Below are 109,422 nucleotides of genomic sequence, written 5' to 3'. Positions count from 1 at the left end.
TGGATGCCCGGTCGAGCCGGGCATGACAGAGATTGTGGGTGCTCTTCTGCCGCAACCTCTCGGCTCGTCATACGCGGGCTTGACCCGCGTATCCACGAAACGCCAGCACATTTCGCTGCCGCCCGTTGGATCGCCGGGTCATTTCCCGGTACTGGGCCCGGCGATGACGAGGGGAGAGGTAGTGGGTCCACTCGGCGGCAGAGTTAGATGCAGCCGCTCGCCGCACACTCCGGCGTCATCCCGGCCCGCGGGCGCGACAGCACATCGCTGGAGCCGGGATCCAGACATCGTCCGCGCGTGAGCGCGCCTTCGATCTTGTCCGGAAGCGGAGAAGCCAGATCCGAAGCGGTCGGAATGCCTGTGCGGGGCTGCGTTTAGTCCGAAATTTGAATCGTTATCTGACTTAGAGGAAAGTCAGGGCTTTTGCGTAGCAATGAAATCAAATTCCAGTCGATAATGTGTTGATTTTTAGGATTTTTTTGTGAACTTTGCCACAATCGGCGAAGTGTTTGAATAAAAAAAGAAAACACCGAATCAGGGGGTAGGTCTGGTACGCCAAGTGCCGTTCGATTGATTCAAGTTCAGAAAAATCTTTATCGAATTTGACTGATAAATGGAAAATTAACACTATCCTTGGGCGATCTCGGAACGCTGTCCGCTGCATCACCACTGCTGGTCGGCACCGGGTTCGTGAAGGGGGTAGGGGCACGATCGACGGGACTGCTTTCCCGAAGAAAGGCCCTCCTCCTCCAGGGTGGCAGTGAATCGAGTAACGCGACGCCAACCAGTATCCCGGCGTGGCAAGTATCACTGAAGGCCCTCTTGCCGGATGACTGAGTATCGCATCCGGACGAACCGGGGAGGTTTCAGGCTATTTGAACACTCAGCCGAATTCGTGATCGGTATCAGCTGATCGGTTCCCCGCGTATCCGGGTGCCGGCTCAAATATCCGATCTCCCTAACACTTGTAACGGCACACTATCTGTCAACGTCAGTTCCGCCACGCAGAAGATGAGCGGTTTGGCGATCGGGTAGGTGCATCCAAATTTTGGAGATGTACCATGGGTTGGTGGGACGATCAAAAGCAAGATCAGGACCAGGATCAGGATCAGGATCAGAAGCAGGATCAGCAGCAGGCTGAACTGCAGGCTCAGCTCCAGGCCCAGCTAGAGGCTCAGGCCCAGCTTCAGGACCAGAAGCAGGACCAGGATCAGGACCAGGATCAGAAGCAAGATCAGGACCAGGACCAGAAGCAGGACCAGGATCAGGATCAGAAGCAGGAACAGTATTCCGGCCAGTATGCCGTACAGGGCCTGCATTCCGAGAGCGAGAACCTGAACCTGAACGGTAACGCCAATGGCAACCTGAATGCCAATGGCAACCTGAACTACAACGAGAACGAGAACAAGGTCGACAACGAAGTCGATAACAAGCTCGATAACGACGTCGACAACAAGGTCGAGAACTCGGTCGAAAACAAGGTCGAGAACACGGTAGAGACCAAGGTCGACACCGACGTTGAAGTTGACGTCAAGATTGACCTCGATCTTTCGGCCCTGCCGACCGATGACGATGTCATCGACATCGAAGACATCAAGATCGACGACATCCATGAAGCCGTCGCGACTGTTGACAACGTCGTGCAGACCACGACGACTGGCGATAACTTCAATATCGACCAGATCAACAACATGACCGACAACGACTTCCAGGGCTATGCCTCTGTGAAGTTCGATGGCGGCAGCGCCGGCCATGGCCTCGTGGGCGACATCGGCCTCGGCAATGACGACTACGGCGGAGGCTTCACCATGTCGGCCAAGGCCGAGGGTGGCTTCGTCAAGATCGACGACTCCGGCGCAACAGCCGGTGACGGCGGCACGGCATACGGCGGCAACGGTTCGGCGGACGGCGTGGTCAACATGGAAGCCTTCACGCAGAACATCGTGATGGGCGCCAACCTCCAGTACAACAATATCGACCTGGTGGGCGGCAACCAGAACATCAGCGACGATGTTGATGCTGGTGGCGCAGGCTAACAGTTAATTCATCACCGGCCCGCGCGGGAAACCGCGCGGGCCTTTTTCCCTGTCCAGAACGAACAAGACCAAAGATCTCAGTTGAGCATATCGGCCGCTCCGCAGGGACCTTTCCTGATCTCACGAGCAGGAGGCTTCCATGGCCCAGGTTGGCGTTACGGAACTGATTTGGCACTTTGCCGGTTACATGCATCTTGCCGACGAACTGGCGCGCGCTCGCACACAATTTGAAGAAGGCGACTTCAAGGTATCGACCCAGGAATTCGAGGATCGGAACTACAGCGACAAATTCAAGCCCGAAGACCTCGACCAGTGGGATACCGGCCGCATCCTGCCTTATGTCGCGCCCGTCGAGGAGGCGATGCAGTTCGCGAAGGCTCTGCCAGACCACATTCGCCACGTTTCCGACGATTACCCCCAGCGTATCGAATTCGACCCGGACTTGGCCAAGATCAAGTTCAGCGGTGCCGTCTTCGGCGGTTCCGGCTCGGGCTCCAACGTCTACCGCTATGAAGGCGGCGACGAGAAATTCATCGATACCAATCAGCTGAACTGGATGAACGACAACGACATGGTCGGCGTCGATCCGGACAGCGGGGTGATGGGACTCAACAACTTCGACGTCAAGGCGACCCTTGGCTGGATGACCGATGCCGCCGGCGACGCGATCACCGACGGAGTGCTGCCCCAGGGCTCCTACGGGCTGGAAATGCAGCAGTCGATGGTCGAGCAGCAGATGGCGCGCGCGGAATCCGGCGAAGCGCCGTCGCATGTTGACTACGGCATCTACATCAACGGCGTGAAGCAGGAAGTCGGCGAGGAAGAAGTCGTCGAAGAGGAAGGCGACGGGGAAGAGGACGCGCTGCGCGAAGGCGCGCCCCCCGCCATGCCCGATCAGCCCGATGGCTGGCTGCCGGGCGACCCGACGCTGCAGGCCGCTGAAACCGGCGGCAACGAGGCCTATAACGGCGCGTCGATCATCGACGCCAACGAGGCCTGCGGCACATTGGTCGTGCTTGGCAACTACTACATGACCAACGCGATCTTCCAGACCAACGTCTACACCGACCAGGACTGCGTCACGATCGGCGGCAACGGTGCCGGCGCCGGCTACAACGCCCTTGTCGAAACCGGCGGCAACATTGCGGAGAATACCGCCCAGTTCGAGAAGACGGCGCTGCTTGAAGAGATCATGGATAACCGGGGCCTGACCGGCTTCAACTGGAACATCGAGATCTCGTACGGCGATCACTTCGACATCAAGACGCTGACGCAGACCAACTACATTTCGGGCAACGACATCGTCTGCCAGACCCAGAGCGGCGCCTTCTATCGCGTGTCGATGGATGCCAACGGCCAGGCGAACATCGTCACGGTCGAGGATTACGGCAAGAGCTACGACCTGATCGTCGTGCTCGGCAATTATCATGGCGGAAACTACATCTGCCAGAACAACTTCATCCTCGACAACGACAAGATCATGATGTCGGCGCCGGGTGAGGACGGCGTGGCCCAGTCGGTCTATGCCGGCCAGAACTACCTTTCCAATACTGCGGTCATTTCCTCCTACGGCCTCGAGGGCTTCATGGAGATTTCCGACGATTTCGAGGCCTTTATCCGGGACCTCGAAACGACGAACAACATTTCCCCGCAGGACTGGTGGGCGTTCTCCGGCTCGGGCTCTGCGACGATGAATGTGCTCTTCGTCACAGGCGATTACTACGACATGAACTATATTTGCCAGAACAACTACATCGTCGACTACGACACGGCGTTGCAGATGTTCGGCGAGTACGGTGCCGACGGTCAGCAATTCCTGTCGACCGGCGGCAATACAGCCGAGAACGCGGCGATCATCGTCGATGTCGGCGCCTACGGCGATCAGTATGTCGGCGGCGAGGTCTACGAGGAATCCTTCCTCGTGCAGACCGAAATCGCCGAGGGCAACAACGACACTATCGTCTACGGCAATGCCGATCAGCTCGCGAACGAAGTCGTTGCCTTCGCCTACACGCCTGAAGAGGTGGAGGAGCAGCAGGAGCTTGGCATCGCCAACACGCAGACGGGAGGAGACGAACTCGGGCACATCATGACCTAACGGCTCGGCCGGCTTTGACTCACAGCTTCAGATGTAACGCGTTGAAACGAATTGCGAGCCAGGTGCCCGGCCAGGGTGGGGAATACCCCGCCCCCATCGGTCCGGCGACGGCGAGCAGGAGGGTAAGACGGTGGAGCTAAGCGGTTCCAAGGGATTCAACAAAGACGATTTGCCGGAAACGGGCGATCTGGCCGAGGGAGAGGCCAGGTCTTTCCCGTCGGAAGGCCATGCAAAGGTCTATTCGCTCGCCAAGCGCCTGCGCGAGCGGGCGAAATCCATTTCTCATCCCAAGACGAGCCACCAAAGGCCGCTTCACGAGGAGCCGGCCCCGAAGACGGCCGCCGAAACGATAGCAACAAGAAAAGAACCGAGATTTGCCCCATCGACCGCGCCTTCCGCCTCGCCGGCGAAAGACGCCCCTCCGCCGCGGCCCGCACCTGCGGAAGCCGCCCCGACGCGGCCGGCAGTGGCTGCGTCCGCGACGTTCAGCCCTCGGCTCGACGCCCCCGCCGGTCCGGTCCCCGTATCCTCCTTCGCTCCGGAAGTCCCGGCCCCTCAGGCAAGGGCAGGCGAGACCGTGCAGGATGCGCGGCCGGAGCCGAAGCGTGAAGCCGCGCCCGAGGTGAAACCCCAGGTCAAGGCGGAGGCCAGTTCCGCCGAGACGGCCAGGCAGGCGCAGGCCGACGAGACGCCTGCCACGCCGCCGCAGGCCGAGCGTCCGGTTGCGTCCCCTGCCGCTGCCGAAGCGCCCCGGCAGGCAAGCCCATCCGGGGCGGAGCCGACACAGGCCAGTCCCTCGGTGCGGGCGGAAGCGGCGAAAGTCCTCTCCGACCCCGAGGACGAGGAAATTCCGTCGCCGCCGCAACGCGAAGAGGCGCGGATCGACCAGCGCCAGACCGGCGCCGAACGCGAGATCGAACTCAAGCCCAACAAGCCGGCCGAGACGGGCGAGAAATCCTCCCCCGTGCAGACCGCGACCGGCGGTGGCGGCGGCACCGGCAAGGGCGGTGGCGGCAACGGCGGCGGCGGCAATGGCGGCGGTCGGGGCGGCGGTGGTGGCACGTCGTCGTCCTCACCGCTCGAGCAGCGCTATTCCGACAAGAATTTCCGCGAAGTGCTCGGCAAGGGCCTGAACCGCTGCCGGCGCAATCTCATCACGGTCGGCATCTTCTCCTTCTTCGTGAATTCGCTGGTTCTGTGCATTCCGATCTATCTGTTCCAGATTTCCGACCGCGTGCTGACGAGCCGCAGCACCGATACCCTTCTCATGCTGACGGCGCTGGTGGTGGGCTTCATCCTCGTGCACGTGGTGCTCGACATGATCCGCCGCATCATCCTGATGCGGATTGCCGTCGACGCCGAAACCCAGCTTGGACCGTCGGTGCTGAGCGCCGCGGCCAAGGCATCGCAAAATGGCTCCAACCGCGAATATCAGGTGCTTGGCGACCTGCAGCAGCTGCGCAATTTCATTACAGGCCCCGTGCTGCTGACGATTTTCGACATTCCGGTGATCCCGGTCTACCTGCTGGCGGTCTTCCTCATCCACCCGCATCTGGGCTTCATCGTCTCGACGACGGGCTGCATCCTGCTGGTGATCGCGCTGATCAACCAGAAGCTGACGGCCGTACCCTTCGGCCGGGCCAGCGCCTTCGGCATGCGGGCCAATCTCCAGGCCGACGCCATGTCGCGCAACGCGCAGGTGATCAACGCCATGGGCATGATCCCGGAAGGCGTGCAGATCTGGGGCCGCGAGACTCTTGAATCCCTGAAGGCCCAGGTCGTCGCCCAGGACTACAACGTGATGATGTCGGGGATTTCGAAGTTCGTCCGCCTGTCCACGCAGATCACGCTGCTGGGATGGGGCGCGGCGCTTGCGCTGGAAGGACGGCTTACCGGCGGCATGCTGATCGCCGCGTCGATCGTCGGCAGCCGTGCGCTGGCTCCGATCGAGGGTGCGATCGAAGGTTGGCGCGGTTTCGTGCAGGCGCGCTCCGCCTATGCCCGCATCCGCTCGCTGCTCTTCAATTCGCCGCTGAACCTGGAAAGGCTGCGGTTGCCCCGGGCGCGCGGCAAGGTCACCGTCGAACGCGTTCTTTATGTGCCGCCTCCCACCAAGAAGGTGATTCTGAACGGCGTATCCTTCGAGCTGGAGCCGGGAGAATCCATGGCGATCGTCGGCGCCTCGGGTACGGGCAAATCGACGCTCGGGCGCATGCTGGTCGGTTCCATCGTGCCGACCGCCGGCAACGTGCGGCTCGACTCCATGGACCTTCGCAACTGGGATCCGCGACAGTTCGGCGAAAGCGTCGGCTACCTGCCGCAGGACGTGCAGCTGTTTCCGGCGACGATCAAGGCCAATATCGCGCGCATGCGCGAGGATGCGACGGACGATGCCATTTTCGACGCGGCCGAGACGGCGGATGTGCACGAGATGATCTCGCAATTCGCCGCCGGCTACGAGACGCAGATCGGCGTCGACGGTTCGCCGCTTTCGGGTGGCCAGAAACAGCGTATCGGCCTGGCGCGCGCCTTCTTCGGCGATCCGCGCATGGTGGTGCTCGACGAACCGAACTCCAATCTGGACGTTCCCGGCGAAAGGGCGTTGGCCCGCGCTCTTGTCCGGGCCAAGGCCAAGGAGATCACGGTCATCGCCATCACGCAGCGCCCATCGCTGTTGAAGAGCGTCGACAAGATCATGCTGCTGAAGGACGGCACGGTCCAGGCGCTCGGCAAACGGGACGACATGCTGCAGCTCCTGAAGCAGGGCAGCGGCGGCGGCGGAGCGCTGGAATCCGGAGCTGCGGCCGCGCCGAGGCCGGCACCGAACTGATGTTCGAATGAAAATCACGAGCACGAGCCGCGCCCCGCATGAGGGCGCGGCCCGGCCATCAGAAGCCCGGAAGGGCGCAAGAAAAATAAACACTGTGTTACGGGAGTGCTCCACGCCATGTCCTATCTGGCGGTGAACGACAGCTTCGATCAGCAGATCCACCGGGCGACCCGCAAGGCGACGATGGCGGGCTACGGGCTGCTGGCCGGTTGCGTGCTGGTTTTCGCATTCTGGGCAAACGCGGCGCCGATTTCCGGCGCGGTCATCTCCTCGGGCGTTTTCGTCGCGACCGGCGAAAACAAGATCGTCCAGCATTTCGAAGGCGGCGTGATCAAGGAGATCAAGGTCCGCGAAGGCGATCTGGTCGAGCCGGGCGAGTCACTGGTGGTCCTCGACGACACCACGCCCCGGGCGGAGCTCCGTCGTCTCGAATTGCGCCTTGCCCGGCTGATGGCCATGCAATCGCGCTTCGAGGCGGAGATGAACTGGGATACGGAAATCTCCTTCCCGGCGGTCATGACCATGCAGGAAGAAGCCGATCCGGACATCGCCGCGATCATTGACGCCCAGAAACTGACCTTCACCGCGCGGCGCAACACGCTGGAAAGCGAGATCGCGACGCTTGCCGACGGCATCAACGCGCTGCAGCAGCGTATCGGCGGAAGCAATACGCAGCTTGAAGCGGTCCGCTCGCAACTGGCGCTGATCGAGGAAGAGCTGCAGGGCAAGACCTCGCTTTTGAAGAGCGGTCTGATCCGCAAGCCGGAAATCCTGGCGCTGCAGCGCGCGCAGGCAAACCTTCAGGGTGAAATCGGGCGCCTGACCGGCGAAATCGGCGACGCCCGCGAGCGCATCGCCCGCATCAAGGAGCAGATCCAGGTCGCTCGCAACACGACGATCAAGACCGTGGTCGAGCAGCTCCATGACGTGAACGCGGAAATGGACGACGTCAAGGAGCGTATCCGGTCCGCGCGCGCCATACTCGACCGCATCAATATCACCGCGCCGGTGGAAGGCGTGGTCGTGAAGTTGCGCTATCACACGCCGGGCGGCGTGATCGAGGCCGGCAAGAACGTGCTGGAAATCGTTCCGGTGCAGGAAGAACTGATCATCGAGGTGCCGGTTCGTCCGCAGGACATCGACAATGTTCGTGAGGGGCAGGCCGCGGTGATCCGGCTGACGGCCCTCAACAAGCGCATCACGCCGATGATCGACGGCAAGGTGATCTACATTTCCGCTGACGCATTGCCGAACGACAAGAGGTCACAGCTGACCCCCACCACCTCCAGCGGTCCGGACGTTTATGTGGCGCGCGTGGCGCTCGACCCGTCCTGGGTACAGAAGGTGCCGGAGTTCAAGCCGACGCCGGGCATGCCGGCGGAGGTCTACATCAAGACCCATGAGCGGACCTTCTTCGAATACCTGATGCGCCCGATCCGCGATTCCATGCAGAGGGCTTTCAGGGAGTCGTGACATGCAGCCGGGGGGGATGCGACGGTCCGACCTGATCCTGGAGCGCTGGGGCTTTCTTACCGAGACCCCCGGCGTCCCTCTCCGGAAAGTGCAGGTCGGCAAGCGCCGGCTTCCGGGAATACTTGCCCTGCCGGACGATCCGCCCGGGCTCGTCGTCTTCGCGCTCGGAGCGGGCTCTTCCCGCCTCAGCCCGCATAACCGATGCCTGCAGCGCGCCCTGGCGGCCTACGGTTTTGCCGTATTGCTTTTCGACCTCCTTGAGGAGGAGGAGGCGAACGACCTCGCCGCGGTATTCGATGTCGCCAAACTCGCCGGCCGGATTGTCGAGGCGATCGAATGGATCGGCGGTCAGCGGGATCTCGAACGGCTGCCCCTGGGAGTGTTTTCGGCGAGAACCGGAACCGCGGCCGCGCTCCTCGTATCCGCCCTGCTGCCGGAGGCGATCGGTGCACATGTAGCCAGGCGCGGGAGACCGGATCTCGTTCGGGCGATCCTTCCGCAGGTGAAAGCGCCAACGCTTTTTCTTCTCGGCACGAAAGATTCTGTTACCAAAAGGCGATACGAAAAATCCGTAACAATTATGAATTGTGTAAATACCGTACGTGAAATCGATTACCTTAATTCTTTGTCTGAAGATGGAAAGTTTGTCTCTTGTTTGGTGGAGGTCGCAGATCGATGGTTCTCTCGCTATTTATGCGCGAAGTTATTAGGGTGAAATATTTACTTCTCTTGTAGATCGTACTAACATACCTAAGGTAATGATTTATCGTGGAAGTCGATGAAAGGAGAGGTGCGAGTTCGGTTGAATGCTTTGAGTATTCGCGGGGGAGTAGAGTATGTCTGTATTGAGTGAACGCTATTTCCGCAATGAACAGGCGGCATATGAATTCGTCGAAAAACAGGTCTGGCCCAAGGGGCCTGTTTGCCCTCACTGCCACGAAGCGGGAAATATTAGAAAGCTGAACGGGTCGAGCACCCGGATGGGCACCTACAAGTGCTACCACTGCCTCAAGCCTTTCACCGTCAAGATCGGCACAGTGTTCGAAGCCAGCCGGCTTCCCATGCATATCTGGCTGCAGTCGATCTATCTCGTGGCGCAATCCGACCGCATTATGCCTGCCAAGGAGCTCGAAGAGGCGCTGGGTGTCTCCGCGAAAACAGCAAAGGTTCTCGCCTATCGGCTGCACAAGGCGATGTACTCATCCATCGACAGGGTGGCGCCTGAAAGCGGGAAGGCGGCTGCGCCGAGGCGCAAGAAGAGCGACCTGGCTCATCCCGTCTATTCCGCCAAGGCAGGACGTCGCGCGACATCGATGCGCGATGTTTTCCTTGCCCTGCAACCTGCCTGAGGACATCCGCGATGAAACGGCCTGAGCAAGGGGACAGTCGAGGCAAGGCGGCCGCTGCGGGCGGCGACGGATCGTCCGGTGACATCGACGGGGACGCGCAATTCGAGGCCTTCCTTCACTTCGCAAGGACGTTCGACAGCGCCGATGCCGACACGGCCTTCGCGGACGCTTTTCGCCGTATTCTGCCGGTTCGTCTCGAACAGCGCCGGCGCAAGCCGAAAGCGAACGCCTACGCCCTTCGCATGAACAGGCCCGAGCGCTGAAGCGATGTCCTGAGCGTATTCTTGTCGGTCAGGCCGGCCCGGTGCGGAGGGAGCATGCGCCGGAAAAACAAGTGAACGTCAAACCGCGCGAAACCGGCACCGGCGAATTTCATTGCCGGTCGCGATCGGCGGCCTGGATCGGCGACAAGGTCATCGGGCCTTCGAAAAACTCCCGCCACATCGACTGCAGGTTCCGGTCGTGTTCGGTGTCTCCAAGTCCTGGGGGGAGAGCCGCCGAAGCGTCGTCGTCATAGATCGCGCCACCCAGGTTGCCGGATTCTTCGCTTGAGGGGTGTCGCTCGGCGCCCGAGATTATCGCATTCATGAGCTTGGAGGCATTCTCGCAGCCGCGCTCGAAATCGCGATGGCCGGTCGCGCTCAGCAGGCAAGCTTCCTCGCCGACGATATTTCCGGGCAGCCCGGTAATTTCCTGCCAGGCGTCGGCCTGCACGTTCCCCAGCGTATCGGATCCAAGGGAGTGCACCCGCCTTTGCGCGACGAGGGTGATAAGCATCACGAGAAAACCGACCATATAGGCGTCGAGCCAATGGCTGTCGGAGAACTGTCCGCTCCGGAAGCGCGACCGCTCGACAAGCGGCAGGATCGTTGCCACGGCGGCCTTGCGGGCCCTCCTGGCTTTCCACATCTCCAACATTGTCGATTCTCCGGCGCAACCTGCCGCAGGCTGCATGTCGGCGTGATGGCGCCCCTGCATTTCACGTCGAATGAAAAACGTTCAGATTACAATAGCATTTTCATCTATTATTCAAAAATTAAATGGGTTCCTCAACGGACGATTCGGGAGGGAAAAAATGGCGCACATTCCACCTCCGCCGGATTTCGCGAGCATTGAAGCGGCGGCGCCCAAGACCGCCGAGCAAAGATCGCGCGTCCTCGCGCTGATCGGCAATATAGTCTTCAGCTGGTCGAACAATGAGAGCCTGTTCATCTATGTATTGTCGATATTGCTTGCAACAGACGAAGTATCTGCGGCAATCGTCTTCACCACGCTAAACACGACGCGGGCGCGACTCGACCTGATCCAGCGCCTGGCCAAGGTGAAGATCCGCGATCCCGACGTTGCGGCCGAACTCGACAAGCTGATTGCGCGGTTCAACAAGGCCAGCCGCGTCCGCAACGAATTCAACCATTGCCTGTATACGGTCGGCGAGACCGGAGAGATCACCCACACGCAGACCATGAAGCTGCAGGAGGTGCGCGGTCACCTGCGCTGGGGCGAGATGAAGCCGATGGACGAAATGCGCCTGAAGCAGATCAGCAAGGCGATCGCGGACCTGACAAAGCTCAACCGCGATATCTGGTCGTTTCTTCCGCGGCTGCAGGCAGCTTGCGGCGCCAAGGCGCCGGCCAGGCGGAACGGGACCGCCGGGAAAACAGATGAGTGAAGCTTGCCGTTTTGGCGGAGCGGCGGAATTAATGCTTTCAGATCAGCAGCCTGCGCGCTTCCGGCCTTCGGCGCCGATGGGTTGGTGATCCAGGTAGCGCGGGTCATGACCGCATAGTGCAGCGGCGCGGACCGGATCCAGGATTTCCACCGTTCCATCCTTCACGTTCAATATCCCGTCTTCCCGCAGGTCCCTGATGACCCGATTCAGGTGCGCCGGGGTCAGCCCCAGTGCGTCGGCAATGTGCCCTTGGCTGAGCGGGCAGGCGTAGCTGTTGCCGTTGCATTTGCCGATCAGCTGCAGCCGGTGTTTCAACTCCAGGAAGAAATGCAGAACCCTCTCCGCGGCGGTCCTGCGGCCGATGCTGATGAAATGTTCGATCAGGATCGCGTCGTCGCGCGACAGCGACCACATCAGCGCGGCAGCGAGGCGGGGGGCGGAATCCAGCAGGTCGAAGATGGTGCGCGACGATAGCTCGTAAACGATCGACGGCGTCAGCAACTGCCCGCAGTAATTGACGTTTCTGAGCAGCATGCCGCGCGCGCCGATGATGTCGCCGGCAATCGCGATGTCGAGGATCTGGCGGCTGCCGTTGTTGAGCTGTTTGACCGTGCAGGCCCAGCCTTCGGCGACGAGATAGGAGCGGTGCGGCCAGCCATGCTCGAAGCGCAGTTCCTCGCGCGCTTCGAGAACCTTGGGCTTGCCGAGCTTGCGGACAAGCGTGTCGAATTCGCTTTGCGGGATCGGCGAAAAGGTTTCCAGCTTCTTTTTGAAAGTCGAAAGCGTGTGCATGCCAATCCCTGTCAAAGCAAGCCGCACTATTCATGACCTTGTGAGCCGGGGTCGTAATTTCAATATCAGTAGCGTTCCGTATTCCTCGGCGATGTGTCGTCGATCACAGTTTTCATAAAAATTACGGATATTTAGCGACATTGGATTTCTAGGATCAATTCACATGTCATTGCCGAGAAGGAGTTGAAGGCGCTCCACGCTTGCCTTCAGGAGATGCAGCGCTTCCGCGCGGCGCGTCTCGTCGAAGCGGTAGATCAGGCCGGAAACCGCAAGGGCGCCAATGAGTTCGCCGTTCCCTCCGAACAGCGGAACGGCGACTGCGGCGACATCCGGATCCCGCTCGCCGAGCGATATCGCATGGCCATTGGCGCGGATATTTTCGTCTCCCGCCGCATCCCCGCCGCCATGAGCGCGCAGCACCCGGCCGCTGGCACCACTGTTCAGGGGCAGGCGCTGCCCTTCCACCAGATGATGGCGGACGGCTTTCGGCGAGTTTTCACGGTAGAGGCAGACGCGGCTGTCGCCCTCGCGAATGTAGAGTGAGGCGGATTCTCCCGTTTTTTCAACGAGGTTCTTGAGTTCCGGGCGGATCAGTCCGTCGAGATCGAAGTGGCGGCGATAGGCCGAGCCGAGCCGCCACAGCGTCGGCCCGAGGCGGTAGAGCCCGTCTTCGCCGCGGATCAGATAGCCGAAACGCTCCAGCGAGGCAGCAAGGCGGAGAATGGTGCTCTTGTAGAAACCGGAGCGGCGGGCGAGTTCGGCAAGGCTTAGTCCCCGATCTTCCTCCCCGTAGCAGGCGAGCAGCGACAGCGCGCGGTCGACAGCGTCGACTCCGTTATTTTTCGTGTCCGATTCCGTCTCGTCCTGTCTCATCGCCCGCCTCTGGCCAAGTTCCGATCGTTCTGTTATGATAAACATCATTCTATCTGACAGAACGCACTTTGTGTAGGGGCGGCCGCTGCCGAAAGCCCGTCGGACGAAGCGCAGGGAGCCTTGCCGTGACGACACCGCTACGCGGGATCCGCGTCCTCGACCTGACCAATGTGCTGGCCGGTCCATTCTGCTGCCATCAGCTGGCGCATCTGGGAGCAGAGGTCGTGAAGGTCGAGGCGAAGGGACGGGGAGATCTCGCCCGCCAGCTCGGCGCCGACCCGGAGCTGAACGACAGGCTGATGGGCGTTTCCTTCCTCGCCCAGAATGCCGGCAAGAAATCCGTGACGGTGAACCTGAAGCACCCGAAGGGCGTCGAGCTTCTGAAGAGCCTCGTCAAAACCGCGGACGTGCTGGTGGAGAACTTCCGCCCCGGCGTGATGGACCGGCTCGGCGTTGGCTACGGATCGCTCGCCCAAGTCAACCCGAAGCTCGTCTATTGCGCCATTTCCGGTTTCGGCCAGGACGGACCCTGGACGCACCGGCCGGCCTATGACCAGATCATCCAGGGGGCGTCCGGCGTCATGTCGATCACCGGCGACGAGGCGAGCGCGCCGCTGCGGGTCGGCTATCCGATCGCCGACACGATCGGCGGACTGACGGCGGCCTTCGCGATCGCCGCCGCCCTCAACGATCGCACCAAGGGCGCTTTCATCGACGTCTCCATGCTGGAGGCGGTGATTGCCACCATGGGCTGGGCGGTCTCCAACTGGCTGATTGCCGGCGTGGAGCCGGCGGCAAACGGCAACGAGAACATGACATCCGCCCCGTCCGGCGCCTTCCGCGCTGCCGACGGGCTGATCAACATCGCCGCCAACAAGGAAGAGCAGTGGCAGGCGCTGGCGCGCCATATCGGTCGGGCGGACCTGCTGGAGCGGCCGGAATTCGCCACGCGGGAAGCGCGCAAAGAGCACCGCTTCGTGCTCAAGGGCGAGATCGAGCAGGCGCTGAGCGAAAGGCCGGCGCGCGACTGGGCGAAGGAGCTGAACGCCATCGGCGTGCCGGCGGGCGCGGTATTCAGCGTACCGGAAATCCTTGCCCACGAGGTGATCCAAAGCCGGGGCATGCTGGCGACCTTCGAGAATGCGCCGGGCGTGGAGCGCGACATCACGGTGCTCAGGACCGGGCTGAAGCTCGACGGCGAGGCGCCGAAAGTGGCGACGCCGCCGCCGCTGCTTGGCGAGCACAATGCGGAAATCTACGGCGAGCTGGGACTGTCGCCCGAAATGATCGACCGGCTCCGGCAGGAGGGCGCGCTATGAGCGAAGAAACGGCTGGGAAGCCGGGGCGAAACGACGTCTCGGACTGGTGGCGCACCTCGATCATCGACATGGCGCCAGGCATGATCCGCTTTCGTGGCCATCCGATCGAGGACCTGATCGGCACTGTCAGCTTTCCGCAGATGATCTGGCTCCTGACGCGCGGCGAATTGCCGGGCGAGGGACAGGCGAAGCTGCTGGAGGCGGCTCTCGTCGCCGCCGTTGACCACGGACCGCAGGCGCCTTCGATCGCCGCCGCCCGCATGGCGGTGACCTGCGGCCTGCCGCTCAACGGCGCGCTGGCCTCGGCCGTCAACATGCTGGACGACGTACATGGCGGGGCAGGCGAACAGGCGGTCGAGTTCTACCACATGATCGACGAGGCCGGCGGGCCAAGCCACGCGGGCGCGATGGTCGAGCGCTGGCAGGAAACGCGCAGCGCTTACGTGCCGGGCTTCGGCCACCGCTTCCACAAGCCGGTGGACCCGCGCGCGCCGCGCCTGCTTGAACTGGTGGACGAGGCGGCGGCGGAAGGCATCGTGTCGGGCTGCTACGCGGCAATCGGCCGGTCGATCCAGCAGGTCCTGAACGACAGGAAGGGCAAGCCCGTACCGATGAATATCGACGGGGCGACGGCGGTCATCTACGCGGAACTGGGTTTCGCTCCGCCGCTGGCGCGCGGGTTGTTCTGCCTGTCGCGCTCGGTCGGCATCCTGGCGCACGCCTGGGAGCAGAAGCAGCAGGGCGGCCGCAACAAGGGCCCCACCCCGCCGGCCTATCGCTGGACGTACGAGGGGGTGTGACGCGACATGAAGAAATTGGACGCCTAGAGCATATCCCGCCAAATCTGAATCGGATTTGGCGGGATATGCTCAAAGCATTGATCCTGGAGCGATTTCTTGATCCACGAAAGCGATCCCGCTTTCGTGGATCAAGAAATCGCTCCAGCCCCAGCGTGTGGCGTGGCAGCCGGTTTGACGCGGCTGATGTTTGAGATTCGCCATATTTGAGCATTCCCGGGTGCCGGCCGGGTGGCCTCCCGCACAATCATTCAACCATATGGTTGATTATCCTCCTGCTCCTCGCTATATTCAACCTCATGGTTGAATTGGAAACATCGCGGCTGGATGCCGTTTTTCATGCGCTGGGCGATGCGACGCGGCGGCGGATGCTGCTGGAGCTTTCCGGCGGCGAGCGGACGGTCGGGCAACTGGCCGAACCCTTCTCGATCTCGCTGGCGGCGGCCTCCAAGCACATCAAGGCGCTGGAGAATGCCGGGCTGATCGCCCGGGAGGTGCGCGGCCGCACGCATTATTGCCGGCTCGATGCCGGGCCGCTGGAAAGCGCGCATGACTGGCTGAGCTTCTACGAGCGCTTCTGGACCGACCGGCTGGCGGTGCTCGAACGGCTTCTTCGCAAGGAAGACGAAGGCAGGTCTGTTGACCCTGGAGCGCCTGCCAGACAAAAGGGAGACGGGAAATGACGGATCTCGCAGAACTCGACACCTATGGCAGGCTGACCGAGCCCACGACGCTGACGATCCAGCGCCGGCTGCCCGGCCCGATCGAGCGCGTATGGGCCTATCTGACGGAAAGCGACCTGCGCCGGCAGTGGCTGGCGGCGGGCGAGATGGAAATGAAGGCGGGCAGCGCCTTCGAATTCGTCTGGCGCAACGAGGAACTGAGCGATCCGCCGGGCAAGCGTCCGGACGGCTTTGCCGAGGAAAACCGGATGCAGAGCCGGATCCTTGAAATCGATCCGCCGCGCAAGCTGGTGTTCACCTGGGGCGCGGAGGGCGAGGTTTCCTTCGAGCTGGCGGAGCGGGCAGGCGGTGTGCTTTTGACCGTGATCCACCGCCGGCTGCCCGACCGGGCGACGATGCTGAACGTCTCCGCCGGCTGGCACATGCATCTCGACGTTCTTGCCGCCCGCCTCGACGGTGTGGCGCCCGAACCCTTCTGGCCGGGCTGGCTGAAGCTGAAAGAGGAGTACAGCCGCCGTCTGCCGGACTGAAGAATGAGGGAATGGCTCCGTTCGCATTCTGCGGACGGAGCTATTCAATCTCGTCTGCAATTTCACTCTGGTAAAATGCCACGAGTTTGAGGGCAGCAGGGCTCGTTGGTGATCTTTGCATTTCGGCGGTTGGAAGCTATGTTCTATGAGGTGCCTGTTGAATTTACTCGGCGAGTGTCGACGCTCTTATTCGGCTTTTGCTGTAAATAATCCTGATGTGTAGACCGTAATCGATACAGACTCGATACAATGCGACGGAGAAATACTCATAATGTCGAAAAAGGGCCAACATGTCGTACCGCATGCCGGGAGATGGAGCGTAAAAAAAGCGGGATCTTCCCGGGCTACGAGTATTCATCCTACTCAAGACGAAGCTATTAGGGCTGCCACAAAGATCGCACGAAATCAGAAGACCGGGGTTTATATTCATGGGACGGACGGTCGTATTCGTGAGCGAAATTCATTTGGAGACGATTCTCATCCATCAAAAGGGTAATAGTGCTTCCTGAATTTGATAAATCGATATTTATTAATTGCCCATTTGATGAAGAATATGCACCAATTCTTCAAGCAATTGCCTTTTGCGTGGTCTATCTTGGCTTTTTTCCAAGATTGGCTCCGGAAAACGCGGACAACGGAGCTGCGCGGCTAGATAGGATCATTGATCTGATAGAGAATTCTAGATACGGGATTCACGATTTGAGTCGGTGCAAATCAACAAACGCTAATCAATATTTTCGCATGAATATGCCCTTTGAACTCGGCATGGATCATGCGTGTAAACGATTTGGGGGAGAGCCTTTTTCGAGTAAAGCCATTTTAGTTCTGGAGCATACTAAATATGACTACCAGAAATCACTTTCGGACATTTCTGGTTGGGACATTGAATACCATGAAGGGGATTATGAAAAAGCTGTTAAACGTGTAAGAAATTGGCTTGTTGCACAAGCTGGCGCACAAAGGATTGGCGCATCCCTAATATTGGGAAAATATATTGCCTTTCAAGAATGGTATTGGGAGCGTGAGCGTGCCGCAGGAGCATCGGAGGACGATATTAGAGAATATCCTACTACCGAGTTGATTATCGCAATGCGCGATTGGATGGGCGAAGGGCAGCCATTAGGTTAGAATTTTGCTTCTTAGGCCGATGAGTCAGATAAAATAAGTTGGTTTCTGTGTAAATTTACGTATTAAATTATTTTAATTCTCATATTGTATTTCGTGACCTAAGATTTTTCGTTTTGTGTTACTTTGTAATATTACATTTTTGTCGCGCTCTCATGCGAAATCTAGTTGCGTCGCGAGCGGGAAGGGTGCGCTACGATCGCCGATCGCCGATCGCCGAAAGGGGCGCTCCACAAAGCATATCGATTGCATTTGGAGCGCGCCTTTGGATCGCTATGCGCTTAGGGGGGGGCGCGCGAGTGGTACCTAACAAGTGCAACTGAGCTTCAGCGCGTCAGCGTCTCGCGCACGTAGATGGCGACCGCGTGGGTGCGGTTCCGGGCGCTGAGGCGCTCGATTGCGAGCGACATATGCGCCTTGACCGTGGCGACCGTGATGCCGAGCTGCCAGGCGATTTGCTTGTTCAGCAGGCCTTCGGAGGCAAGGCGGACAATCTCGCGCTGGCGCGTCGACAGTACCTTGAGGCCGGGGGCGATGCCCTCAGTGCGGGTGGTGAAGCCATCCGCGTCATCGAGAAGTTTTTCGTCGAAGCTTTCGCGCTCGCAAAAATAGGCGCCGGCGATCCCGTCCATCGTCACGTCCTCCGCTATCTGCGACCAACCCTTTCCTGCCCTGGCGATCCCCTGGCCGAAGGTCGATCCTGCTCGCTTTCTCGCAAATCCCGCCCGCCTCCCGCCGCGGCAGTTATGTTGCGGTGCGATAAAGAAGAAATACCGTTAGGCGGCGCATTGTGCCAGATGTAAAAGTGATGCTAGAAATGTTGTGAAAAATTTGCAATTTGCGGAATGCGGCGCCATGTCCAAGAAGATCTTCGCCGGCCATGTCCTGCGCAAGGTGCGCGAGGGCGCCGGCCTGACCCAGGTCGAGTTCGCCAGGCGCCTCGGCCTGTCGGCATCCTACGTGAACCAGCTGGAGAGTAACCAGCGGCCGCTCTCGGCGGCAGTTCTCCTTTCGGTGGGGCGCGTCTTCAGCGTCGACATGGCAAGTTTCGAGGCCGACGACCTCGACCGCATCGTCGCCGATCTCGGCGAGGCGCTGGCCGACCCGATCTTCCGCGGCCAGAAGCCGGGCCTGCAGGAATTGAAGGCAGCCGCGACGCACGCGCCGGATTTTGCCCGCTCCTTCCTCGACCTGCACGGCGCGATGCGGCGGGTGCTGGAGCATCAGGCGTCGGTGGACGACGTGATCAGCGCGCATGGCACGAGCGCGCAGGACAAGGCCAAGGCAGCACTCCCCTACGAGGAAGTGCGCGACCACTTCCACTATATCGACAACTACGTGGATACGCTGGACCGGGCGGCGGAACGCGCGGCAAAGGAACTCGGCCTTGCCTGGCATCACGACAAGGCGCGGCTGATCGCCGGGCGGCTGGAGGCGCGGCACGCCGTCTCGGTCGACGTGGCGGATCGGCCGGACCCGGCCGCGCCCATCCTGCAGTTCGACGCCAAGCGGCGGATCGCTGTGCTGGCGCTGGCGCTGCCGCAGTCGACGCGCGATTTTCTCCTCGCCGGCCTGCTTGCCCGCTTCGAGGCTGGCGAGTTGATCGAGGAACACGTGGCATCCGCCGGCTTTCACAGCCACGGGGCGGACGATGTCTGCCGGCTGGCGCTGAAGAACCACTATGCGGGCGCGCTGCTTCTGCCCTATCAGGCCTTCCTCGACCTTGCGCGGGCAAGCCGCCACGACCTCGACCGGCTGCAGATCGTGACGGGAGCGAGCCTGGAGCAGGTCTGCCACCGGCTTTCCACCCTGCAGCGGCCCGGCAACAAGGGCATCCCCTTCTATTTCGTCAAGATCGACCGGGCGGGCAACGTGATCAAGCGGCACAGCGCCACGCGCTTCCAGTTCGCCCGCTATGGCGGCGCCTGCCCGATGTGGAACGTGCACGAGGCTTTCGAGCATCTCGGTTCGCGCACGCTGGTGCAGGTGGGCGAGATGCCCGACGGCGTGCGCTATCTCTGCCTTGCCCGCAGCGCCGTGAAGTCGTCCGTCAATCACCGGACGCGCGAGAGGCGCTATGCCTTCGGCCTTGGCTGCGAACTCGCCTACGCCAGCGACGTTGTCTATGCGGACGGGCTCGCGCTCGGCGAAAAGGGCGAGGTAACGAAAATCGGCATCAACTGCCGCATCTGCCCGCGTGACAATTGTCTTGAGCGGGCCTTCCCGGCCGTCGACAAGAAAATCGCCCTCGATCCGGACGTGCGCGGTATCGTGCCCTTCTCGCTGACTTGAGACCGCCGCTCAAGAGCAGCATGAGCTGCCACGCTGGATCGGCGGACAGGCGACCGTGCCGTAGGAACAATAGACGCAACAGTCGCCCGGCTTCGGCCGAAGGATCGCGCCGCAGCCCTTGCATTCGAAGAACCACTGGCAGGCATCCTGTGGCATTTCCAGGGTTTCGGAATGGCCGCATTCAGGGCAGGTCAGGGTGGATTGCAGCGTGATCGCGGTCATGCGCCTCTCCTCACATCCACTGGATCAGGTAGTCGTTCATCGCCTCTTCGTTGAGAAGCACGATCCAGGCAAGCGCGGTCAGCAGCGAGCCGCCGCCAAGCAGCGCGTAGGTGCGTCTTGGAGCCGATCCACGCAGCGACAGGAACCATGCGGTTGCGAGCACCACAGCGGAAATCGCAATCACATAGGGACTGAGGGCGGCCGCGGACGCCAGCACCGCGACCCAGGCGCCGCCGGCCCCCAGCAGCATGAAGGTGATGGGCAGCACGCAACATGCCGCCGTGGCAAGCGAAGCGATCCCGCCGAGAAATCCGAACCGAGCCATACCGTCGGCCATTGCAATCCTTCCTTTCGGGTTTGTGAATTCGCGTATGGCCGGCATTGATGCATCCTGTAGCGGCTACAGGATCAAGAGGAAAAACGTGAAGCATTCCATTGGCGAAGCGGCGCGTCTCAGCGGCGTCGGCATCGAGACGATCCGTTACTACGAACGCGAGGGCGTCGTGCCGCCGCCGCTCCGCACCGGCTCCGGGCGGCGTGTCTATGACGATGACGGCGTGTCGCAGCTCCGCTTTATCCGCCGGTGCCGCGACCTCGGCTTTCCGATCGGCGAAATCCGCATGCTGCTCAGCCTTGCGACCGAAAGGCAAAGGGCCTGCGCGGAGGTGCGGACGATCAGCGAAAGGCATCTTGAAAGCGTGCGCCGGAAGATCCGCGACCTTGTCGAACTGGAGACGGCGCTTGCCGACCTTCACGGGCAATGCGGGGACGGTCGCCGCGATTGTCCGATGCTGGGCCGACTGTTCGGCGAATGACATGTCATCGCCCTCGCACCGGGCCTGCACGAGCAGCGAGCGTCGAGGCGACGGACGCGGCAACTCCCGCATAAACTTTGTGCAATCCTGCCGTCGTCTTCCTGCGTGGCGGGCCGGGCCGGCAGCTTTCCGATTTGGCAAGACTTTTGCTGAGCCGTCATTGACGGGAAGCGTCGGCCGTACCGCTCCGGCCTTGCGGCGAATGGCTGAACAGGTCACGATGTCTTTGCCGGCAATGCGTAATTCGTCGCAATTGCAGATGCGCCCGTTGGCGGACTAGGCTTGAGTTGGGGTGGATGGCCTGCCTGCGCCATCTACGAACCTCACTCTAGGACAGGGCAGGGAAGGTGGATGGAGGAGCGGCAGATCTTCAATGAAATGCTGAACGAGCAGGGCGAGCCGCGCGAGCCCTACCGAGCCCTTCTCCAGTGGCTGGAGTCCCAGCCGCCGGGCATCCTGAAGAAGAAGACGCGCGAGGCGGAGACGATCTTTCGCCGGCTCGGCATCACCTTCGCCGTCTACGGCACCAACGAGGCGACCGAACGCCTGATCCCCTTCGACATCATCCCGCGCATCATCTCCGCATCCGAATGGCGTCGCCTGTCGGCCGGCATCGACCAGCGGGTGCGGGCGCTGAACGCCTTCCTGCATGACATCTATCACCGCCAGGAGATCATCCGGGCGGGCCGCATCCCCGCCGACCTCGTCATCCAGAACGAGGCCTTCCTGCCGGAGATGATCGGCTTCACCCCGGCCCGCAAGGTCTACGCCCATATCATCGGCACGGATATCGTGCGCGTCGGCGAGAACGAGTTCTACGTTTTGGAGGACAATACGCGCACGCCGTCCGGCGTCTCCTACATGCTGGAGAACCGCGAGACGATGATGCGCATGTTCCCGGAACTTTTCCGGCTGAACCGGGTGGCGCCGATCGACCAGTATCCCGACTGTTTGAAGGACACGCTGAAGAGCGTGGCGCCGGATGGCGTGGACGATCCGACGGTCTGCGTGCTGACGCCCGGCATCTTCAATTCCGCCTATTTCGAGCATGCCTTCCTCGCCGACACGATGGGCGCGCAACTGGTGGAGGGGCGCGACCTCTTCGTCGACAACGGCAAGGTGTGGATGCGCACCACGCGCAAGCCGGAGCAGGTGCACGTGATCTACCGGCGCATCGACGACGCCTTCCTCGATCCGCTGACCTTCCGTCCCGATTCCATGCTCGGCGTGCCCGGCCTTTTCGACGCCTACCGGGCGGGCAACGTGACGATCTGCAACGCGCCCGGCACGGGCATCGCCGACGACAAGGCCGTCTATGCCTATGTGCCGGATATCATCGAGTTCTACACGGGCCAGAAGCCGATCCTGAACAACGTGCCGACGTGGAACTGCGCCAAGCCGGACGACCTCGCCTATGTGCTCGACAATCTCGCCGAGCTGGTGGTCAAGGAAGTGCACGGTTCCGGCGGCTACGGCATGCTGATCGGGCCGACGGCGACAAAGCGCGAGCTGTCGGAATTCGCCAAGCGGCTGGCGGCCAATCCGAAGAATTACATTGCCCAGCCGACGCTGGCCCTTTCGGCCTGTCCCACCCATGTCGCCTCCGGCATCGCGCCGCGCCACGTGGACCTGCGGCCCTATGTGCTGATCGGCGACAAGGTGCGCATCACGCCCGGCGGCCTGACCCGGGTGGCGCTGAGGAAAGGCTCGCTCGTCGTCAATTCCAGCCAGGGCGGCGGAACCAAGGATACCTGGGTGCTCGAGGACTGATCATGCTGGGCAGAACTGCCGCATCCCTCTTCTGGACTTTGCGCTACAACGAGCGGGCGGAAAACATGGCGCGCCTGCTGGAGGTCGCCTATCGCATCGCGATGACGCCGCGCTTCGGCTCCGACGCCATGGACGACTGGCGCTCGACGCTGGTCAGCGCCGGCTGCCTCGACGCGTTCGAGGCGAAGGGAGGCGAGTTGTCACAGCGCGCGGCGATCAACTTCCTGCTGTTCGACCGCGACAACCCGTCCTCGGTGCGCACCTGCGTGGAGCTTGCGCGCAACAATGCCCGCTCGGTGCGCACGGCCATCACCTCGGAGATGTGGGAGAGCATCAACACCACCTATATCGAGATGATGGAAGTCAAGCCGCAGCACATGACGGACGACAAGCTGCCGGGCTTCCTGAGCTGGGTGAAGCAGCGGGCGATGCTGTTTCGCGGCGCGCTGCTCGGCACCTTGATGCGCAACGAAGGCTATTACTTCTCGCAGCTTGGCACCTTCGTGGAACGGGCCGACAACACCGCCCGCATCCTGGACGTGAAATACTGGATCCTGCTGCCGGACAACGAGGTGATCGGCGGCAGCCTCGACACCTATCAGTGGTCGACCATCCTGCGGTCGGTCTCCGCCAATCGCAGCTATCGCCATGCCTATCGCGACTCCAGCCTGAAAGCCTTCAACGTCGCCGAATTCCTGATCCTGAGGAAGGAGATGCCGCGCTCGCTCGCCTATTGCTACGACTGGATCGAGGAGAGCATGGAAGACCTGACCGACGTCTATCGCGAGCGCCTGCCGAGCTACGACATGGCTGTCGCCACGCACAAGCTGCTGACCGACCGCAAGATGAGCGAGGTGTTCCAGTACGGGCTGCACGAATTCCTGAGCGACTTCATCAGCCGCAACAACGGCCTCAGCCTGCAGCTTTCCGCCGACTACAATTTCGCCTGACCGGAAGACCCATGCTTCTCGCCGTCAATCACAAGACCCGCTACGTCTACGACCGGCCGCTGGCCCATACGATCCAGCAATTGCGGCTCACGCCCCGCGACGTGCCCGGCCAGACCGTGCTCGACTGGGAAATCGAGGTGCCGGGCATGGAAAGGGCGGCGAGCTATGCGGACGGCTTCGGCAACATCGTCCATGTGGTGAGCCATCAGGAAGCGCTGAGCGAGCTGGAAATCGTCGCGCGCGGGCTGGTGCAGACTGAAGACCGGGCCGGCGTCGTCGGCCAGCCGGCCTGTCCTGCAAGCGATATCGTCTTCCTGCGCTTCACCGGCCTGACCAGGGCGAATCCGGCGATCCGCAGGCTCGGCAGCCTCGCGGCGACCAGCGATCCGCTGGCCGGCTGCCACGAACTGATGGAGGCGATCCACGAGAAGGTCGTCTATCGCACCGGGGTGACGCAGGTGCATGCCTCGGCGATCGACGCCCTGAGCGCGGGCGAGGGCGTCTGCCAGGATCACGCCCATATCTTCATTGCCGCCGCGCGTTCGGTCGGAATGCCGGCGCGCTACGTTTCCGGCTATCTGCTGCTGGAGGACGGGCAGGACTCGGAGGCCCATCACGCCTGGGCGGAGGTGCATCTGCCGGGGCTCGGCTGGGTCGGTTTCGACGTTTCCAACAGGATTTGTCCAACAGACCGCTATATTCGCCTGTCGACAGGTCTCGATTCCCGTTCCGCCGCCCCGATTCGCGGCGTACAATTCGGCGGAAACGAAGAGAACCTGCAGGTCGAGGTCAGCGTCAGCCAGCAGGCTCAGCAGCAATAAGCACGCCTGCGCAAGCAGCCAATGTCAGGAAAGTACCGCTTATGACCTATTGCGTGGGTCTGAAGCTCGACCGGGGCCTCGTCTTCGCCGCCGATACCAGGACCAATGCCGGCCTGGACAATGTGGCGACCTTCAAGAAGCTGCATGTTTGGGAAAAGCGGGGCGAGCGGGTGCTGGTGCTGCTTTCGGCCGGCAACCTCGCCGTCACCCAGGCCGTCGTCAGCCTGCTGAGCGAGCAGCTGACATCCGAAACGACGCCCGGACCGACGCTCTTCTCCGCCGAGACGATGTTCCAGGCGGCGCGCGTGGTGGGAAGCGCGGTGCGCAGCGTCAAGGCAATCGATGGCGAGGCGCTTGCCACCTCGGCGGAAAACTTCATGGTGAGCTTCATCCTCGGCGGCCAGATCAAGGGTGAGGCGCCGCGCCTTTTCCAGGTCTACGCGGCGGGCAACTTCATCGAGGCGACCGCAGATACGCCCTACATGCAGATCGGCGAGCACAAATACGGCAAGCCGATCCTCGACCGGGTGACGCAGCACGACATGCGGCTCGGCCAGGCGGCGAAGCTGGTGCTGCTTTCCTTCGATTCCACCCTGCGCTCCAACCTGTCGGTCGGCATGCCGATCGACCTTCTGCTCTACAATACCGATACCTTTGCCGCCGACCGGCAGAAGCGCATCGAGCGCGACGATCCGTATTTCTCGATGCTGTCGGAAGAGTGGTCGGAGCGGCTGCGGATCGCGGTGTCGGAAATTCCCGACTTCGAGATCTGAGGGCCAGGGACGGCCGGGCGCGCGGGAGAGCTTGGCGTGAGTTTTGGCTCCACACTCCCGTCGTCCCGCATCGGCACTCGGCTCCGCATCGCTTGTCCGGTATAACGGCGGAGTGTGCGGTTACCTCTCTGCCGTGGCCCCTCGGCTCGTCATACGCGGGCCTGATCCGCGTATCCACGCGGTGCCCGAGTTCTTAGCCACCGACCATGGATCGCCGGGTCTGGGCCCGGCGAAGACGAGGGGAGAGGCTGTGCGTCCGTTGCGCGGCAGAATTAGATGCAGCCCCCGCCCCACACTCTGATGTCATCCCCGTGAAGACGGGGATCCAGTAAACGCATGGGTTGGTGGCTGAATCTCCGGCCACCGTGGTTACTGGATGCCCGGTCGGGCCGGGCATGACAGAGATTGTGGCAGACCGCTTGCCACGTACTCCCGTCATCCCGGGTCATCGCTCGGCTGCGCCTCACTCGCCCGGGATGACAACGGAGTGTGCGGTCGCCTCTCTGCCGTGGCCCCTCGGCTCGTCATACGCGGGCTCGACCCGCGTATCCATGAAGCGCCAACACGTGCGCCCGAGTGAATGTGACCATCAACCGGGAATTGCACTTTTCTCCGTATATTTCTCAGGATAGAATGCGCGCAGGGCCAGCGAAAAAGGCTGGCCTCGGGGTTTAGCAGCCTCTACAGCAACGGCTGGCATCAGCCGTATTGATGCCTCCTCGACCTAAGGGCTCACACCCTCATGGCCGGGGAGGCGATGGCGCATGTCCAAGGGCTTGCCCTAAAGGCCATCGCGGCCGCTTTGCTGTCGGTCTGCTAACTCCCCGGTCGCCAGAGGTGCTTCCTCTGGCGGTTCACCGGCTTAACGGGGAGGCATGGCGATGGCCGACGGCTATAATTTCGCTGCGGATTTACTCACCACCTGGCGCTCGACGGCGGACTGGGTGAAGGCCGTCGCGCTCGTCACCTTTGCCGCGACCGGCATCGCGGTCGTGACGCTGACGCTGAAATACCGCCTGGCGAAGGCACATCTCGCCCGCGAGAGCGAATTACTGAGCTTTCTTCCGCCCGCCGATTTTTCCGAACCGCGCATTCCGCATGCGCCGGGCATCCGCCTCGTCTCGCGCCCGGCCAGGGACGAGGCGTGATCCGGCTCCGCAATCGTCATGTCCGGGCCTTGCCGGACACCCGCTCGCACCTCGCGCCACCCGCACCTCAACCGGGCGCGGCGGGCGGGTCGCCGGTCAATGGTCCGGCGATGACGACCTTGTCTTTCGAGCGGGCCTTCGCCCGGGGATGATTTCTGGATACCGGATCAGCGGTCCGCTGCGCTTCCCTTGTCCGGCATGACGTCAGAGTGTGGGGCCGCTTCTCTGCCTTAGCCCCTCAGCTCGTCATACGCGGGCTCGACCCGCGTATCCACGCGGCATCACCGCTTGCCGCAGAGCTTCATGGATCGCCGGGTCTGGGCCCGGCGATGACGAGGGGAGAGGCTGTGCGTCCATTGCGCGGCAGAATTAGATGCAGCCTCCGCCCCACACTCTGATGTCATCCCCGTGAAGACGGGGATCCAGTAAACGCATGCGTTGGTGGCTGAATCTCCGGCCACCGTGGTTACTGGATGCCCGGTCGGGCCGGGCATGACAGAGATTGTGGCAAACCGCTTGCCACGTACTCCCGTCATCCCGGGTCATCGCTCGGCTGCGCCTCACTCGCCCGGGATGATGGAGTATGTGGCAGACACACCGCTTCAACCCCTCAGCTCGTCATACGCGGGCTTGACCCGCGTATCCATGCGGCGCCGGCATATTTCGCCGTCGTCCGATGGATCGCCGGGGCGTTTTCCAGTACCGGGCCCGGCGAAGACGAAGGGAGAGGCCGTGCACCTCCCTTGACGGGCACAGGACGATCCCTCAATCTCGTTTACCTGATAAACGAAAAGGGCGGCCGGACGGCTGCTGAAAGGGAGGAGCGAAATGAAAAGCCTAGCCAAGGCGCTAGCCGCGGGCCTCATCGCCCTGTCGGCGGCGAGCATCGCCCATGCGCAGGAAGTGACGCTGCGCGTTCACCATTTCCTTCCCGCTCCGGCACCCGTGCCCAAGAACTTCATCACCCCCTGGGCGGAGAAGGTGGAAAAGGACTCCGGCGGCCGCATCAAGGTCGAGGTCTATCCGGCCATGCAGCTCGGCGGCAAGCCGCCGGCGCTCTACGACCAGGCGAAGGACGGCGTGGTCGACATCGTCTGGACGCTGCCCGGTTACACGCCCGGCCGCTTCCCCGGCACGGAGGCCTTCGAGCTGCCCTTCATGCCGGCCAAGGCCGAAGCCACCAGCCAGGCGGCCTGGGACTTCTATGAGAAGTACCTGAAGGACGAGTTCAAGGACACGCATCCGATCGCCGTCCATGTGCACGGCCCCGGCCTGCTGCACGTCAAGGGCGACGGCGTGACCAAGCTTGAGGACATGAACGGCCTGAAGCTGCGCGGCCCGACGCGCCAGACGACTGCGCTGCTGGAAAAGCTCGGCGCCACCGCCATCGGCATGCCGGTGCCGGCCATGCCCGAGGCGCTTTCCAAGGGCGTCATCGACGGCACGGTGATCCCGTGGGAGGTGACGACGCCGCTGAAGGTGGCGGAACTGGTCGACACCCATACGGATTTCGACAGCGACCGGGGGCTCTATACCGCCTTCTTCGTCTTCACGATGAACAAGGCGAGCTACGAGAAGCTGCCGGACGACCTGAAGGCGGTGATCGACGCCAATAGCGGCCGCGAGGCCTCCAAGTGGGTCGGCCGGGTGATGGACGAGGGTGACGCTCCCGGCATCGCCGCCGCCGAGAAGGCCGGCAACAAGATCATCAAGCTGCCGCCGGAGGAAGTCGACCGCTGGAAGGCCGCCGCCGCTCCGCTGGTCGATGCCTGGATCGAGGAAGTCTCGGCCAAGGGCTATGACGGCAAGGCGATGGTGGAAGACGCCCGCGCGCTGATCTCGAACTACGCCGGCGAATAAACGACGACGCGGCGCGCGGAGCGGATCCGCGCGCCGCCTTTCTGTTTGGTTGAACGGAGACGGCGTTCCATGACAGTGCTGATAGCGGGGGCGGGGATCGCCGGGCTGACCATGGCGCTCAGCCTGCATCAGGCGGGCATTCCGGCGCGGGTCTTCGAGGCGGTCGGCGAGCTGAAGCCGCTTGGCGTCGGCATCAACCTGCAGCCGCATGCGGTGCGCGAACTCGATGAACTCGGCCTGCTTGCCGGGCTCGACGGCATCGGCCTGCGCACGCGGGAAGTCGCCTATTTCTCAAGCCATGGCAGCCCGATCTGGTCCGAGCCGCGCGGCATCGGTGCCGGCTACAACTGGCCGCAGTTTTCCATCCATCGCGGCAAGCTGCAGATGCTGCTCTTCGAGACGGTGCGCAAGCGCCTCGGTCCTGACGCCATCGTCACGGGAGCGGCGATCGAGGACTGGCGGCAGGAGGACGGCGGCATCGCCGTCGATCTGGTCGACCGTCATGCGGGAAAATCGCTCGGCACCGTGCGCGGCAAGGTGCTGATCGCCGCCGACGGCATTCATTCCGCCTGCCGGGCGAAGCTCTATCCCAAGGAAGGCATGCCGGCCTGGGGCGGCATCGTCATGTGGCGCGGCGTGACGCGGGGAGCGAGGTTTCTCACCGGCCGCAGCATGGCGATGGCCGGCTGCAAGGCACGCAAGTTTGTCTGCTATCCGATCGCCGACGATGGCGAGGACGGCTCGGTGATCAACTGGATCGCCGACCTGCGTTTTCCGGCCGACTATCTGTGGCGGCGCGAGGACTGGAACCGGCCGGGCCGGCTGGAGGATTTCCTGCCGCGCTTCGCCGACTGGCATTTCGACTGGCTCGACGTGCCGCGGATCATCCGCGATGCGGAGCATGTCTTCGAATATCCGATGGTCGACCGCGATCCGCTGCCGCGCTGGACCCACGGCGCGATGACGCTGATGGGGGACGCTGCCCATCCGATGTATCCGATCGGGTCGAACGGCGCTAGCCAGGCGATCCTGGACGCGCGGGTGCTGACGCGCGAATTCCAGCGCCACGGCGTGGGTGAGGCGGCCCTGCGCGCCTATGAGGCGGAGCGCCGTCCGGCGACGGGGAAGATTGTGCTCCTGAACCGGGCGGACGGGCCCGACAAGGTGCTCGATATCGTGGAGGCGCGCGCGCCGGACGGCTTCAACCGCGTCGAGGATGTGCTGAGCCGGACCGAACTGGAGGAAACCGCGCGGGCCTACAAGCAGGTGGCAGGCTTCGATGTCGAAACGCTCAATCGCCGCGAAAGCATCGTCCGCCTTGCCGGCTGAGGATGGGCTCGACTACGGCATCCTCAACGATCTCGTCGGCCATCTGCTGCGCCATGCCTTCCTGCGCGGCCAGCAGGTCTTCGCCGCCGTGTTCGACGGCGACGGAGTGACGCCGCTGCAGTTCATGGTCCTGGAGCTGGTTTCCCGAAATCCCGGCATCACCCACCGCGCGGCGGCAGGGGCCGTGGGCGCCGCACCGTCCGTGCTGACCACGGCGATGAAGCCGCTGATCGATGAGGAACTCGTCACGCGGGTTCTGGTTCCCGGCGACGGGCGCAAGGTCGGCTATGCGCTGAGCGAGAGCGGCATGGAGCGTTTCGCCGCGATCCGCGAAAAGATCCGCCTCGCCGAGGCCAGGCTGACCGCGCCGCTCGGACAGGGCGGACGGGCGGAGCTGCGTGCGATGCTGAAGAAGCTCACCGGCAGGGACGGCGCGTAAATCTCAGGCGCCGACATCCTTCAGGTCGATCTCGGCCATCAGGTCGCCGGCCAGTTCCTCCAGCGCGGCGCGAAGCTCGCCTTCGTCGATATCCGGCGGCAGGATGATCTCGGCCTCGGCGCCGAACATGCGCTCGCCGCTCATGGAGCCGGAAAACACCTCGGTGGCGAGTTCGTCGATGCTGACGTCGAACCGGGCCAGGGCGGCGGCCACAGCATGGACGATGCCCGGATGATCCTGGCAGACCAGCGACAGATGCGCGTGGCTGCCGGCGGGCTCGGGCTGCGCGGCGCCGCGACGGACCGTCACCGACAGGCCGTGCTGGCCGAGTTCGTCGAGCGCCAGTTCCAGCCGGTCCAGGCGTTCGTCGGCGATCTGGACGCGCACGATGCCGGCGAACTCGCCGGCAAGCCGGGCGAGCGAGCTCTCGACCCAGTTGCCGCCCTCGGCGGCGATGGCATCCGACAGGCGCTCGACAAGGCCCGGACGGTCATTGGCGATAACAGTCAACACCAGGTCGGTGGGCATGGTCGCGCGCTCCTGCCAAGAGGATTTCTTCCGGATCAGGAGTTGAAATTAACGCTTCGGAACCATGCTGAACAGGGTCACAGGCCCGATTGCGGTTCTTCCACCTCTGCGAAGAGCTTGCGCGCCAGATAACGCAGCTTGCGCAGCACCTTCATCTGGAAGCGGATGGCCGGTGGCGGAACGTCTCGACAGAAGGCGATCTTGCGGACATAGGTCGGCACGTGCCACTCGAACCATTGCCCGGCCGGGAACCAGGCGGTGTCGCCGGCCCTGAGCGTCCGGGTAACGCCATCCGGCGCGGTGACCGTCACCTCTCCTTCAAGAATGTACACGGCCTCGTCGCCGCCGTAATACCAGCGGAAGCGCCCCGCCGTGCAGTCCCAGGTGGCGAGGGTGGCGAGCCCGTCGGCGCCCCGTCCCAGCGACGCGACGCGAGCGACGGGCTCGCCCTCGATCAGCCAGGCGCGGCGGATCGGGGCGTCCCGCATGGTCGCAAGGTCGACGGTGGCGGTGGACCAGGCAGCAAGGGCGGCTCCGGCTGCATGGCCGAAGCCGGCGGCGGATGCCGCAGTCAATTCATCAGACATGGCGTCCCTCCCCGGAAACGTCAGATCGATCGCAAGACTTTTTCTTGCCACGGGATCCCTGAAAGGCGCGTTCCGGGGAAAGCTAAAATTTGAACGATCTTCCGGTCTTCCATGCGGGGTGGACGTTTGGCCGATGATCTGTGTCGGAGTTTGCGCTTGCGGCGCCAGCCTGCGTCCTCTAGCGTGCGGCGCACATGACGGCGTCCCTGAAGGGGCTGAAAACGAGTCCGGTGGCGGTCGACCCAAGCAGGGGATCCAGTCCGGAGCTGTCTGACGCGTCAGTTCGCCGCCCGGCCGACAGTTTCGGCGGGTGTCGGCGAACACGCGGTCACAATCGTTTTCTCCCCCGCATGGTGCCGAATTTCGCCAATCAGATGGGGGTATCCGCCATGATCCGCCTTTTCCCGGCCTCGCTTGCGCTCCTTGCCGCCGCGCCCGCCCAAGCCCATGTCGGCCATGTGGCGGAGGTCGCCGGCCACTCGCACTGGGCTGGTATCGCGGCCATCGCGGCCGCCGCCGCCATTGCCGGCATCGTCGCCTGGAAAAGCCGCAAGGCCGACAAGGACGGCGTCGAGGAAGAAGCCGCCGAGGGCGACGAAGCGGAGGCGGCCAAGTGAAATCCGGCAACAACGAACGTACGGGCCTGATGATCTGCGGCCACGGCAGCCGCAACCGCGCCGCCGTGCGCGAATTCGCAAGCCTCGCCGAAGGCTTGAAACCGCGGTTCCCGGACTGGCCGGTGGAGTACGGCTATCTGGAATTCGCCGAGCCCGTTATCCGCGACGGCCTCGACAGGCTTCGCGATCAGGGCTGCACGCGCATCCTTGCCGTGCCTGGCATGCTGTTTGCCGCCGGCCACGCCAAGAACGACATCCCCTCCGTCCTCAACACCTATCAGGCGGAAAATCCGGGCGTTCGCATCGACTACGGCCGGGAACTGGCCATCGACACCCGCATGGTGCGGGCGGCCGGCGAGCGGGTGCGCGAAGCGCTCGACAAGGCGGGCAACGACGTGCCGATGCACGAGACGCTGCTCGTCGTCGTCGGCCGCGGGTCCTCCGACCCGGACGCCAATTCCAACGTCTCCAAGGTCACCCGCCTCCTGTGGGAGGGCATGGGGTTCGGCTGGGCGGAAACGGCCTATTCGGGCGTCACCTTCCCGCTGGTGGAGCCGGCGCTGGAACATGCGGCGAAGCTCGGCTACCGGCGCATCGTGGTGTTCCCCTATTTCCTGTTCACCGGCGTGCTGGTGAGCCGCATCTACGCCTTCACCGATGAGGTGGCCGAGCGCCATCCGGAGATCGAGTTCGTGAAGGCCGGCTATCTCAACGACCATCCGCTGGTGCTCGACACCTTTGTGGAACGGGTGGAGGAGATCCTGGATGGCGCCAACCTGATGAACTGCCAGCTCTGCAAATATCGCGAGCAGGTGCTTGGCTTCGAGGCGGAAGTCGGTCTTCGGCAGGAAAGCCATCACCACCATGTGGAAGGGCTCGGCAAGTCGGCCGAATGCCATCTTTGCGACGATGTCTGCACCGGGGCCTGCGAAAGCCAGGTGCGGGAGGGCGGCCACCATCATCATGACCATGGTCACGGGCATGATCTGGGGCATGACCACGGCCATCATCACCATGGCCATGATCACGGCCACGATCATGCGCACGGCCACGACCATAGCCACGGGCATAGCCATGACCATGGCCACCACCATCATCCCTATCCGCATGCGGACCACCCTCTGGGTCCGAAATCGATGAGGCGGGGGTGAACGACGCTTTCGCCCGTCCGCCGGCCAGGCGCTACGACTACGAGCGCGATCCGGCGGCGATCTACCGGCAGTCCTTCGCCATCGTCAGGGCAGAGGCCGATCTCGACCGCCTGCCGGAATCCTTGCGCGACGTTGCCGTGCGGCTGATCCATGCCTGCGGCGAGCCGGACATCGTAGCCGATCTCGCCTGGAGCGACGGTGCGGCCGAGGCGGCGCGCGAGGCTCTCGGGCAAGGCGCTCCGATCCTGACCGACGTGAAGATGGTGGAATACGGCATCATCCGTTCGCGGCTTGCCGCGCGAAACGAGGTCGTGTGCACGCTGGACGATCCGCGCGTCGCCGATCATGCCGGCGACCTTGCGACCACGCGGTCGGCGGCGGCCGTCGATTTCTGGCAGGACCGTTTGGCGGGCGCGGTGGTCGCGATTGGCAATGCCCCGACCGCCCTGTTCCATCTGCTTGAGCGGATCGCGGAGGGCTTTCCAAGGCCTGCCGTCATTCTGGGCTTTCCGGTCGGCTTCGTCGGTGCGGCGGAATCGAAGCAGGCGCTCAGCGAAAACCCCTTCTCCATTCCCTACCTGACGCTGAAGGGTCGCCGCGGCGGCTCGGCAATCGCGGCCGCTGCCGTCAATGCGCTGGCCGCCGGCCTGCCGGAGGAGGGGCGATGAGCGCTCCCTGGCTCACCGTGATCGGCATCGGCGAAGACGGGCTCGACGGCCTCTCCGGTGTCGCGAAACGGGCGCTTGCCGAGGCGCAATTCGTGATCGGCGGTAAACGGCATCTGGAACTCGCCGGTTCGCTCTCCTGCGAAACCGTTTCCTGGCCGTCGCCCTTTGCCGAAGGGCTGAAGCTGATCGACGCGCGGCGCGGTGCGGCGACCGTGGTGCTCGCCACCGGCGATCCGATGTGCTTTGGCCTCGGCGCCACGCTGTCGCGCCGCTATCCAGCGGACGAAATGACCGTGTTGCCGGTGCCGTCGGCCTTTTCGCTGGCCGCCGCGCGGCTCGACTGGCCGCTGGAGGAGGTTGAAACGCTCTCCGTCCATGGCCGGCCGCTCGACCGGCTGCGGGCGCATCTTCATCCCGGCGCGCGGCTGTTGTGCCTGACCAGCAATGCCGAGGCACCGCGCCGTGCCGCCGACCTCCTGGCCGACGAGGGCTATGGCGCGAGCCGCATGACGGTGCTGGAGCATATGGGCGGGGCGCGCGAGCGGATCGTTTCGGGCACGGCCGAAAGCTGGCACGAAGAGGTGGCCGATTTCCATCTTCTTGCCATCGAGGCGATTGCGGTGCGCGATACGCCGGTGCGCTCGCGCCTGGCCGGACTGCCGGACGATGCCTTCCGCCACGACGGCAAGATCACCAAGCGGGAAATCCGCGCGGCAACGCTGGCGAAGCTCGCGCCGCACCCGGGCGCGCTCCTGTGGGATATCGGTGCGGGGTCGGGCTCCATCGCCATCGAATGGATGCGGGCCGCGCCGCGCGCCAAGGCGATCGCGCTGGAGCCGGATGCCGGGCGGCGCGCCTTCGCCATCGCCAATGCCGCGGCCCTCGGCGTGCCGGATCTCGACCTGCGGGACGCTGCCGCGCCGGAAGGTCTCGACGGACTGCCCGTGCCGGATGCGATCTTTCTCGGCGGCGGGCTGACGGCCGAGGGAATTGTCCCCGCCGCTATTGCCGCGCTGAAACCGGGCGGGCGGCTCGTCGCCAACGCGGTGACTCTGGAGAGCGAGGCAGTGCTGCTGAAGGCCTATGAGGCGCATGGCGGCGAGCTTTGCCGGCTCAGCATCGCGCGCGCCGGCAGGGTTGGCGGCTTCACCGGCTGGCGGCCCTTGATGCCCGTCACCCAGTGGAGCTTCGTCAAGCCATGAGCGCGCCAGGCACCCTTTTTGGCGTCGGGCTCGGGCCCGGCGACCCCGAACTCATGACGCTGAAGGCGCACCGGCTGATATCGGCGGCGAAGGTCGTCGCCTATCCCGCGCCCGACGACGGGCCGAGCTTCGCCCGCTCCATCGCCGCCTCGATCATCCCCCCGGACGCCCGGGAAATTCCGATCGTGGTGCCGATGCGACTGGACCGCTATCCGGCCAAAGCAGTCTATGACCGGGCGGCGGCGAAGATCGGCGAGGTGCTTTCGGCCGGCCAGGATGTGGTGACGCTTTGCGAGGGCGATCCGTTCTTCTACGGCTCCTTCATGTATCTCTTCGAGCGGCTTTCCGGTCAGTACCCTTGCGAGATCGTGCCGGGCGTCACCTCGCTGACTGCCTGCGCGGCACGGCTGCAGCGCCCGCTGACGGCGCGAAACGACGTGCTGACGGTCATTCCTGGTCCGCTTGCCGACGACGATATTCGCGCGCGGATCGACGCGGCCGGCGCGGTGGCCATCATGAAGGTCGGCCGCCATTTGAAACGATTGCAGGCGCTGCTGGCCGACATGGGGCTTCTTCAGCATGCGGGGCTGGTGGAGAGGGCGACGCTGCCGCAGGAGGTCGTGCTGCCGCTCGCGTCGGTGACCGCCGAAACCGCTCCTTATTTTTCGATGATCCTGATCTACAAGGGAGACGAAGCGTGGATGCTTCCCCCGCAATCCTCGTCCTGACGCCGGCGGCGCTCGCCACCGCAAGGACGATTGCAAACCACCTGCCGGGCGCGAAGCTGCACGGGCTCGCGCGCCGTGTGTCTGGCGTCGACGTCGCCTTCGCCGACACGCTCGACCATATCCGTGCGCTCTATCAGGCGGGGGCGCCGATCGTCGGCGTCTGCGCTAGCGGCATCCTCATTCGCGCTTTGGCGGCGGTGATCACCGACAAGCTCAGCGAACCGCCGGTGCTTGCGGTGTCCGAGGACGGCAACAGCGTGGTGCCGTTGCTCGGCGGCCATCGCGGCGCCAATGCGCTGGCGCGCGAGATCGCCGACTTTCTCGACGGCCATGCCGCGATCACCACGGCGGGAGACACCGCACTGGGCTTTGCGCTCGACACGCCGCCCAAGGGCTGGTGGCTTGCCAATCTCACCGATGCCAAGGGGGTGATGGCGCGGCTCCTGGCCGGCGAGCCGGTGGCGATCGAAGGGCATGCCGACTGGATCGCCACATCGCGGCTGCCTGTTTCGCCGGATGCCAGTCTCCGACTGGTGTTGAGCGAAAGGGCGGTTCAGGGCGACGCCGACACGCTGGTCTATCACCCCAGGCGCCTTGCCGTCGGCATCGGCTGCGCGCGAGGCTGCGAGCCGGCGGAGCTGCTTTCGCTGGTGCGCGAGACGCTCGCCGGGGCCGGATTGGCGGAAGGTGCCGTGGGCGTGGTCGCGACGCTCGACCTGAAGGCCGACGAGCCGGCGATGGCGGCGGTGGCCGAGGCGCTGAACGCGCCGCTGCGGATCTTTTCCGCAAGCGAGCTGGAGGCCGAAAGCGGGCGTCTGGCCAATCCTTCCGAGGTCGTCTTCGCCGAAGTCGGCTGCCACGGCGTTTCGGAAGGTGCGGCGCTCGCCGCGAGCGGCGAGGCGGGCAGGCTGATCGTGGAAAAGCGCAAGACCGCAAATGCCACCGTCGCGGTGGCGATCGCGCCTGCGCCGATCGAGGCGGAAACGGTCGGCCGTGCGCGCGGGCGTCTTGCGGTCATCGGCATCGGGCCGGGGCAGGACGGCTGGCGCACGCCGGAGGCAACGAGGCTTCTTTCGGAAGCCGACGAGGTGGTCGGCTATTCGCTCTATCTCGATCTTGTCGCGCCCCTTATCCAGGGCAAGCCGCGCCACGCCTTTCCGCTGGGCGCGGAAGAGGAGCGGGTTCGCTTCGCGCTGGAGCGGGCCGGCGAAGGCCGGTCGGTGGCGCTCGTCTCTTCGGGTGACGCCGGCATCTATGCGATGGGCGCGCTGGTCTACGAACTGCTCGACCGGGCGGAGGCCGATGGCGGCGTCTCCGCGCAGGCCAAGCGCGTGGCCGTCGTCAACGCGCCGGGGATCTCCGCCCTGCAGGCGGCATCGGCGCGGATCGGCGCGCCGCTCGGCCACGATTTCTGCGCCATCTCCCTCTCCGACCTGCTGACGCCGTGGGAGGCGATCGAAAAGCGGCTGAAGGCGGCTGCCGAAGGCGATTTCGTCATCGCCTTCTACAATCCGGTGTCGAAGCGCCGGCGCACCCAGCTGGCGGCGGCGCGCGAAATCCTGCTCCGGCATCGTCCGGCGGAAACGCCCGTGGTGCTCGGCGTCAATCTGGGGCGGGCCGATGAAAAGATCCGCGTGACGACGCTAGCCGACCTCAAGGTCGACGATGTCGACATGCTGACCACGGTGCTGGTCGGCTCGTCCAACAGCCGCGCGGTGAAGCGCGGTTCGGGCGAGGTCTTCGTCTATACGCCGCGCGGCTATGCCAAGCGCATCGAGGAAAAGCTATGATCGTTCATTTCATCGGCGCCGGGCCGGGCGATCCCGATCTCATTACCGTGCGCGGGTTGAAGCTGATCCAGAGCGCGCCGGTCTGCCTCTATGCCGGCTCGCTGGTGCCGGAGGCGATCGTCGCCGCCGCTCCCGAAGGCGCCAGGGTGATCGACACCGCTCCCCTGACGCTGGACGAGATCATGGCCGAGATCGTCGCAGCCCACGAGCGGGGCGAGGACGTGGCGCGGGTCCATTCCGGCGACCCTTCGCTCTACGGCGCGATCGCCGAGCAGATCCGCCGCTTGAAGGCGCTCGGCATTCCCTATGACGTGACGCCCGGCGTGCCGGCCTTCGCGGCGGCGGCCGCTGCCTTGGGGCAGGAACTGACGGTGCCGGAAATCGCCCAGACGGTGATCCTGACCCGCACGGCGATGAAATCCTCCGCCATGCCCGAGGGCGAGGATCTGGCGACGCTGGGGCGTTCCGGCGCGACGCTCGCCATCCACCTGTCGGTACGAAACCTGCGGGAAATCGAGCGCCAGCTCATTCCGCTCTACGGGGCGGATTGCCCGGCGGTGGTCGCCTACCGGGTCGGCTGGCCGGATCAGTCCTTCATCCGGGGCACGCTGTCGGATATCCGCGAGAAGGTGCGCGAGGCGAAGATCACCCGCACGGCGCTGATCTTCGTCGGCAAGGCGTTGCAGCCGGACGAGGATTTCCGCGATTCCGCGCTCTATGACGGCGCGCATGTCCACGTGCTCAGGCCGAAGCGGAAGACGGGGTAGGGCTTGTCCCTCACCCCGGCCCTCTCCCATCAGGGAGAGGGGGCGCAAGTAGCGTCATCAGCGTCTGGTTGGAACGTGTGGCGCTTGCCGGCGGCAGCCAGGATGCTCACCAGGAAGGACCGGAAGGTCGAATTGCGGAATTCGGTTGCCAAGACCTCCGTCACCTCTCCCTCAAGGGAGAGGTCGGCGCGTCAGCGCCGGGTGAGGGTTACGCCCCGTCGATTACATGGGCGAAGGAACCCATGACATTGGCGCGGCGCAGGCCGATCTCTCCCAGATCCTCGTCGAGCGCGTCGCGGGCGCGGAAAAGGCGCTCGGCTGCACCTTCCGAGACGATGCTGGCATAGTGGAACTCGTGCGCGGCGAGGTCGGTGCCGAAGGGCGTGCCTGCCACCGCTTCCAGGCGGCGGTAGCCGAGATGCAGGCGGCGCTTCTCGAAGCTCGTCTCAAGCGGCAGGAGACCGAGCATCGCGTGGCGATTGCCCGCCGCGTCGACCAGCCCGTCGCCAAGCACCATGTAGCCGCCGCATTCGCCATAGACCAGCGCGCCCCGCGCCTGTGCGGCCTGCATGCCTTCCTTGAACCGCGAGGCGGCGGCAAGCATGCCGCCATGCAGTTCCGGATAGCCGCCCGGCAGGAAAACGGCATCGGCGTCGGTCGCGGGCGCCTCATCGGCAAGCGGCGAGAAGAAGGAAAGTTCCGCGCCCTGCGCCCGCCAGCCGTCGAGCAGGTGCGGATAGGCAAAGGCGAAGGCGACGTCGCGGGCGATGGCCAGCCGCTGGCCGGGCGGCGGCAGACGCGGCGCTGCGACCGCCGGCTCGACGGGCATTGCCGTTCGGGCCAGCGCAGCAAGGTTGACATGGGCTGCCACATGGGCGGCCGCCTTTTCCAGGAAGGCGGCGAGGTCGGCATGCTCGCCCGCCTGCACGAGGCCGAGGTGGCGCTCGCCAAGCTGCAGGTCCTGCCAGCGCGGCACGGCGCCCAGCACCGGCATGCCGATGGCGGCAAGCGCTGTTTCCAGCAAGGCGCGGTGCCGCTCGCTGCCGACGCGGTTCAGGATGACGCCCGCGATTGTCACGTCGGCGCGGTGGTCGCGAAAGCCGCGCGCGAGGGCCGCGACCGATTGCGCCTGCTTTGCCGCATCGATGACGAGCACGACGGGCAGGCCGAGCAGGGTGGCAAGATCGGCGGTCGAGCCGGTGCCGTTCGCTGCGCCGTCGAACAGGCCCATCACGCCCTCGACGACCATGAGGTCGGCGCCTTTGGCCTGTGTCGAGGCGAGCTCGCGGATCAGCGGGGGCCGCATGGCGAAGGGGTCGAGATTGACGCAATCCCGCCCGCTGGCGGCAGCGTGGAAGGCGGGATCGATATAGTCCGGGCCGGTCTTGGCGGAGGAAACGGCGAACCCGCGATCCCGCAGCGCTCGGATCAGGGCGAGGGTGAGCACCGTCTTGCCCGAACCGGACGACGGGGCGGCGAGGATCAGGGCGCGCGCGCGCGTTCCGCTCATCCGGCCGCCGTTTCTCCGAGGCCCAGCGGGTCGGGATTGAGCACGCGCCCCGACAGCGCGCCGATCCAATCGAGGCCCTCGCGCAGGCGCACGACCGGGCCGACGCAGACGATGGCCGGCGGTTCGAGCGCCGCTGCCTCGGCTTCCTTGGCCGCGCGTTCGAGCGTGGTCACGAGCACCTGCTGGTTGGCCAGCGTCCCGTTGCACACGATACACACAGGCTCGTCCACAGGCCGTCCACCGCTTATCAACCTGGCCGCGATCGTCTCCAGATGCTTCATCGCCATATACATGACGATGACGGGCGAGCCCCTGGCGATGGCCTCCCAGTTTATCGCCGCCGGCGCTAGGCCGCTCTGGTCGTGGCCGGTGAGGAAGGTGACCGCCTGGTTGGTGTCGCGATGCGTGGCGGGAATGCCGGCATAGGCCAGCCCGCCGATGCCGGCGGTGATGCCGGGAATGATGCGGAAGGGAATATGCGCGCCGGCCAGCGCCAGGGCTTCCTCGCCGCCGCGCCCGAAGACGAAGGGGTCGCCGCCCTTGAGCCTGAGCACCCGGTGGCCCGCCCTGGCGTAGTCGATCAGCTTCAGCGAGATGTCGCGCTGCTTCGGGCTCGGCTTGCCGCCGCGCTTGCCGGCGAAATCGACGATTGCGCCCTCCCGCGCATAGGCCAGCACCGAGGAATCGACGAGGGCGTCATAGACAATGACATCGGCCTGCTTCAGGCCGTTTAAGGCATGCAGCGTCATCAGGCCCGGGTCGCCGGGGCCGGCGCCGGCCAGCCAGACGGTGCCGGGCTCGAAGACCGGCAGGCCAGGGAAATCGCTCGTCGGATCGTTGCGGTGCGTCATCGTCCTTTCCTTGTAGTCGCAGGCGGCCCAAAGGCCAAGCGGAAGGGCTGTTATCAAGGCATTTGCCTCTCCGCTCGTCTTCGCCGGGCTTGACCCGGCGATCCACAACCGGGGGGCCTTCGGCTGAGGGCCGCATGGATCAACGGGTCAAGCCAATTGCTGTCCGGTTTAGTTTTGATTGCGTGGCAGAAACCATTGGAAAGGTAGCTAATTTCCTTACTTCCCTCACGTGGGACACGGCTGCGCAATTTTCGGTGCGACCGCCAAGCGAGCTGTATCCGGGTTTCGGAGCGGGCCGGCCGGACGGCGCAATCCCCTCTCCCTATGGGAGAGGGTTAGGGTGAGGGTGTGTTTAAATGCCATTGAAATTCAGCAGCTTCGCTTTCCCTCACCCGCCGCTGACGCGCCGACCTCTCCCTCAAGGGAGAGGTGAGGCGCACGCGATATCCGCTCAACCCGCCATCAATCCCGATATAAACCGGACAGCAATGGGTCGAACCCGGCGATGACGCCTGAGTGCGTTGCAAGCCCGGCGTTTAATATCGCTCGCTCGCGAAAAGCCGGCGGCGTCTCTATAGTCGCGGGCAATGACGACCTTCGATCCCCAGAAACTGCGCCGGGGCTGGACCACGGGCGCCTGCGCGACGGCCGCCGCCAAGGCTGCCTATCAGGCGCTCCTGACCGGCGCCTTCCCCGATCCGGTGGAAATCACTCTGCCGAAGGGAGAGAGACCGGCCTTCGCGCTGGCGCTGGAGGAATTGGGCGAAGGGTTTGCGCGCGCGGGGATTATCAAGGATGCGGGCGACGATCCGGACGTTACCCACGGAGCAACGGTGATCGCCACCGTTCGGCCGCTCGCCGTCGGAGAGGGCGTTGCCTTTCGGGCGGGCGAGGGCGTGGGCACGGTGACGCGCGCCGGCCTGCCGGTGCCGGTGGGCGAGCCCGCGATCAACCCGGTGCCGCGGCGGATGATTATCGAGGCGGTCGCCGAAATCGCGGCGGCTTTCGGCGGCAGCGGCGCGGTGGAGGTGGAAATCTCCATTCCGGGCGGCGAGGTGCTGGCACAAAAGACCATGAACCCGCGTCTGGGCATCGTCGGCGGACTGTCGATCCTCGGCACGACGGGGATCGTGCGGCCGTTTTCCTGCGCCTCCTGGATTGCATCGATCCATCGTGGCATCGACGTGGCGCGGGCGGCGGGGCTGACCCATGTGGCGGCGGCGACCGGCTCGACCTCGGAAGACGCGATCCGCAGGCGCTACGACCTGCCGGATTTCGCCTATCTCGACATGGGCGACTTTGCCGGCGGCATGCTGAAATACCTGCGCGCGCACCCTGTCGACCGACTTACCCTGTGCGGCGGTTTCGCCAAGTTCGCGAAGCTGGCGCAAGGCGCGCTCGACCTGCATTCGGCGCGCAGCAAGGTCGATTTCGCTTCCCTTGCCGCGATCCTGCGCGGGGCGGGGCTGAGCGAGGCCCTGATCGCGCGCGCCGAGGACGCGAATACGGCGAAGGAAGTGCTGGACCTGGCGCAGGCCGAGGGCGTCGATCTGGGCGTGGTGATCGCGGGCGCGGCGAAGCGGGCGGCGAAGGCGGTGCTGCGCGATGCGCCGGTCGATTGCGAGGTGATAGTGATCGACCGCGACGGCAAGGTCATCGGCGAGGCGGGCTTCGACGGCGATGGCTGAAAGGCGGGTCCTCGTTCTCGCCGGCACGCTGGAGGCACGGCGGCTGATCGCGCGGCTGGCGCGGATGCAAAGCTTCGATGTTATTGCCTCTCTTGCCGGCGCCGTGGCCAATCCGGGCGCACTTGGCGTCGAAACGCGGATCGGCGGCTTTGGCGGCGCGGACGGGCTTGCGGATTATCTTGCCCGGCAAAGGATCGATGCGCTGGTCGATGCCACACATCCTTACGCTGCCACGATCAGCGCCAATGCGGTGCGGGCGGCGGAACTCGCCAAAGTGCCGCTGATCCGCCTGGAACGGCCGGAGTGGGTGAGGGAGCCGGGCGATAACTGGACCGTCGTGCGGGACCTCCGGGAGGCTGCGAACGGCCTGCCCGCCGGTGCGCATGCGTTTCTTTCGGTCGGCCGCAAGGAGATTTCCGCCTTTGCCGGCAGGCGGGATATCCGCTGCCTGATGCGGATGATCGATCCGCCGGAGGAGGGAACGCCCTTGCCACCGGGCGAGCTTTTGCTGGCCCGCCCCTCGCCGGACGAGGATGAGGAGCGCGACCTGATGATCGCCCATGGCATCACGCATCTGGTCGCCAAGAACAGCGGCGGCTCGGCGTCCTACGCCAAGGTCGCCGCGGCGCGCAGGCTCCGTCTTCCCGTGATCATGGTGGCGCGGCCGCCGCTGCCCGAGGCACGGCTTGCGGAGAGCGAAGACGCGGTCCTCGACTGGCTGGCGGACCGCTTCCGCAAGAATTGCCCTAACGATTCCAGATAATTTACCCCTCTCTGTCATAAAGGGCTCCGTAACGCCCCGCAGGACGCTGCGGGACCGGTTCGGGGAGTGGGGTCTTGCCGCTTGTTTCGGTTGTCATGTGCACGGTCGACCGCCTGCAGGGCGCGCGCGATTGCGTGGCCTCCGTGCTGGCGCAGGCCCTGCCCGACGACCTGGCGCTCGAAATGATCGTGGTCGACAACTCCCGACAGGGCCTTGCGCGGCCGCTTGCGGCGGAACTGGCCGGGGCTGGCAAGCCCGTGCGCTACGTGCATGAGGCGGAGCCCGGCATCTCGCAGGCCCGCAATGCCGGCGTGGCTGCGGCCGGCGGCGAATTTCTGGCCTTCATCGACGACGACGAGACGGCCGAGCCCGACTGGATCGCCAACCTTTACAAGGCATTGCTGGAGCACGAGGCGGATATCGCCACCGGTCCGGTCCTGCCGGTCTTCGAGGACAGGGCGGCACTCGGCTTCGACCCGACGCCGTTCTTTTTCGGCTCGCGCGAAAAGATGGCGACCGGCGGCAGGCTGCGCGCGGCGCGCACCGGCAACGTGATGTTCCGGATGGCGCGCTGCTTCTCCGGCGCCGAGCCTTTCGATCAGCGCCTTGGACGGTCCGGCGGCGAGGATACCGACCTGACCTATCGGCTGCACCGGCAGGGCCGCAAGATCATCTGGGTCGCCGATGCGGTGGTGCATGAATTCTGGCCGAACGACAAGGCAAGCCTTGCCGCCTTCCTCAAGCGCAAGCGCGTGACGGCGCAAAACACCACGTTGGCCCGCGTCCGCCATGCCGCGCATCCGCTGGCGACGGCGCTCGGCTTCGTGCCCAAGTCGCTGTTGCAGCTGGCGATTTTCGCGCCGCTTGCCGCCCTTGCCTATCCGTTCGACCGGCAACGCTTCGCCGCTCACGCGCTGCATGTGATGTCGGCGCTGGGCAAGCTTACCTTCTGGCAAAGGGCGAGCTACTACGGCGACAAGGGCGCGGCATGAGCGGCGGCAGGGGATACAGGATCGCCGTGCTGCATCAGGGCTGCGTCCCGGTCTATCGGCGCGCCTTCTTCGAAAGGCTGAGCGAGCGGTCGCAGAACACCTATGTGATCTTTCACGGCCGACCGCCCTCGAATACCGACCTGCAGGCGGCCGAACCGCCGTTTTCCTTTGAAAACCGCAAGGTGGACAACCGCGAATTCCGCCTGGGCAAGAGCATTCTCGTCTACCAGCCGGCGGTGAGGGCCGTCACGAATGGCGACTTTGACGCCGTTGTGCTCGGGCACGAGTTCAAGTTTCTGTCCGGGCTATTGATCCTCGTTCTGTTCAAGCTGCGCCGGCGGCCGGTCGTCTGGTGGGGCTTCGGCTATCGCAAGGCCTATGGCAGCTGGCAGAAGTCCGGCCTCGGCAGGCTGAAGGACCGGCTGGCCCGCTGGGGCTCGGACCGGCTGGCGCGGCTCGGCGACGGTTATCTCGCCTATACGGGCAAGGGCCGCGAGCATCTGCTTGCCATCGGCTTCCGCGACGAAGAGATCCAGGTGGTGCGCAACACCATCGACGTGGACGAGCAGATAAGGCTGGCGGATGCGGTCGCCGACCTGCCTGAAAGGGGGCTGCGCGCCGAATTCGGCCTGCAGCCGGAGAGCCACGTGCTGCTCTATGTCGGCCGCCTCGTGCCGAGAAAGCGGGTCGACTGGCTGATCCGTTTCGCGCGCGCGCATCCGCGGGCGGATGGCAAGCCGGTCGAGGTGCTGGTCATCGGCGACGGGCAGGAGCGGGCGGCGCTGGAAAGGCTGGCGGACGGGGCGCCGAACATCCATTTCCTCGGCGCCATCGATCCGGCGGATATCAGGATAGCCAAGGCGATGAAGCTTGCCGCCGCGGTGGTGGTGCCCGGCTATCTGGGCCTTGCCATCAACCATGCCTTCGCCCACGCCCGGCCGGTGATCACCGAGAAGCACGACTTCCACAGCCCCGAGATCGAGTTCATGACCGAAGGCCATGACGGGCTGATGTTCCCCGGCGGCGAGGAAGGCTTCCAGAAGGGCCTGCTGGAATTCCTCGCCGACGAAGAGGCGCAGGCGCGCCTTTGCGCCAATGCGGCGAGGACGCGCGAGACGTTGAAGGTCGACGCGATGGTCGAGGCCTATGACGGCTTCCTGACGCGGCTGCTGGACGGCCGGGAGGCGCGGCGATGACGGGATTTGCCGGACGTATCGTCGCCAGACTCAAGGCGGCAAGCCTCGGCGACGTGCTAATCCGCCGCTTTCCGCCGCTCTATCGCCGATACCGGCGCGAGCTTGCCGATTTCGAGGCGTCGGATATCGCGGCGCGGCGGGTGGCGCAGGAGCGATTGCTGGCAAGGGCGCTTCAGCGGGCGGGTGGGCTTGCGGCCTATTCGGCGTTTCAGGGCAGGCCGCTTTCGGCCTATCCCCTGCTTGCCAAGGAGCGGCTGCGCACCTCGCCGCAGGATTTTCTGGGGCCGTTACAGGTCCTGGCGGCGTCGGCGGCGACCAGCGGTTCTTCCGGCATGCCGCTTGCCGTCAAACGCAGCTTCGCCTCCCTCGTCTTCGAGCAAGCGGCGATCGATCATGTGGCGGCGCTTGCCGGCGCCGATTTCCGGCATGGGCGCGTGGCGATCCTGCGCGGCGAGGCGATCAAGGACGCAAGCGACATGACGCCGCCCTACTGGCGCATGCAGGGCGGCGGGCGGGTGATGAATTTTTCCGCCTCGCATCTGGGCGAGCAAAGCGCGCCGGCCTATTTCGAGGCCCTGCAACAGTTCCGCCCGGATGTGCTATGGGCCTATCCTTCGGCGCTGGAAACGCTTGCCGGCCATTTCCGGGCACTTTCGCTCCAGCTTTCCATTCCCGTGATCCTGACCTCGTCGGAGGTTCTGACGGATGATGTGCGTCAGCAGGCGGCAACGACCTTTGGCGCGCGCGTCGCCGACTATTACGGCCAGGCGGAGCGCGTGTCCTTCGCCTATTCGCTGGAGGCTGGCGCCTATCGTTTTCTTTCCCCTTACGGCCATGTAGAACTCCTGCCTCTCGAAGACGGCGGCGCGGGCTTCACCCGCTGTTCGATCGTCTCCACCAATCTGCGCAATTCGGCACAACCGCTCGTTCGCTACCGGACCGGCGACGTTGCGCTGATCGAAGGCGAGGCGAGCGACGGCAGGCTGGAGGCGATCTCACTCGGCGCCGAGCCCTTCCTGCGCATCGAGGGACGGGAGGCGGACTATCTGGTCGCGCCGGACGGCCGGCGCCTGATCGGCATGAACCATGTGCCGCGCGGCATCGAGGGCGTTGTGCAGATGCAGTTGCGCCAGGTCGCCCGCGACCGGGTGCTGGTGCTCGCCGTCGCGAACGGATCGGGCGGGCCGGAACTTGAGCGCGAAATCGCCGGTAAGCTTGCCGCGCGGTTGCCGGGCACGATGCGGATCGATGTCGAATTCCGCGACCGACTGGAGAGAAATGCGTCGGGAAAGCTGCCCCTGGTGGTGCGGGAAACCGATTAGGGATGCGGATTAACAGGACGGGAAGAAAATTCCTGCATAACGGGACGGAAGATTTTTCCGTAAGGGCGGGGATTTGGCCGCCGGATGCGGGATCGGGAGTGGGGTAAATGAGGATCTCCGTATTCGGCCTCGGCTATGTCGGTGTCGTCACCGCTGCCTGCCTGTCGCGCGACGGGCACAGCGTGATCGGCGTCGACAACCAGCAGGTCAAGGTCGATATCGTCAATGCGGGCAAGTCGCCGGTGGTCGAGGACCATGTCGGCGAACTGATCGAGCGCGGCGTCGCAAGCGGACATCTCAGGGCCACGATCGATGCCGCCGAGGCCATCCGCGCCAGCGATATGTCGCTGATCTGCGTCGGCACGCCGAGCCGCAGGAACGGCTCGCTCGATACCGACGCCGTGCTGCGCGTGTGCGAGGAGATCGGCAAGGCGATCGCGGCCAAGCGCGCGCCGCACACGGTGGTGGTGCGCTCGACGGTGCTGCCGGGCACCATGCGCGGCCTCGTCATCCCGACGCTGCGCGAGCATTCGGGCAATGCCCCGGGCCTGGCAATCGGCAACAATCCGGAATTCCTGCGCGAGGCGAGCGCCGTCCACGATTACGACAATCCGCCGAAGATCGTCGTCGGTGCGGAAACGCCCGAGGCGGGCGAGCGGATTTCCTCCATCTACCGTCACATCGAGGCGCCGTCCTTCGTCACCTCCGTCGAGGTGGCGGAACTGGTGAAATATGCCGACAACGCCTGGCATGCGGTCAAGGTCGCCTTCGGCAACGAGATCGGCAACATCGCCAAGGCGGTCGGCGTCGACAGCCATGAGGTGATGTCGATCTTCTGCAAGGACGAGAAGCTCAACATCTCGGCCCGCTACCTGATGCCGGGCTTCGCCTTCGGCGGGTCCTGCCTGCCCAAGGACGTGCGGGCGCTGTCCTACAAGGCGCGCGATCTCGACCTCGACCTGCCGTTGCTCAACAGCGTCATTCGCTCCAACGAGGAGCAGGTGGAGCGGGCCTTCGAGGACATCATGGCCTATGGGCGGCGGAAGATCTCCGTCTTCGGCATCAGCTTCAAGGCGGGAACCGACGACCTGCGCGAAAGCCCGCAGGTGGCGCTCGTGGAGCGGCTGCTGGGCAAGGGCATGGACATTCGCATCTACGACCGCTTCGTCAATTTCGCGCGGCTTTACGGTGCCAACCGCGATTACATCCTCAACAAGATCCCGCATATCTCGCAGATCCTGATCGACGATTTCGACGCGGTCGCGGACCATGGCGAAGTGCTGGTCATCGGCAATGCGGCACCGGAATTCGAGCGGCTGCCGGATCGGCTGAAGGAGGGGCAGCGCATCTACGACCTCGTTCGCCTGAAGAACGGCGCGGCCGCTGGAGAGCAGTATGAAGGCGTCAACTGGTAAGGCGATCGAGGAGGCGGCGGAGCGAAAGCTCGACCGCCGCGTCCTGATCATCGTCGAGAACCTGCCCGTACCCTTCGACCGCCGCGTGTGGTCGGAGGCGACGACGCTGCGCGCCGCCGGCTATACGGTCTCCGTCATCTGCCCGACGGGCAAGGGTTTCGAGGCTTCTTACGAGGAACTGGACGGCATTCACGTCTACCGCCACAAGCTGCCGCTCGACGCGCGCGGCGCCCTCGGCTACCTGAGCGAATATTCGGCCGCGCTTTTTCACGAGGCGCGCCTTGCCTGGAAGGTGAAGCGCCGGCACGGCTTCGACGTCATCCATGGCTGCAATCCGCCCGACCTGATCTTCCTGGTCGCCTGGCTCTTCAGGCCTTTCGGCGTTCGCTTCCTCTTCGACCATCACGACATCTGCCCGGAGCTGTTCGAGGCGAAGTTCGGCAAGCGCGGCGTGCTCTACGGCCTGACGCGCTTCTTCGAAAGGCTGACATTCCGTTCAGCGACGGTCTCCATCGCCACCAACGAATCCTACAAGGAAATCGCGGTACGGCGCGGCGGCATGGCGCCCGACGACGTCTTCGTGGTCCGCTCCGGTCCGAAGGTCGAGAAGCTGGAACTGCGCGCGCCGAAGCCTGAGCTGAAGAAGGGCTTTGCCCATCTTGTCGGCTATGTAGGCGTGATCGGTCAGCAGGAGGGCATGGACCTGCTGGTGGAGGCGGCGGACCATATCGTGCGCGACATGGGGCGCGAGGACATTCATTTCGGCGTCGTCGGCGGCGGGCCGGAACTGCCGCTTATCCAACAGGATGTCGAGGCGCGGGGGCTGTCTCGCTACTTCACCTTTACGGGCCGAGCGCCCGACGACCTGCTGCTCGACACGCTGAACACGGCGGATGTCTGCGTGAATCCGGATCGCGTCACGCCGATGAACGATCTTTCGACCATGAACAAGATCCTGGAATACATGACGCTGAAGAAGCCCGTCGTGCAGTTCGACATGCGCGAGGGGCGCGTCTCGGCGGGCGACGCGTCGCTCTATGCGAGAAGGAACGACCCGCGCGACATGGCGGAAAAGATCGTGGAACTGATCGACGACCCCGAACGGCGCCGGCAGATGGGCGAGATCGGCCGCAGGCGCATCCTCGACATGTTTTCCTGGGATCATTCGGTGCCGGTGCTGCTTGCCGCGTACGACCGGATTTTCGAGAAGATCGAAAAGAAGGTTTCCTGATGGCTAGGAGCATCGCGGGCCGGGTGGCCTGGTATGCGCGCCGCCTGTCGGCAATGAGCGGGGCGGAGATCGCCCATCGTTTCGCCGAAGTTTTCAAGAAGCGGGCAGCGCGGAACTGGCCGAGCGGGTGGCGCCATTTCGAGCAGCTGGAAGGTCCGCTTCCGCTCTTTCCGGCCGCCTTCGATCTCGATGCGGCAACCGACGCGGATATCGCGCGCTGGCGCGGGATCGCGGCGGCGGCGAGGGCGCGGCGCTTCTCGTTTCTTGGCGTCGAGTGGCCGGAGACGGGAAGGGCGTCGCTGTGGCATTTCGATCCGGTAAAACGCCGCGAATGGCCGAAAAAGCGCTATTGCTTCGCCATCAACTATCGCCATACCGGCCGCTACGGCGACGTCAAATACGTCTGGGAGGTGAACCGCCTCCAGTATCTCCAGCCGATCGCCGCACTGGCCGCCAGGACCGGCGACCGCGAGCTTGCCGGTTTCGTGGCAGGCGAGATCGAAAGCTGGATCGACGCCAATCCGCCTTTCCTCGGCATCAACTGGCCGTCGGGGATCGAGCTTGCGCTGCGCGCCATTTCGGTGCTCATCGCGGCGAGGCTTCTAGAGCGCTTTCCGGCCGGATGGGATCATCCGGTCGATAAGAAATCGCTCCAGGATCAATATCCTGAGCATATCCTTGCCGCCAAATCCGATTCGGATTTGGCGGGATATGCTCTGGGTGCGGAAGCCTTCACGCCGGCGCAGCAGGCCAAGGTCCGGGCCTTCCTGGTGGCGAGCGCGGCCTGGATCCACCGCTATCCGTCGCGGTTTTCCTCCGCCAACAACCATCTGATCGCCGAGGCCGTCGGTCTTTTCGTCGTTGGCACCGCCTATGCCGATCACGGCATGGCGGGCGAATGGCGCCGTATCGGACGCGACGTGCTGGAGCAGGAAGCCGGCCGCCAGTTCCATGACGACGGTATCGGCGCGGAACAGTCGCCGACCTACTCGGCCTTCACGCTCGAACTCTACCTGCTTGCCATGAAGACAGCCGAAGCGGCGGGCGAGCCGTTCTCGGAGGAAATGAAAGGGCGGGTCGCGCGGGCGGCCGAAGCGCTTTCCTGGTTCCTCGATGAGAAAGGCATGCCGCCGCGCATCGGCGACGATGACGAGGGGCGCGTCGTCTTCGACGGCGAGGCGGACGGGACGCACTATGTGGCAAGCGTCGTTGCCAGCGCCGCCAGTCTGCTCGGGCGGCCCGATATCGCGCCGCCGGTCGCGCCGTCGCATCTCAGGACGCTTCTCTTCGGTTCGCGCAGTGCCGCGACGCACGAGCGGCCACGGGGCGTGAAGGTCTTTCGCTCGGGCGGCTATACGGTGCTGCGCGAGCGCGACGAGGCCGGCGAATGGCTGATCGCCATGGATCACGGGCCGCTCGGCTATCTGTCGATCGCCGCGCACGGCCATGCGGATACGCTGGCGCTCTGGCTGCATCGCGGCGGGCACGCGGTCTTCGCCGATGCGGGCACCTATCTCTATCATTCGGGCGGTGCCTGGCGGGACGCGTTTCGCGGCACGCCCGTCCACAACACGCTGAGCGTTGCAGGCCGGGACTCAAGCCTCGTTGCCGGTGCCTTCAACTGGCGGGAAAAGGCCGAAGCGCGCCTGCTCTCGGTGGACGAAACGCCGGAAGGTTTTCGGGTGGAGGCGTCGCATGACGGCTATCTGCGCCGCTTCGGCGTGACGCATCGCCGCTCGCTTCGCCGCCTTGGGCCGCGAGAATTCGAGGTCGAGGACGCTCTGGACGGCACAGGCACCGAAGCGCTTGCCGTCACTATCGGCTTCCTGGCCGGCGAGGGCGTGGCAATCGTGCCTGCGGATGGCGGCTACGACTTCGTGGCCGATGGCCGAAGGCTCGCCTCGGTCATCCCGCCCGCGACGCTTTCGGCTCAGGTAATCCGGGGTCTTGAGCAGGAGAAGCGAGGCTGGATCTCTCCGCGCTTCGGCGTACGAGTGCCGGCCGATCAGCTCGTCCTTGCAGGAAAGGTGAAGCCCGGCGACAGTGTCGTGACGAGGGTTTCCCTGCCATGACCTACCGCCTCGCGATTGTCCGCGACCTTGCCGTCATCCTGTTCTGGCTCCTGGCGGCGCTGGGAGGACCATCCTTCGCCGGCGAGGTTCCGGATTTTCGCAAGGGCATCAACCTTGCCCGCCTGCACAGCCTGCCGGCGCGCGATCCGGGCAGGCCGGGCGAGTTCCTGTGGCCGCCGTTCCGTCCGCCGCTTGCAGCAATCGGCGACGGTGAGTTGCAGGACCTGCGTGCGATCGGCTTCGATTTCGTGCGCCTGCCCGTGGCGCCCGCACCTTTCCTTGCCGTTTCGGAAGGTGAAAGGCGCATCCTCCTCGACGGCCTGTTCGACACGGTGAAGCGGCTGCAGGCCTTCGGCTTCGGCGTGCTGGTCGATCCGCATCCGATCCAGAGCGGGCGCTGGTCGGCGCCGGGAATGCTCGCCGATATCGGCGGCGAGGAATTCCGCCAATATGGCGACTGGCTGAAGGTGCTGGCGCGCAACCTGAAGCGCCTGCCGGCCTCGAAAACAGCGCTCGGGCTGATGAACGAGCCGCAGCGCGACTGCCATCTCGTCTTCGGGCGGGACTGGACGGAGATCCAGCCGCTGCTTTACGACGAGGTGCGCAAGGTGGCGCCCGAACTGGCGCTTGTCCTGACCACCGGCTGCTATTCCTCCTTCGAGGGCCTGCCTCACCTGCGAATGGCCGGATATGACGACAACACGCTCGTCGATATTCACTATTACCGGCCCTATTACTTCACCCACCAGTCGCTGCCCTTCGCCTCGATCCCCACCCGCTACATGGCCGGGCTCTGGTATCCGGGGCAGGAAGGCAATCCGCGGAGGTCGCTGGCGCTTTCCGAGGACCTGATCGCACGGCTTCGCCGCGAAAAGGGCGAGGATGCGGTTCCGCGCGACGCGCTGGAGCAGGCGATGGGCGGCGTCCTGCATTACTATGAGGATCCGCCGGTCGACCGCGCCTATGTTCGCGCCCACTTCGAGGCGATGCGGCGCTGGGCGGATGAGGAAGGTGTGGCGCCGAACCGGCTGGTGATTGGCGAATTCGGCGCGGCGCGCCCGCCGGTGGGCATGCCGGAAAACGCCAGCCGTTACAGCTGGATCGCCGACGTGCGGGACGAAGCCGAGGCGTCGGGCTTCGCCTGGGCCTATTGGGACTACAATGCCGGCGACGGCTATCCCGGCTTCGGCTTGGTATTCGACAATGAATCACGCAAGATCGACCCGGATGCCGTGACGGCTCTCGGGCTCGATGCGAAAGCCCTGCAGGCCGGATCCCGATAGGGTCGTATCGCGGGCGCAACGGGCGGATTTCTTCTTGAGCGAGGCAACGACAGATCGGGAGTATCTGCGTGGGGCGGGCGTATCCGCGCGTGCCGGCGACGGCTATCTCGGTTTCGTTCCGGCGATCATCATCGCCTATGTGACCCTGCTTTCGCCGCTGTTCTTCGTGCGGGAGGTCGGCGATACGGCAAGCGCGGCGTCGAGTGGGGCGGGCGCCAATCTCGCCAACCAGCTCTTCTGGGTCATGTTGCTGTTTTCGGTGATCGTTGCCGGCTGGCGGCGGCTGCCGCGCGTCCTCGGCGTGCTGAGGCAGCCGGCCGTGCTGCTGTTCCTCGCCTTTCTCGCCCTGGCATTCGCCAGCATCGCCTGGTCGCCGGCGCCGTCGATCGCCTTCCGGCGGGTGATGCTGCAGGTGATCGTGCTGGCCGCCATCGTCGGTCCGATCTTCATGGCGCAGGACAGGGAGGCGCAGCTCTCGCGTATCGCGACGGTTTTCATCGTCGCGGTGATCGTCAACATGGTTGCCGTCGTGTTCCGGCCTGCCGGCCCGATCGGTCATGAAGGCATTTACGCACACAAGAACCAGTTCGGCCTGATCGTCGCCTACGCCTTCATTTTCTGTCTCTACGGCACGGTGCGCTTTTCCGGCATGATGCGCCTGCTGGCGATGGCCGCCGCGGCGATGGCCCTGCTGGAACTGGCGGCCAGCCAGTCGAAGACCTCGCTCGGCCTCGCCATGCTTCTTCCGTCCGCCGCGCTCGCGGTCGTCGGGCTCGGCCGCCTGATCGGCATTCGGCCGGTCTATGTGCTTGCCTTCGCGATGGTCTTCGCGCTCTGCGGCTACGCCTTCGCCAGCTTTCTTTTCGATTTCACCTTCGAGGACCTGTCGCTGCTGCTTTTCGACGACACCACCTTCACAGGGCGAACGGTGATCTGGGATTTCATCGGCGGCGTCATCGAACGGCGGCCGTTCCTCGGCCAGGGCTACGGCTCCTTCTGGGGCATCGGCGAGAATTCGATTGCCGCGCGCGAGGCGCCGGGCTTCGTCGCCGACCTTCTTCAGGCGCATAACGGCTATGTCGACGTGACGCTGGAGACCGGCTTCGTCGGCCTCGGCCTGCTTCTCGCCCTGATCGTTGCCGTGCTGTTTCGCATCGGACGGCAGCACGGCAACGGCTTCGCCGAGGACTGGCTGCTGTTCTGCGTGGTGCTGTTCGCGGTCTGCCACAATATGCTCGAAAGCAGCTGGTTTCGCGGCTACGTGCTTGCCTGGCTGCTGTTCGTGATGGCGGCGGGATTTTCCGCCTCGGGCAGGCTGACGAAGAGTGTTCCTCTGCGGAACGATTGATCGCAGCTTCCGGCTGCGTTTAGTCTTTACTAACCCTGTCTGATTACCTTTCGAAAAGCATATCAGGGCGGGCAAAAGGCTTTGGCAACAGCGGACGAGCAAGAGGCGAGGCTTGGCAGGGGCGGCTTTCCCGATCCCTTTGCGGTCCTGCGCGCGCTCAGCGCCGGGCGCTACGTCATCGTCATCGTGGCCGCGGTCATCGTCGGTTTGACGGCGCTCTACGCGCTTTCCGCGAAGTCCGTCTATACCGCCTCGACGAAGATCCTGATCGAGCCCTACAACCGCCAGCCCTTCGACAGTGCCTCCGCGCCGTCCCGCATTGGCGTCGATGCCTTCGCGGTGGACAGCCAGATAGCGGTGATCTCCTCGGCTTCCGTGCTGCGCCCGGTGGTGGAAGGACACAAGCTCGTCGACGATCCAGAATTCGGCACCGCCAAGGGGGCCGGCCTTCTGGGGCTGCTTTTCGGCGCCATCCTGCCGGAGGCGAAGGAAACGCCTGCGGACGAGGCGGCGCGTATCAACAAGACGATGATTGCGCTCGGCAAGGCCCTGTCGGTCGCGCGCCAGGGCTCGACCTATGTGGTCGACATCGCGGTCAGTTCCGAAAGCCCGTCCAAGGCCGCGACGCTTTCGCAGGCCATCGCCAACAGCTACCTCAACGAACAGCAGCGCTCTTTCCGGGAGCAGGCCGAACGGCTGGCGGAGCAGATCGACGACCGGCTGGTCGGCCTGCGCGAGCGAGTTCGCGAAGCCGAGGAAAAGGTTCAGGAATTCAGGGCGAAGAACCGCCTGCAGAGCAGCGCCGCCGACGGTACGCTGCTAATTGGCCAGGAACTGGAGGGTCTCAACGCTCAGCTCGTGGAGGCGCGCAGCGCGCTGGCGAGCGCGGATGCCGCCAATCAGGAGATCCAGCGTTACCTGAAACGTGAAGTCGACCCCACCGCCCTTGGCGATCTCGTCACCTCGCCGCGCATCACGCAATTGCTGCAGGAATATGCGGCGGCGGTCCGGTCCGAAGCCTCGCTCGCCGCCGAACTGCTGCCGTCCCACCCGACGATGATCCGCGCCCGCGCCCAGGTCGAGCGGGTCGGCGGTCTTATCCGCGAGGAAATCCGGGGGATCGGCGAGGCCAAGCGCATCGAGCGTGACGTGGCGCGTGAGCGTGTGGCCAATATCGAGCGCCAGATCGAGACGCTGCGGACCTCCGCCAACACGGACGAGGCGCAGCTCATCACCTTGCGCGAGCTGGAAACGGAAGCGCGCGCCACCCGCGCCGTCTACGAAAGCGTGCTGTCGCGGGCAAAGGAAGTCGCCAATCTTGAGCAGGTGACGGCTCCCGTCGCCCGCATCATCTCGCCGGCCGAGCCGCCGATCAATCCGTCCTGGCCGAAACGCAAGGTGCTGCTGGTCCTTGCGGGCATACTCGGTCTCATGCTTGGCACCGCGCTGGTCGTCGCGCGCGAACTCCTCCGCCAGATCCGCATGGCGGTCTTTTCCGGCAGGGCCGACAAGGCGCGCCCGGTCATCGCCGCGGACACGCACACGCGCAAGAAGTCCGCGCTGCCGCTGATCGGCGCGTTGCCGGCGCTGGACGGACTCGCCGGCGAAGACGGCGGATCGCGCGATTTCGCGTCCTCCGCCCGCCTCGTCTACCGCATGCTGGCAGGCGGTGACGCGTCCGGGCTGCCTGCTCCGGCGCCCGGCTACGAAAAGGCCGTTCAGGGTTTGCTTGCCGGTCTGCTTCGCGAACGCAGGGGCGGCGGGTCGCAGGTGGTTCTGATGGTGGCGGGAGAGCGCGGCGACGGCTTGAGCCTTGCCGCCTTCAGCGTCGGCGTCGCGGCTGCCGCGCGCGGGCTCAAGGTGCTGCTGGTCGATGCCAATGCGCGCGACAAGGACCTGACACGCCTGCTCGACAGCGAGGGCGGGCTCGGCCGCGTCGGCATCTCCGAGCGGATCGTCGAGAACCGGCATTTCGATCTGAGCTTCCTGTCGCTGGTGGCCGGCGCCCCGAAGCATCGGCCGCTGGCGCTGGAAGGCGACGAGCGTTCCGACCTTGAGGAAATCGCCGAGGGCTACGATCTCGTGCTGGTGGATGCGGGGCTGGTGGGCGATGCAGGCGGCGTGGAGGGGCTTGCGGGTCTCGGCAGCATGATCCTGCTGACCCTTCGTTCCGACGCCGATACGGACGAACGCACTGCGGAGGAAAGGCCCGCGCTGCAACGGATTGCGGGCGGCAGGCCCGTCTTCCTCGCCACCACTGATGCGTGATCCGTGGCGGCCTGAACCGCGCTCTAGGGTCTGTTGAGTATCAGGATTTGGCGACGAGGATATGCTCAAGGCATTGATCCTGGAGAGGTTTCTTGTCACGAAAGCGATCCCGCTTTCGTGGCAAGCGCTCTAGTCAGCGCTTGCCGATCGCGGCGAGAATGGCCGTCTTGTCCTTCGCGTAATGGTCGAGATAAGCCTCGCCCAGAGGCCTTGTCGCATAGCCGCCGTTCATTTCCTGCAGCACGTCGACGCCGTAGTCGTCGTTGGTTTCGATCACCACCGGCCCGCCCCGGGATATGGCCACGTCCCAGCCGAGCGCGCGGAAGGGCCGCATGGCGTCGGCCGCGTTTTTCGCCGTTTCGAGCAGGTGCGGCCAGTGGGGGAGGCGGAAGGTCTTCGGATCGATGCCGAAACGCTCCTGCAGGTCGTGGAACGTGCCGCCGAATTTCGCGTCGGTGCGGGCCTTGCCGGTCAGCTTGCCGGTCGCAAGGTCGATGCCGATCATGTATCCGCCGCGCGAGGCATTGTCGGTGATGCTGCCTGGTGCGCCGACCTTCAGCACGGCGGCATTGAGGCGCACCGCGCCCTTGTCGTCGATGAAGGTGTCGATGCGCACGCTGTTGACGGAACTCGCGTTGAAGCGGTCGAGTTCGGGATGCTGGACGATCGCCTCCTGAATCAGGAAATCGTTCCAGAAATGGCCGTTGTTGGTGTTGAAGACGAGATCGGCGAAAGCCTGCCCGTCGAGTGGCCGGCCATCGTGCAGCAAGGCGCGGTCCCGGATCTCCACCCGGAAGACCGCGCTGCCGGAGCCGCCATCCTTCGGTTTGACGATCAGCCCCTTGGGCAGGAAATGCGTGGCCGCCTGCCGGAGGAATGCCTCGAACGGCACGGCATTGCCCGAGCGGTCGACGATGCCGTCGCGGCCAAGGATGAAGAGCGTCCGGGCGGTGCGGATACCACGGGAGGCCATCCGCTCCTCGAAGGCGAGCTTGTCGCGCACGAGGCGCTGGTCGCCGGCGGCATTGGCGCGGTCGCGCGTTCTATGCAGCAGTTCCGGCGGAATGTAGCCGAATATCTCCCGCCCGAAGCCCTTTCGGTAAAGTCCGTGCTTCAGGTACTGGTAGGGCAGATAGCCGTAGAGCCGGTAGAGCGTATAGATTTCGGCCGCCTGGGCGGCGAAGCTCTTTTTATTCCGCGTCCGGATATAGATCGGGAAGTCTTCCGAAAGGATGCGCCAATAGCGCGCGAGCCGCTTGGCGAGGGATCGCCTGCGCATCGCGGACTGGACCGGATCGTTGCCCGGGGCCGGCGCACTTTGATGATGGTTCATCATTGCGCCGCCTCGATCGCGTCGGTTCGCTCGTCCAGATTGCCGGCGCTGCCGGCCAGTTGCCGGAGCAGGGCCGATGTCTCGCGCAGCAGCAGCTGCCTCGCCGCTTTCGGCGTCAGGTTGTGATCCGCGTCCGGCACGAAGACGAGGCGGGCATTGCGGTAAATCTCCATGCGGCGGTAATCGGCACCGAAATAGCTCGCCAGTTCCTCCAGGCCCGGGTCGTTCTCGCTATAGACGATCAGGGTCGGCACGTCGCGGCGCCGCAAGCTCGCCATGCGCCGCTGCACCTGCCGGTCGAGCCGGTTGTGCATCGAAAGCGGGCCCAGCAAGGGCGCCATGGCGCGAAAGAACGGGCGCGCCACGCCCTTGACCAGCTTGGCAAAACTTTCGCGGAACGCTTTCGGGCTGGATAACGCGCGCTTCAGGACGCGCGGGTCGCGCAGCTTGCGCTGATAGGATTTCAATGGCTGCACGGGCTTGCGGATCTCGATATCCACGTCCTGGCGGGGGTTCCAGGCAAAGCGGCGGGAATTGACCATCACCATGCCGTCGACGTCTTCCAATGCGACGGAGGAAATCAGGGCGAGATAGGCGCCGCTGCAGCGTCCGGAAACCACGACCTTGCCGATACCGTGCGCCTTCAGCAGGGCGACGGCTTCGCGAACGTCGGCTATCTGTGCGTCGGAATAGAGGATCTGCGCCCCCTGGCCGGGCATGAGCGGGCTTTCGCCGATGCCGGACGCGTCGATCCTGAGCGTCGCGAAGCCCTCCCCGGCGAGCTTGCGGGCCATCTCGACATGGGCTCCGGCCCAGCCGATGTGATGGTCATAGCCCGAATTGAGCAGAACGACCCCGGCCTTTGCGGGACCGGGCATGGGGCGCGTCAGGATCCCGAAAAGCCTGCCGTCTTCGCCAAAGCGACAGGCCTCCTCGACGCAACCTCCCAGGTCGAGCCTTGCCGGTGCGGGTTCGATCGCTGCGCTGGCTTTGCCCGGCTCGAACGTGTCGGATATCCAGTTGGCGAGCGTCGCGATGGCGTCCGACGGCACTTCGGAAAGCGTCGGGTCGCTGGTATAGGCGTCGTATCCGGCAAAGACCGCGGACCTGACGGCGGTGCCGCATTCCACGAGATGCTCCTCGACGGCATCGTCAGCCGGATGTTCGAAGCGTTTCACCAGCAGGACGGGCAGGTTCTCCGGCAAGGCGGCGCGCTTGATGTCGAGCGAGCGGATTTCGGAAATCGTTTCGGGCGAAAGCACGAAGCCGGCGGAGGTCAGGCTGCCGTCCCCCGCTTCGTCCGGCGCAACCTTGAAGGTCGGTTGGGTGAAGGCCGTCCAGGCTGCCAGCGCGCGCAGGTAGCCCTTTCCGGCGGAGACGGGAGCCAGCAGCGCAAGGCCCGCGATGTCCGGCTCCGATGCGGCGAGACGCGCGGCGACAAGCCCGCCGAGGCCCTGGCCGACCAGCACCACCCGGTCAAGGCCGCGGGTCTTCTTGAAGTGCGTGAGCATCTTGCGGGCGCCGCCGGTCCAGCCGCCGGTATCGTTCGGCAGGGGGGCGGAATCGCCCGTGCCCGGATAGTCGAAGCGAAGGGCTGGGTAGCCATTGCCGGCAATGCGCTCGGCCATCAGGCGATAGGCCTTGCGGGCGCACAGTTCCTCGAAGCCCCAGGGGCTGAGAAACAGGACGCCGGTCTTTCCGGTCGCGCCATGCAGCATGGCGGCCATGCCGTCGACATAGCATGGCGCACCCGCCGCGGCGCTGCCGCGCGCGGACGGGTTATCCAGCACTGCCAATTCGCAACCGTCGCCGGCCATGCCCTGTCTGCCGTTCTTGTCTTTGAACGCAAGGTAACCCGGAAGGGCTGAAGGAACCGTTATTCAGAACCGGTAGCGAAGCTTGCGAAGCGCGGCATAGGCGACGCCCTTGAGCCTCGCGCTGGCACCGGCAAGTGGCGCCAGGTCGCGGGCCGGGTCGAAATCTTGCGTCAGCGAGGTGCGCGGGCAGAACCAGCTTCCGCTCATCGCAAGGCCCTGCGAGCTGGTCAGCACGCGGGCAAAGCCCTCCTGTTTCAGATGAGCGAGAACGAAGCGGTCGAAACGGCCGAAGGGCACGGCCGCCGACGTCACCGCTCGTCCCGCGACATCCTCGATGCGCTTGCGGGCATCGGAGAATTCGCGGCGCCGGCCCGCCTCGTCGAGGCGGCGCCAGTCCACGTGGTCGTGGCCGTGGCTGCCGATTTCCATACCGGCGTCGGCCAGCTCGCGGATCCGGGCGGCGGAAAGATAGCCATGCCTGCCGATCCGCCCGGCCAGCACGAAGAAACTACCCTTGCGCCCATGTTCCTGAAGCGCGGGGAACCCGGTCTCGTAGTCGGAGAGGTTGCCGTCGTCGAAGGTGACATGCGCCTTCACCCCGGTCGCCCGCTCCAACACCGCAAGCTGCGCGATGACCTGCCGGTAGACGTCCTTGCCGACGAAATAGCGGCCTTCGCCCTCGGCCAGAGGCACGATAGGGTCGCCGATACCGTGAAATGTCAGGTAGAGATTGTTGGCGAGCATGGCGCGGCCCGATCCTGAATTGTCGCCGAATTCACGCTGCGTTTCCGGCCTGCTGTGCGATTTCCCCCAAGCTTCGACCGGAAATCTTAAGGAATTCATGCTTTGGTCGGCGGATATGGCCAGAACCGCGAAATGACGCGATATGGACTGACGATGGATCGCCTTACCACCCTTGCCCGCCGACTTCGCGCGTCGCCGCTTGCCCGCAATACGGTCACCTATACGTTCAATTTCGGCCTGCAGCTCGTCATCCAGTTCGGCTATTTCATGCTGGTCTCCCGCTATCTGGGGCCGGCGGGCTATGGCGTCTTCGTCACCCTTTCCAGCGTCGGCCTGATCGGCGTGCTGCTGATCGGGCTCGGCGCCGATCACCTGATGATCCAGCGCGTTGCCGTCCATCCCGAGCAGTTCCCGCGCTATTTCGGCCATGCGGTGACGATGATCCTGCTCACCCTGCCGGTGGTCGGCCTTGCGGCGATCGCCATCGGATACGGGCTCGCCGGCGATGCGCTGGCGATCGCGCCGATCGTGGCCATCGCCGTGTCGCACATGGTCTGCGGCCGCCTCGTCGGGCTCTCGGCCAATGCCTTCATGGCATTCGACCGGGCGCGCGAGCAGCTTTTCGTCAACGTGCTGATCGCCACCATGCGCCTGGCCTTTCTCGGGCTTGCGATCCTGGTCGAGCCGGAGCTGACGCTTGCCGTCTTCGCCTGGTGGTACCTGGCGGCATCGGCGCTGAGCGCGGCCGTCGCCGTCACGCTCGTGGTGATCCTTTGCGGCCGTCCGAAGCCGACCATCGTGCGCGAGGACCTGAAGCTCGGGCTGCAATTCTGCCTGGAATATGTGGCGATCGGCGGTGTCGGCGATCTCGACAAGCCGGTCGTCGCCGAAACGCTGGGCGATGCGGCAGCCGGCCAGTACGCGGCCGGCTTCAAGATCGTGGATGCGGCGTCCGCCCCGGTCCGGGCGCTGCTCTACGCCACCTATACGCGGCATTTCCGCAATGCCGCGCAAAGTCGCTCCGACAGCGTGCGTTTCGGCATCCGGCTGCTGCCCGTGTCGCTGGCAATGTCGGCCTGCGTGGCAGTTGCCCTTTTCGTCGGCGCGGATTATGTGCCGCTGCTGATCGGTTCGGGCTTCGACGGCACGTCCGACATCATCAAGCTGCTGGCGCTCTACCCCTTCCTGATGGGACTGTCCGGCATCGGCGCCGATATCCTGCGCGCGGTCGGGCGTCAGAAGACGCGCATCGCCCTGCTTGCCACCTCGGCGGCCTTGATGGTGCCGGCGGTCTGGGCGGGCGCGGTGCTCGGCGGGCTCGTCGGCGCGGCCGTGGCGCGCCTGCTCCTGCAACTCGCGCTGGTCGGGTCGACATGGGCATTCCTGGGCGAAGCCCGCCGCTCGCTTCAGCCGGCCGAGTAGGAAAAACGCTCTTTCGAGCCCAGATGGCCGATTTCCCCTGAAACCGCGTGATCGGTGCCCGGCAGGCGGCGCAGCGTGACGCGCCTCTCGCTGCCCGGCGCCAGATGGAACCAGTTGTCGTCGGGCAGGTAGCCATCGGCGCGAATATGCACCGACTGGGCGAGGCGGTCGGTGGCGAGCACCACCACGGCATTGCCACCGGCGCCGGTCTCGCAGCGGACATCCAGCCGCGCGGCATGCATGGCGGCCCCGCGCCCGCGCGGGAAGTGGAATGCTTCGGCAAGGACAATCCCGCTGGCAGCGTCGATGAGTCTGGCATGGGTCACGTCATGCGCCGGCGGGCCGAAGCGGAAGGCATAGGTCGCGTCGAAAAAGGCGCCCAGGACCTCGGTCACCGGGACGGCCCTCGAGCTTCGGCCCGCGATTTCCAGATCCAGCGCGCCGCTTGCGACCGGTACGGCTCCCCCGTTCAGGCAGGAGATTTCCAGCCTGAACGACAGCGTATCGGCGGTATCGTTGGCAAGCTGGGCGTAAAGCCCGTTGGTGCCCTCGTCGGTAAGGGCGAGCGCCACGGGACGGAAAGCGCGCTTCAGCGCGAACAAGGCCGATTTCGGAGCCCCCGTTGCGTCCACCACACCCCAGCCGGCGGACGGGAAGAGGTCGCGGAAATTCCAGATGAGGCCGCCGGCGGTGCGTGATCCCGCCCGCCGCCATTCGGCAAAGACCGCCTCCATCACCTCGGCAACAACCGCGCGGCCGAAATCGAGATAGCTCTCGGGATCGCCGTAGCGCAGATCGAGCGGCTTCACGCCGTAGAGTGCTTCGACATAGTGGTCGCGCACGTCCTCGAAATCCCAGCCTGTGTTGCGGTCGCGCGGGATCAGGGCCTTCCATTCCGGGCTGTGGCCGGGGCCGGGCGGAAAATGGCGCTCGACGGTCGCGGCTTCCGGCAGATTGGCGAAGGCCAGGCACTCCGCCGCGAATTTCACCTCGGCGCGCCGGGCATCCTCAAGCGGCATGCGATAGGCGCTGACGCCGAAATAATGGGTTACGCCTTCGTTCGGCGAGAAGGGCATCGCCCCGCCGGTCGGCGAGTTCGCCACATAGGCGATGTCGGGGCGCAGCCGCGCACAGGCCGCCGGCAGGATTTCCTGCGTCAGCGGCCCCTGCCATTTCTCGCGGGAGACGCCCATCATCGCAGCCTGCTGCTCGATCTCGCTGCCGCCGCAGGCGACGGCGAACGAAGGAGAGCCTTGCGTCACGTGCAGGAAGTCCTGCGCCTCCCGCTCGACGGTGGCGGCAAATTCCGGATCGCTAACCGGATAATCGAAATTGGCGAACTGGAAATCGTGCCAGACGAGGATGCCGAACTCGTCGCAGAGGCGGAAGAATTCGGCCGTTTCGTAGACCATGGTGCCGCCGACGCGCAGCATGTTCATGTTCGCGTCGCGGGCGAGCTCCAGCAGCGGGCGGTAGCTTGCCGCATCGCCCGGCAGCCGCAGCAGGTCGGCATTGGTCCAGACGGCGCCACGGCAAAAGATACGCGTGCCATTGACACGTAGCGCAAAGCCCTTGCCGTCCTCGCCCTTGTCAATTTCGATGCGGCGGAAGCCGGTACGTCCGAGCGACAGCCGTTCGTCGCCTGCCTCCAGGACGACCTCGTGGAGGTGAGGCGTGCCATGGGTGTGCGGCCACCAGGGCTTGACGTTTTCGAGCGTGAGCCTCGCCTCGTAGCGGCCGTCCGGCATTTCCCTCATTGCCGACGTTTCGCCGCCGCAGGAAATGGCGAGGTGGGGAACGATCCCGGCAAGCTTCAGCGAAACGGCGAGTTCGCCGTGTCCTTCTTCCGTCAGCCTCGCGTCGATCCGAAGATCCTCGGCAGCGAGCGAGCCGGGCCTGACGAGCAGGATCGGGCGGAAGGGACCGACGGCATGGATCGACGGGCACCAGCCCGGCATGTGGCCGAGCATCGTGGTGCGGGTGAGCCGCAGCCCCTGTTCCGGGGTGAGCTGCGTGCGCCATCTGGCGCGCGGCCCCCGTTTCGCGAGATGCGGCTGTAGCGCGCGCAAACAGATTGTCAGTTCCGCCTCGCCCGCAAGGTCGATATCCACCTCGCTCGCTTCGAACATCGAGGATGAGGCAAGGATCGGACTGCCGCCAAGCCAGGCTTCGGCGATCGTCGCCAGTCCCTCGAAGCGGAGGCGGTGCGGGCCGGGCCGCTGCGGGCGGATCGTTGTGCGGTACCAGATATCCTTGCCGTGCAGGGGCTCCGGCCTGGCGGGGTCGAAAAGCCCGGCATCCGCGAGTGCGTCCGCCGCCGTGCCCGGCACCTTCGCCTGATGCCAGACAAGACTGCCGTCAAGATCGGAAGGCCTGCCGAAGGCGCCCGCTTCGGCGACGGCCATGCGCCAGCCCGCGTCGAGTGCGGTGACGGTCGTGCCGGCAATGGGGAGAAGGGTGCTCATGGCTCACGCGGCGGGCGCGGCGGCCTTGCCGACCTTGGCGTCGAGGCCTGCCATGAGGGCGTCCCAGGCCTCGACCGCCGGCTGCAGGGCGGGGCCGAGCGTATCGAATTTCCGGCGCGCGACCGCACGGGCGAGCTGGAACTGCACCGCCTTGCAGCACTCCGAGATCGCCTTGGCCGCTCGCTGCTCAGCGGTGAAATCGCCGGCCCCCTCCGCCGACAGCCAGGCGAGATGACTGGAGAAAAGCTCGAAATTGGCGCCAAGCTGGCGAGCCGTATTGAAGGCGAACAGGTGGAAGAAGCCGAATTCGCGCTCGGCGACCGCCGCGACCTTGCCGGGCAGAACCTCGGCAAAGGCGCAGACCGGGTTCGCCGCCGGACGCCGTGCCAGATGGCGGGACAGCAAGGCAAGGGCCGTCTCGCCCAGCCCCGGCTGGTTGGCGTGCCTTTCCGGGAACTTGGCGAATTCGGTGTAGGGCAGGAAAGCGAAGTCCCGTTGATGCGCGGCCCGCTGGAAGATGCCGTCGAAGTCGTCGCCTTGCAGCCGGTGCAGGCCGAGGCCGTGGAAATAATCCATCGACCGGCCTTCGACATCGAGGCGATTGACGGCGATCGTCGTCTTGCCGTGATCCTCGCGATAGGACGTGCCCTGCGTATCCGGCAGGAAGAAGCTGTCGACCTCCACCAGCGTCGCCCGCCCGCGGCCAAGCTGTTCGGCAACGTGGTTTTCGACCCGGTCGTAGATCGCCAGTTCCGTGACGCGGATGCCGTAGAGCGTTTCCAGGTCTTCCAGCGGCACCTTGAAGAAGGTGAACTGGTCGCCTTCGAAGTCCTGCGTCACCGAATAGCCGAGGCAGGCTTCCGGCGGCAGGCCGGCGGCGTGCAGCAACTCGATCCAGACATCCAGATAGCAGTTGGTCTCCGGCCAGTCGCGCTCCGGCGCGTGTAGGCCGTGACGCGGATATGTCGCCGGGTCGAGGCCGGGAAAGAGCTTCGGCAGTTTGCTCGTCGCATCCATGTCGCCTGCGCTCAGCCCCAAAGCACCTTGCGCACGCCGTCAGGCCATTCGGCGGGCTCCAGGCCGTGATGGCGCAGCAGCGCCAGCGTGATGCGCTCCAGCCCGAAGCCGACGCAGGCGGTGTGCGCCGGCTCGCCGTTCCTCTGGCGGATGTTCCAGGCCTTGCCGAAATTGTCCTGATGATAGTTGAAGCTCATGCAGGCGGTCGGCTTGTCGGAAGAGGTGATCGGCACCAGCATCTCGAACTTCAGTTCCTGCTCGCGCTGGCTCGCGCCCATCATCTTGCCGGCACGCCCGAAGAACGGGTCGTTGGCGACATCGACGTGATGGGGAAGTTCGAGCGCGGTCATGATCTCGGAACCGCGCCGTTTCCAGGTCTCGCGGAAGGCAATCGCTTCGTCGGCGGAACCGACCCGCACATATTCGCGCTGGCGGAACATCTGCATGCGCGCGGGATCCTTGGACGGTTCATGGCGGAAGCAATAGGACTGCAGCGCCACCGTCAGGCCGCCCTCGGGAAGGGCGCCGCGGCGGGCGACGATCGGATAGAGCGGATAGCAGGCGGCCGGCGTCAGGGCGAGGCCCGTGCGCTTCTGGCCGTCCGTCCAGTCCTTGCCGGTGGCCAGGCATTCCAGCAGCGCCATGTGGTCGTGCGTGTCGCCGCAAAAGGCGTGCACCGTGCCGGCGAGCTGCGGAAAGTTCTTCATGTAGCCGCTGGTCTCGAAGTCGGCCATCGTCATGCCCGGCGGGAAGACCATGGCCTCGTCCGTCTCGTCCCTGCCGAGGCCGATGACATAGTCCTCGAACCGGCGGATCACGTCCTCGAAGAGGGCGCTGCGGGCATAGAGGCCATCGACACCGCTTTCATGCAGGATGCCGCGATCGAAAAGCGTGTCGAGAAAGCTCGTTTGCGCGTCCATGTCCTATCCGATCAGGCTGGTGTCCTGCTTGTGGACCAGAAGCATCGTCGAGGTATTGCCGAGGATGCGGTCGTTGGAAATCATCAGCTGCGCGGAATGGGCGTCGCGCAGGTGCCGGCCGAGGCTGAAGGGCGTGCCGTTCTTGTAGCCCATGATGCCGTTGATCAGCAGGCAGTGGTTGATGATGGTCAGGATCGTCTGCGAAACGCCGACCTTCACGTTGTTCATGGCCACCGCGAAGCTCATCGCCGACAGCCTGTCGGCATCGCCTTTCGCGGCCTCGAACTGGCGAAGGCCGGCCACGACGTTGCCCTTGACCTGCTGAAGCAGGCTGGAGGCTTCGGCGAGGCGCAGGGCGCCGGGCGGCGTCGTGCCGGGCGACCGCTTGGCGGCGGCGCGCACGAAGCCCTGCGCGCGGGCCACCGCATCGGCGGCGATCCCGTACCAGAGGGCGCCCCACAGGAGATGCGAGACGGCCAGCATGGATTCGGCGGCGATCTCCGCAAAGGGCGCGGGCAGGACCTGTTCCTTCGGCGCTTCGCCACGGAAGACATAGCCGTCGGAGCAGGTGCCGCGCATGCCGAGCGTATCCCAGTCGCGGGTGTGCTCCAGCGTGTACTGATCCTTCAGGAAAAGCGTGCTGACCTGATCGCTCGGCGCCGCGTCGGCATGAGCGCGCGACGTGACCAGGATGGCGTCGGCATTGGCGCCGTAGGAAATGACGGTGGCGTCCTTTTCCAGCCGCACCGTGTCGCCGATCGTTTCGATGGCGCAGACGGAGTTGCGCAGGTTGCCGCCGATGCCCGCTTCGCTGGTCGCCGACGCGATCAGGAGTTGCTCGTCGCAAAGCCGCTTCAGGAAGCCCGCATGCCAGGCGCTGCCGCCGGAAAAGCCGGCGATGCTCGCCACCTGGATCTGGTGCATGGCGTAGGTCATCGCCGTCGCCGCGCAGGCCTGGCCGAGGATGGCGCAGACTTCGGCGACCTCCGAGATTGTCGCGCCCTCGCCGCCATGGACCGCCGGAACCTGGATGCCCATCAGCCGCTCGGCCGCGACCGCCTCCATGCCTTCCCGGGGGAAGCGCCCCTCGCGGTCGACCGCATCGGCGAATTCGCCCGCCACCCTGGCGGCGCGGCGGGCGCGCTCGCCAAGACCGATCGCATCGGCTTTGCTGGCGATATTCATCACGCGGCCGCCTGGTCCCGGACGATCGAGTCCACCGCGTCGGCAATCGCGCGGATCGATGCGAAGGTCGCCCGCTTCAGCATGGTCTCGGGAAACTCGATGTCGAACTGCTCTTCCAGAGCCAGCATGAGCTGGACGGAGGCGAAGGAGGAGAGGCCGGCCGTGTAGAGGTCGCTGTCGTCGCCAAGCGTCGCGACGTCGACCGGCAGCTTGCCGTGCTTGCCCACGAGATCCCGGATGATTTCGGCAGTGGTCATACGCCCTTACTCTCCATTGTCGCCAGCAGCGCCATTGACCAGGCTCCATTGCATCGACGAAGCCTTCGAAACGGCAGCCGTTCCCCATCACTCTGTTGCGTAAGGTAAAGCCGGGCGAACTGCCAAAATCTTAAATCCCGTGAGAATGGGCGGGATATTTACCGTAGGGTTTATCAAGCGTTACCTGCGCCGCCTTCGCTGACCGGGCGCGCTCTCATGATCCGGCGACATTGGTCTTGTAACTTATATAAGACTTGCTAGTGTTCGGGGCGTAGCCAACCCTGTGTCCCCGCGGCCGGGCTCTCGAAGGAGATGAAATGACCGCCGTGCTGATTGCGGGCATCGCCGTGATCGATTTCGTGCTCACGCTCGATGAAATGCCGCGCCGCGCCGAGAAGTACCGGGCAAGGGAGGCGGCGATCGTCGGCGGGGGATGCGCGGCCAATGCGGCGGTCGCCGTGGCAAGGCTTGGCGGCCAGGCGTTGCTGGCTGCCCGCCTTGGCGACGACCCAATCGGCGATTTGATTCTGAAGGATATCGATGCCGAGGGCGTCGATTGCCGGCTTGTGCGCCGGGAAAAGGGGCGGCGCTCTTCGTTTTCCTCGATCCTGCTCGATAGGGATGGCGAGAGGCAGATCGTGAACTATCGCGATGAGACGATGGAAAAGGGCGCCGGCTGGCTCACAGGCAGCTCAGTGCCCGAATTCGATGCCGCACTGGCAGATACCCGATGGCCGGATGGCGCCGAAGCCGTCATGCGGCTGGCACGCGAGCGCGGCAAGCCGGGCGTGATGGATGTCGAGGCGCCGACCCGTATTGCCGGGGACGCCTTGCGGCTTGCCACGCATCTCGCCTTTTCGGAGCAGGGGCTTGCCGAGTTTTCCGGCGGCGCTGACCTTGCCGCCGGCCTGAAGCGCGCGCGGGCGGAGACCGGGGCTTTCGTTTGCGTGACGCGTGGCGGGGACGGGGTCTCATGGCTGGAAGGAGATATGGTGCGCACGATGCCGGCCTTCCGGATCCCGGTTGCCGATACGCTCGGCGCCGGCGATGTCTGGCATGGCGCCTTCGCGCTGGCGCTCGGCAACGGCGAGGACGAAGTTGCAGCGATGCGCTTTGCCAATGCGGCGGCTGCGATCAAGTGCAGCCGCTTTGGGGGACGCTCCGGCGCGCCCTCTCGGATTGAAGTCCAGGAATTCCTGAAGGAAAGAGCATGACGGATCTGACACCCGGCAAACTCTGGGGCATGCGGCGTATGGCGGATGACGCCGGCCGGTTCAAGATGACGGCGGTTGACCAGCGCCCGCCCATCAAGCGACCGATCGCGACGCACTACGGTACCACTGAGGCGCCGTATGACGATGTCGCCGGCTTCAAGGCGCTGCTGGTCGAGACGTTGCAGAGGGAAAGCTCTGCCCTACTGCTCGACCCGCATTTCGCGATCCCCCGGGGCATCGACCTGCTGTCGCCGGCCAGGGGACTGATCGTCACGCTGGAGGATTCGATCTTCCGGGAGACGCCGGAAGGCAGGTTTTCTTCCGAGATCGACGACTGGTCGGTGGAGAAGATCAAGCGCATGGGCGGCGACGCCGTGAAGGTGCTGGCCTGGTACCGGCCGGACGCGGGCGAGAACGTCAACCGCCACCAGCAGGATTTCGTCAAGCGCATCGGCGAAGCCTGCGCGCGCTACGACATTCCGTTCGTCTTCGAACTGCTTGTCTATCCGTTGCCGAAGGATGCGCATCAGACGCGCGATTACGTGGAAATGAAGGGCAAGAAGGCCGACGACGTGCTGAAATCGGTCGCGGAATTCGCCGGGGCGGATTACGGCGTCGACCTCTTCAAGCTGGAAAGCCCGGTCAACGCCGCCGACGTGCCGGGCGTCGGCAACGAGGGCGCGGACGAGGTGCAGGCCGTCTTCGATGAAATGGGCAGGCTGGCCGGACGGCCGTGGGTGATGCTGTCCGCCGGTGCCGGCAAGGCCGAGTTCCGCAATATCCTGACCCATGCCTACAAGGCCGGTGCGTCCGGATATCTGGCGGGCCGCGCCATCTGGCTCGAAGCTTTCAGCCATTTCCCCGACTGGGCGAAAATGCGCTCGGGGCTCGAGGGCGAGGCGACAGCCTATATGCGCGACCTCAATCTTCTTACCGATGCGGAGGCGGCGCCCTTCGCCGCGCATCCCTGCTACGGGCCGGAAGGCGCTTCCTTCCGACCGAAGGATGCGAGCTTCCGCCACACCTACAAGGGGTTCTGAGCCATGGCGCGCATCGGAATCCTGCCGCTCGGCCGCCCGACCTTCGACGTTCCCTTCGCGGAGGAAAATCTTCTCCGCATGCTCGCCGCCCTTGGGCGAACGGGCCACGAGATCGTCGGCTCGCGGTCGCTCCTGTTCGACGCCGCGCAGGCGCGCGAGGCGGTAACGGCGCTGAAGGCCGCAAAGCCGGAGCAGATCCTGATCCTGCAGGTCACCTTCACCGATGCCTCGATGGCGGTTGAGATCGCCAACGGCTTTGCCGTGCCGCTGTCGATCTGGGCGATCCCCGAACCGAGGCTCGGCGGCAGGCTGCGGCTCAACTCCTTCTGCGGCCTCAATCTCGCCGGCCATGCGCTGGGCCTCAACGGTCGGGACTTTTCGTATCTCTATGCCAGCCCGGACGCAGCCGGCATCGACGCGCGACTTGCCGAACTGCTTGCCGGCGATCGCCGGTCGAAGCCGGTGCCGCTGTCGCCGCCGCCGGAAGCGCGAGGGCCGGGAGCGGAGGCAGTGGCCGCGATCCGGGGCGCGCGCATAGGCCGGATCGGGCAGCCGCCCGAAGGTTTCGACACGTGCCACTACGACAAGGCCAAGCTCCTTGCGCTTGCCGGCATCTCGGTCGAGGAGATGGAGCTTGATACGCTGTTTGCCGGCGCGAAGTCGGTCTCCGCGGACGAAGCCGCCGCGATCCGGGGCGATGCCGCCGCGCTTGCCGGCAACCTCGATACCGTCGATCAGGATCAGCTCGACCGCTCGCTGAAGCTCAAGGCGGCGATGGAGGAAATCCGGCGGAAGGGGCAGTTCGACGCCTTCGCCATCCGCTGCTGGCCGGAGACTTTCACCGAATATGGCGGCGCGGTCTGCGGTCCGGTGGCGATGATGGGAGAGGCGCGCGTGCCCTGCGCCTGCGAGGCGGATGTCTACGGCGCGCTGACGACGTTGCTGTTGCAGAAGGTCGCCGATGCTCCGGTCTTCCTTGCCGATCTCGTCGATCTCGACGAGGCCGACGATACGGGCGTCGTCTGGCATTGCGGCCAGGCCCCGGTCTCGATGGCCGCCGACCGTGCGAAGGTCTCGGCCACGATCCACACCAATCGCAAGATGCCCCTTCTCTTCGAGTTCCCGCTGAAGACCGGCCGCGTCACCTTCTTTCGCCTGTCGCAGGCGAGGGGCGAAACCTTCGCGGTGATCGGTGGCGGCGAGATGCTGGACCGGCCGATGGCCTTCACCGGCACGTCCGGCGTCGTGCGCTTCGACAGCGGCGCGAAATCGGTCCTGGAAAGTGTCATGGGCGCGGCGCTCGAACATCACATGGCGCTGGCCTATGGCGACCACCGCGACAGCCTGCGGCAGGCCGCCGGCGCTCTCGGCGTCCCTGTACTGGAACTTTGACATGAACGAAAAACCGGTCCGCTACGCCATCATCGGCTCCGGCATGATGGGCCACGAGCATATCCGCAACATCAGGCTCCTGCCGGGAGCGTCCGTCTCAGCCGTCGCCGACCCGGACGAGGACATGCGGGCAACCGCGCAGCGCCTTGCGGGCGAGGGCTGCGCCGCCTTCGCCGATTATCGCGAAATGATGAGCGGGGCGGAGTTCGACGCGATCCTGATCGCCAGCCCGAACCACACCCACATCGACGTGCTGAAGGACGTCATGGGGCTCGACAAGCCGATCCTGGTCGAGAAGCCGCTTTGCACGACGCTCGACGACTGTCGGGCGGTGGCGAGCCTGCAGGAAAGGCGCCGCGCGCCGCTGTGGGTGGCGATGGAATACCGCTACATGCCGCCCGTCCAGCGCCTGCTGAAAGAGGTGCGGGAAGGAACCGCGGGCAGGCTGCGCATGATCTCGATCCGCGAGCATCGCTTCCCCTTCCTGAAGAAAGTGGGCGACTGGAACCGCTTTTCCGCGAAGACCGGCGGCACACTGGTCGAGAAATGCTGCCATTTCTTCGACCTGATGCGGCTGATCGCCGAAAGCGAGCCGGTGCGCGTCTATGCTTCCGGCGCGATGGACGTCAATTTTCTCGACGAGACCTATCCGGAAGGCCGGCCGGATATTCTGGACAATGCCTTCGTGGTGGTCGACTTCGCCAATGGCGTGCGCGCGATGCTCGACCTGTGCATGTTCGCCGAGGGCTCCTACTGGCAGGAGATCATTTCGGCGACGGGCGACGCGGCGCGCGTCGACGCCTTCATTCCCGGCCCGTCGCGCTTTTCGCCCGACGGGCGCGAGCGCGTCTCGGAAATCGCCGTCTCGCCACGCGCCACCAAGCGCGAAATCCGCGAGGCGGTGCATGTGGACGAGGCGATCCTCGCCGCCGGCGACCATCACGGCTCGACCTACTTCCAGCACCGGAAATTCATCGACCTGGTGCGCCGCGGCGGCACGCCGGAAGTGTCGCTGAACGACGGGCTGGTCTCGGTCATGGTCGGTGCGGCGGCGGAAGAAAGCGCCCGCACCGGCCAGGCGGTGGCCCTGTAGGAACTACACCGCCTCGATGGCGCAGGCGATGCCCTGGCCGACGCCGATGCACATGGCCGACAGCGCGCGTTTCGCCCCGCGATGCCGGAGCTCCAGCGCCGCCGTGCCGACGATGCGCGCGCCCGTCATGCCGAGCGGATGGCCGAGCGCGATTGCCCCGCCATTCGGGTTGACGTGCTGGGCGTCGTCGGCGATGCCGAGCTGACGCAGGGTGGCGAGCGCCTGCGAAGCGAAGGCCTCGTTGAGTTCCACCACGTCGATATCGCCGACCGATAGCCCGAGACGGGAAAGCAGCTTCTTCGACGCGGGCGCCGGGCCGATGCCCATGATGCGCGGCGGCACGCCGGCAGCGGCGCCGCCAAGAATACGGGCGATCGGCGTGAGGCCATAACGCTCCACGGCGCCTTTCGAGGCAATCAGCAGGGCGGCGGCACCGTCGTTGACGCCGGAGGCATTGCCCGCCGTCACGCTGCCGCCCGCCCGGAAGGGCGTCGGCAGCCTGGCGAGCGACTCCACGGTCGTTCCGGGGCGCGGATGCTCGTCCCTGTCGACCACCGTCACCTCGCCCTTGCGGCCCGGAATCTCGACGGCGACGATTTCCTGCGCCAGGCGGCCGTTCTCCTGCGCCGCCACCGCGCGGTTCTGGGAGCGCACGGCGAAGGCGTCCTGGTCCGCGCGGGACACGGCGAAATCCTCGGCGACATTCTCGCCGGTCTCCGGCATGGAATCGATGCCGTATTGCGCTTTCATCACCGGGTTGACGAAGCGCCAGCCGATCGTGGTGTCGTAGAGCTCCGCGTTACGGGAAAAGGCGGAGGTGGCCTTGGGCATGACGAAGGGCGCGCGGGACATGCTCTCGACGCCGCCGGCAATGATGAGATCGGCCTCGCCGCAGCGAATGGCGCGCGCGCCCATCAGCACCGCATCCATGCCCGAGCCGCACAGGCGGTTAATCGTCGTGCCCGGCACGTCGACCGGCAGGCCGGCGAGCAGGGCGGCCATGCGCGCGACGTTACGGTTGTCCTCGCCCGCCTGGTTGGCGCAGCCATAGAGCACGTCGTCGATCGCTGCCCAGTCGAGACCGGCATGACGCGCGATCAGCGCGCGGATGGGAGCCGCCGCCAGATCGTCGGCACGCACCGCGGAAAGCACCCCGCCGAAACGCCCGATCGGCGTGCGCACGTAATCGACGATGAAAGCCTCCTGCATGGCGTTTTCTCCCGCATTGCCGGTTCAGATTTATGAGTTCATGACCTAGCCTTCGCCATCCGGTTTGAACAGCGCGCATTTAATAATTAATCGACCGGTTGGTCAATTAATAATCGGCAATTCTCGGGGCCGGTGGCGGCCGGTTATCCCGTCATCCGGGCCAATACATTGTCCTTGAGGATCAGCCGGTGATGCAGGGCGGCGGCGATGTGGACCACCACGGCCAGGCTGAAGACGATGCCGATGACCTGGTGGATGTTGAACAGCAGCGTCGAAAGCGCCCGGTCCGGCGGAATGATCGGCGGCAGCGTGAAGAGGCCGTAGACGGGAATCGGCGCCGGATAAGCGGATGTCGCCACCCAGCCGAGCAGCGGCGAGAAAAGCAGCACCGCATAGAGCAACCAATGAGTCGCATGCGCCGCCTTGCGCTGCCAGGCCGGGATCGTGTCCTCCAGCGGCGCGGGCGGATGTTTCAGCCGCCACAGCAGCCGGGCAAAGGTGATCACGAAGAGCAGCACCCCGGTCGAGCGGTGGAAGTCGAACAGCGTATTCTGCAGCTTGCCTGGGCCGATATTGACCATGGTGATGCCGGCCGGAACCATCGCCAGCACCAGAACCGCGGTGACCCAGTGGAAGAGCCGCGCCACCGGCGTGTAGACGAACCCCTTTTCCCCCGTCATGCGTTCCCTCCCGGATCTCGCTCACTCGCGATCAGCTTACGACGATTGCCGGCCGCACGGACCACCCAGTTTGTGCGACGCGCGCCTGCATCGTTCAAGCCTGCGCGAGTTCGCTGCATATCAACGGCCTCGTCGGATCACGACAATGTGAGATCGCCTTCATTGGTGTTCCTGACAAGGCGTCGATTTATTGGCCGCAAACGATGTCCGCCTCGGGTGAGAGAGGCCGGCTTTTGGGGAGGTCTGGATGTCTCGGCGGGGTGGCGGAAGCGCCAGTGTGGTTGCGCTGCCGGATGGTCCGGATGAGGCCGAACGCTTCGACGATCCGGACTGGCTTGCCGTTCTCGAGGCTTTTCAGGGCGCGGGCAGCGTCCTGCCAGACGCCTATGCCCCGCTCTTCGGTCCGCTGCTCGAAACCCGCTCCGATCTGACGGTGGTCGGCCAACTCGGCCAGTCGCTCGACGGACGGATCGCCACCGTCACCGGCCACTCGAAATATATCAACGGCCCGGATTGTCTTGCCCATCTCCATCGCCTGCGCGCCGTCTGCGACGCGGTAGTGGTTGGCGTGGGCACAGCGATCTGCGACCGGCCGCGCCTGACCGTCCGCCTCGTCGCCGGGCGCAATCCCGCCCGGGTCGTCATCGATCCCCGTGGCCGGCTGGAGGATTGGGAAAGCCTGAATACCGAAGACGGTGCGCGCTGCCTGCTGCTGACCGGCGCCGATGCGCCGGGCGCGGCGCCGGATGGCGTCGAGGTGCACCGCCTCGGGATGAGCGGCGGCAATGTGGACCCGCATGCGATCCGCGCGTTCCTGAGCGCGCAGGGCTTTCGCAGGGTGCTGCTGGAAGGCGGAGCGCAGACGATTTCGCGCTTCATCGACGCGCGCGCGCTCGACCGGCTGCATCTGTTGATCTCGCCGGTCCTGCTTGGCTCGGGGCCGGCCGGCCTGCAATTGCCGGCGATCGCAACCGTCGACGAGGCGATCCGCCCTCCCACCGTCACCCATTGCCTGGGGTCGGAGCTGCTGGTCGACTGCGATCTGTCGGGAATTTAGATCGCGGGCAGCGCGGCGAAGTCCAGATGGCCGACCAGCGTGGTCAGGCCTTGCGCGTTGATGCGCGACAGCCGGTCCTCCTGCCAGGCGGCGATTGAAGCTTCGTCCTCGCCGATCTCGCGGGCGGCCTGCGCCCAACCTTCCACCAGCATCGTCTGGAAGGCGGTCTCGGCGGCCAGCGCCCGCCAGTCGGAGGCGCCGGCAATGACCAGAAATCCGGCTTCGGCGAAGGCGCTCACGGCGCGCGCCGCGGCATCCGGTCCAAGCGCCGGACCGAAGCCCTTGTCGGTCTTCTGGTGCCGGTTCATGGCTTGCCGCACGGTTTCGTCGAAGGGATGCGCGGGGGCCGCGCCCGCTCGTCCGTCATAAGTCAGCATGGCGAGAAAGGGCAGGCGACGCTTGGCGAGCACCGCGATCAAGTCGCCAAGCCAGCGCTCGGATACGAGGTCGAGAAAGGCGGAGGTCGTCACCGCATCGGCGTCGTCCGGCAGTGCGGCCGCAAGATCGGCGGCAAGGTCGGCCTGCCGCACCTCCGCCCGGCAATCGGCGAAGGGTTCGGCGGCGCTCTTGGCGAGCGCCAGCAGGGCGGGATCGTGATCGGTCAGCGTCCAGTGCTGCGGCCCGCCGATCGCGGGCGCCAGCGCGCGCAGCGACGATCCCGTCCCGGAGCCGAGGTCGACGAGATGCGGCACGCGCCCCTTTGTCGAAGCCCTGAGGTGATCGAGAAAGCCGTCGCGCACGCGGACATTCCGCGCCCGCTGGTCCACGGGTTCGCGGGAGGCGAGCCATTCGCTCGAAAAGCCGCTCATTCAAGGGTCTCCAGCAGGTCGGTCAGGGTTCTGGCTGCGTCCGCCCAGCCCGGCAGGCCGGACGCATGGCGGAAGGCGGCTTCGCCCATCCGGTGTCGCAGCTCCGCTTCGGCGATCAGCCGGCGAAGGGCTTCGCGCACCGCGTCGACATCACCCGCCTTCAGCACGAAACCTGCCTCGGCGGGTACGGTCCGGCCGACGGCGCCCTCGCCGGTGGCGACCACCGGCAGGCCCCGCGCCATGGCTTCGGCGAAGGCCATGCCGTAGCCCTCATAGGCGGTCGTCAGCGCGAAAATATCGGCCCTCCGATAGTGGGCGTCGAGAGCCTCGGGAGTGAGGGCGCCATGCAGCGTCACCCGGTCCGACAGTCCGAACCGCTCGATCTGTTGCCGCAAGAGCCTCCGGCAATCGGTATGGCGCGTGCCGTCGCCGACGATGTCGAGATGCCAGGCTTCCTCGCGCAGGCCGGCAAGCGCGGAAATCAGCGTCGCGTGGTCCTTGCGCGGAATGATCGAGCCGACCGAGAGGATGCCGGCCCCTTCGCCGGCGGGGCGGCCCGATGCCCGCTCGGCCCGGTCCAGTCCGGGCTCGATCACCGTGATCTTTTCCCGCGCGACCTCGTAATCCGCCGCCAGCGTATCCGCCGTCGCATGGCTCGTCGTCAGGATGGCCGCCGCCTGTTTCAGGGCTTCGCGCTCGGCGTCGCGCAATGCCCGTGCCCGCTCCGCCGGAACGCCTGTTTCAAGCGCCAGCGGATGATGCACCAGGGCGACGAGCTTCAGCCGGCGGCATTCGGCGCGGGCGACATCATCCAGCACGCCATAGGCGAGGCCGTCGATGATAACGGCGGCACCATCGGGCAGCCCGGCGAAAGCGGCCCTTGCGGCCGCCACCTGCGATGCGGTGGGATCGGGATATCCGTCTCCAAGCGACATAGCCTCGACGGCGACGCCCGCCTCGCGAAGCGCGCCGATCAACCGCCGGTCATAGGCATAGCCGCCGGTTGGTGTCGCGAGATCGCCGGGATAGAGGAAATGGACGTCCGCCGCCATCGGACCGCCGCTCAGCCGATCGGAGCTTCGTACCAGGCGCGCGCGGCGTGGGATTCGTGCAGGGTAACGCGGATCGTCGAGAGTTCGCCGCCCTTGCGGCCGAGCCCGCCGGCGCGCGCCACTTCCGCCAGCCTGTCGAAGATGTGCCGGCTCAGGAATTCCGTCGTGGTGTTCCTGCCGGCGAATTCCGGCACGTCGTCGAGGTTGCGGTAGTTCAGCGGCGCGAGGATTTCCTTCAGCGCCTCGTGCGCCCGGCCGATATCGATCACGACTCCGTTCTCGTCCAGGTCCCTGGCGAAGAAGGCGGCATCGACCACGAAGGTCGCGCCGTGCAGCGCCTGGGCCGGACCGAAGAGCTCGCCCTTGAAGGAATGGGCAATCATGATGTGGTCGCGGACTTCGACGGCATGCATGGCACTACGGCTCCTCAAGGACGGCCAGGAAAGGCAGCGTGCGGCTGCCGGGTTGCCGCACGGCTTAAGGATAAACCACGACCTGGGCAAGCACGTCGCGTTTGCCGGAAAGGATGTCGGGAAGCTCTCCCGGCAGATCCGCGAAGGAAATCGGCGGTGCAAGCAGGGCGTCGAGAGCATCATCACGCAGAAGTGACAGCGCGGTTTCAAGCCGCCGGCGGTACGTCCAGCGCGGCCGGCGATGGGCGGCGATGCCGCCGACCTGGCTCGATTTCAGCGTCAGCCGCCGGCTGTGAAAGGCCTGTCCGAGGGACGCGGTGACCGGCGTGTCGCCATACCAGCTCATCTCCAGGACGGTGGCTTCCTGACCCGCGAGCGCAAGGGCGGTGTCGAGCCCGGCCGGTTGGCCGCTGGCGTGGATGACGAGGTCCTGATCCGTCGTTGCCGTGGCGGGCGTCGCGAAGGCGAGCCCGAGTGCCGCCGCAACCTTCGCCCGCGCTTCGTTGATATCCACGAGCGTTACGGACGTCGCGGGAATCTTCGATGCGAGCCATGCGGTCAGCAGGCCGACGACGCCGCCCCCGACCACAGTAATGTGATCCCCGGGTGAAGGCATTCCGTCCCATAACCCATTGAGCGCCGTTTCCATATTGGCCGCCAGGGTTGCCCGCTCGACGGGTATTCCGGCCGGGATGGGAACGACGGCATCGACGGGAACGTTGAAGCGATCCTGATGCGGATGCAGGACGAAGACGGGGCATTTTCCACCCGGCTCGCCCGCAGCGGCAGTCAGACCTTCGGCATACCCGACACAGGCGTAACCGTATTTGACCGGAAAGGGAAAATCGCCCGCCTGAAAGGGCGCACGCATCCGCTCCCACTCGTTTTGCGGCACCGCGCCGCGAAAGACGAGGCTTTCGGTACCGCGGCTGATTCCGCTGGCGATGGCGGCCACGCGGATCTCGCCTTCGGCTGGAGCGGGCAGGTCCTCGGTCCGGATTTCGGTCCGGCCGGGTGCCACGTACCAGAGGGCTCTGGCGGAAATCGTCATCTTCTGGGACATGGTGCGCTGTCTGGAAATCTCTTCTCGGGGTTAGCGACGTATACCCCATAGGTTCGGCCCTGAAACAGCCACAGTGTCGATTTGAGTGTCGTTGTGCAGTGACAAAAGGTGTGATCCATGGCGCGTAACGTGCTGGAGATGGAAGGTTCAGTTTCGGCCCCGATGGACGGGCCCGTGCGGTTCGGTGCCGCGCCCGGCATGGTCGCGCCGTCGGTCAGGCCGCGCCGCATCGTGTTCGCCACGCTGGTCGGCTCGTCGATCCTGGCGCTGACCGCGCTTCTGGCTGTCACCCTCTCGTCGAACGGCATAAGCCTTGGCGAAGGGGCGATGATCCTCTGTTTCGTGGCGACCTTGCCCTGGACCGTGATCGGCTTCTGGAACGCGGTGATCGGCCTGTGCCTGATGCGCCTCGCGCGCGACCCGATCGCGGCCGTTTGCCCGATCGCCGGTCCCGACGCGCGCGCGCCGCTGATTTCCTCCACCGCCATTCTCTCCTGCATCCGCAACGAGGATGTCGATCAGGTCCTGACCAATCTGGAGGCGATGATCGCCGACCTGATGCGCTCGGGCGAAGGCAGGGCCTTCCACCTCTATATCCTGAGCGACACCAACGACGACGCCATCGCCGCCCGCGAGGAAGCCGCATTCGCCGACCTCGCCGCGCGCTGGCAGGCTGAATTCCCGGTGACCTATCGCCGCCGCGAGGACAATTTCGCCTTCAAGTCCGGCAATATCCGCGATTTCTGCGATCGCTGGGGCCACCTGCATACCTATGCGCTGGTGCTGGATGCCGACAGCTTCATGGCGGCTTCCACCGTGCTCGACCTGGTGCGCCGGATGGAGGCCAATCCCCGCCTCGGCATCCTGCAGAGCCTCGTGGTCGGCCTGCCGACCGCGAGCGCCTTCGCCCGTGTCTTCCAGTACGGCATGCGGCTCGGCATGCGTTCCTACACGCTCGGCAGCGCCTGGTGGCAGGGCGATTGCGGCCCTTACTGGGGGCATAATGCCGTCATCCGCCTGCAGCCGTTCATCGATGCCTGCCACCTGCCGGTGCTTCCCGGCAAGGGGCCGCTTTCCGGGCCGATCCTCAGCCACGATCAGGTCGAGGCCGTGCTGATGCGCCGCGCGGGCTACGACGTGCGCGTGCTGCCGGTGGAGACGGAAAGCTTCGAGGAGAACCCGCCGCATCTGCTGGAGTTCATCCGCCGCGACCTGCGCTGGTGCCAGGGCAACCTGCAATATCTGAAGCTCCTGAACCTGAAAAACCTGAAGCTGACGAGCCGCATCCAGCTGATCCTGGCAATCCTGATGTTCGTCAGTTCGCCCGCCTGGCTTGTCTTCATGGTGCTGGCGGCGACGCTTGCGGTGATGGGCGGCGACGAGGTGCTGCAATTCCACCGCACCACCGGCTTCGCGCTTTTCGTCACCATCATGGTGATGGTCTTCGCGCCGAAGATCGCCACGGTGATCGACATTCTGGCCGACCGGAAGCTGCGCACCCGCTTCGGTGGTGCGCTGCGGGTGGTGACCAGCACGCTCGGAGAGATGATCTATTCCGCCCTGCTTGCGCCGATCATGGCGGTGGCCGAGTCGATCTTCATCGCCGGCCTGCCCTTCGGCCGCGCCGTCGGCTGGGGCGCGCAGTCCCGCCAGCCGCACGGCCTTCCGTTTCGCCTGACGGCCTCCAAGCTGTGGCCGCAGACCCTGTTCGGGCTGACCGGCATCGTCTGGACCGCCAGCCAGTCCTGGTCGCTTGTCTGGCCGCTGCTGCCGATCGTTGCCGGCCCGCTGCTGGCTATCCCCTTCGCGCTCATCACGTCGCGCCGCGATGTCGGCGCGGCGGCCCTCGCCTCGTCGCTCTGGCGGGTCCCGGAGGAGGTCTCGGTACCGGCAAGCCTGATGCCCCTGCGGCTGGAAGCGCTGAAGGACGCCGAAGGCGCCTACAAGCCGGAGCTTGCCCGCGCCGACGCCTGACGACGGCGGATAAACGGTGCGATACGAAAAGGGCCGGTCATGCGCCGGCCCTTTTGTCGTTCGACTGCGTATTGCGTCAGACCTTGTAGACGTAGCTCCTGCCCGCCTCGCGCTCGATATCCGGCGGATAGTTGCGGTGCTTGTCGGCGTGATACCGGTCGAAGTGATCGCCTTCGGACGCCTTGTTGTAGGTCGCGAAATACATGCGCCGCGTGTTGGCCGTCGGGTTCGGCGCGGAACGGTGCGGGCAATAGGCGTCGAAAAGCACCAGGTCGCCGGGGCGGGTCGGGCAATGCACGAACTCCATGCCGACCATGTCCTCCTCGCGCAGCGGCTCCATGCCGCGCAGCAGCCCGCGGCGGTGATGGCCGGCGGTCACCTCCAGGCAGCCGTTCTCGACCGTCGCCTCGTCGATACACAGCATCACGTTGACGAAGTTGCTCGCATAGACGTTCCAGCCGGCCTGGGCGTCCTGATGCGGTTCGAAGCCGCCGCCGCCCGGCATCTTGAAATTGATCTTTTCCTTGAAGAGCACAGCCTCCTCGCCGAAGGCCTGGCCGGCCACCTTGCCGAGCGCCGTGGCGATCGCGCGAAAGCCGTCATGGAAGGGCGCGATCTTCTCGATCCGGTTGATGAGGTCCGCGCCGTCGATGCGGCTTTTCTCGTGATAGACCCACTGCCGGCCGGGCACTTCCGGCGCCGAGGTCACCTCCTTCGCCCAGGCTTCGATCGTGGCCATTTCCTCGGGCGAAAAGGCGCCCGGCACATGGACGAAACCGTCGCGGTCGAAATCGGCAATCTGCTGGTCGGTCAGTGTCGGCGTGCGGATCATGGAGCGTCCCCGGAGCGGTTCCTGGCGGCATGTGGTTTGCCGGCGAATTCGGCGAGCCAGATTTAGAGCATCGGCCGGACGAAAAAAAGGCCCGGCGGAGGCCGGGCCTTCTGCATTCGATCGTGATACCGCCTACTCAGCCGGCTGGCGGCTCAGCGCGGCATCACGGGGCATCGAGGTCTTCTGCTCCCCGCTCCCCGCGACCGGCTTTTTTTTCCAGGGTTGTCCCTTGAACCAGCTCACTGCATAGGCAACCGCGATCAGCGCCAGGAATCCACCCACATTGGCGAAGAATTCGGCAACCGGATTGCCGCGTCCCCAAGCCATGTCTCGCAGGATGCCGACGGTCTGGGCGATCACCAGGCTTGCCAGGAAGACCGCCAGAGACTGCTGGCCGACCTTCTGCACGACGCCGACGAACTTGCCCCAGAGATTGTCCGTCACCAGGTAGCGCCCCCTGGCGCCGACAGCGATCCAGGCGAGATAGGCCAGCGCCAGGAAATGGGCGTAGCGCAGGAAGCCGAATTCGGTCTTCACCCAGAGCGGCTTGATTGCCGCGCGGATCTCCATCACCCAGGCGGTTTCGCGGTGGATCTGGTACCAGGCAAAGGGAACGCTGGCGAGCAGGAACAGTGCTGCCGCGATCATGAGCAGCCGATTGACCGGCGGAGCGGGGATCCAGCCGCTCATGAAGGCGAAGCCGGTGAAGAAGACAAGCTGCCAGGCGAAGGGATTGAAGAACCAGGAGCGATCCGACCACGGTTCCGCCGGCAGGTCGACCATGCCCAGCGTCGCCATCACCCAGAACAGGATCATCAGCGCGAAGACGGCCCCGCGTCCGGCGATCCGGTAGGCGCCCATCATCACCGGGATCAGGGCCAGGATGACGATATACATCGGCAGGATGTCGAAATAGTTCGGCACGTAGGTCAGCGTCAGCAGGCCGGGCAGGGCCTGCGCCGTCTTGTTGAAGAAGTGCCAGAGATTGAGCGATGTGACGTAGTTCTGCGTCAGTCCGCAGCAGGCCTCCAGATAGCCGCTCGACTGGATGGCGACCAGGCCCGTGGCGATCACCAGGAACTGCAGGATATGCGCCCAGTAGACCTGCCACATGCGGTAGACGATACGGGCGGAGCCGATGCCCCAGCCGCGCGTCTCGAAAATCTTGCCGAAGGCGATCGCCGAAGCCATACCCGAGCAGAAGACGAAGATCTCGGTCGCGTCAGAAAAGCCGAAACGGGCCGGAATCCAGAGCGTCCATGTATTGGCAGGCAAGTGCGCAATATAGATGATGAACATGCCGATGCCGCGGAAGAAGTCGAGCCGCGGATCCCGTTGACGTACCTGCTGGACTGCACTCACCTTGACCTGAACCCCAATTTTTCAGCGTTGTCAGTTTGCGCGGCTGCCGCGCAGCGCGGCCTCCCGTCAGCGTTCTGTTGTATCCGGCGCTTATGCGGGAAAGGCATTGCCGGAATAGAAAAAGGCACCCGGCCTGTAAAGAGCCGGATGCCGCTTCATTCAGGCATGGACGGCGCGCAGGCGTTCGTCCTGCATGATCCTGGCCGCCCGATGCATCCGTTCGATCACCTTGAGGCGGTCTTCGGCGAAACGGTCCATCGCGCTCCGCAGCGCCAGCCGTTCCTTCAGCAGCAGCTCTGCTTCGTCGGCGAGGCCGGCGCGCAGGGCGGCGTCGATCGTCAGCCGCTCGAAAACGTCGCGCTGGGCGTGGCTGCCGCCGATCTGGCGCAGGTTCGGCCGGGCGCGGTTGAGATTGTGGAAGGCCGAGAAGTAGTTGCCGCGCCTGTAGGCATCGAGACCGAAGGCGATCGGGGTGCCGGCCACTTTCGCGACCTTCTCCATGTCCGACGTGCCTTCGCCCATCATTTCGATATTCTCGACGAGCTTCTCAGCCGCAAGCCTGCGATTGCCGCCATTGAGCGACATCAGATAATGCAGGTCGGCAAAGACATTGCAGCTGTCGTCGACGCGCTTTTCGGAAATCCGCGCCAGTTCCTCCCAGCGGCCGCCGACATTGACGCCCTCGATTTCCAGGCGCACCAGCAGCGATGCGCCGTTGGAGATGTCGCGGTAGTCGTCGGTCTGGTCGCGGCGGATCTCCTGGTCGTACAGCGCCAGCACCTTGTCGAAGTCGCGGCGGTCCAGATACATCAGCGCCAGGTGCCACCAGCAGTGATAGCGGAAATTGTTGCAATGGGCCCAGTTGTCGGTGCGTGCCTCCAGCCACTTGCGCCCGTCGTCGAACCGGCCGGTCATGTCAAGCACATGGGCAACGGCGTGCAGGCCCCAGGCGTCGTCGCCGGCGGTATCGACCGCGCGTCTGCCGGTCGTCTCGGCCCGGGCGTATTCGCCGGTCTCCTCCAGCGCGAAGGCATGGCAGCCAAGCACATAGCCGAACGCGGGATGGTCGTCGCCATAGGCATGCAGCACGGCCTCGACGGAGGAGCGCATTCCGCCCGCATCGCCCAGCACGAAGCGGATAGCGTGCACCAGCTTCAGCAGCAGCGCGTCGCCCGGATGGGCTTCCAGAGCCGCATGCAGGCGGCTGGCGGCATGGGAGGGGAAACCGTCCAGCCAGTCCCTGAGAGCGTCGACCACCGCATTTTCGCGCGCCGTCACCGGGGTCCCGCGGCGGGCGCGGTCGGCAAGCCGCCAGTCTTCCTCCGAAGAGCTTACGAGCTCGCGCCGGCCAAGCAGCAGGCAGAAGAGACCATGCGCGCCGTGCGCCATCGCAAAATCGGGCGCCACCTCAAGCGTCCTGGCCATGTGCTGCGCCGTCGTCGCGCCATGGGCCAGGAACGCGCGCACCGTGTCGTGCCAGGGCGCAAGCGCGGACGCATCGGACAGCGTCAGTTCGTACCCATATTGATCGGTAACGGTCATTAGGCCTCTCGGGTCGGAATCACATTGGCTCTTGGTGCCACGTGACAAGTACAATCCTATGGCGAACTTGTGGCAAAATTCGCGAGTTAAAGCATGCCTCTACCGCCAGGAGACCCGGTAGAAAGAAGCATGCCGGCGCAGTCATGGGTTGGAGGACCTGCCGCGGGGTGGAGGACCTGCTTGTTGCGCCAGCATTTTGACGCAGCGTCATCAATCTCCTTGTGCCGTAGTGTCCCGACCGCGCCGATGACGTGCAACACACAAAAACTTGTGCGTTGTGTGTTGGGTCCCACTGCTGCCGCAACGTGTTGTTTCATGCATTATGAAATAACGACGGCAGCATTTGTCGGGGGATATTCTCTTGCCCGACATGGCCTGCCGGCGAAACGGGCCGATATGCGCAGCACGGAGTGCCGGAAAACATGAGCGTGGCAGTGGATCGTGCAACGGGTGGCAACCGGCTGTCGCTTCTTCTGGCACTTGCGGGCCTGACCGCCGTCGCCGCTCTTGCCGCCAATGCCGCAGGCGCCCGCCTGGGCCTTGCGGCTCTTATCGGCGGTCTCGGCGGCTTCGCCCTCTATCACGCGAGCTTCGGGTTCACCGCCGCATGGCGGCGAATTGTCACAGAGCGGCGCGGCCAGGGTCTGCGGGCGCAGTTTCTCCTGATCCTTCTGACGGCGGCGGTTTCCTTCCCGCTGATCGCCTGGGGGCGCGATGTCGGCCTGCCGACCGGCGGCTTCGTCTTTCCCTTCGGGCTGGCAGCCGCACTTGGCGCCTTTCTCTTCGGCCTCGGCATGCAGCTCGGGGGCGGCTGCGGTTCCGGCACGCTGTTCACGGTCGGCGGCGGCTCCACGCGCATGGCGATCACCCTTGCCGCCTTTGTCGCCGGCTCGCTTGCCGCCACCGCGCATCTTCATCTGTGGGGCCGGCTGCCATCCTTGCCGGCCGTCTCCATCGTGCGGGAATTCGGGCCGGTCGGCGCCTATGCCCTCACGGCGGTGCTTCTCGGTCTCCTCGCGCTCTGGACCATCCGCATCGAGAAGCGGGCGCACGGGTCGCTTGCCGAGCCGCGCCAGACGGCCTCGCTGCTGCGCGGGCCGTGGTCGCCGCTTCTCGGCGCGCTCGCCATTGCCCTGGTTGGCATCGCCACCTTCCTGGTGCTTGGCCGGCCATGGGGCATCACCTCCGCCTTCGCGCTCTGGGGCGCCAAGATCGCCCATGGGCTCGGCGTGCCGGTGGCCGAATGGCCCTATTGGCGCGGACAGGTGTCGGCGATCGAGGCGACGGTGTTTCGCGATGCCACCTCCGTCATGAATTTCGGCATCATCGCCGGCGCCATGCTGGCGGCCTCCGCCGCCGGAAAATTCGCACCGGTCCTTTCGTTGTCGCGGCGCGACGTCGCGACGGCCATCGCCGGCGGCCTGCTGATGGGTTACGGCGCCCGGCTTTCCTACGGCTGCAATATCGGCGCCTATCTCGGCGGCATCGTTTCCGGCTCGCTGCACGGCTGGCTGTGGCTTGTGTTCGGTTTCGCCGGCAGCCTAGTCGGCACCCGGTTGCGGCTGCGCCTCGGCATGGGCTGAACTCCGTGCCTCAACCGCCTCTTTCCGATACCGACAAGGAGAACAGGATGCTCAGAACCGCCGTCGCCACCGCCATGGCGATCGCCCTCTCGTCGCCCCTCGCAGCCAGCGAAATCGCTCCGCGCGAGGGCTGGTCGGTGATCGCGACGAAGGACTCCTTCAGCGATCTGGTGGAGAAGGTGCGCCAGGCCGTGACGTCCGAGAAGATGGGCCTCGTCACCCAGGCCAGCGCTTCCGACGGCGCGCGGGCGCAGGGCCTCACCATCCCCGGCAACCGGGTGATCGGCGTCTATCGCAACGACTATGCGCGCCGCATGCTGCAGGCGAGCGTCGCCGCCGGCATCGAAGCGCCGATCCGCTTCTACGTGACGGAGGAGGCCGACGGCACCGCCACCTTGTCCTACAAACATCCGAGTTTCGTCTTCGCTCCCTATTTCGACGAGGGCGGCGAGGACTTGAAGCAGCTTGCCGCCGAACTCGACGGAGTTTTTGCGACGATTGCCGCGAAAGCCACCCGATAAAGAGAATGCCCGGGCCGGATTTCCCCAAATCCGGCCCGGGCACGGACGGGCGAGAGGAACGCCCGCAAACAGCCTTCTTTAGTGGCGAATGCTGATGGAACCGGCGAGCGACGTTTCCTCGAAATCGCTCACCAGAATGTTCAGGTTGACGCTCCAGTCTCCCGCCAGCGTCAGCGGCACGGGATCGCTTACCCAGGCGCCCTTGCCGTCCGCCGTTGCCTTCACCTTGATCGGCTCCAGTCCGAGATCGCCGCGCGACAGGGCGAGGCTGACTTCCTTCGCCGCCAGCGGCGCGCCGTCGGCGCCGAAAATGTCGAGCGTCAGCCGGTTCTCGCCGCGCCGGCCCGGACGGGCGACCACGTTCGCGGCGGCACGTTCCTGATGAAGATGCGCGCTGGCGCCCGCCCTGTCGGCCGCGGCGATCGCCCGGGGCGGCGGAGTGAGGCGGAAGGAGCTGGCGGCGACGAGCACGACCGCTGCCAGCACGATCTCGAGCTTGACCGAGCCGGCAAGGCGCCGCGCCGCGCTTCCCTCGCCCTTTCCGATGTCGGGCGACAGGATCAGCCGGTTGAGGCCGGCAAGGCCGAGCAGCAGGGCGAAAAGGCCGATCTTGCCGCCAAGTATCAGGCCGTAATCCGTCGACAGCAGATAGCCGGGCGCCTCGACCTGGATGAAGGCGATGGCGATGCCGGTTGCCGTCAGCAGGCCGACCAGCGGCACCGCCCAGCTGGAGAAGTTTTTCAGCAGCCGCGCCAGGTCCGGCAGGCGGCGGCCAGCGGCATAAAGGAGCGGCGGCAGGGAGCCGAGCCAGAACAGGAAGGCGGCCGCATGCAGCGTCACGGCCGGGCGCATCAACGCCTGCGGGCTTGCGCTCGCCGCGTGTCCGAACATGGCGAAGGAGAGCGCGGCGAATATCCAGGCGCCGAAACCGGCAAGCCTTGCCGAACGCCTGCAAAGGGCCTCGATTGCCAGCAGGCAGGCGGTGAAGGAGAAACTTGCCGTCCAGAAGAAGGGGCCTGCGGATGCCGCCTGATAGGGCGCTGCGGTGAGCAGGCCGCCGGGCGGCAGGCCGAGCAGGTCGAGCCCCTGCACGCCGAGCGCAAGCGGCGCGGCAAAGAGACCGAAAAAGGCAAAGACGCGGGCGAAGCGGCGCGGCGCGTCGAGGCCGTCGATGTTCCTTGCGGGAAAAGCGAAGAATGCCGCGCCGCCGGCGGCGATCGTCAGCGTCAAGGTCAGCAGGAAGCGTGCGGCGGCGGCCAGCCGCGCGGCGGACGCGCCGGCATCGGCCGGATCGCCGGCAACCGGCGCGGCCGAGGCCTTGCCGATGGAGAAGGCGAGCGTGCCGCCGATCACATGCCCGTCGAGGGAGGTTACCCGGTAGCTGACGAGATGCGTTCCTTCACCCGCGTTCTCGGGCACCGGCAGGATCAGGCTTTCGGCATCGAAGCCCGGTTCGCCGACTGCCTCTTCCCGCCCGTTCGGCGCGAACCATTTCAGGCCGAGCAGGGAAACCGGCTCATTGAAGGTCAGGCGCAGGGTCTCGGGCGCAGCTTTCACCACCGCGCCGCTCGCCGGCTGGGAGGCGATCAGCTGGGCATGCGCCAGTGCCTTGCCGGCGAAACCGGCAGCAAGCAACAGGCACAGAAGGGCCGGCAACAGAAATCGCAATGACCTGACCGAATTCATGAGCGGAGTTCCTAAGTGGAGCCTTCTATCATTTCAAGTATTTGCAGGCCCCTTCCGGACGCCATGGTCCGGAAGGGGCGCCTTTTCAGGATCGCGGCAGGGCTATCCTTCGGAGGGCTCAGTGACCGCCCTTCTTTTCGAGCAGCTTGACGCCGGGCGCCGGGTATTCCAGGTCGTCCGGATCCTGGCCTTCGGCCGGAATCTGGATCCAGCGCTCGGCCTTGGTGGCGCATTCCTGCACGACCGGGATGTAGAAGGTCTTGCCCGGCTCCAGATCGGCGGCGAGCGAGCCGCGCACCACGAACTCGTCGTAGTGCTCGTCAAGCAGCGAGCCGGTCCACACCACTTCCTTCACGCCTTCGCTGACCTCATGGCCGTAGAGCGTGTAGGCCTTGGCGTATTTGCCTTTCACGGTCTCGAGCTCCCAGCCGGCCTTGGGCTGCGGCTTCACGCTGATGAAACCTTCCGGCACCTGGACGCGCACCTTCAGCGTCGCCTCGCCGTCGCAGCCGTGGCCGATGCGGAAGACCGCCTTGTAGGTCGAGCCGACCGGTGCCTCCTTCAATTCCAGCGTTGCGTGGGAGAAGGCCGCCGTGGGCGCGGCAAGGAAGGAAAATCCGAGAAGAGCGGCGAGTGTCCGGTTCATTCTGGTCATTGTCTTGTCTCTTGCTGGCTGCGTCGCCGCAGCATGGGTTGAGCGTAATCGGCCGCCGGGCGCCCGGATTGACCGCGCGTCCATGAGGTCCGGCTGGCGGGCGACCGTCGCCAGCTCTTCCCCGGTCTGGTTGCCGCATCGGTGCGAAATCCGGCGCCTTGCGCTCAAGGCCGAAGGCGAGCGCCGCCGCTTTCGCGAAATGCGGTGAAATTTTCAGGAATTCAGGGAGTTACGCCTGAGGACACCCGTCTGGACGACGAGCCGCGCGCTGGCCGGCAGGGTGCCGGCGTATGCGGACTTTCAGGCGCTGACGCGAGCGGCAGGCGGCGCGCGCGGGTTGCCGGAGCCGGCAAAATGATCGCGGACAACGGTATCCGAGGCGACGGCGAAGCTTTCGCCGCCGTCGTTGAAGACGGGATCGAGCGAGGGCGGCGCGGAGAGCGGCGCATGGCCGGCATTGACCATGCAGGCGTCGCAGATCCGCATCTTGTGGCCCTGATGCGGATTGTCCGCATCGGGGTCGCCGTGATGGGAAGCGTGGATCGGCGGCGCATCGGCGCCGCCCGAATGATGATGCGCGTGCCCAGCATGGGCCGCGTCGCCGGCGGCGACGGCCGCCTGGTCCACGCGTGCGGCATCGCTGACGCCAGCCACCGGCTGGTGCAGGAAGCCCATCACCATCATCATGAACGCATAGGATGCGATCACGGCGATGCGGAGCCTGAGGCCACGCAAGGAATTCATGCTTCAGAGCTGCATCAATTCCCTGTCGCATTCAACGCAATTCTTTGTCGCTGCGGGTTACCGCGAAGAAACTGACGCTGAAGTGATGACGCGTGAGTTTTCCGGCCGGCTGCGAGATCTGTCGTTCACCGAGGCGTGATCGATTTGGGCTTGCCGACGAGACATACGGACGCATTCTTGGACCGCAACGGCAACCAGTTCGCGGATGGTCCATGTCCTTTCTCAAGTATCTTTTCCAAAAATTTCTTTCACCCGCCGCCATGGCCGCGCTTCTTGCCGCCTCGCCGATGGCGGCCGCGCCGGCATCGGCCTGCGGCCCGGATACGCCCTGCCAGATCGAGGGCGGCGACTATCGCATCCGCTTTCCCTCTGCCTGGGACGGCAAGACGCCGATCGGCGCCATCGTCTTCGTGCATGGCTGGCGCGGTTCCGCGGCGGGGGAAATGCGCAACAGGGGCTGGGCGAAGCTTGCCGACGAACTGAACGTCGCCTTCATCGCCGCCAATGGCGAGGGCGGCGGCTGGTCCTATCCGGGTTCGCCGCGCCGGAACCGGGACGAATTCGCCTATTTCGAGGCCCTGATAAAGGACGCGACGACGCGTTTTCCCATCCGCCGAGACCGGATGATGGCGTCCGGCTTCTCCATCGGCGGCTCGATGGTCTGGAATATCGCCTGTTACCGTAGCGAACTCTTCGCCGGCTATGCGCCGATCGCCGGCGCCTTCTGGGATCCGATCCCCGATACCTGCCCGTCGCCGACGCCGATCCTGTTCCACGTGCACGGCACGAGCGACCGGACGGTGCCGCTGGCCGGACGGCCGATCGGCGCGCTCTGGCATCAGGGCGACGTCGCCCAGGGACTGGCCGTCTGGCAGAAGACGGAAGGCCTGCCCGTCGTGTTCCCCAAGCTCGACCACGACAACAATTTCTCCTGCCAACGCCAGCGCACGGGCGACGGTCTGCTGGAGGTCTGCCTGCATCCCGGCGGCCATAGCGTGCGGGCGGAATGGGTCAAGCGCGCCTGGCGGGAACTGGGCAAGCAGAAGGGCTGGTAGCGCGGCCTGCGATCACTTTCTCGCTATCCGTTGGCCAATTGCCCGTGGAACGGGCTTTGCCGACGGCGACGGGAGGTCTATTGGAGAGCCCTGACCGACAGGCTTTCGCAATGCCGGCGTGACAGGGAAATTCGATGGCCGATAACAATGCGCGGAATGCAGGTGTGACCGGCGGGCAGAAGAAGGGGCCGCTTGACGGGCTGCTGGTGCTCGATCTGTCCCGTATTCTCGCCGGACCAACGGCAACCCAGCTTCTGGGCGATCTCGGCGCCACCGTGCTCAAGGTCGAGCGCCCGGGCAAGGGCGACGACACGCGCGGCTGGGGTCCGCCCTTCCTCAAGGACGAGGATGGCAACGAGACCCGCGAAAGCGCCTATTACCTCGCCGCCAACCGCAACAAGCAGTCGATCGCCGTCGATATCGCGGCGCAGGAAGGCCAGTCGCTCCTGCGCCGGCTTGCCGAAAAGGCAGACATCCTGATCGAGAACTACAAGGTCGGCGACCTGAAGCGGCGCGGCCTCGACTACGAGAGCCTGAAGACGGCCAACCCCGGCCTGATCTATTGCTCGATTTCCGGTTTCGGCCAGACTGGCCCCTATGCGGCGCGCGCCGGCTACGACTTCCTGATCCAGGGCATGGGCGGCATCATGTCGCTGACCGGCAGGCCGGACGAGGAAGGCGGCGAGCCGATGAAGGCCGGTGTGGGGATCGCCGACGTCATGTGCGGCATGTACGCCTCCAACGCGATCCTCGCCGCGCTGCATCACCGCAGCCTGACCGGCGCGGGCCAGTATATCGACATCGCCCTGCTCGACACCCAGGTCGCCTGGCTCATCAATCAGGGCCTTGCCTACCTGACCGACGGCAATGTGCCGCCCCGGCGCGGCAACGCCCATCCCACCATCGTGCCCTACAACGCCTATCGGGCGTCGGATCGCGCCTTCATCCTGGCGGTCGGCAACGATGCGCAATTCGCCCGTTTCTGCGAGGTGGCCGGCGCGCCGGAGCTTGCCGGCGATCCGCGCTTTGCCAGGAATGCCGATCGGGTCCGCAATCGCCTCGAACTCGAACCGCTCGTCGAGGAACTTGCCGCCCGCCATCCCGCCGACTGGTGGATTTCCGCGCTGGAAGCAGCCGGCGTGCCCTGCGGGCCGATCAACGATCTTGCCCAGGTCTTTTCCGATCCCCAGGTTATTCATAGGGGAATGAGGGTGAGAATGGCACACGAGACGAGCGGCAGCGTCGACCTGATCGGCAATCCGATCAAGATGAGCGCGACGCCGGTTACCTATCGCAAGGCGCCGCCGCGGCGCGGCCAGGACACTGCTGCCGTGCTTACCTCGCATCTTGGCCTGAGCGACGCGGAAATTGCCGCATTGGCGGCGGACAATATCATCGACCTTGGAGACGACGCATGACGACCGGTGCCGACATTATCGCGGCGAAGCTTCACTCGGCGGGCTGCCGACATGCATTCGGCATTCCGGGGGGCGAAGTGCTGGCGCTGATGGAAGCGCTCGACCGGGCGGGCCTCGCCTTCCATCTGGTCAAGCATGAAAATGCAGGCGGCTTCATGGCCGAGGGCGTCTGGCATGCCGAGGCACGAGCCGGCCGCTCCGCGCCCGGCGTGCTGCTGGCCACGCTCGGCCCCGGCGTCACGAATGCCATCAACGTGGTCGCCAATGCCTGGCAGGACCGGGTGCCGTTGATCTTCCTCACCGGATGCGTCGATGCGGCGGAGGCGGAGACCTATACCCATCAGGTCTTCGACCACCAGCAACTCCTGCGGCCGATCGTCAAGGCAAGCTTCCGCGCCAGCTTCGGCGCGCTGGACCGGATGATGGACAAGGCCATCGCCATCGCCCTCGACGGCCAGCCGGGCCCCGTCCATATCGACGTGCCGATCGGCGTCGCCGAAGGCGAGACAGTGGAAGCCTTCCGCGCCTATGCCGCGCTCGCCACGGCCGGCGCCAGCCGACCGGCCAGCGGCGGGATCGAGGCCGCCCGCCAGCTTCTGGCCGGCGCCGAGCGGCCGATCGCCATTGCCGGCGTCGATGCGGTGAACGAGGGCGCGGGCGATGCCATCGCCGCCTTCTGCCGGCGTTTCAACGTGCCGCTGATCACTTCCTACAAGGCGAAGGGCCTGCTGGACGAAGCCGATGCGCTCTCGCTTGGCGGCGCGGGCCTGAGCCCCAGGGCCGACCGCCATCTGCTGCCGCTCCTGAAGCAGAGCGACTGCATCCTGCTGCTCGGCTACGACCCGATCGAAATGCGCATCAACTGGCGCGATCCCTGGCCCGTGGATGCGCCGGTCATCGAGCTGACGCCGGTTTCGCGCACCCATGGCATGCACCAGGTCCGTCATTGCCTGATCGGCGGCGTCGAGCCGACCCTGCAGGCGCTGACCGACGGCCTGCCGCATCGCGCCACCTGGCCGGGTGCCGAGCCTGCCGATGCGCGGCGGAAACTGCGCGCCGATTTCGCGCCGGAGGCCGATGGGTGGGGGCCGGCGACCGTGTTCCACGCGCTCCGAACCGTGTTGCCGAAGAACACGGTTGCGACGGCCGACAGCGGCGCCCATCGCATTCTCGCTTCGCAGATCTGGGAGACCGGGCTTGAGCGCGGAATGCTGCAATCTTCCGCGCTCTGCACCATGGCCTGCGCCCTGCCGCTCGGCATCGGCCACCGCCTTGCCGATCCGAGCCGTCCGGTGGTCGTTTTCGTCGGCGATGCGGGGCTCGAGATGGGCCTTGGCGAACTGGCGAGCCTGCGCGATCTCAAGGTGCCGGTGATCGTCTGCGTGCTGGTCGACGAGAGCCTGTCGCTGATCGAGCTGAAGCAGCGCAACACGCAGCGCGCCAATCTCGGCGTCGATTTCGCCGGCACGGACTTCCCGGCGCTTGCCGCGATCTTCGGCGGCCATGGCGTGTGGGTGGAGGACCGGGAGACGCTGGAGCGCGAGGCGCTGGCGGCCCTGTCCCGCGACACCTTCACGCTGCTTGCCTGCCGCATCGGCCGGCGTGCCTATGACGGCAAGATCTGAGCTAGCGCATGTCCCCCAAAAGTGGGAACCGGTTTGGGATAAGGACATGCGAACTATCAAATAGATAGAGCGCGCCAAGTGAGTCCGGTTAGACGGGACGCGCTCTTAAAAACGAAGAGGGCCGCTTCAAGCGGCCCTCCCGTGGTTCAGGATCGGGCTTCGCAGCCCGGATCGGCTCCTCAAGCGACCGGAGGCCGCTCGGAGCCGGGTATCCTCAGGCATCCGCCTTGCGCGTCGAAGGCTGCTCCAACGTCATGGCCGGATGCCCGGGCCGAAACCCGAAACCTGTGTTCCCACTCGACATCGGATCACCTCCTTTCAGTTGTTGAACATGGTTGAAGCGTAACCCGCCTTCGCGGTTTTGCAAAGCGACGCCGCGGTTGCCGCTTTTGCGTCAAAGCGAGGCGAGGAAATCGGCAAGCCGGCGGCCGATCGTTTCCCAGCTACGGGCGGAAAGGTCGGGCGGTGCGCCGGGGCGCCGTGCCGTCAGCCAATTGGCGAAATCCTCCAGGATTTCGGACGTCAGCGGCCCGTCATAGAGGCGCAGCCAGTCCGCGCCGACCTCCGCCAGCAGTTCCGGCAGTGCGCCGAGCCTCGGCGCCAGGACGGGACGGTGGCGCGACAGGGCGAAGATCGCGGCGCCGCTGTTGTTGATTGCGGCGTAAGGCAGGACGACGGCGTGGCTTTCGTCCACTCCCGCTTCCAGCTCTTCCTGGGGCAGGGCAAGCGGACGCAGATCGAGGACGATGGACGGATCGCCCGAAGCGAGTGCCTCAAGCCCCGCGCTCACGGCCTCGTCCATGCGCCGCCCGCTGATCGTCAGCCTGAGATCTTGCGAGCGGACGGCCCTTGCGCAGGAAATCAGGCTCTCGAGGTTCTTGTAGCGTCGGATCTGTCCGAAACTGAACAGCCGCAGGAGCTCGAAGTCCCGGCTTTCCGCCGCAACCGGCAGGCGCATGCTCGGGGCGTAGTTGCCGTGCGGCACCACGATTTCGCGGCGCGGGGCGATGCCGAAGGCTTCCCGCAGCAGGTCCGGCGAGTGGGCGCTCAGGTGAACGATCCCGTCGACAGCACGAAGGAAGCGGCGCGCCATCTCCCGGCTTTCCGTCGCATTGTCATGCGGGGAGATGTTGTGGGCCACCCATACGATCTTTGCGCCATGGATCGCTCGGGCGATTTTCAGCGCTTGCAACCTCAGCAGGGTATCGGCGCTGGCTTCTTGAAAGAAATAGTCCGGCCAATGCAGGATCACATGCGACTGCCGCGGCAGCAGCAGGCCGCTCCAGGAGAACTCGCGGGTGGCGAAACCGTTTTCCTCCAGGCTGCGGCTGAACAGCTCCGCAAAGGCGTTGCCGGCGGAAACCCTTGGCCGGATGGCCGCGATCTTCATGCTCGAACTGGCCTTTGTCAGAGGAAGAGGCGCAGGATATATGCGACCGTGGCGAGCGTGGCAACGCCCGCCGCCCACAGGCCGGCGAACCAGAGCCAGCGCTGCCAGGCTTTGGCCGCCCCGCCATGCTCCGCGTTGCCGTCGGTCATCAATGACAGCCTTCTTCTAGTGATATCCCTCTCCGGGGCGGATCTTGCCGCGGAACACCCAATAGGCATAGGCGGTATAGCCGAGGATGAGCGGCAGGAGTATGACCGCGCCGACCAGCAGGAAGGCGAGGCTCGATTGCGGCGCCGCCGCCTGCCAGATCGTGATCGAACGCGGCACGATAAAGGGATAGAGGCTGATCGCGAGGCCCACATAGGACAGGAGGAACAGGCCGAGCGCGGCGAGGAACGGCACGCTGTCGCGCGTTCCCTTCAGCCCGGCAAACAGCAGTCCCGCGCAGGCGGCGACCAGCACCGGCACCGGCAGCGTGACGAAGGAAGCGGGATAGGCGAACCAGCGGGCGAAGATCTCGGGCTCGCTGAGCGGCATCCACAGGCTGACAACGCCGATGAAGCCGAGCACGGCGATGGCGAGCCGCCCGCTCAGCGAGCGGAAGCGCTGCTGCACGGGACCTTCCGTTTTCCATACCAGCCACGTCGCGCCCAGGAGACCGTAGCCGGCGACCAGCGCGGCGCCCGTCATCAGCGTGAAGGGAGACAGCCAGTCGTACCAGCCGCCGGCATAGGCGCGCCCTTCCACCGCGACGCCCTGCACCACCGTGCCCAGTGCCACGCCCTGCGCGAAGGTTGCGACCAGCGAGCCGAGGAAGAAGGCGAGATCCCAGTTCGGGCGGCTCCTGGCGCTCGACTTGAAGCGGAACTCGAACACGACGCCGCGAAAGACGAGGCCGATCAGCATGGCGATGATCGGCGCATAAAGGGCCGGCATCAGCACCGAATAGGCCAGCGGAAACACCGCGAAGAGTCCGCCGCCGCCCAGGATCAGCCAGGTTTCGTTGCCGTCCCAGACCGGAGCGACGGCATTGATCATGATGGAGCGCTCGTCCTCGCTCGCCGAGAAGGGAAACAGGATCCCCACCCCGAGATCGAAGCCGTCGAGCACGACATAGGCGAAGATGGAGACCGCGATCAGCAGGGCCCAGATGAAGGGGAGATCGAATGGCATGACGCTACTCCGCTGTGCTGGACGAGGCCTTTTTGGACGATGGCCTGGCGACGCCTCCGGCAAGGGCCGCCACGGGGGCGGTTCCCGCGGTGCGGATCGGTTGGCCGGGCTCGGGGCCGATATCGGGCATGCCGGTATCGTCGGGCGAGACCGCCATGGATCTCATCAGGTAGCGGATGCCGATGCCGAAGATGATCACATAGACCACCACGAAGACGGCGAGCGACGTCGCCACTGCCGGAGCGGCGATCGGCGAGACGCTGTCCTCGGTTCGCAGCAGCCCGTAGACCGTAAAGGGCTGGCGGCCGACTTCCGTCGTGATCCACCCCGCCAGCACCGCAATGAAGCCGGACGGACCCATTATGAGGGTGAAGCGGTGGAGCAGCGCGCTTTCCGACAAGACGCCCCGCCAGCGCGCGACAAGGCTCGCAAGCCCGAGTGCCGCCATCAGGAAGCCCAGGCCCACCATGACGCGGAAGGAGTAGAAGACGATCGTCGCGTTCGGCCAGTCCTCGCGGGGAAAGTCCTTCAGCCCCGGAACCGTCCCGTCGAGCGAATGGGTGAGGATCAGGCTGCCGAGCGCGGGAACCTCCACCTTGTAGAGGGTCTCCGCCTTTTCCATGTCGGGATAGCCGAAAAGGATCAGCGGCGCGCGGGCCTGCGCTTCGAAATGGCCTTCGAGCGCGGCGATCTTGGCGGGCTGGTGCGCCAGCGTGTTCAACCCGTGCATGTCGCCGGCAAGGATCTGGATGGGAGCGACGATCGCAGCCATCCACATCGCCATGGAAATCATCACGCGCGCGCCCTCGCCGCGTTCGCCGCGCAGCAGATGCCAGGCTGCGGCCGCGCCCACCACGAAGGCCGTCGTCAGGTAGGCGGCCAGCATCATGTGCACGAAGCGATAGGGGAAGGAGGGATTGAAGATGATCTCGAACCAGTTTTCCGGCACGAACTGGCCGGCGGCGTTGATCGAGTGGCCGGCCGGGGTCTGCATCCAGCTGTTGGCGGACAGGATCCAGAAACCCGACAGTGCCGTGCCGAAGGCGACGAGGCAGGTTGCCAGGAAGTGCAGCCTCGCGCCGACCCGCTTCAGCCCGAACAGCATGATGCCGAGGAAGCCCGCCTCCAGGAAGAAGGCCGTCAGCACTTCATAGCCCAGCAGCGGCCCGAGCACCGGCCCCGTCCTGTCGGAAAACACCGACCAGTTGGTGCCGAACTGATAGGTCATGACGATGCCGGAGACGACGCCCATGCCGAAGGCCACGGCGAAGATCTTCAGCCAGTACTGGAACAGCCGCAGGTAGACGGCGCGCGACGTCCACAGCCACAGGCCTTCGAGCACCGCCAGATAGCTCGCAAGCCCGATGGTGAAGGACGGGAAGATGATGTGGAAGGAAACGGTGAAGGCGAATTGTAGCCTCGCCAGGTCCTGGGCCAGTTCCTCGGTCCATAGCTCCATAGGGTACCTCCATACCGCAGCGGCATCCCAGTCTGGACCGAGAATTGCCTTTCGTCCAACTATGTTACCTCAGGCCGAGCCTATGAAGACGCCCGCCGCCAGCACCAGCAATCCCCCCAGCACCACCTGCACGATGGCCGAGTGGAACGGGGTTTCCATGTATTTCCAGCGGATCCAGGCGATCGCCAGCAGCTCGACGGCGACGACGGCGCCGGCAACGCCCGTCGCGGTCCAGAAATCGGCAATGAGGTAGGGCAGCGTATGGCCGAGCCCGCCAAGCGCCGTCATGACGCCGCAGACGACGCCGCGCAGCCATGGCGAGCCGCGGCCGGTGATTTCGCCATCGTCCGAAAGGGCCTCCGTCAGCCCCATCGAGATCCCCGCGCCGATGGAAGCGGCAAGGCCGACGACGAACGCATCCCACGAGCGCCCGGTGGCAAAGGCGGCGGCGAAGATCGGCGCGAGCGTCGAGACGGAGCCGTCGATCAGTCCGGCAAGTCCCGGCTGCACGACCTGGAGGACGAAGATCCTGTGCGCCGTCTCCCTTTCCTCGTCATAGGCGCCGGTTTCGGCGGCCGCCTTGCCCAGTTCGCCTGCCTTCGCCTCGTGCCCCCGCTCGATTTCGGCAAGGTCGCCAAGCAGCTTGCGCACATCGACGTCGCGGGCGCGCGCCGCCGCCTTGGCATAGAACTGCGCAGCCTCGAATTCCATGATCTCCGCCTGGCGCCGGACCGCGTCGATGCGCAGGTTCTCCATCAGCCAGATCGGCCTGCGCTTCAGAAAGCCCCTCACGTCCTGGCGGGTGATGTAGGGCAGCGTATCGCCGAATTTGCGCTGATAGAGCTCAAGCAGCAGATGGCGGTGCTGGCGTTCTTCCTCCGCCATCGCGCCGAACAGCGCGGCGGATGCCGGGTAATCCGCCTGCAGCCGGCCGGCAAAGGCCTGGTAGATGCGGGAATCCTCTTCTTCGCTGGAAATGGCTAGCGCGAGGATTTCCGCTTCGCTCAAATCGTCAAAACGCTTCATGTGCCCCCGGATGCCTGAATTCTGTCGCCCGCAGGTTCGGGTCGGGCCAAGGTAGCGTAAATTTACTCAACGTTTGCAACGGATTTGCCGCGTGCGACACGGTACCGCGCCGCCGGTTCGTATCCTACAGCCACTCGCCTTCCGTACGGATGTGGATCGTGCGGCCGCAATGTTTGCAGTGCACCGCATCCGGATCGTGGCGCGTCAGCCCGCAATCGGGGCAGGTATAGGAAACCTTCTGCGGCCGGAAGATCGTCTGGACGAGACGCAGGAACAGCGCGACGCCGAAGACCATGATGACCACCGCAAGCAGCCGGCCGAAGCTGTCGGTCAGCGTGATGTCGCCGAAGCCCGTCGTCGTCAGGGTTGCCACGGTGAAATAGAGCGCGTCGAGATAGGTATTGATCGACGGATTCTGGTGACCCTCGGTGACATAGACGATGGCTGTGACGACGAAGATGAAGACCAGCAGGTTGACGCTCGACTGGATGATCTCCTCGTTGCGCCGGAAATAGGGTGAAATCGAGCGCAGTTCCTTCACCACATGGTAGGAGCGCAGCAGCCGCAGCATGCGCGCAACCCTCAGGAAGCCGAGGTTTTCCACGAAGGCCGAAGCGACCAGCGACAATATGACGACAAGGTCTGTGATCGCGGTAAATTCAATCGCCGCCCTCCAGGGGCGATTGGCTATGGCGAGCCGTGCAGTATAGTCGAGCGCCAGAACAGACGCGATCAGATAGTCGATGGTGTGATCGGTAGTATTCGGGTCTAGCATCGAGGAAATGATGAAATAGCCGATCGTCAGCAGATCGAAAGCGAGCAATACGACGCGAAATCTTTTCGATCGCCGCTCGTCGCCGTAATACAGCTCCCGCAGACCTTCCCGGAACGATCCTGCGCCAGTCTTTTCGATCCCTTTCATTGCGGCTTCCGAATTATCCTCTCAAGCTGTCGCGAGAATTTCTCGCCTCGTTTTTTTCGTCCATGCAAGCCGGCAGAAGATCGGGCGCATATTCCATCACGGATTGCTGATAAGTCGAAAGTTTAACTTCTCGTTAATGTTTTTTGGATTCTCCGGCGAATCGGCTCACAGTTCAATCCGGTTCGAAGGATTGGCCCTGGAGCGCTTCCCATTCAGGCGAACTCACCTGAAGGACGCAAAATCGCTCCGGGATAAATGCTTTGAGTATTTTCTTGTCGTTCAGATCGGTTCGATTTGAACGGGATATGCACTGGCAAAGCCATATCCCGACCGAATGATGAGCAGAAGAATGCCGGCACCGCGCGCTACGACACCGACGCTAGACGATTCCCTTCGCTTTGCGGAGCAGCATGTGGGCGAGATCCTGCATACGCCCATGGCGGCGGATGGCGGATTGTACCGGTTCATCGTGCGCACGGCCGGCCGCTTCGGCAATGGCGCGCTCAGCAGCAATGTCCGCGAGATCGTCGCCGGCTCGCGCCGGGAGGCGGAGCTGAAGCGCCTGCACGCGGTCGCCCTCAATATCGCGGCGTTCCTGGAGGAGCGCATCGACGCGGAAGCGGATGCGACCCGTTGTTCGGCGGCGGAGTAGTCCGCGCTCCATTCCCCTCTTCCGGCTGCCGCGGCACGTTGCAGCCTCTTGCCGCCGTCTGCTAGAGCGCTTTCCACGAAAGCGGGATCGCTTTCGTGGATCAAGAAATCGCTCCAGGATCAATGCTTTGAGCATATCCTTATCGCCAAATCCGATTCAGATTTGGCGGGATATGCTCTAGATGCCGGCGCGTTCCAGTACGGAAAGCCAGTTCTTCCAGCAGATCTTTTCGATCAGTTCCCTGCCGTAGCCGGCGGCCTCCATGGCCGCCGTCAACTTCGGCAGGCCGGCGGCGTCCCTGATTTCCTTCGGCACCAGGCAGCCGTCGAAGTCCGAGCCGATCGCCACGCCGTCTTCTCCCAGGATCGACAGCATATGGTCGAGATGGCGCACCATCAGCTCGACCGGCGTGTCCGAGGTCGCCCGGCCGTCCGGCCGCAGGAAGCCGGTATGGAAATTGAGGCCGACGAGGCCGCGGCTTTCGGCGATGGCTGCAAGCTGGTTGTCGGTCAGGTTCCGCGCCGACGGCGAGATGGCATGTGCATTGGAGTGGGAGGCGACCAGCGGCGCGTCGCTCAGCTTCGCCACGTCCCAGAAGCCCTTTTCGGTGATGTGCGACAGGTCGATCTGGATCTTCAGCTCGTTGCAGGCGGTAACGAGCGCCTTGCCGGCATCCGTCAGTCCCGGCCCGGTATCGGGCGACGAGGGGCAGGCCATCGGGGTTCCGTGGCCGAAGGCGTTGCTGCGGCTCCAGACCGGGCCGAGCGAACGCAGGCCTGCTGCGCGAAGCACCTCGAGCGCGACGAAATCCGTGTCGATCGCCTCCGCGCCCTCGATATGCAGCATCACCGCGAGACGGCCGGCATCGATTGCCGCGCGGGTCTCGGCGGTGGATCGCACGATTGAAATCCCGCCCTTGCTGGCGCGCGCCAGGCGTTCGGCGCGGGCGACAAGGCGTAGCGTGAGACCGAGGGCGGTCTGCTGGTCGATCTCCGCGAAATTCGCCGGATCGGCCGGATTGAAGGACAACTCGCCGTTCCGGGCGACCACCGAAGGCACGAACATGGCGAAGAGGCCGCCGGCGAACCCACCTTCGCGCGCCCGCGGCAGGTCGATATGGGTGAATGGATTGCCGTCGATGAAGGAGCCGTCCTTCGGCGTCCCGGCCTGAAGCTCAAGCTTCAGCAGGGTGTCGTTGTGCCCGTCGAACACGGGGTAGGGGCGGCTGGCCTGCATCAGGAAAATCCCGTCGAATCGTTTACTGAAAATGATTGCGGGCATCCTGCGTTTTTCTGGCCGCGTCGCGCAAGGCGCATTGCAGATACTGTTCCCTGAGCCGGGGGCGTTCAGCCGATCAGGCTTTTGACCCTGTCTTGAAGGACGGGAAGGATGTCGGTTTCGAAGAAGGGATTTTGTTTGAACCAGCGCAGGTTGCGCGGGCTTGGATGGGGAAGCGGCAGCAGTTGCGGCCAGAACGAGCGCCAGTCCTGCACCGTTTTGGTCAGATTGTCGGACTGGCGGGCGCCCAGGTGCCAGGCCTGTGCGTACTGGCCGATCACCAGCGTCAGTTCGACGTTTTCAAGGGCGTCGAGCAGTGTCCGGCGCCACTGCGGCGCGCATTCGGGTCTTGGCGGCAGGTCGCCGCTTTTCCCGGTGCCGGGGAAGCAGAAACCCATCGGCAGGATGGCGATCTTCGAGGCGTCGTAGAACGTGTCGCGGTCGACGCCGAGCCAGGCGCGCAGCCGGTCGCCGGAAGCATCGTCGAAGGGGAGGCCGCGCTCGTGCGCCTTGCGGCCCGGCGCCTGGCCGGCGATCAGGATCCTGGCGCCCTCGGCCGCCTGAAGGATCGGACGCGGTCCGAGCGGCAGTCCGGCGCAAAGCGTGCAGGCCCGCACGTCCCGCAACAGGCCTTCGATGCCGCTCATGCGCTGCTCTCCGTCTTTGGCTCGCGCCGGATCCGATGTTTGCAGCCTCGCAAATGGCATGAGGCCGGTTCGTATTGCAAGACGAACGGGATGCGGAAAAGGCCTGCCATGCCGGCCGGGGAAGAGAGAGACCCGGGCATGACAGGCCCTTTCGCAGGTGCCTGCTGAAACTGTGTGAGCGATCAGCCGGCGAAGCCGTTGTGGATCACTTCCAGCTTGTTGCCGAAGGGATCGCGCACATAGCCGGTATAGACGTTGGGGATCGGGTAGCCTTCACGCGGTCCCGGGGCGCCTTCGTCGGTGCCGCCATTGGCAAGCGCCGCCCGATAGGCCGCATCGACGGCGGCCGGCGCAGCGGCGACGAGCGCGATATGGGTGCCGTTGCCGCCGGTCGGCGCGTTGCCGTCGAAGGGCAGGATGATGATGAATTCGACGCGGTCCTTGCCGTAGGCGGCGAAGCCGTCGCTGGCCGCCAGGCAATTGGCGCCGACGGTCTCCATGACCGGGTCGTAGAACTTGCGGGCTTCCGCGATATTGGGAACGCCTACGCTGAGATGATCGACGATGGGCATCTGGGTCTCCTGTTGTGACGCCTTGGTAAGTTTGGATGAGTCACTGCGGGGTGACGATCACCTTCCCCTTCATGTGCGGGTGGAAGGCGCAGAAATAGTCCGACGTACCGGCCGCCGCGAATTCGAGCCGCGACGCCTGTCCCTTGGCTAGTTCGGTCGTATCCCACTCTCCCTCGACCTCGGTCGCGGTATGCGGCGCGATATCCCGGTTGACGAATTCGATCGCGTCGCCCGCGCGGATCGTGATCGTGGCGGGCACGAATTCGAACCGCTCGATGACCACCTGGTGCGTCTCGCCGGCGAAGGCGCCGTTTCCGCATGCCGCGGTCAGCAGGATGATGGCGCCCAGAAGGGCGCCACCGATTTTGCGGATGCGGAGCATATCAGGCGCCGCAGTTCAGGCCCTTGACCATGTTCTCGGCGTGCTTTTCATGCGCCTTGAAGGTCACGAGCGCGCTCTTCAGCAGGTCCTTCAGCGGAGCGACGGTCGCTTCCGGGATGAACTTGCCTTCGACGGTCTGGTTGACGATCTGGTGGTAGCCGAGCTCGTTCTTGGCATAGGCGCAGTCGAAGGCCTTGCCGGAGAGCTTGACGAACTCGGCGCGCTTCTCCGCCGCACCCTTGACCAGGGCCTGGCTGAGGCCGTTGTCCTGCGGCGTCACCTTCAGCTTGGTGATAAGGGCGACGGCCTCGTCGTTCACCGCACTGTGGTCGCGGATCATGGTCGAGGCGAATTCGCGCACCGAGGCGTCCTCGCTGAGGGCCAGCGCAAGGTGGGCGTAGCGAATGTCGAGGTTGCCGGCGGTGTAGGCGGTATGCGCGATCTCCAGGTCGTTCATCTTGTCTTCGGCGACGGCCGGAGCGATGAAGGAACCGGCGACGACGGCCGCGGCGGCAGCGATTTTCAGCGTGTTGAACATCGGGAATTCCTCTCTGTGTCCAGTTTCTATGTCATGCAGCCATTGAGCCGGCGGTGGGGAACCGAATGCCGGCTTTCGCTTTGGGCGACTGGCCGATGGGGCGGGTGACGATCGATCCGTCGGCACAAGGGGCTTGATACCGGCCGGTTCCATCGGCACCCGAACTCTGGTCGCGGGTCTTGCGAAACCGCGCTGCGCTCCCGCCCGTTGGGCCCGAAAACAGGCCGCCCGGGTTCTTCTTCAGCTTTCGTACGGCGCGGTCGATCGCCGCTTGCGCAACCGTCCAGGGAGCGACAAGGCGGCTGTTCATGCCGCTCGAAAGCCTTCCGCCGGCGAGAGCTCCGGCGAAACCGAGAAATCGAAACAGGGGGGAGGACAGGCGGTGCGGCTTGCCGACGACATGCGGCGCGCCGTAGCGAGGCTGACGCGTGGCGGTGAGCGGCCTCGGCATTGCTGCCGCAAGCCTGGCTTTCCCGATTTGCGTTGCCTCTTGCATCCTGCCTCCCTCGTCATCCGGGGCGTTTCAGCCGCCGGCATTTGACGAGGGAGACGATGCGCAAGATCGGACGCTGGATCAATCAGGCCCGATCAGTATGGGATAGGTCGCAAAGCGTTTGGGACGCCCTGCAACGGATCGTGAAAGTTAAGCGGCATTCCTGCGATATTCGGTCGGCGCCAGGCCGAATTTTCCCGAGAAGGCGCGGCTGAAAGCGGCCGGCGACTGGTAGCCGGTCTGGATCGCCACCTGCTGCACGCTGCAGTGCTGGTCGTCGAGCAGGGACAGTGCCTTCTGCAGCCGCCAGTCGGCGAGATAGGCCATCGGTCCGGTGCCCATCATCTCGCTGAAGCGCTCGGCGAAGCGGCTGCGCGACATGCCGACTTCGCTCGCAAGGCTTTCCACCGTCCAGGGATCGGCGGGGCGGGCATGGATGAGTTGCAGGGCGCGGCCGATCTGCTTGTCGCGGAAGGCCGACAGGATCGCCTGCAACTCCTGGCTCTGGCCGATGCCGACGCGCAGCAGCTCGATGAAGACGATCTCTGACAGGCGGGTGACCGCTGCCGTCGAACCCATCTCGTCGGAAAAGACCCGGCGCACGACCAGCCGCAGCATCTCGTCGAGCCACGGTTCGCGTGCCCGCACGGATGCCGAGGTCACCAGATGGTCGGGCAGCGCCCGCAGGATCGGGTGATCGGCGCCGTTTCGGAACGTGTAGTGGCCGCAGACCATCTGGGTGGTGGCATTGGGATCGCCTTCGCCGACGACAAGCACGCCGTCGCCCTTGTAGCCGACGGCCTTCAAAACGGTCTCAAGCTCGGGTGCGGCGGCACAGGCGGCGTCGGCCAGCACGTGGCTGCGCCCGCGCGGGATCAGCACCAGGTCGCCGGGCCCGAGATCGACCGCCTCGCCGTCGGGGAATTGCACGTGGCAATGGCCCTGCACGACCAGATGGAAGCGCGCCGCCTGGCTGAGGTCGGGCACCGTCACCGACCAGGGCGACGAAAAATCGGTGCGGAAATACAGGACACCCCGGAGGTTCAGGGTATCGAGGATATCGTTGAGCACGTCCATATGGCGATCCTGCCTCCGTTATATTTGCGTTTCGTCCGGCCTGTTGGGACGGAATGCAAATGATTAGGTGCGAACGGCAGGGTTGGCCAGTGGCCTTGCGGCGGATTGCGATCACACTTCGGATAGCGGCGGGTATCCCGCGCGCAGACCTGTCCGGCCTCATTCCCGCTAACCGCACGAAGTGGGCTGTGATAAAATAATATTTCTGATCTGAATGCTGCGGTTCTGTTTCGCCCTGCCGGCCACGGTGGGGTTTGCGACGGCCGCAGGCATGGTGATCGCATGAAGCTGCAGGACACCAGCGGTGCCGCCAGCCCCGGCGAGGCGGCCGGACAGCCGGCGGGGCCGGCAGGGGAGCTTGCGGCCTGCCGCGCGGCCCTGTCGGAGGCGCTGGAGCAGAAGGCGGCGATGGGGGAAATCCTCCACGTCCTGTCGCGGTCGCCGGCGGATGCGCAGACCGTCTTCGACATGATCGCAACGAGCGCGGCGCGCCTTTGCGCCGCCGAGTTCTGCCATCTCTTCCGCCTGGAGCGGGGGAGGCTGCGTTTCGTCGCCCATTACGGACTGACGGAGGAGGCGCTGGAGGCGCTGCGCCGCGAATGGTCCACCGAGCCCGACCGGGGAACGGCGGCCGGCCGCGCCATCCTGAGCGGCGAGGTGGAGCGCATCGCGGATATCGAGCTCGACGGAGAATATACATTCGAGCGGGTGGCGAAGGTCATAACCTTTCGCAGCATTGCCGCCGTGCCGATCAAGAGCGAGGGCAGGCCGATCGGGGCTATCGCCGTGATGCGAAAGGTGGCGGAGGCGTTTCCAGACCGGCAGATCGACCTGCTGAAGGCCTTCGCCGATCAGGCCGGCATCGCGATGGAAAATGCCCGCCTCTTTGCGGAAATCGGCGCCCGCAACAGCGAACTGACGGAATCGCTGGAGCGGGAGACGGCGACCAGCGACATCCTGCGCGTGATCTCCAGTTCGCCGACGGATGCCCAACCCGTTTTCGACATGATCGCCCACAGCGCGGCGCGCCTGTGCGGCGCGATGCTTTGCCATGTCTACCGCTTCGACGGCGAGCGGATGCATTTCAGCGCCCATCACTATGACGACCTGCCGGTGGACGGCGTGAAGGCGATGCAGCGCGCCTTCCCCATGCCGCCGAACCGCGGCACGGCGGCGGGGCGGGCAATCTTGAGCGGCCGGGTGGAACATATCCCGGATATCGACGCGGACGCGGAATATGTGCTCGGCGCGGTCGCGAAACAGCTCGGCCATCGCAACGCGCTCGCCGTGCCGATGATGCGCGACGGCGTGCCGATCGGCGCCATTGCGCTTGCGCGCGAGGCGCCCGGCTATTTCCCCGACCGCCAGGTGGAGCTATTGCAAACCTTCGCCGATCAGGCGGTTATCGCCGTCGAGAACGTTCGTCTTTTCCGCGAACTGGAATCGCGCAACAGGGATCTGAGCGAGGCGCTGGAGCGGCAGACGGCGACCAGCGAGGTGCTGGGTGTCATCAGCCGCTCGGCCAACCAGCTGAACCCGGTGCTCGATGCCATCGTGTCGACGGCGTCCCGGCTCTGCCGCGCGGAATGGGCCATTATCTTTCGCCTTGGCGATGACGGTCTTTTTCACGTCGCAACGGCCAGCCGGGGCAAGGAAGATCTCGTGAAATTCATGATAAACCGGCCTTTTGCACCCGGGCGCGGCAAGGTCAGCGGCCGCGCTGCGCTGGAGCGCAGGACCGTGCATGTCATCGATGTGCTGGACGAGCCGGACTACGATTGGCGCGACGCGCAGGCCATCGGTCAGTACCGCACCGCGCTGGGCGTTCCCCTGCTGCGGGACGGCGAGGTGATCGGCGTCATCGCTCTTGCGCGCAACGTCGTCCGGCCCTTCTCCGACAAGGAGATCGAGCTCGTGACGACCTTTGCCGACCAGGCGGTGATCGCCATCGAGAACGTCCGGCTTTTCGACGAGGTGCAGGCCCGCACGCGGGCGCTCGCCCGCTCCGTCGACGAACTTCGCGCGCTCGACGAGGTGAGCCAGGCGATCGGCTCCACGCTCGATCTGGAGGTCGTGCTGGCGACGATCGTCAGCCGGGCGGTGGAACTGTCGGGAAGCTATGGCGGCATCGTCTACGAATTCGACGAAGCCGAGCAGATCTTCCGCGCAAGGGCGGCGCACAATATCTCGCAGGACCACTTGGAGATCCTCGGCGCCACTCCGGTGCGCATGGGCGAGGGAGCGGTGGGGCGGGCCGGTATCACGCAGCGCCCGGTCGAGGTGAGCGACGTCGGCGAACAGAGCCATCTGGTCGCATCGCAGGTTCGCGCGGTCCTGGCGCGCGAGGGCATGCGCTCGCTCGTTGCCATTCCGCTGGTGCGCGACGGGCGGGTGCTCGGCGGTCTCGTCATCCTGCGCCGGGAAGCGGGCTCCTTTGCCTCCGACGTGGTGGCGCTCTTGCGCACTTTCGCCGCCCATTCCGTGCTGGCCATCCACAATGCCCGCCTCTTCAGCGAGATCGAGGAGAAGGGGCGGGAGCTTGAGCTTGCCAGCCGGCACAAGTCGCAGTTCCTCGCCAATATGAGCCATGAGCTGCGCACGCCGCTCAACGCGATCCTCGGCTATACGGAACTGGTGCTCGACGGCATCTACGGCGAGGCGCCGCAGGCCATGCAAAGCGTGCTCGAGCGCGTCCAGTCGAACGGCCGTCATCTGCTCGGCCTGATCAACGACGTGCTCGATCTTTCCAGGATCGAGGCCGGCCAGCTCACTCTGTCGCTCGGCGATTATGCGATGGGCGATGTGATCGCCGGCGTCGTCAGCGCGATCGAGCCGCTTGCGGGCGAAAAGAACCTCGGCTTTAGCGCCGAGGTTGGGCCGGACCTGCCGGCCGGCCGGGGCGACGAGCGGCGGATCGCCCAGGTGCTGCTCAATCTCGTCGGCAATGCGATCAAGTTCACCGACGAAGGCGAGGTCGCGATCCTTGCCGAAGCCCGCGACGGTACCTTCCATATCGCCGTTCGCGATACCGGGCCGGGCATTGCCGCCGGGGACCAGGTGCGCATTTTCGGCGAGTTCCAGCAGGCGGACAGTTCCTCGACGCGCAGGAAGGGCGGTTCGGGGCTGGGGCTTGCGATATCGCGGCGCATCGTGGAGATGCATGGCGGCGCGATCCGGGTGGAGTCGGAGCCGGGACAAGGCTCGACCTTCATCGTCACGCTGCCCGTCATCGTCGAACAGCAGGCGGGGCAGTCATGACGCGGCGCATCCTTGTGGTGGAGGACCACGAAGACAACCGGCGCATCCTGCGCGACCTGCTGGGCAGCGCCGGCTACGAAACGACGGAGGCGGAAAACGGCCGCGATGGCGTGGCGGCCGCGCTTGCCGACCCGCCCGACCTCATCCTCATGGACATCCAGCTGCCGCTGATGGACGGCTACGAGGCGACGCGGCGGATCAAGGCCGAAGCGGCACTTGCCGCCATACCCGTCATCGTCATCACGTCCTATGCGCTGAGCGGCGACGAGGCCAAGGCGCGCGCCGCCGGCTGCGACGCCTACGTCACCAAGCCCTACAGTCCGCGCGCCCTGCTGGCGAAGATCCGCGAATACCTGCCATGAAGGCCGTGATACAGGGGAGACGGCGATGCACAGCCCCGCCCGCATCCTGATCGTCGACGACAATGAGGCCAACCGGGACATCATCCGCGCACGGCTGTCGGCTCACGGCTACGACCTGATGCAGGCCGCCGACGGCGAGGAGGCGCTGGCCCAGGCGCGCGGGCATCTGCCGGACCTGATCCTGCTCGACGTGATGATGCCGAAGATCGACGGCATCGAGGTCTGCAGGAGGCTCAAGGCGGACCCGGACCTTCCCTTCATGCCGATCATCCTGGTGACGGCGAAGGCCGATACGCGCGATGTGGTGGCGGGTCTCGAGGCCGGCGCGGACGAATATCTCACCAAGCCGATCGATCACACCGCGCTCGTTGCCCGCGTGAAATCGGTGCTTCGCTTGAAGGCCCTGCACGATCAGGTCGCCGAGCAGGCGGCCGAGCTCGCCGCCTGGAACCGGACGCTCAAGGAGCGCGTCGACCGTCAGGTGGCCGAAATCGAGCGCATGGGGCGGCTGAAGCGCTTCCTATCGCCGCAGATCGCCGGGCTTGTGCTGGCAGACGGGCAGGAAAGGCTCCTTGAGAGCCATCGCCGCGACGTCACGGTCGTCTTCTGCGACCTGCGCGGCTTTACCGGCTTTGCCGAGGTCGCCGAACCGGAGGAAGTGATGGCGGTGCTCGGCGCCTATCACGAGAGCCTTGGTGCCTTCATCCATAAATACGAGGGAACGCTTGCCCATTTCGCCGGCGACGGCGCGATGGTGCTGTTCAACGATCCCGTGCCCTGCGCGGATCCGTGCGAGCGTGCCGCGCGCATGGCCGTCGACGTGCGCCGGGAAGTCTCCTCCTTGGTCGGCGAATGGCGCCAGTTCGGCCACGATCTCGGCTTCGGTGTCGGCATTGCGCACGGCTACGCCACGCTTGGCTGCATCGGTTTCGAGGGCAGGCAGGACTATTCGGCGGTCGGCACGGTCGTCAATCTCGCCGCGAGGCTGTGCAGCGCGGCCGAGAGCGGTCAGATCCTCGTCGACAGTCGCGTCCGGGTGGCGAT

The 109,422-nt window shown here is 65.1% G+C and carries 101 protein-coding genes (1 of these 101 cut by a window edge); 58 read left to right on the top strand and 43 right to left on the bottom strand.

Annotation, left to right across the window (positions count from 1 at the left end; all coding sequences use genetic code 11):
- Positions 1 to 1,061: 1,061 nt before the first annotated feature.
- The 7 genes from H2509_RS02450 (at position 1,062) to H2509_RS02420 (ending at position 10,049) form a co-directional block, all read left to right on the top strand.
- Entirely contained in the window at positions 1,062 to 2,036 is a 975-nt protein-coding gene (locus H2509_RS02450) for a hypothetical protein (protein WP_182161918.1), read from the top strand.
- A 139-nt stretch (positions 2,037 to 2,175) separates the two neighbouring features.
- Positions 2,176 to 4,134 carry a hypothetical protein gene (locus H2509_RS02445; RefSeq protein ID WP_182161916.1) on the top strand — a complete coding sequence of 653 codons (1,959 nt, stop codon included), beginning with the start codon at positions 2,176 to 2,178 and terminating at the stop codon, positions 4,132 to 4,134.
- A gap of 964 nt (positions 4,135 to 5,098) precedes the next feature.
- Positions 5,099 to 6,964, top strand: coding sequence for a type I secretion system permease/ATPase (locus tag H2509_RS02440; RefSeq protein WP_328804954.1), 1,866 nt, complete (start codon positions 5,099 to 5,101; stop codon positions 6,962 to 6,964).
- Between the two features lie 117 nt (positions 6,965 to 7,081).
- A complete protein-coding gene (locus tag H2509_RS02435) occupies positions 7,082 to 8,437 on the top strand; it encodes an HlyD family type I secretion periplasmic adaptor subunit (RefSeq protein WP_182161914.1) in 1,356 nt (451 codons plus the stop codon).
- A 1-nt stretch (position 8,438) separates the two neighbouring features.
- On the top strand, positions 8,439 to 9,152 hold the full coding sequence (locus H2509_RS02430) for a dienelactone hydrolase family protein (RefSeq protein WP_182161912.1): 714 nt from the start codon (positions 8,439 to 8,441) through the stop codon (positions 9,150 to 9,152).
- 121 nt (positions 9,153 to 9,273) lie between these two features.
- Entirely contained in the window at positions 9,274 to 9,786 is a 513-nt protein-coding gene (locus tag H2509_RS02425) for a transposase (protein ID WP_182161911.1), read from the top strand.
- Positions 9,787 to 9,797: 11 nt separating this feature from the next.
- Entirely contained in the window at positions 9,798 to 10,049 is a 252-nt protein-coding gene (locus H2509_RS02420; RefSeq protein WP_182161910.1) for a hypothetical protein, read from the top strand.
- Between the two features lie 109 nt (positions 10,050 to 10,158).
- Here the strand turns inward: H2509_RS02420 and H2509_RS02415 are convergent, their stop codons facing one another.
- Positions 10,159 to 10,704 (bottom strand): hypothetical protein, encoded by a 546-nt coding sequence (locus H2509_RS02415; RefSeq protein ID WP_182161909.1) that lies wholly within the window; start codon positions 10,702 to 10,704, stop codon positions 10,159 to 10,161.
- Positions 10,705 to 10,774: 70 nt separating this feature from the next.
- Between H2509_RS02415 and H2509_RS02410 the strand changes: the two genes are divergently transcribed.
- Positions 10,775 to 11,455: a hypothetical protein gene (locus H2509_RS02410; RefSeq protein WP_328804951.1), complete on the top strand. Its 681-nt coding sequence runs from the start codon at positions 10,775 to 10,777 to the stop codon at positions 11,453 to 11,455.
- Positions 11,456 to 11,497: 42 nt separating this feature from the next.
- Here the strand turns inward: H2509_RS02410 and H2509_RS02405 are convergent, their stop codons facing one another.
- Complete coding sequence (locus H2509_RS02405; protein WP_182161908.1) at positions 11,498 to 12,247, bottom strand: Crp/Fnr family transcriptional regulator; 750 nt, start codon at positions 12,245 to 12,247, stop codon at positions 11,498 to 11,500.
- Between the two features lie 159 nt (positions 12,248 to 12,406).
- Positions 12,407 to 13,120 (bottom strand): IclR family transcriptional regulator, encoded by a 714-nt coding sequence (locus H2509_RS02400; RefSeq protein ID WP_182161907.1) that lies wholly within the window; start codon positions 13,118 to 13,120, stop codon positions 12,407 to 12,409.
- Positions 13,121 to 13,245: 125 nt separating this feature from the next.
- Between H2509_RS02400 and H2509_RS02395 the strand changes: the two genes are divergently transcribed.
- The 6 genes from H2509_RS02395 to H2509_RS20725 all read left to right on the top strand — a co-directional run bounded on the left by H2509_RS02395 (position 13,246) and on the right by H2509_RS20725 (position 17,577).
- Complete coding sequence (locus H2509_RS02395) at positions 13,246 to 14,439, top strand: CaiB/BaiF CoA transferase family protein (RefSeq protein ID WP_182161905.1); 1,194 nt, start codon at positions 13,246 to 13,248, stop codon at positions 14,437 to 14,439.
- Positions 14,436 to 15,239 (top strand): citryl-CoA lyase, encoded by an 804-nt coding sequence (locus H2509_RS02390; RefSeq protein WP_182161903.1) that lies wholly within the window; start codon positions 14,436 to 14,438, stop codon positions 15,237 to 15,239. Before H2509_RS02395 ends, H2509_RS02390 begins: the two co-directional genes overlap by 4 nt.
- 296 nt (positions 15,240 to 15,535) lie before the next feature.
- Positions 15,536 to 15,919 (top strand): ArsR/SmtB family transcription factor, encoded by a 384-nt coding sequence (locus tag H2509_RS02385; RefSeq protein WP_182161901.1) that lies wholly within the window; start codon positions 15,536 to 15,538, stop codon positions 15,917 to 15,919.
- Entirely contained in the window at positions 15,916 to 16,449 is a 534-nt protein-coding gene (locus tag H2509_RS02380; protein WP_182161899.1) for an SRPBCC family protein, read from the top strand. The genes H2509_RS02385 and H2509_RS02380 overlap by 4 nt, the downstream gene beginning before the upstream one ends.
- A gap of 271 nt (positions 16,450 to 16,720) precedes the next feature.
- Positions 16,721 to 16,945, top strand: coding sequence for a DUF2188 domain-containing protein (locus H2509_RS02375; protein ID WP_182161897.1), 225 nt, complete (start codon positions 16,721 to 16,723; stop codon positions 16,943 to 16,945).
- Positions 16,946 to 16,947: 2 nt separating this feature from the next.
- Positions 16,948 to 17,577: a hypothetical protein gene (locus H2509_RS20725; protein WP_209001758.1), complete on the top strand. Its 630-nt coding sequence runs from the start codon at positions 16,948 to 16,950 to the stop codon at positions 17,575 to 17,577.
- A gap of 323 nt (positions 17,578 to 17,900) precedes the next feature.
- Here the strand turns inward: H2509_RS20725 and H2509_RS02365 are convergent, their stop codons facing one another.
- The gene (locus H2509_RS02365) at positions 17,901 to 18,206 is read right to left on the bottom strand and encodes a response regulator transcription factor (protein ID WP_182161894.1); all 306 of its coding nucleotides are present in this window, start codon (positions 18,204 to 18,206) and stop codon (positions 17,901 to 17,903) included.
- A 223-nt stretch (positions 18,207 to 18,429) separates the two neighbouring features.
- Here H2509_RS02365 and H2509_RS02360 point away from each other — a divergent pair, with 223 nt between their 5' ends.
- On the top strand, positions 18,430 to 19,866 hold the full coding sequence (locus H2509_RS02360) for a helix-turn-helix domain-containing protein (RefSeq protein WP_182161892.1): 1,437 nt from the start codon (positions 18,430 to 18,432) through the stop codon (positions 19,864 to 19,866).
- A 9-nt stretch (positions 19,867 to 19,875) separates the two neighbouring features.
- Here H2509_RS02360 and H2509_RS02355 read toward each other — a convergent pair whose 3' ends face one another.
- Together H2509_RS02355 and H2509_RS02350 are read right to left on the bottom strand one after the other, a co-directional pair.
- Positions 19,876 to 20,088, bottom strand: a complete 213-nt coding sequence (locus H2509_RS02355) for a GDCCVxC domain-containing (seleno)protein (protein ID WP_182161890.1) — start codon at positions 20,086 to 20,088, stop codon at positions 19,876 to 19,878.
- A gap of 10 nt (positions 20,089 to 20,098) precedes the next feature.
- Complete coding sequence (locus H2509_RS02350; RefSeq protein WP_209001750.1) at positions 20,099 to 20,425, bottom strand: hypothetical protein; 327 nt, start codon at positions 20,423 to 20,425, stop codon at positions 20,099 to 20,101.
- A gap of 85 nt (positions 20,426 to 20,510) precedes the next feature.
- On the opposite strand from H2509_RS02350, the gene H2509_RS02345 reads away from it, so the two are divergent.
- The 9 genes from H2509_RS02345 (at position 20,511) to H2509_RS02305 (ending at position 29,993) form a co-directional block, all read left to right on the top strand.
- Positions 20,511 to 20,903 (top strand): MerR family transcriptional regulator, encoded by a 393-nt coding sequence (locus tag H2509_RS02345; RefSeq protein ID WP_209001749.1) that lies wholly within the window; start codon positions 20,511 to 20,513, stop codon positions 20,901 to 20,903.
- 351 nt (positions 20,904 to 21,254) lie between these two features.
- Positions 21,255 to 22,673: a circularly permuted type 2 ATP-grasp protein gene (locus H2509_RS02340; protein ID WP_235974617.1), complete on the top strand. Its 1,419-nt coding sequence runs from the start codon at positions 21,255 to 21,257 to the stop codon at positions 22,671 to 22,673.
- Between the two features lie 2 nt (positions 22,674 to 22,675).
- Positions 22,676 to 23,623, top strand: coding sequence for an alpha-E domain-containing protein (locus H2509_RS02335; protein ID WP_182161886.1), 948 nt, complete (start codon positions 22,676 to 22,678; stop codon positions 23,621 to 23,623).
- An 11-nt stretch (positions 23,624 to 23,634) separates the two neighbouring features.
- Positions 23,635 to 24,444 (top strand): transglutaminase family protein, encoded by an 810-nt coding sequence (locus H2509_RS02330; RefSeq protein WP_182161884.1) that lies wholly within the window; start codon positions 23,635 to 23,637, stop codon positions 24,442 to 24,444.
- Between the two features lie 41 nt (positions 24,445 to 24,485).
- Positions 24,486 to 25,217 (top strand): proteasome-type protease, encoded by a 732-nt coding sequence (locus tag H2509_RS02325; protein ID WP_182161882.1) that lies wholly within the window; start codon positions 24,486 to 24,488, stop codon positions 25,215 to 25,217.
- An 881-nt stretch (positions 25,218 to 26,098) separates the two neighbouring features.
- Complete coding sequence (locus H2509_RS02320; RefSeq protein WP_182161880.1) at positions 26,099 to 26,365, top strand: hypothetical protein; 267 nt, start codon at positions 26,099 to 26,101, stop codon at positions 26,363 to 26,365.
- Positions 26,366 to 27,193: 828 nt separating this feature from the next.
- Complete coding sequence (locus H2509_RS02315; RefSeq protein ID WP_182161878.1) at positions 27,194 to 28,225, top strand: TRAP transporter substrate-binding protein; 1,032 nt, start codon at positions 27,194 to 27,196, stop codon at positions 28,223 to 28,225.
- Positions 28,226 to 28,294: 69 nt separating this feature from the next.
- Entirely contained in the window at positions 28,295 to 29,554 is a 1,260-nt protein-coding gene (locus H2509_RS02310; RefSeq protein WP_182161876.1) for a flavin-dependent oxidoreductase, read from the top strand.
- On the top strand, positions 29,505 to 29,993 hold the full coding sequence (locus tag H2509_RS02305) for a MarR family winged helix-turn-helix transcriptional regulator (RefSeq protein WP_182161874.1): 489 nt from the start codon (positions 29,505 to 29,507) through the stop codon (positions 29,991 to 29,993). The genes H2509_RS02310 and H2509_RS02305 overlap by 50 nt, the downstream gene beginning before the upstream one ends.
- 3 nt (positions 29,994 to 29,996) lie before the next feature.
- On the opposite strand, the gene H2509_RS02300 is transcribed toward H2509_RS02305, so the two are convergent.
- Together H2509_RS02300 and H2509_RS02295 are read right to left on the bottom strand one after the other, a co-directional pair.
- On the bottom strand, positions 29,997 to 30,521 hold the full coding sequence (locus H2509_RS02300; RefSeq protein ID WP_182161872.1) for a glycine cleavage system protein R: 525 nt from the start codon (positions 30,519 to 30,521) through the stop codon (positions 29,997 to 29,999).
- Between the two features lie 77 nt (positions 30,522 to 30,598).
- Positions 30,599 to 31,108 carry a cupin domain-containing protein gene (locus tag H2509_RS02295; RefSeq protein WP_182161870.1) on the bottom strand — a complete coding sequence of 170 codons (510 nt, stop codon included), beginning with the start codon at positions 31,106 to 31,108 and terminating at the stop codon, positions 30,599 to 30,601.
- Positions 31,109 to 31,497: 389 nt separating this feature from the next.
- Here H2509_RS02295 and H2509_RS02290 point away from each other — a divergent pair, with 389 nt between their 5' ends.
- The 7 genes from H2509_RS02290 to cobM are packed head-to-tail and all read left to right on the top strand — an operon-like array spanning position 31,498 to position 38,031.
- Positions 31,498 to 31,725 carry a DUF6732 family protein gene (locus H2509_RS02290; RefSeq protein WP_182161868.1) on the top strand — a complete coding sequence of 76 codons (228 nt, stop codon included), beginning with the start codon at positions 31,498 to 31,500 and terminating at the stop codon, positions 31,723 to 31,725.
- Positions 31,726 to 31,754: 29 nt separating this feature from the next.
- Positions 31,755 to 32,876 (top strand): sirohydrochlorin chelatase, encoded by a 1,122-nt coding sequence (locus H2509_RS02285; protein WP_182161946.1) that lies wholly within the window; start codon positions 31,755 to 31,757, stop codon positions 32,874 to 32,876.
- On the top strand, positions 32,873 to 33,544 hold the full coding sequence (locus H2509_RS02280) for a precorrin-8X methylmutase (protein ID WP_182161866.1): 672 nt from the start codon (positions 32,873 to 32,875) through the stop codon (positions 33,542 to 33,544). Before H2509_RS02285 ends, H2509_RS02280 begins: the two co-directional genes overlap by 4 nt.
- Entirely contained in the window at positions 33,541 to 34,746 is a 1,206-nt protein-coding gene (cbiE, locus tag H2509_RS02275; RefSeq protein WP_182161864.1) for a precorrin-6y C5,15-methyltransferase (decarboxylating) subunit CbiE, read from the top strand. The genes H2509_RS02280 and cbiE overlap by 4 nt, the downstream gene beginning before the upstream one ends.
- Complete coding sequence (gene cobI, locus H2509_RS02270; RefSeq protein ID WP_182161862.1) at positions 34,743 to 35,474, top strand: precorrin-2 C(20)-methyltransferase; 732 nt, start codon at positions 34,743 to 34,745, stop codon at positions 35,472 to 35,474. Before cbiE ends, cobI begins: the two co-directional genes overlap by 4 nt.
- Positions 35,444 to 37,264 (top strand): precorrin-3B C(17)-methyltransferase, encoded by a 1,821-nt coding sequence (cobJ, locus tag H2509_RS02265; RefSeq protein WP_182161860.1) that lies wholly within the window; start codon positions 35,444 to 35,446, stop codon positions 37,262 to 37,264. Before cobI ends, cobJ begins: the two co-directional genes overlap by 31 nt.
- Positions 37,261 to 38,031 carry a precorrin-4 C(11)-methyltransferase gene (gene cobM, locus H2509_RS02260; protein ID WP_182161858.1) on the top strand — a complete coding sequence of 257 codons (771 nt, stop codon included), beginning with the start codon at positions 37,261 to 37,263 and terminating at the stop codon, positions 38,029 to 38,031. The genes cobJ and cobM overlap by 4 nt, the downstream gene beginning before the upstream one ends.
- 208 nt (positions 38,032 to 38,239) lie before the next feature.
- Here the strand turns inward: cobM and H2509_RS02255 are convergent, their stop codons facing one another.
- Both H2509_RS02255 and cobA read right to left on the bottom strand, forming a co-directional pair.
- Positions 38,240 to 39,541 carry a cobyrinate a,c-diamide synthase gene (locus H2509_RS02255; protein WP_182161856.1) on the bottom strand — a complete coding sequence of 434 codons (1,302 nt, stop codon included), beginning with the start codon at positions 39,539 to 39,541 and terminating at the stop codon, positions 38,240 to 38,242.
- Positions 39,538 to 40,392, bottom strand: coding sequence for a uroporphyrinogen-III C-methyltransferase (gene cobA / locus H2509_RS02250; protein ID WP_182161944.1), 855 nt, complete (start codon positions 40,390 to 40,392; stop codon positions 39,538 to 39,540). Before cobA ends, H2509_RS02255 begins: the two co-directional genes overlap by 4 nt.
- A 587-nt stretch (positions 40,393 to 40,979) precedes the next feature.
- Here cobA and H2509_RS02245 point away from each other — a divergent pair.
- The 11 genes from H2509_RS02245 to H2509_RS02195 all read left to right on the top strand — a co-directional run bounded on the left by H2509_RS02245 (position 40,980) and on the right by H2509_RS02195 (position 55,970).
- Positions 40,980 to 42,080, top strand: coding sequence for a cobalt-precorrin-5B (C(1))-methyltransferase (locus tag H2509_RS02245; protein ID WP_182161854.1), 1,101 nt, complete (start codon positions 40,980 to 40,982; stop codon positions 42,078 to 42,080).
- Positions 42,073 to 42,843 carry a cobalt-precorrin-6A reductase gene (locus tag H2509_RS02240; protein WP_182161852.1) on the top strand — a complete coding sequence of 257 codons (771 nt, stop codon included), beginning with the start codon at positions 42,073 to 42,075 and terminating at the stop codon, positions 42,841 to 42,843. Before H2509_RS02245 ends, H2509_RS02240 begins: the two co-directional genes overlap by 8 nt.
- A 74-nt stretch (positions 42,844 to 42,917) precedes the next feature.
- The gene (locus H2509_RS02235; protein ID WP_182161850.1) at positions 42,918 to 43,835 is read left to right on the top strand and encodes a glycosyltransferase family 2 protein; all 918 of its coding nucleotides are present in this window, start codon (positions 42,918 to 42,920) and stop codon (positions 43,833 to 43,835) included.
- On the top strand, positions 43,832 to 45,031 hold the full coding sequence (locus H2509_RS02230; protein WP_182161848.1) for a glycosyltransferase family 4 protein: 1,200 nt from the start codon (positions 43,832 to 43,834) through the stop codon (positions 45,029 to 45,031). Before H2509_RS02235 ends, H2509_RS02230 begins: the two co-directional genes overlap by 4 nt.
- Positions 45,028 to 46,353, top strand: a complete 1,326-nt coding sequence (locus H2509_RS02225; RefSeq protein WP_182161846.1) for an AMP-binding protein — start codon at positions 45,028 to 45,030, stop codon at positions 46,351 to 46,353. The genes H2509_RS02230 and H2509_RS02225 overlap by 4 nt, the downstream gene beginning before the upstream one ends.
- Positions 46,354 to 46,460: 107 nt before the next feature.
- Positions 46,461 to 47,768: a nucleotide sugar dehydrogenase gene (locus H2509_RS02220; protein WP_182161844.1), complete on the top strand. Its 1,308-nt coding sequence runs from the start codon at positions 46,461 to 46,463 to the stop codon at positions 47,766 to 47,768.
- Positions 47,749 to 48,999: a glycosyltransferase family 4 protein gene (locus tag H2509_RS02215; RefSeq protein ID WP_182161842.1), complete on the top strand. Its 1,251-nt coding sequence runs from the start codon at positions 47,749 to 47,751 to the stop codon at positions 48,997 to 48,999. Before H2509_RS02220 ends, H2509_RS02215 begins: the two co-directional genes overlap by 20 nt.
- Positions 48,999 to 51,071 carry an alginate lyase family protein gene (locus tag H2509_RS02210; protein ID WP_182161840.1) on the top strand — a complete coding sequence of 691 codons (2,073 nt, stop codon included), beginning with the start codon at positions 48,999 to 49,001 and terminating at the stop codon, positions 51,069 to 51,071. The genes H2509_RS02215 and H2509_RS02210 overlap by 1 nt, the downstream gene beginning before the upstream one ends.
- Positions 51,068 to 52,354 carry a glycoside hydrolase family 5 protein gene (locus tag H2509_RS02205; RefSeq protein WP_182161838.1) on the top strand — a complete coding sequence of 429 codons (1,287 nt, stop codon included), beginning with the start codon at positions 51,068 to 51,070 and terminating at the stop codon, positions 52,352 to 52,354. The genes H2509_RS02210 and H2509_RS02205 overlap by 4 nt, the downstream gene beginning before the upstream one ends.
- Before the next feature lie 34 nt (positions 52,355 to 52,388).
- On the top strand, positions 52,389 to 53,702 hold the full coding sequence (locus H2509_RS02200) for an O-antigen ligase family protein (RefSeq protein ID WP_182161836.1): 1,314 nt from the start codon (positions 52,389 to 52,391) through the stop codon (positions 53,700 to 53,702).
- Positions 53,703 to 53,783: 81 nt separating this feature from the next.
- The gene (locus H2509_RS02195) at positions 53,784 to 55,970 is read left to right on the top strand and encodes a GumC family protein (protein ID WP_182161835.1); all 2,187 of its coding nucleotides are present in this window, start codon (positions 53,784 to 53,786) and stop codon (positions 55,968 to 55,970) included.
- 133 nt (positions 55,971 to 56,103) lie between these two features.
- Here H2509_RS02195 and H2509_RS02190 read toward each other — a convergent pair whose 3' ends face one another.
- The 3 genes from H2509_RS02190 to H2509_RS02180 all read right to left on the bottom strand — a co-directional run bounded on the left by H2509_RS02190 (position 56,104) and on the right by H2509_RS02180 (position 59,864).
- Positions 56,104 to 57,306, bottom strand: coding sequence for a sugar-transfer associated ATP-grasp domain-containing protein (locus H2509_RS02190; protein WP_182161833.1), 1,203 nt, complete (start codon positions 57,304 to 57,306; stop codon positions 56,104 to 56,106).
- Entirely contained in the window at positions 57,303 to 59,120 is a 1,818-nt protein-coding gene (locus tag H2509_RS02185) for an alpha/beta fold hydrolase (RefSeq protein ID WP_182161831.1), read from the bottom strand. Before H2509_RS02185 ends, H2509_RS02190 begins: the two co-directional genes overlap by 4 nt.
- Positions 59,121 to 59,183: 63 nt before the next feature.
- Entirely contained in the window at positions 59,184 to 59,864 is a 681-nt protein-coding gene (locus H2509_RS02180; RefSeq protein WP_182161830.1) for a polysaccharide deacetylase family protein, read from the bottom strand.
- A 132-nt stretch (positions 59,865 to 59,996) separates the two neighbouring features.
- On the opposite strand from H2509_RS02180, the gene H2509_RS02175 reads away from it, so the two are divergent.
- Entirely contained in the window at positions 59,997 to 61,286 is a 1,290-nt protein-coding gene (locus H2509_RS02175) for a lipopolysaccharide biosynthesis protein (protein WP_182161829.1), read from the top strand.
- Here the strand turns inward: H2509_RS02175 and H2509_RS02170 are convergent.
- Genes H2509_RS02170 through H2509_RS02150 form a run of 5 tightly spaced genes read right to left on the bottom strand, consistent with a single transcriptional unit; the run spans position 61,271 to position 67,130 of the window.
- Positions 61,271 to 63,751, bottom strand: a complete 2,481-nt coding sequence (locus H2509_RS02170; RefSeq protein ID WP_182161828.1) for a glycoside hydrolase family 2 protein — start codon at positions 63,749 to 63,751, stop codon at positions 61,271 to 61,273. The two genes, H2509_RS02175 and H2509_RS02170, sit on opposite strands and share 16 nt — an antisense overlap.
- A 3-nt stretch (positions 63,752 to 63,754) precedes the next feature.
- Complete coding sequence (locus H2509_RS02165) at positions 63,755 to 64,768, bottom strand: DUF1839 family protein (RefSeq protein WP_182161827.1); 1,014 nt, start codon at positions 64,766 to 64,768, stop codon at positions 63,755 to 63,757.
- A gap of 11 nt (positions 64,769 to 64,779) precedes the next feature.
- A complete protein-coding gene (locus H2509_RS02160; RefSeq protein ID WP_182161826.1) occupies positions 64,780 to 65,688 on the bottom strand; it encodes an amino acid--[acyl-carrier-protein] ligase in 909 nt (302 codons plus the stop codon).
- 3 nt (positions 65,689 to 65,691) lie between these two features.
- A complete protein-coding gene (locus tag H2509_RS02155; RefSeq protein WP_182161824.1) occupies positions 65,692 to 66,873 on the bottom strand; it encodes an acyl-CoA dehydrogenase family protein in 1,182 nt (393 codons plus the stop codon).
- Positions 66,873 to 67,130, bottom strand: a complete 258-nt coding sequence (locus H2509_RS02150) for an acyl carrier protein (protein ID WP_182161822.1) — start codon at positions 67,128 to 67,130, stop codon at positions 66,873 to 66,875. The genes H2509_RS02155 and H2509_RS02150 overlap by 1 nt, the downstream gene beginning before the upstream one ends.
- Positions 67,131 to 67,447: 317 nt before the next feature.
- Here H2509_RS02150 and H2509_RS02145 point away from each other — a divergent pair, with 317 nt between their 5' ends.
- Genes H2509_RS02145 through H2509_RS02130 form a run of 4 tightly spaced genes read left to right on the top strand, consistent with a single transcriptional unit; the run spans position 67,448 to position 71,869 of the window.
- Positions 67,448 to 68,344 (top strand): PfkB family carbohydrate kinase, encoded by an 897-nt coding sequence (locus tag H2509_RS02145; RefSeq protein WP_182161820.1) that lies wholly within the window; start codon positions 67,448 to 67,450, stop codon positions 68,342 to 68,344.
- Entirely contained in the window at positions 68,341 to 69,384 is a 1,044-nt protein-coding gene (locus H2509_RS02140) for a tagatose 1,6-diphosphate aldolase (RefSeq protein ID WP_182161818.1), read from the top strand. Before H2509_RS02145 ends, H2509_RS02140 begins: the two co-directional genes overlap by 4 nt.
- Before the next feature lie 3 nt (positions 69,385 to 69,387).
- On the top strand, positions 69,388 to 70,776 hold the full coding sequence (locus H2509_RS02135; RefSeq protein ID WP_182161816.1) for an L-fucose/L-arabinose isomerase family protein: 1,389 nt from the start codon (positions 69,388 to 69,390) through the stop codon (positions 70,774 to 70,776).
- A 1-nt stretch (position 70,777) separates the two neighbouring features.
- On the top strand, positions 70,778 to 71,869 hold the full coding sequence (locus tag H2509_RS02130; RefSeq protein ID WP_182161814.1) for a Gfo/Idh/MocA family protein: 1,092 nt from the start codon (positions 70,778 to 70,780) through the stop codon (positions 71,867 to 71,869).
- A gap of 3 nt (positions 71,870 to 71,872) precedes the next feature.
- Here H2509_RS02130 and pcaF read toward each other — a convergent pair whose 3' ends face one another.
- Positions 71,873 to 73,078, bottom strand: coding sequence for a 3-oxoadipyl-CoA thiolase (gene pcaF, locus H2509_RS02125; protein WP_182161812.1), 1,206 nt, complete (start codon positions 73,076 to 73,078; stop codon positions 71,873 to 71,875).
- A gap of 143 nt (positions 73,079 to 73,221) precedes the next feature.
- Positions 73,222 to 73,758, bottom strand: a complete 537-nt coding sequence (locus H2509_RS02120; protein ID WP_182161810.1) for a cytochrome b — start codon at positions 73,756 to 73,758, stop codon at positions 73,222 to 73,224.
- Between the two features lie 247 nt (positions 73,759 to 74,005).
- Here H2509_RS02120 and H2509_RS02115 point away from each other — a divergent pair, with 247 nt between their 5' ends.
- Positions 74,006 to 74,815 carry a RibD family protein gene (locus tag H2509_RS02115; RefSeq protein ID WP_182161808.1) on the top strand — a complete coding sequence of 270 codons (810 nt, stop codon included), beginning with the start codon at positions 74,006 to 74,008 and terminating at the stop codon, positions 74,813 to 74,815.
- Here H2509_RS02115 and H2509_RS02110 read toward each other — a convergent pair.
- The 4 genes from H2509_RS02110 to H2509_RS02095 all read right to left on the bottom strand — a co-directional run bounded on the left by H2509_RS02110 (position 74,812) and on the right by H2509_RS02095 (position 78,152).
- A complete protein-coding gene (locus H2509_RS02110) occupies positions 74,812 to 75,624 on the bottom strand; it encodes a methyltransferase domain-containing protein (protein ID WP_182161806.1) in 813 nt (270 codons plus the stop codon). The two genes, H2509_RS02115 and H2509_RS02110, sit on opposite strands and share 4 nt — an antisense overlap.
- Positions 75,621 to 76,676 (bottom strand): glycosyltransferase family 4 protein, encoded by a 1,056-nt coding sequence (locus tag H2509_RS02105; protein WP_182161804.1) that lies wholly within the window; start codon positions 76,674 to 76,676, stop codon positions 75,621 to 75,623. Before H2509_RS02105 ends, H2509_RS02110 begins: the two co-directional genes overlap by 4 nt.
- 11 nt (positions 76,677 to 76,687) lie before the next feature.
- A complete protein-coding gene (locus tag H2509_RS02100) occupies positions 76,688 to 77,089 on the bottom strand; it encodes a 6-pyruvoyl trahydropterin synthase family protein (protein WP_182161802.1) in 402 nt (133 codons plus the stop codon).
- Between the two features lie 64 nt (positions 77,090 to 77,153).
- A complete protein-coding gene (locus H2509_RS02095) occupies positions 77,154 to 78,152 on the bottom strand; it encodes a zinc-dependent alcohol dehydrogenase (protein ID WP_235974615.1) in 999 nt (332 codons plus the stop codon).
- A 117-nt stretch (positions 78,153 to 78,269) separates the two neighbouring features.
- Here H2509_RS02095 and mdoH point away from each other — a divergent pair, with 117 nt between their 5' ends.
- Positions 78,270 to 80,126 (top strand): glucans biosynthesis glucosyltransferase MdoH, encoded by a 1,857-nt coding sequence (gene mdoH / locus H2509_RS02090; protein WP_209001748.1) that lies wholly within the window; start codon positions 78,270 to 78,272, stop codon positions 80,124 to 80,126.
- Positions 80,127 to 80,202: 76 nt separating this feature from the next.
- On the opposite strand, the gene H2509_RS02085 is transcribed toward mdoH, so the two are convergent.
- The 3 genes from H2509_RS02085 to H2509_RS02075 form a co-directional block, all read right to left on the bottom strand.
- Positions 80,203 to 80,958: a phytanoyl-CoA dioxygenase family protein gene (locus H2509_RS02085; RefSeq protein ID WP_182161800.1), complete on the bottom strand. Its 756-nt coding sequence runs from the start codon at positions 80,956 to 80,958 to the stop codon at positions 80,203 to 80,205.
- Positions 80,959 to 81,090: 132 nt separating this feature from the next.
- Positions 81,091 to 82,320, bottom strand: coding sequence for an OpgC family protein (locus H2509_RS02080; RefSeq protein ID WP_328804948.1), 1,230 nt, complete (start codon positions 82,318 to 82,320; stop codon positions 81,091 to 81,093).
- Positions 82,321 to 82,479: 159 nt separating this feature from the next.
- Positions 82,480 to 83,862 (bottom strand): tetratricopeptide repeat protein, encoded by a 1,383-nt coding sequence (locus H2509_RS02075; protein ID WP_182161798.1) that lies wholly within the window; start codon positions 83,860 to 83,862, stop codon positions 82,480 to 82,482.
- Positions 83,863 to 84,284: 422 nt separating this feature from the next.
- On the opposite strand from H2509_RS02075, the gene H2509_RS02070 reads away from it, so the two are divergent.
- Both H2509_RS02070 and H2509_RS02065 read left to right on the top strand, forming a co-directional pair.
- On the top strand, positions 84,285 to 85,445 hold the full coding sequence (locus H2509_RS02070; protein ID WP_182161796.1) for a YeeE/YedE family protein: 1,161 nt from the start codon (positions 84,285 to 84,287) through the stop codon (positions 85,443 to 85,445).
- Positions 85,446 to 85,492: 47 nt separating this feature from the next.
- A complete protein-coding gene (locus H2509_RS02065; protein ID WP_182161794.1) occupies positions 85,493 to 85,966 on the top strand; it encodes a DUF302 domain-containing protein in 474 nt (157 codons plus the stop codon).
- A gap of 78 nt (positions 85,967 to 86,044) precedes the next feature.
- Here H2509_RS02065 and H2509_RS02060 read toward each other — a convergent pair whose 3' ends face one another.
- The 3 genes from H2509_RS02060 to H2509_RS02050 all read right to left on the bottom strand — a co-directional run bounded on the left by H2509_RS02060 (position 86,045) and on the right by H2509_RS02050 (position 89,051).
- The gene (locus H2509_RS02060; RefSeq protein ID WP_182161792.1) at positions 86,045 to 87,652 is read right to left on the bottom strand and encodes a copper resistance CopC/CopD family protein; all 1,608 of its coding nucleotides are present in this window, start codon (positions 87,650 to 87,652) and stop codon (positions 86,045 to 86,047) included.
- A 118-nt stretch (positions 87,653 to 87,770) separates the two neighbouring features.
- Positions 87,771 to 88,298, bottom strand: a complete 528-nt coding sequence (locus H2509_RS02055; protein ID WP_182161936.1) for a YcnI family copper-binding membrane protein — start codon at positions 88,296 to 88,298, stop codon at positions 87,771 to 87,773.
- A 309-nt stretch (positions 88,299 to 88,607) separates the two neighbouring features.
- Positions 88,608 to 89,051, bottom strand: a complete 444-nt coding sequence (locus H2509_RS02050) for a hypothetical protein (RefSeq protein WP_182161790.1) — start codon at positions 89,049 to 89,051, stop codon at positions 88,608 to 88,610.
- A gap of 212 nt (positions 89,052 to 89,263) precedes the next feature.
- On the opposite strand from H2509_RS02050, the gene H2509_RS02045 reads away from it, so the two are divergent.
- The 3 genes from H2509_RS02045 (at position 89,264) to H2509_RS02035 (ending at position 93,149) form a co-directional block, all read left to right on the top strand.
- A complete protein-coding gene (locus tag H2509_RS02045) occupies positions 89,264 to 90,106 on the top strand; it encodes an alpha/beta hydrolase family esterase (protein ID WP_182161788.1) in 843 nt (280 codons plus the stop codon).
- A 134-nt stretch (positions 90,107 to 90,240) separates the two neighbouring features.
- Entirely contained in the window at positions 90,241 to 91,524 is a 1,284-nt protein-coding gene (locus H2509_RS02040) for a CaiB/BaiF CoA transferase family protein (protein ID WP_182161786.1), read from the top strand.
- Entirely contained in the window at positions 91,521 to 93,149 is a 1,629-nt protein-coding gene (locus H2509_RS02035) for a thiamine pyrophosphate-binding protein (RefSeq protein WP_182161784.1), read from the top strand. The genes H2509_RS02040 and H2509_RS02035 overlap by 4 nt, the downstream gene beginning before the upstream one ends.
- A 394-nt stretch (positions 93,150 to 93,543) precedes the next feature.
- On the opposite strand, the gene H2509_RS02030 is transcribed toward H2509_RS02035, so the two are convergent.
- From H2509_RS02030 to H2509_RS02005, 6 genes are all read right to left on the bottom strand, one after another.
- Positions 93,544 to 94,539 carry a glycosyltransferase family protein gene (locus H2509_RS02030; RefSeq protein WP_182161782.1) on the bottom strand — a complete coding sequence of 332 codons (996 nt, stop codon included), beginning with the start codon at positions 94,537 to 94,539 and terminating at the stop codon, positions 93,544 to 93,546.
- A gap of 17 nt (positions 94,540 to 94,556) precedes the next feature.
- Complete coding sequence (locus H2509_RS02025; RefSeq protein ID WP_182161780.1) at positions 94,557 to 94,688, bottom strand: DUF2474 family protein; 132 nt, start codon at positions 94,686 to 94,688, stop codon at positions 94,557 to 94,559.
- 16 nt (positions 94,689 to 94,704) lie between these two features.
- Positions 94,705 to 95,712, bottom strand: a complete 1,008-nt coding sequence (gene cydB / locus H2509_RS02020; protein WP_182161778.1) for a cytochrome d ubiquinol oxidase subunit II — start codon at positions 95,710 to 95,712, stop codon at positions 94,705 to 94,707.
- 4 nt (positions 95,713 to 95,716) lie between these two features.
- Positions 95,717 to 97,171, bottom strand: coding sequence for a cytochrome ubiquinol oxidase subunit I (locus H2509_RS02015; protein ID WP_182161776.1), 1,455 nt, complete (start codon positions 97,169 to 97,171; stop codon positions 95,717 to 95,719).
- A gap of 69 nt (positions 97,172 to 97,240) precedes the next feature.
- The gene (gene mbfA, locus H2509_RS02010; RefSeq protein WP_182161774.1) at positions 97,241 to 98,197 is read right to left on the bottom strand and encodes an iron exporter MbfA; all 957 of its coding nucleotides are present in this window, start codon (positions 98,195 to 98,197) and stop codon (positions 97,241 to 97,243) included.
- Between the two features lie 124 nt (positions 98,198 to 98,321).
- Complete coding sequence (locus H2509_RS02005; RefSeq protein WP_182161772.1) at positions 98,322 to 99,119, bottom strand: potassium channel family protein; 798 nt, start codon at positions 99,117 to 99,119, stop codon at positions 98,322 to 98,324.
- Positions 99,120 to 99,468: 349 nt separating this feature from the next.
- Here H2509_RS02005 and H2509_RS02000 point away from each other — a divergent pair, with 349 nt between their 5' ends.
- Positions 99,469 to 99,771 (top strand): hypothetical protein, encoded by a 303-nt coding sequence (locus tag H2509_RS02000; protein ID WP_182161770.1) that lies wholly within the window; start codon positions 99,469 to 99,471, stop codon positions 99,769 to 99,771.
- Between the two features lie 177 nt (positions 99,772 to 99,948).
- On the opposite strand, the gene H2509_RS01995 is transcribed toward H2509_RS02000, so the two are convergent.
- From H2509_RS01995 to H2509_RS01965, 7 genes are all read right to left on the bottom strand, one after another.
- Complete coding sequence (locus tag H2509_RS01995) at positions 99,949 to 101,007, bottom strand: dipeptidase (protein WP_182161768.1); 1,059 nt, start codon at positions 101,005 to 101,007, stop codon at positions 99,949 to 99,951.
- Positions 101,008 to 101,117: 110 nt separating this feature from the next.
- Complete coding sequence (locus H2509_RS01990) at positions 101,118 to 101,696, bottom strand: uracil-DNA glycosylase family protein (protein ID WP_182161766.1); 579 nt, start codon at positions 101,694 to 101,696, stop codon at positions 101,118 to 101,120.
- Positions 101,697 to 101,878: 182 nt separating this feature from the next.
- Positions 101,879 to 102,268, bottom strand: coding sequence for a VOC family protein (locus H2509_RS01985; protein ID WP_182161764.1), 390 nt, complete (start codon positions 102,266 to 102,268; stop codon positions 101,879 to 101,881).
- Positions 102,269 to 102,308: 40 nt separating this feature from the next.
- Entirely contained in the window at positions 102,309 to 102,650 is a 342-nt protein-coding gene (locus H2509_RS01980) for a cupredoxin domain-containing protein (RefSeq protein ID WP_182161762.1), read from the bottom strand.
- A gap of 1 nt (position 102,651) precedes the next feature.
- Positions 102,652 to 103,188, bottom strand: a complete 537-nt coding sequence (locus H2509_RS01975) for a DUF4142 domain-containing protein (protein WP_182161759.1) — start codon at positions 103,186 to 103,188, stop codon at positions 102,652 to 102,654.
- Between the two features lie 31 nt (positions 103,189 to 103,219).
- Positions 103,220 to 103,684: a hypothetical protein gene (locus tag H2509_RS01970; protein WP_182161757.1), complete on the bottom strand. Its 465-nt coding sequence runs from the start codon at positions 103,682 to 103,684 to the stop codon at positions 103,220 to 103,222.
- Between the two features lie 147 nt (positions 103,685 to 103,831).
- Complete coding sequence (locus H2509_RS01965; protein ID WP_182161755.1) at positions 103,832 to 104,758, bottom strand: AraC family transcriptional regulator; 927 nt, start codon at positions 104,756 to 104,758, stop codon at positions 103,832 to 103,834.
- A gap of 282 nt (positions 104,759 to 105,040) precedes the next feature.
- Between H2509_RS01965 and H2509_RS01960 the strand changes: the two genes are divergently transcribed.
- The 3 genes in view from H2509_RS01960 to H2509_RS01950 are tightly spaced (at most 25 nt apart) and all read left to right on the top strand, a layout consistent with a single transcriptional unit that may run on beyond the window.
- On the top strand, positions 105,041 to 108,016 hold the full coding sequence (locus tag H2509_RS01960) for a GAF domain-containing protein (protein WP_182161753.1): 2,976 nt from the start codon (positions 105,041 to 105,043) through the stop codon (positions 108,014 to 108,016).
- A complete protein-coding gene (locus H2509_RS01955) occupies positions 108,013 to 108,378 on the top strand; it encodes a response regulator (protein WP_182161751.1) in 366 nt (121 codons plus the stop codon). The genes H2509_RS01960 and H2509_RS01955 overlap by 4 nt, the downstream gene beginning before the upstream one ends.
- A gap of 25 nt (positions 108,379 to 108,403) precedes the next feature.
- Positions 108,404 to 109,422 carry the 5' portion of a response regulator gene (locus tag H2509_RS01950; protein WP_182161749.1) on the top strand. 97 nt of this gene lie beyond the right edge of the window, so 1,019 of the gene's 1,116 nt are visible here — the first part of the coding sequence; the start codon lies at positions 108,404 to 108,406; its stop codon lies off the right edge, out of view.

Source organism: Stappia albiluteola (assembly GCF_014050225.1).
Lineage (GTDB): Bacteria > Pseudomonadota > Alphaproteobacteria > Rhizobiales > Stappiaceae > Hongsoonwoonella > Hongsoonwoonella albiluteola.
The sequence above is the reverse complement of the archived record's forward strand: the minus strand, read 5'-3'. Positions and strand labels throughout refer to the sequence as shown.

Coding starts and splice junctions, on each gene's coding strand:
- H2509_RS02155 (WP_182161824.1), bottom strand. CDS start 66,873: ATGAATATCGCCAGCAAAGCCGATGCGATCGGTCTTGGCGAGCGCGCC.
- H2509_RS02000 (WP_182161770.1), top strand. CDS start 99,469: ATGCCGGCACCGCGCGCTACGACACCGACGCTAGACGATTCCCTTCGC.
- H2509_RS02040 (WP_182161786.1), top strand. CDS start 90,241: ATGGCCGATAACAATGCGCGGAATGCAGGTGTGACCGGCGGGCAGAAG.
- H2509_RS02165 (WP_182161827.1), bottom strand. CDS start 64,768: ATGGATGCGACGAGCAAACTGCCGAAGCTCTTTCCCGGCCTCGACCCG.
- H2509_RS02300 (WP_182161872.1), bottom strand. CDS start 30,521: ATGCCCACCGACCTGGTGTTGACTGTTATCGCCAATGACCGTCCGGGC.
- cbiE (WP_182161864.1), top strand. CDS start 33,541: ATGAGCGCTCCCTGGCTCACCGTGATCGGCATCGGCGAAGACGGGCTC.
- H2509_RS02100 (WP_182161802.1), bottom strand. CDS start 77,089: ATGCATGCCGTCGAAGTCCGCGACCACATCATGATTGCCCATTCCTTC.
- H2509_RS01970 (WP_182161757.1), bottom strand. CDS start 103,684: ATGCAAGAGGCAACGCAAATCGGGAAAGCCAGGCTTGCGGCAGCAATG.
- H2509_RS02325 (WP_182161882.1), top strand. CDS start 24,486: ATGACCTATTGCGTGGGTCTGAAGCTCGACCGGGGCCTCGTCTTCGCC.
- H2509_RS02405 (WP_182161908.1), bottom strand. CDS start 12,247: ATGCACACGCTTTCGACTTTCAAAAAGAAGCTGGAAACCTTTTCGCCG.
- H2509_RS02130 (WP_182161814.1), top strand. CDS start 70,778: ATGAACGAAAAACCGGTCCGCTACGCCATCATCGGCTCCGGCATGATG.
- H2509_RS02140 (WP_182161818.1), top strand. CDS start 68,341: ATGACGGATCTGACACCCGGCAAACTCTGGGGCATGCGGCGTATGGCG.
- H2509_RS02160 (WP_182161826.1), bottom strand. CDS start 65,688: ATGGACGCGCAAACGAGCTTTCTCGACACGCTTTTCGATCGCGGCATC.
- H2509_RS02355 (WP_182161890.1), bottom strand. CDS start 20,088: ATGACCGCGATCACGCTGCAATCCACCCTGACCTGCCCTGAATGCGGC.
- cobM (WP_182161858.1), top strand. CDS start 37,261: ATGATCGTTCATTTCATCGGCGCCGGGCCGGGCGATCCCGATCTCATT.
- H2509_RS02185 (WP_182161831.1), bottom strand. CDS start 59,120: ATGGCCGGCGACGGTTGCGAATTGGCAGTGCTGGATAACCCGTCCGCG.
- H2509_RS02400 (WP_182161907.1), bottom strand. CDS start 13,120: ATGAGACAGGACGAGACGGAATCGGACACGAAAAATAACGGAGTCGAC.
- mdoH (WP_209001748.1), top strand. CDS start 78,270: ATGGCGCGTAACGTGCTGGAGATGGAAGGTTCAGTTTCGGCCCCGATG.
- H2509_RS02120 (WP_182161810.1), bottom strand. CDS start 73,758: ATGACGGGGGAAAAGGGGTTCGTCTACACGCCGGTGGCGCGGCTCTTC.
- H2509_RS01955 (WP_182161751.1), top strand. CDS start 108,013: ATGACGCGGCGCATCCTTGTGGTGGAGGACCACGAAGACAACCGGCGC.
- H2509_RS02075 (WP_182161798.1), bottom strand. CDS start 83,862: ATGACCGTTACCGATCAATATGGGTACGAACTGACGCTGTCCGATGCG.
- H2509_RS02245 (WP_182161854.1), top strand. CDS start 40,980: ATGACGACCTTCGATCCCCAGAAACTGCGCCGGGGCTGGACCACGGGC.
- H2509_RS02335 (WP_182161886.1), top strand. CDS start 22,676: ATGCTGGGCAGAACTGCCGCATCCCTCTTCTGGACTTTGCGCTACAAC.
- H2509_RS02350 (WP_209001750.1), bottom strand. CDS start 20,425: ATGGCCGACGGTATGGCTCGGTTCGGATTTCTCGGCGGGATCGCTTCG.
- H2509_RS01980 (WP_182161762.1), bottom strand. CDS start 102,650: ATGCTCCGCATCCGCAAAATCGGTGGCGCCCTTCTGGGCGCCATCATC.
- H2509_RS02210 (WP_182161840.1), top strand. CDS start 48,999: ATGGCTAGGAGCATCGCGGGCCGGGTGGCCTGGTATGCGCGCCGCCTG.
- H2509_RS02320 (WP_182161880.1), top strand. CDS start 26,099: ATGGCCGACGGCTATAATTTCGCTGCGGATTTACTCACCACCTGGCGC.
- H2509_RS01960 (WP_182161753.1), top strand. CDS start 105,041: ATGAAGCTGCAGGACACCAGCGGTGCCGCCAGCCCCGGCGAGGCGGCC.
- H2509_RS02175 (WP_182161829.1), top strand. CDS start 59,997: ATGACGCGATATGGACTGACGATGGATCGCCTTACCACCCTTGCCCGC.
- mbfA (WP_182161774.1), bottom strand. CDS start 98,197: ATGAAGCGTTTTGACGATTTGAGCGAAGCGGAAATCCTCGCGCTAGCC.
- H2509_RS02205 (WP_182161838.1), top strand. CDS start 51,068: ATGACCTACCGCCTCGCGATTGTCCGCGACCTTGCCGTCATCCTGTTC.
- H2509_RS02180 (WP_182161830.1), bottom strand. CDS start 59,864: ATGCTCGCCAACAATCTCTACCTGACATTTCACGGTATCGGCGACCCT.
- cydB (WP_182161778.1), bottom strand. CDS start 95,712: ATGCCATTCGATCTCCCCTTCATCTGGGCCCTGCTGATCGCGGTCTCC.
- H2509_RS02435 (WP_182161914.1), top strand. CDS start 7,082: ATGTCCTATCTGGCGGTGAACGACAGCTTCGATCAGCAGATCCACCGG.
- H2509_RS02170 (WP_182161828.1), bottom strand. CDS start 63,751: ATGAGCACCCTTCTCCCCATTGCCGGCACGACCGTCACCGCACTCGAC.
- H2509_RS02005 (WP_182161772.1), bottom strand. CDS start 99,119: ATGAAAGGGATCGAAAAGACTGGCGCAGGATCGTTCCGGGAAGGTCTG.
- H2509_RS02410 (WP_328804951.1), top strand. CDS start 10,775: ATGAAAAACGTTCAGATTACAATAGCATTTTCATCTATTATTCAAAAA.
- H2509_RS02385 (WP_182161901.1), top strand. CDS start 15,536: ATGGTTGAATTGGAAACATCGCGGCTGGATGCCGTTTTTCATGCGCTG.
- H2509_RS02225 (WP_182161846.1), top strand. CDS start 45,028: ATGACGGGATTTGCCGGACGTATCGTCGCCAGACTCAAGGCGGCAAGC.
- H2509_RS02415 (WP_182161909.1), bottom strand. CDS start 10,704: ATGTTGGAGATGTGGAAAGCCAGGAGGGCCCGCAAGGCCGCCGTGGCA.
- H2509_RS02450 (WP_182161918.1), top strand. CDS start 1,062: ATGGGTTGGTGGGACGATCAAAAGCAAGATCAGGACCAGGATCAGGAT.
- H2509_RS02115 (WP_182161808.1), top strand. CDS start 74,006: ATGTCTCGGCGGGGTGGCGGAAGCGCCAGTGTGGTTGCGCTGCCGGAT.
- H2509_RS02310 (WP_182161876.1), top strand. CDS start 28,295: ATGACAGTGCTGATAGCGGGGGCGGGGATCGCCGGGCTGACCATGGCG.
- H2509_RS01965 (WP_182161755.1), bottom strand. CDS start 104,758: ATGGACGTGCTCAACGATATCCTCGATACCCTGAACCTCCGGGGTGTC.
- H2509_RS01990 (WP_182161766.1), bottom strand. CDS start 101,696: ATGAGCGGCATCGAAGGCCTGTTGCGGGACGTGCGGGCCTGCACGCTT.
- cobA (WP_182161944.1), bottom strand. CDS start 40,392: ATGACGCACCGCAACGATCCGACGAGCGATTTCCCTGGCCTGCCGGTC.
- H2509_RS02295 (WP_182161870.1), bottom strand. CDS start 31,108: ATGTCTGATGAATTGACTGCGGCATCCGCCGCCGGCTTCGGCCATGCA.
- H2509_RS02380 (WP_182161899.1), top strand. CDS start 15,916: ATGACGGATCTCGCAGAACTCGACACCTATGGCAGGCTGACCGAGCCC.
- H2509_RS02015 (WP_182161776.1), bottom strand. CDS start 97,171: ATGGAGCTATGGACCGAGGAACTGGCCCAGGACCTGGCGAGGCTACAA.
- H2509_RS01975 (WP_182161759.1), bottom strand. CDS start 103,188: ATGTTCAACACGCTGAAAATCGCTGCCGCCGCGGCCGTCGTCGCCGGT.
- H2509_RS02085 (WP_182161800.1), bottom strand. CDS start 80,958: ATGATCCGCACGCCGACACTGACCGACCAGCAGATTGCCGATTTCGAC.
- H2509_RS02095 (WP_235974615.1), bottom strand. CDS start 78,152: ATGTCCCAGAAGATGACGATTTCCGCCAGAGCCCTCTGGTACGTGGCA.
- H2509_RS02215 (WP_182161842.1), top strand. CDS start 47,749: ATGAAGGCGTCAACTGGTAAGGCGATCGAGGAGGCGGCGGAGCGAAAG.
- H2509_RS02050 (WP_182161790.1), bottom strand. CDS start 89,051: ATGAATTCCTTGCGTGGCCTCAGGCTCCGCATCGCCGTGATCGCATCC.
- H2509_RS02055 (WP_182161936.1), bottom strand. CDS start 88,298: ATGAACCGGACACTCGCCGCTCTTCTCGGATTTTCCTTCCTTGCCGCG.
- H2509_RS02425 (WP_182161911.1), top strand. CDS start 9,274: ATGTCTGTATTGAGTGAACGCTATTTCCGCAATGAACAGGCGGCATAT.
- H2509_RS02135 (WP_182161816.1), top strand. CDS start 69,388: ATGGCGCGCATCGGAATCCTGCCGCTCGGCCGCCCGACCTTCGACGTT.
- H2509_RS02190 (WP_182161833.1), bottom strand. CDS start 57,306: ATGATGAACCATCATCAAAGTGCGCCGGCCCCGGGCAACGATCCGGTC.
- H2509_RS02445 (WP_182161916.1), top strand. CDS start 2,176: ATGGCCCAGGTTGGCGTTACGGAACTGATTTGGCACTTTGCCGGTTAC.
- H2509_RS02230 (WP_182161848.1), top strand. CDS start 43,832: ATGAGCGGCGGCAGGGGATACAGGATCGCCGTGCTGCATCAGGGCTGC.
- H2509_RS02110 (WP_182161806.1), bottom strand. CDS start 75,624: ATGAGCGGCTTTTCGAGCGAATGGCTCGCCTCCCGCGAACCCGTGGAC.
- H2509_RS02365 (WP_182161894.1), bottom strand. CDS start 18,206: ATGGACGGGATCGCCGGCGCCTATTTTTGCGAGCGCGAAAGCTTCGAC.
- H2509_RS02285 (WP_182161946.1), top strand. CDS start 31,755: ATGATCTGCGGCCACGGCAGCCGCAACCGCGCCGCCGTGCGCGAATTC.
- H2509_RS02340 (WP_235974617.1), top strand. CDS start 21,255: ATGGAGGAGCGGCAGATCTTCAATGAAATGCTGAACGAGCAGGGCGAG.
- H2509_RS02045 (WP_182161788.1), top strand. CDS start 89,264: ATGTCCTTTCTCAAGTATCTTTTCCAAAAATTTCTTTCACCCGCCGCC.
- H2509_RS02255 (WP_182161856.1), bottom strand. CDS start 39,541: ATGAGCGGAACGCGCGCGCGCGCCCTGATCCTCGCCGCCCCGTCGTCC.
- H2509_RS02220 (WP_182161844.1), top strand. CDS start 46,461: ATGAGGATCTCCGTATTCGGCCTCGGCTATGTCGGTGTCGTCACCGCT.
- H2509_RS02390 (WP_182161903.1), top strand. CDS start 14,436: ATGAGCGAAGAAACGGCTGGGAAGCCGGGGCGAAACGACGTCTCGGAC.
- H2509_RS02065 (WP_182161794.1), top strand. CDS start 85,493: ATGCTCAGAACCGCCGTCGCCACCGCCATGGCGATCGCCCTCTCGTCG.
- H2509_RS02305 (WP_182161874.1), top strand. CDS start 29,505: ATGTCGAAACGCTCAATCGCCGCGAAAGCATCGTCCGCCTTGCCGGCT.
- pcaF (WP_182161812.1), bottom strand. CDS start 73,078: ATGCAGGAGGCTTTCATCGTCGATTACGTGCGCACGCCGATCGGGCGT.
- H2509_RS02060 (WP_182161792.1), bottom strand. CDS start 87,652: ATGAATTCGGTCAGGTCATTGCGATTTCTGTTGCCGGCCCTTCTGTGC.
- H2509_RS02240 (WP_182161852.1), top strand. CDS start 42,073: ATGGCTGAAAGGCGGGTCCTCGTTCTCGCCGGCACGCTGGAGGCACGG.
- H2509_RS02035 (WP_182161784.1), top strand. CDS start 91,521: ATGACGACCGGTGCCGACATTATCGCGGCGAAGCTTCACTCGGCGGGC.
- H2509_RS02315 (WP_182161878.1), top strand. CDS start 27,194: ATGAAAAGCCTAGCCAAGGCGCTAGCCGCGGGCCTCATCGCCCTGTCG.
- H2509_RS02430 (WP_182161912.1), top strand. CDS start 8,439: ATGCAGCCGGGGGGGATGCGACGGTCCGACCTGATCCTGGAGCGCTGG.
- H2509_RS02150 (WP_182161822.1), bottom strand. CDS start 67,130: ATGACCACTGCCGAAATCATCCGGGATCTCGTGGGCAAGCACGGCAAG.
- H2509_RS01995 (WP_182161768.1), bottom strand. CDS start 101,007: ATGCAGGCCAGCCGCCCCTACCCCGTGTTCGACGGGCACAACGACACC.
- H2509_RS02290 (WP_182161868.1), top strand. CDS start 31,498: ATGATCCGCCTTTTCCCGGCCTCGCTTGCGCTCCTTGCCGCCGCGCCC.
- H2509_RS02145 (WP_182161820.1), top strand. CDS start 67,448: ATGACCGCCGTGCTGATTGCGGGCATCGCCGTGATCGATTTCGTGCTC.
- H2509_RS02330 (WP_182161884.1), top strand. CDS start 23,635: ATGCTTCTCGCCGTCAATCACAAGACCCGCTACGTCTACGACCGGCCG.
- H2509_RS02105 (WP_182161804.1), bottom strand. CDS start 76,676: ATGGCGGCGGACGTCCATTTCCTCTATCCCGGCGATCTCGCGACACCA.
- H2509_RS02360 (WP_182161892.1), top strand. CDS start 18,430: ATGTCCAAGAAGATCTTCGCCGGCCATGTCCTGCGCAAGGTGCGCGAG.
- H2509_RS02420 (WP_182161910.1), top strand. CDS start 9,798: ATGAAACGGCCTGAGCAAGGGGACAGTCGAGGCAAGGCGGCCGCTGCG.
- H2509_RS02070 (WP_182161796.1), top strand. CDS start 84,285: ATGAGCGTGGCAGTGGATCGTGCAACGGGTGGCAACCGGCTGTCGCTT.
- cobI (WP_182161862.1), top strand. CDS start 34,743: ATGAGCGCGCCAGGCACCCTTTTTGGCGTCGGGCTCGGGCCCGGCGAC.
- H2509_RS02030 (WP_182161782.1), bottom strand. CDS start 94,539: ATGAAGATCGCGGCCATCCGGCCAAGGGTTTCCGCCGGCAACGCCTTT.
- H2509_RS02025 (WP_182161780.1), bottom strand. CDS start 94,688: ATGACCGACGGCAACGCGGAGCATGGCGGGGCGGCCAAAGCCTGGCAG.
- H2509_RS01985 (WP_182161764.1), bottom strand. CDS start 102,268: ATGCCCATCGTCGATCATCTCAGCGTAGGCGTTCCCAATATCGCGGAA.
- H2509_RS02375 (WP_182161897.1), top strand. CDS start 16,721: ATGTCGAAAAAGGGCCAACATGTCGTACCGCATGCCGGGAGATGGAGC.